General features: G+C 43.6%; 102 protein-coding genes and 1 tRNA gene (2 of these 103 only partly in view). 52 read left to right on the top strand and 51 right to left on the bottom strand.

Annotated features, from left to right (window positions below):
- Window positions 1-571, top strand: partial view of an NADH-quinone oxidoreductase subunit N gene (locus ABR189_RS11160; protein WP_354660568.1) — the end only. The gene continues 869 nt to the left of window position 1, outside the view; the window shows 571 of its 1440 coding nt (coding positions 870-1440); its start codon lies beyond the left edge, outside the window; it ends in the stop codon at window positions 569-571.
- A gap of 4 nt (window positions 572-575) precedes the next feature.
- On the opposite strand, the gene ABR189_RS11155 is transcribed toward ABR189_RS11160, so the two are convergent.
- From ABR189_RS11155 to ABR189_RS11145, 3 genes are all read right to left on the bottom strand, one after another.
- Window positions 576-2966, bottom strand: coding sequence for a TonB-dependent receptor domain-containing protein (locus tag ABR189_RS11155; protein WP_354660567.1), 2391 nt, complete (start codon window positions 2964-2966; stop codon window positions 576-578).
- A gap of 134 nt (window positions 2967-3100) precedes the next feature.
- Window positions 3101-3400: a hypothetical protein gene (locus tag ABR189_RS11150; RefSeq protein WP_354660566.1), complete on the bottom strand. Its 300-nt coding sequence runs from the start codon at window positions 3398-3400 to the stop codon at window positions 3101-3103.
- 77 nt (window positions 3401-3477) lie between these two features.
- Window positions 3478-4743 (bottom strand): aspartate kinase, encoded by a 1266-nt coding sequence (locus tag ABR189_RS11145; protein WP_354660565.1) that lies wholly within the window; start codon window positions 4741-4743, stop codon window positions 3478-3480.
- Between the two features lie 148 nt (window positions 4744-4891).
- Between ABR189_RS11145 and fbp the strand changes: the two genes are divergently transcribed.
- The 5 genes from fbp (at window position 4892) to ABR189_RS11120 (ending at window position 8679) form a co-directional block, all read left to right on the top strand.
- The gene (fbp, locus tag ABR189_RS11140; protein ID WP_354660564.1) at window positions 4892-5905 is read left to right on the top strand and encodes a class 1 fructose-bisphosphatase; all 1014 of its coding nucleotides are present in this window, start codon (window positions 4892-4894) and stop codon (window positions 5903-5905) included.
- Between the two features lie 128 nt (window positions 5906-6033).
- Complete coding sequence (locus tag ABR189_RS11135) at window positions 6034-6531, top strand: CAP domain-containing protein (RefSeq protein WP_354660563.1); 498 nt, start codon at window positions 6034-6036, stop codon at window positions 6529-6531.
- Window positions 6532-6738: 207 nt separating this feature from the next.
- Window positions 6739-7503, top strand: a complete 765-nt coding sequence (locus ABR189_RS11130) for an ABC transporter ATP-binding protein (protein WP_354660562.1) — start codon at window positions 6739-6741, stop codon at window positions 7501-7503.
- A 33-nt stretch (window positions 7504-7536) separates the two neighbouring features.
- On the top strand, window positions 7537-8064 hold the full coding sequence (locus ABR189_RS11125; protein WP_354660561.1) for a YfiT family bacillithiol transferase: 528 nt from the start codon (window positions 7537-7539) through the stop codon (window positions 8062-8064).
- Between the two features lie 60 nt (window positions 8065-8124).
- Window positions 8125-8679, top strand: a complete 555-nt coding sequence (locus ABR189_RS11120) for an NUDIX hydrolase (RefSeq protein WP_354660560.1) — start codon at window positions 8125-8127, stop codon at window positions 8677-8679.
- A gap of 35 nt (window positions 8680-8714) precedes the next feature.
- Here ABR189_RS11120 and ABR189_RS11115 read toward each other — a convergent pair whose 3' ends face one another.
- The 3 genes from ABR189_RS11115 to ABR189_RS11105 form a co-directional block, all read right to left on the bottom strand.
- The gene (locus tag ABR189_RS11115; RefSeq protein ID WP_354660559.1) at window positions 8715-10010 is read right to left on the bottom strand and encodes a bifunctional folylpolyglutamate synthase/dihydrofolate synthase; all 1296 of its coding nucleotides are present in this window, start codon (window positions 10008-10010) and stop codon (window positions 8715-8717) included.
- 7 nt (window positions 10011-10017) lie between these two features.
- A complete protein-coding gene (locus ABR189_RS11110) occupies window positions 10018-11442 on the bottom strand; it encodes a DUF5723 family protein (protein ID WP_354660558.1) in 1425 nt (474 codons plus the stop codon).
- 237 nt (window positions 11443-11679) lie between these two features.
- A complete protein-coding gene (locus ABR189_RS11105) occupies window positions 11680-12558 on the bottom strand; it encodes a hypothetical protein (protein ID WP_354660557.1) in 879 nt (292 codons plus the stop codon).
- A 142-nt stretch (window positions 12559-12700) separates the two neighbouring features.
- Here ABR189_RS11105 and ABR189_RS11100 point away from each other — a divergent pair, with 142 nt between their 5' ends.
- The gene (locus ABR189_RS11100) at window positions 12701-13963 is read left to right on the top strand and encodes an MFS transporter (protein WP_354660556.1); all 1263 of its coding nucleotides are present in this window, start codon (window positions 12701-12703) and stop codon (window positions 13961-13963) included.
- 164 nt (window positions 13964-14127) lie between these two features.
- Here ABR189_RS11100 and ABR189_RS11095 read toward each other — a convergent pair whose 3' ends face one another.
- From ABR189_RS11095 to ABR189_RS11085, 3 genes are all read right to left on the bottom strand, one after another.
- The gene (locus ABR189_RS11095) at window positions 14128-15432 is read right to left on the bottom strand and encodes a radical SAM family protein (protein ID WP_354660555.1); all 1305 of its coding nucleotides are present in this window, start codon (window positions 15430-15432) and stop codon (window positions 14128-14130) included.
- Window positions 15433-15509: 77 nt separating this feature from the next.
- Window positions 15510-16100 (bottom strand): hypothetical protein, encoded by a 591-nt coding sequence (locus ABR189_RS11090; RefSeq protein WP_354660554.1) that lies wholly within the window; start codon window positions 16098-16100, stop codon window positions 15510-15512.
- A 149-nt stretch (window positions 16101-16249) separates the two neighbouring features.
- The gene (locus tag ABR189_RS11085) at window positions 16250-17293 is read right to left on the bottom strand and encodes an agmatinase family protein (protein ID WP_354660553.1); all 1044 of its coding nucleotides are present in this window, start codon (window positions 17291-17293) and stop codon (window positions 16250-16252) included.
- 305 nt (window positions 17294-17598) lie between these two features.
- Here ABR189_RS11085 and ABR189_RS11080 point away from each other — a divergent pair, with 305 nt between their 5' ends.
- The 17 genes from ABR189_RS11080 (at window position 17599) to glgB (ending at window position 35491) form a co-directional block, all read left to right on the top strand.
- Window positions 17599-17997 carry a cytochrome c maturation protein CcmE domain-containing protein gene (locus ABR189_RS11080; RefSeq protein ID WP_354660552.1) on the top strand — a complete coding sequence of 133 codons (399 nt, stop codon included), beginning with the start codon at window positions 17599-17601 and terminating at the stop codon, window positions 17995-17997.
- 141 nt (window positions 17998-18138) lie between these two features.
- On the top strand, window positions 18139-20592 hold the full coding sequence (gene ccsA, locus ABR189_RS11075; protein WP_354660551.1) for a cytochrome c biogenesis protein CcsA: 2454 nt from the start codon (window positions 18139-18141) through the stop codon (window positions 20590-20592).
- Between the two features lie 133 nt (window positions 20593-20725).
- Entirely contained in the window at window positions 20726-21730 is a 1005-nt protein-coding gene (locus tag ABR189_RS11070) for an alpha/beta hydrolase (RefSeq protein WP_354660550.1), read from the top strand.
- 298 nt (window positions 21731-22028) lie between these two features.
- On the top strand, window positions 22029-22646 hold the full coding sequence (locus tag ABR189_RS11065) for a DUF4294 domain-containing protein (protein WP_354660549.1): 618 nt from the start codon (window positions 22029-22031) through the stop codon (window positions 22644-22646).
- A gap of 84 nt (window positions 22647-22730) precedes the next feature.
- Entirely contained in the window at window positions 22731-23234 is a 504-nt protein-coding gene (locus ABR189_RS11060) for a hypothetical protein (RefSeq protein WP_354660548.1), read from the top strand.
- Between the two features lie 92 nt (window positions 23235-23326).
- Entirely contained in the window at window positions 23327-24055 is a 729-nt protein-coding gene (gene bshB1, locus ABR189_RS11055; protein ID WP_354660547.1) for a bacillithiol biosynthesis deacetylase BshB1, read from the top strand.
- Between the two features lie 22 nt (window positions 24056-24077).
- Window positions 24078-25007 carry a serine hydrolase gene (locus ABR189_RS11050; protein WP_354660546.1) on the top strand — a complete coding sequence of 310 codons (930 nt, stop codon included), beginning with the start codon at window positions 24078-24080 and terminating at the stop codon, window positions 25005-25007.
- Between the two features lie 520 nt (window positions 25008-25527).
- The gene (locus ABR189_RS11045) at window positions 25528-26082 is read left to right on the top strand and encodes a peroxiredoxin (protein ID WP_354660545.1); all 555 of its coding nucleotides are present in this window, start codon (window positions 25528-25530) and stop codon (window positions 26080-26082) included.
- A 78-nt stretch (window positions 26083-26160) separates the two neighbouring features.
- On the top strand, window positions 26161-26748 hold the full coding sequence (locus ABR189_RS11040; RefSeq protein ID WP_354660544.1) for a carboxymuconolactone decarboxylase family protein: 588 nt from the start codon (window positions 26161-26163) through the stop codon (window positions 26746-26748).
- 193 nt (window positions 26749-26941) lie between these two features.
- Complete coding sequence (rpmB, locus tag ABR189_RS11035) at window positions 26942-27178, top strand: 50S ribosomal protein L28 (protein ID WP_354660543.1); 237 nt, start codon at window positions 26942-26944, stop codon at window positions 27176-27178.
- A gap of 32 nt (window positions 27179-27210) precedes the next feature.
- A complete protein-coding gene (gene rpmG, locus ABR189_RS11030; protein ID WP_354660542.1) occupies window positions 27211-27393 on the top strand; it encodes a 50S ribosomal protein L33 in 183 nt (60 codons plus the stop codon).
- A gap of 98 nt (window positions 27394-27491) precedes the next feature.
- Window positions 27492-27662, top strand: coding sequence for a DUF4295 domain-containing protein (locus ABR189_RS11025; RefSeq protein WP_354660541.1), 171 nt, complete (start codon window positions 27492-27494; stop codon window positions 27660-27662).
- Between the two features lie 252 nt (window positions 27663-27914).
- Complete coding sequence (ftsY, locus tag ABR189_RS11020; RefSeq protein ID WP_354660540.1) at window positions 27915-28877, top strand: signal recognition particle-docking protein FtsY; 963 nt, start codon at window positions 27915-27917, stop codon at window positions 28875-28877.
- A 247-nt stretch (window positions 28878-29124) separates the two neighbouring features.
- Entirely contained in the window at window positions 29125-30003 is an 879-nt protein-coding gene (locus ABR189_RS11015) for a cupin-like domain-containing protein (protein ID WP_354660539.1), read from the top strand.
- Window positions 30004-30219: 216 nt separating this feature from the next.
- Entirely contained in the window at window positions 30220-31527 is a 1308-nt protein-coding gene (rimO, locus tag ABR189_RS11010; protein WP_354660538.1) for a 30S ribosomal protein S12 methylthiotransferase RimO, read from the top strand.
- A gap of 153 nt (window positions 31528-31680) precedes the next feature.
- The gene (locus ABR189_RS11005; protein ID WP_354660537.1) at window positions 31681-33450 is read left to right on the top strand and encodes a DEAD/DEAH box helicase; all 1770 of its coding nucleotides are present in this window, start codon (window positions 31681-31683) and stop codon (window positions 33448-33450) included.
- A 100-nt stretch (window positions 33451-33550) separates the two neighbouring features.
- Window positions 33551-35491 carry a 1,4-alpha-glucan branching protein GlgB gene (glgB, locus tag ABR189_RS11000; protein ID WP_354660536.1) on the top strand — a complete coding sequence of 647 codons (1941 nt, stop codon included), beginning with the start codon at window positions 33551-33553 and terminating at the stop codon, window positions 35489-35491.
- Between the two features lie 67 nt (window positions 35492-35558).
- On the opposite strand, the gene ABR189_RS10995 is transcribed toward glgB, so the two are convergent.
- Complete coding sequence (locus tag ABR189_RS10995) at window positions 35559-36779, bottom strand: tetratricopeptide repeat protein (protein WP_354660535.1); 1221 nt, start codon at window positions 36777-36779, stop codon at window positions 35559-35561.
- Between the two features lie 225 nt (window positions 36780-37004).
- Here ABR189_RS10995 and ABR189_RS10990 point away from each other — a divergent pair, with 225 nt between their 5' ends.
- Window positions 37005-37910 (top strand): DUF4382 domain-containing protein, encoded by a 906-nt coding sequence (locus tag ABR189_RS10990; RefSeq protein WP_354660534.1) that lies wholly within the window; start codon window positions 37005-37007, stop codon window positions 37908-37910.
- Between the two features lie 109 nt (window positions 37911-38019).
- Window positions 38020-38607, top strand: coding sequence for a toxin-antitoxin system YwqK family antitoxin (locus ABR189_RS10985; RefSeq protein ID WP_354660533.1), 588 nt, complete (start codon window positions 38020-38022; stop codon window positions 38605-38607).
- A 794-nt stretch (window positions 38608-39401) separates the two neighbouring features.
- Here ABR189_RS10985 and ABR189_RS10980 read toward each other — a convergent pair.
- Window positions 39402-41795: a glycoside hydrolase family 31 protein gene (locus tag ABR189_RS10980; protein WP_354660532.1), complete on the bottom strand. Its 2394-nt coding sequence runs from the start codon at window positions 41793-41795 to the stop codon at window positions 39402-39404.
- 268 nt (window positions 41796-42063) lie between these two features.
- The gene (locus tag ABR189_RS10975) at window positions 42064-43158 is read right to left on the bottom strand and encodes a WD40/YVTN/BNR-like repeat-containing protein (protein WP_354660531.1); all 1095 of its coding nucleotides are present in this window, start codon (window positions 43156-43158) and stop codon (window positions 42064-42066) included.
- A 187-nt stretch (window positions 43159-43345) separates the two neighbouring features.
- On the opposite strand from ABR189_RS10975, the gene ABR189_RS10970 reads away from it, so the two are divergent.
- Window positions 43346-46408, top strand: a complete 3063-nt coding sequence (locus ABR189_RS10970; RefSeq protein ID WP_354660530.1) for a ligand-binding sensor domain-containing protein — start codon at window positions 43346-43348, stop codon at window positions 46406-46408.
- 48 nt (window positions 46409-46456) lie between these two features.
- Window positions 46457-47125, top strand: coding sequence for a response regulator transcription factor (locus ABR189_RS10965; RefSeq protein ID WP_354660529.1), 669 nt, complete (start codon window positions 46457-46459; stop codon window positions 47123-47125).
- Window positions 47126-47199: 74 nt separating this feature from the next.
- Here the strand turns inward: ABR189_RS10965 and ABR189_RS10960 are convergent, their stop codons facing one another.
- The 5 genes from ABR189_RS10960 to ABR189_RS10940 form a co-directional block, all read right to left on the bottom strand.
- The gene (locus ABR189_RS10960; RefSeq protein ID WP_354660528.1) at window positions 47200-49356 is read right to left on the bottom strand and encodes a c-type cytochrome domain-containing protein; all 2157 of its coding nucleotides are present in this window, start codon (window positions 49354-49356) and stop codon (window positions 47200-47202) included.
- Window positions 49357-49531: 175 nt separating this feature from the next.
- Entirely contained in the window at window positions 49532-50560 is a 1029-nt protein-coding gene (locus ABR189_RS10955) for an NHL repeat-containing protein (RefSeq protein WP_354660527.1), read from the bottom strand.
- Between the two features lie 48 nt (window positions 50561-50608).
- Window positions 50609-52066 (bottom strand): DUF1501 domain-containing protein, encoded by a 1458-nt coding sequence (locus ABR189_RS10950; protein ID WP_354660526.1) that lies wholly within the window; start codon window positions 52064-52066, stop codon window positions 50609-50611.
- A 2-nt stretch (window positions 52067-52068) separates the two neighbouring features.
- Window positions 52069-54399 (bottom strand): PSD1 and planctomycete cytochrome C domain-containing protein, encoded by a 2331-nt coding sequence (locus ABR189_RS10945; RefSeq protein WP_354660525.1) that lies wholly within the window; start codon window positions 54397-54399, stop codon window positions 52069-52071.
- 695 nt (window positions 54400-55094) lie between these two features.
- Entirely contained in the window at window positions 55095-55244 is a 150-nt protein-coding gene (locus ABR189_RS10940) for a hypothetical protein (protein WP_354660524.1), read from the bottom strand.
- Between the two features lie 378 nt (window positions 55245-55622).
- Here ABR189_RS10940 and ABR189_RS10935 point away from each other — a divergent pair, with 378 nt between their 5' ends.
- The 4 genes from ABR189_RS10935 (at window position 55623) to ABR189_RS10920 (ending at window position 61548) form a co-directional block, all read left to right on the top strand.
- On the top strand, window positions 55623-57530 hold the full coding sequence (locus tag ABR189_RS10935) for a DNA topoisomerase IV subunit B (RefSeq protein WP_354660523.1): 1908 nt from the start codon (window positions 55623-55625) through the stop codon (window positions 57528-57530).
- 54 nt (window positions 57531-57584) lie between these two features.
- On the top strand, window positions 57585-58469 hold the full coding sequence (locus ABR189_RS10930) for a DUF1835 domain-containing protein (protein ID WP_354660522.1): 885 nt from the start codon (window positions 57585-57587) through the stop codon (window positions 58467-58469).
- Between the two features lie 64 nt (window positions 58470-58533).
- Entirely contained in the window at window positions 58534-58938 is a 405-nt protein-coding gene (locus ABR189_RS10925; protein WP_354660521.1) for a hypothetical protein, read from the top strand.
- 69 nt (window positions 58939-59007) lie between these two features.
- Entirely contained in the window at window positions 59008-61548 is a 2541-nt protein-coding gene (locus tag ABR189_RS10920; RefSeq protein ID WP_354660520.1) for a DNA gyrase/topoisomerase IV subunit A, read from the top strand.
- Between the two features lie 124 nt (window positions 61549-61672).
- On the opposite strand, the gene ABR189_RS10915 is transcribed toward ABR189_RS10920, so the two are convergent.
- Genes ABR189_RS10915 through ABR189_RS10880 form a run of 8 tightly spaced genes read right to left on the bottom strand, consistent with a single transcriptional unit; the run spans window position 61673 to window position 69448 of the window.
- Entirely contained in the window at window positions 61673-62656 is a 984-nt protein-coding gene (locus ABR189_RS10915; RefSeq protein ID WP_354660519.1) for a hypothetical protein, read from the bottom strand.
- 27 nt (window positions 62657-62683) lie between these two features.
- Entirely contained in the window at window positions 62684-63907 is a 1224-nt protein-coding gene (locus ABR189_RS10910; protein ID WP_354660518.1) for an HAD-IIIA family hydrolase, read from the bottom strand.
- Entirely contained in the window at window positions 63904-64488 is a 585-nt protein-coding gene (locus tag ABR189_RS10905; RefSeq protein WP_354660517.1) for a D-sedoheptulose-7-phosphate isomerase, read from the bottom strand. The genes ABR189_RS10910 and ABR189_RS10905 overlap by 4 nt, the downstream gene beginning before the upstream one ends.
- Before the next feature lie 11 nt (window positions 64489-64499).
- Window positions 64500-65522 (bottom strand): GHMP family kinase ATP-binding protein, encoded by a 1023-nt coding sequence (locus tag ABR189_RS10900; RefSeq protein ID WP_354660516.1) that lies wholly within the window; start codon window positions 65520-65522, stop codon window positions 64500-64502.
- Window positions 65523-65538: 16 nt separating this feature from the next.
- A complete protein-coding gene (locus ABR189_RS10895) occupies window positions 65539-66678 on the bottom strand; it encodes a glycosyltransferase (RefSeq protein WP_354660515.1) in 1140 nt (379 codons plus the stop codon).
- A gap of 22 nt (window positions 66679-66700) precedes the next feature.
- Window positions 66701-67654 (bottom strand): glycosyltransferase family 2 protein, encoded by a 954-nt coding sequence (locus ABR189_RS10890; protein ID WP_354660514.1) that lies wholly within the window; start codon window positions 67652-67654, stop codon window positions 66701-66703.
- 17 nt (window positions 67655-67671) lie between these two features.
- Complete coding sequence (locus tag ABR189_RS10885; RefSeq protein ID WP_354660513.1) at window positions 67672-68163, bottom strand: DUF4199 domain-containing protein; 492 nt, start codon at window positions 68161-68163, stop codon at window positions 67672-67674.
- A gap of 22 nt (window positions 68164-68185) precedes the next feature.
- Window positions 68186-69448, bottom strand: a complete 1263-nt coding sequence (locus ABR189_RS10880; protein ID WP_354660512.1) for a dihydroorotase — start codon at window positions 69446-69448, stop codon at window positions 68186-68188.
- Between the two features lie 284 nt (window positions 69449-69732).
- Here ABR189_RS10880 and ABR189_RS10875 point away from each other — a divergent pair.
- Together ABR189_RS10875 and ABR189_RS10870 are read left to right on the top strand one after the other, a co-directional pair.
- Window positions 69733-69806, top strand: a tRNA-Pro gene (locus ABR189_RS10875).
- Between the two features lie 330 nt (window positions 69807-70136).
- A complete protein-coding gene (locus ABR189_RS10870; protein ID WP_354660511.1) occupies window positions 70137-71552 on the top strand; it encodes a site-specific integrase in 1416 nt (471 codons plus the stop codon).
- A 70-nt stretch (window positions 71553-71622) separates the two neighbouring features.
- Here ABR189_RS10870 and ABR189_RS10865 read toward each other — a convergent pair whose 3' ends face one another.
- The 15 genes from ABR189_RS10865 to ABR189_RS10795 all read right to left on the bottom strand — a co-directional run bounded on the left by ABR189_RS10865 (window position 71623) and on the right by ABR189_RS10795 (window position 85327).
- Window positions 71623-72690, bottom strand: coding sequence for a DUF5677 domain-containing protein (locus ABR189_RS10865; protein ID WP_354660510.1), 1068 nt, complete (start codon window positions 72688-72690; stop codon window positions 71623-71625).
- Window positions 72691-72783: 93 nt separating this feature from the next.
- Complete coding sequence (locus tag ABR189_RS10860; protein ID WP_354660509.1) at window positions 72784-73068, bottom strand: helix-turn-helix domain-containing protein; 285 nt, start codon at window positions 73066-73068, stop codon at window positions 72784-72786.
- Window positions 73069-73184: 116 nt separating this feature from the next.
- A complete protein-coding gene (locus tag ABR189_RS10855) occupies window positions 73185-73517 on the bottom strand; it encodes a hypothetical protein (RefSeq protein ID WP_354660508.1) in 333 nt (110 codons plus the stop codon).
- A gap of 32 nt (window positions 73518-73549) precedes the next feature.
- Window positions 73550-75034, bottom strand: coding sequence for a hypothetical protein (locus ABR189_RS10850; protein WP_354660507.1), 1485 nt, complete (start codon window positions 75032-75034; stop codon window positions 73550-73552).
- An 11-nt stretch (window positions 75035-75045) separates the two neighbouring features.
- Window positions 75046-75888, bottom strand: a complete 843-nt coding sequence (gene traN / locus ABR189_RS10845) for a conjugative transposon protein TraN (protein ID WP_354660506.1) — start codon at window positions 75886-75888, stop codon at window positions 75046-75048.
- 28 nt (window positions 75889-75916) lie between these two features.
- Window positions 75917-77257: a conjugative transposon protein TraM gene (traM, locus tag ABR189_RS10840; protein WP_354660505.1), complete on the bottom strand. Its 1341-nt coding sequence runs from the start codon at window positions 77255-77257 to the stop codon at window positions 75917-75919.
- 514 nt (window positions 77258-77771) lie between these two features.
- On the bottom strand, window positions 77772-78389 hold the full coding sequence (gene traK, locus ABR189_RS10835) for a conjugative transposon protein TraK (RefSeq protein WP_354660504.1): 618 nt from the start codon (window positions 78387-78389) through the stop codon (window positions 77772-77774).
- Between the two features lie 10 nt (window positions 78390-78399).
- Window positions 78400-79620, bottom strand: coding sequence for a conjugative transposon protein TraJ (gene traJ / locus ABR189_RS10830; RefSeq protein WP_354660503.1), 1221 nt, complete (start codon window positions 79618-79620; stop codon window positions 78400-78402).
- Window positions 79621-79630: 10 nt separating this feature from the next.
- Entirely contained in the window at window positions 79631-80269 is a 639-nt protein-coding gene (locus tag ABR189_RS10825; protein ID WP_354660502.1) for a TerB family tellurite resistance protein, read from the bottom strand.
- A 6-nt stretch (window positions 80270-80275) separates the two neighbouring features.
- On the bottom strand, window positions 80276-80941 hold the full coding sequence (locus ABR189_RS10820) for a hypothetical protein (protein ID WP_354660501.1): 666 nt from the start codon (window positions 80939-80941) through the stop codon (window positions 80276-80278).
- Window positions 80938-81489: a conjugal transfer protein TraI gene (locus ABR189_RS10815; RefSeq protein ID WP_354660500.1), complete on the bottom strand. Its 552-nt coding sequence runs from the start codon at window positions 81487-81489 to the stop codon at window positions 80938-80940. Before ABR189_RS10815 ends, ABR189_RS10820 begins: the two co-directional genes overlap by 4 nt.
- A 146-nt stretch (window positions 81490-81635) precedes the next feature.
- Window positions 81636-84092, bottom strand: coding sequence for a TraG family conjugative transposon ATPase (locus ABR189_RS10810; protein WP_354660499.1), 2457 nt, complete (start codon window positions 84090-84092; stop codon window positions 81636-81638).
- Window positions 84043-84420 carry a DUF4133 domain-containing protein gene (locus ABR189_RS10805; protein ID WP_354660498.1) on the bottom strand — a complete coding sequence of 126 codons (378 nt, stop codon included), beginning with the start codon at window positions 84418-84420 and terminating at the stop codon, window positions 84043-84045. Before ABR189_RS10805 ends, ABR189_RS10810 begins: the two co-directional genes overlap by 50 nt.
- 31 nt (window positions 84421-84451) lie before the next feature.
- Window positions 84452-84799 (bottom strand): DUF4134 domain-containing protein, encoded by a 348-nt coding sequence (locus tag ABR189_RS10800; protein WP_354660497.1) that lies wholly within the window; start codon window positions 84797-84799, stop codon window positions 84452-84454.
- Between the two features lie 72 nt (window positions 84800-84871).
- Window positions 84872-85327: a hypothetical protein gene (locus ABR189_RS10795; protein WP_354660496.1), complete on the bottom strand. Its 456-nt coding sequence runs from the start codon at window positions 85325-85327 to the stop codon at window positions 84872-84874.
- A 468-nt stretch (window positions 85328-85795) separates the two neighbouring features.
- On the opposite strand from ABR189_RS10795, the gene ABR189_RS10790 reads away from it, so the two are divergent.
- The 5 genes from ABR189_RS10790 to ABR189_RS10770 all read left to right on the top strand — a co-directional run bounded on the left by ABR189_RS10790 (window position 85796) and on the right by ABR189_RS10770 (window position 88209).
- The gene (locus tag ABR189_RS10790) at window positions 85796-86116 is read left to right on the top strand and encodes a hypothetical protein (RefSeq protein WP_354660495.1); all 321 of its coding nucleotides are present in this window, start codon (window positions 85796-85798) and stop codon (window positions 86114-86116) included.
- Window positions 86117-86190: 74 nt separating this feature from the next.
- The gene (locus ABR189_RS10785; RefSeq protein WP_354660494.1) at window positions 86191-87354 is read left to right on the top strand and encodes a HEPN domain-containing protein; all 1164 of its coding nucleotides are present in this window, start codon (window positions 86191-86193) and stop codon (window positions 87352-87354) included.
- Window positions 87351-87575: a SymE family type I addiction module toxin gene (locus ABR189_RS10780; RefSeq protein WP_354660493.1), complete on the top strand. Its 225-nt coding sequence runs from the start codon at window positions 87351-87353 to the stop codon at window positions 87573-87575. Before ABR189_RS10785 ends, ABR189_RS10780 begins: the two co-directional genes overlap by 4 nt.
- Window positions 87572-87820, top strand: a complete 249-nt coding sequence (locus ABR189_RS10775; RefSeq protein ID WP_354660492.1) for a SymE family type I addiction module toxin — start codon at window positions 87572-87574, stop codon at window positions 87818-87820. The genes ABR189_RS10780 and ABR189_RS10775 overlap by 4 nt, the downstream gene beginning before the upstream one ends.
- 32 nt (window positions 87821-87852) lie before the next feature.
- Entirely contained in the window at window positions 87853-88209 is a 357-nt protein-coding gene (locus tag ABR189_RS10770) for a hypothetical protein (protein WP_354660491.1), read from the top strand.
- 73 nt (window positions 88210-88282) lie between these two features.
- On the opposite strand, the gene ABR189_RS10765 is transcribed toward ABR189_RS10770, so the two are convergent.
- Together ABR189_RS10765 and ABR189_RS10760 are read right to left on the bottom strand one after the other, a co-directional pair.
- Entirely contained in the window at window positions 88283-88822 is a 540-nt protein-coding gene (locus ABR189_RS10765) for a hypothetical protein (protein ID WP_354660490.1), read from the bottom strand.
- A 69-nt stretch (window positions 88823-88891) separates the two neighbouring features.
- Complete coding sequence (locus ABR189_RS10760; RefSeq protein ID WP_354660489.1) at window positions 88892-89227, bottom strand: hypothetical protein; 336 nt, start codon at window positions 89225-89227, stop codon at window positions 88892-88894.
- Window positions 89228-89830: 603 nt separating this feature from the next.
- Here ABR189_RS10760 and ABR189_RS10755 point away from each other — a divergent pair.
- The 3 genes from ABR189_RS10755 to ABR189_RS10745 are packed head-to-tail and all read left to right on the top strand — an operon-like array spanning window position 89831 to window position 95772.
- Window positions 89831-91117: a TlpA family protein disulfide reductase gene (locus tag ABR189_RS10755; protein WP_354660488.1), complete on the top strand. Its 1287-nt coding sequence runs from the start codon at window positions 89831-89833 to the stop codon at window positions 91115-91117.
- A 40-nt stretch (window positions 91118-91157) separates the two neighbouring features.
- Window positions 91158-94382 carry a SusC/RagA family TonB-linked outer membrane protein gene (locus ABR189_RS10750; RefSeq protein ID WP_354660487.1) on the top strand — a complete coding sequence of 1075 codons (3225 nt, stop codon included), beginning with the start codon at window positions 91158-91160 and terminating at the stop codon, window positions 94380-94382.
- Window positions 94383-94401: 19 nt separating this feature from the next.
- Window positions 94402-95772 carry a RagB/SusD family nutrient uptake outer membrane protein gene (locus tag ABR189_RS10745; RefSeq protein WP_354660486.1) on the top strand — a complete coding sequence of 457 codons (1371 nt, stop codon included), beginning with the start codon at window positions 94402-94404 and terminating at the stop codon, window positions 95770-95772.
- Between the two features lie 33 nt (window positions 95773-95805).
- Here ABR189_RS10745 and ABR189_RS10740 read toward each other — a convergent pair whose 3' ends face one another.
- Entirely contained in the window at window positions 95806-96135 is a 330-nt protein-coding gene (locus ABR189_RS10740; RefSeq protein WP_354660485.1) for a DUF6520 family protein, read from the bottom strand.
- Window positions 96136-96427: 292 nt separating this feature from the next.
- Here ABR189_RS10740 and ABR189_RS10735 point away from each other — a divergent pair, with 292 nt between their 5' ends.
- Window positions 96428-97060 carry a hypothetical protein gene (locus ABR189_RS10735; protein WP_354660484.1) on the top strand — a complete coding sequence of 211 codons (633 nt, stop codon included), beginning with the start codon at window positions 96428-96430 and terminating at the stop codon, window positions 97058-97060.
- Window positions 97061-97064: 4 nt separating this feature from the next.
- On the opposite strand, the gene ABR189_RS10730 is transcribed toward ABR189_RS10735, so the two are convergent.
- Together ABR189_RS10730 and ABR189_RS10725 are read right to left on the bottom strand one after the other, a co-directional pair.
- Window positions 97065-98231, bottom strand: a complete 1167-nt coding sequence (locus tag ABR189_RS10730; protein WP_354660483.1) for a hypothetical protein — start codon at window positions 98229-98231, stop codon at window positions 97065-97067.
- A gap of 102 nt (window positions 98232-98333) precedes the next feature.
- Window positions 98334-99218 carry a helix-turn-helix domain-containing protein gene (locus tag ABR189_RS10725; RefSeq protein ID WP_354660482.1) on the bottom strand — a complete coding sequence of 295 codons (885 nt, stop codon included), beginning with the start codon at window positions 99216-99218 and terminating at the stop codon, window positions 98334-98336.
- 360 nt (window positions 99219-99578) lie between these two features.
- On the opposite strand from ABR189_RS10725, the gene ABR189_RS10720 reads away from it, so the two are divergent.
- Window positions 99579-99833, top strand: a complete 255-nt coding sequence (locus ABR189_RS10720; RefSeq protein ID WP_354660481.1) for a hypothetical protein — start codon at window positions 99579-99581, stop codon at window positions 99831-99833.
- A 63-nt stretch (window positions 99834-99896) separates the two neighbouring features.
- Here the strand turns inward: ABR189_RS10720 and ABR189_RS10715 are convergent, their stop codons facing one another.
- Window positions 99897-100865, bottom strand: a complete 969-nt coding sequence (locus tag ABR189_RS10715; RefSeq protein ID WP_354660480.1) for a hypothetical protein — start codon at window positions 100863-100865, stop codon at window positions 99897-99899.
- A 701-nt stretch (window positions 100866-101566) separates the two neighbouring features.
- Between ABR189_RS10715 and ABR189_RS10710 the strand changes: the two genes are divergently transcribed.
- Together ABR189_RS10710 and ABR189_RS10705 are read left to right on the top strand one after the other, a co-directional pair.
- A complete protein-coding gene (locus ABR189_RS10710; protein WP_354660479.1) occupies window positions 101567-101938 on the top strand; it encodes a single-stranded DNA-binding protein in 372 nt (123 codons plus the stop codon).
- A 114-nt stretch (window positions 101939-102052) separates the two neighbouring features.
- A complete protein-coding gene (locus tag ABR189_RS10705; protein ID WP_354660478.1) occupies window positions 102053-103111 on the top strand; it encodes a DUF932 domain-containing protein in 1059 nt (352 codons plus the stop codon).
- A gap of 239 nt (window positions 103112-103350) precedes the next feature.
- Here ABR189_RS10705 and ABR189_RS10700 read toward each other — a convergent pair whose 3' ends face one another.
- Together ABR189_RS10700 and ABR189_RS10695 are read right to left on the bottom strand one after the other, a co-directional pair.
- Window positions 103351-103707, bottom strand: coding sequence for a hypothetical protein (locus tag ABR189_RS10700; protein WP_354660477.1), 357 nt, complete (start codon window positions 103705-103707; stop codon window positions 103351-103353).
- Window positions 103708-103997: 290 nt separating this feature from the next.
- Window positions 103998-104201, bottom strand: coding sequence for a hypothetical protein (locus ABR189_RS10695; RefSeq protein ID WP_354660476.1), 204 nt, complete (start codon window positions 104199-104201; stop codon window positions 103998-104000).
- A 69-nt stretch (window positions 104202-104270) separates the two neighbouring features.
- On the opposite strand from ABR189_RS10695, the gene ABR189_RS10690 reads away from it, so the two are divergent.
- Genes ABR189_RS10690 through mobC form a run of 3 tightly spaced genes read left to right on the top strand, consistent with a single transcriptional unit; the run spans window position 104271 to window position 107975 of the window.
- Complete coding sequence (locus ABR189_RS10690) at window positions 104271-104654, top strand: plasmid mobilization protein (RefSeq protein WP_354660475.1); 384 nt, start codon at window positions 104271-104273, stop codon at window positions 104652-104654.
- On the top strand, window positions 104639-105931 hold the full coding sequence (locus tag ABR189_RS10685; protein WP_354660474.1) for a relaxase/mobilization nuclease domain-containing protein: 1293 nt from the start codon (window positions 104639-104641) through the stop codon (window positions 105929-105931). Before ABR189_RS10690 ends, ABR189_RS10685 begins: the two co-directional genes overlap by 16 nt.
- 49 nt (window positions 105932-105980) lie before the next feature.
- Entirely contained in the window at window positions 105981-107975 is a 1995-nt protein-coding gene (mobC, locus tag ABR189_RS10680) for a conjugal transfer protein MobC (RefSeq protein ID WP_354660473.1), read from the top strand.
- Window positions 107976-108021: 46 nt separating this feature from the next.
- Here mobC and ABR189_RS10675 read toward each other — a convergent pair whose 3' ends face one another.
- Both ABR189_RS10675 and ABR189_RS10670 read right to left on the bottom strand, forming a co-directional pair.
- Window positions 108022-109092 (bottom strand): XRE family transcriptional regulator, encoded by a 1071-nt coding sequence (locus ABR189_RS10675; RefSeq protein WP_354660472.1) that lies wholly within the window; start codon window positions 109090-109092, stop codon window positions 108022-108024.
- A gap of 30 nt (window positions 109093-109122) precedes the next feature.
- Window positions 109123-109722, bottom strand: coding sequence for a hypothetical protein (locus ABR189_RS10670; protein ID WP_354660471.1), 600 nt, complete (start codon window positions 109720-109722; stop codon window positions 109123-109125).
- Window positions 109723-109966: 244 nt separating this feature from the next.
- Between ABR189_RS10670 and ABR189_RS10665 the strand changes: the two genes are divergently transcribed.
- Window positions 109967-110698 carry a hypothetical protein gene (locus ABR189_RS10665; RefSeq protein ID WP_354660470.1) on the top strand — a complete coding sequence of 244 codons (732 nt, stop codon included), beginning with the start codon at window positions 109967-109969 and terminating at the stop codon, window positions 110696-110698.
- 69 nt (window positions 110699-110767) lie between these two features.
- Here ABR189_RS10665 and ABR189_RS10660 read toward each other — a convergent pair whose 3' ends face one another.
- Window positions 110768-111100, bottom strand: coding sequence for an ArsR/SmtB family transcription factor (locus tag ABR189_RS10660; protein WP_354660469.1), 333 nt, complete (start codon window positions 111098-111100; stop codon window positions 110768-110770).
- A 168-nt stretch (window positions 111101-111268) separates the two neighbouring features.
- On the opposite strand from ABR189_RS10660, the gene ABR189_RS10655 reads away from it, so the two are divergent.
- Window positions 111269-114055 carry a TonB-dependent receptor gene (locus tag ABR189_RS10655; RefSeq protein WP_354660468.1) on the top strand — a complete coding sequence of 929 codons (2787 nt, stop codon included), beginning with the start codon at window positions 111269-111271 and terminating at the stop codon, window positions 114053-114055.
- A gap of 51 nt (window positions 114056-114106) precedes the next feature.
- Window positions 114107-115343, top strand: the 5' portion of a protein-coding gene (locus ABR189_RS10650; RefSeq protein ID WP_354660467.1) for a beta-helix domain-containing protein. The gene runs 170 nt beyond the window's last position; only the first 1237 of its 1407 coding nucleotides appear in the window; the start codon lies at window positions 114107-114109; its stop codon lies off the right edge, out of view.

The following is a 115343-nucleotide window of genomic DNA, read 5'->3' as shown; positions in this document are numbered from 1 at the left end:
AAACATCAAACGTATATTAGCCTACTCTTCCATTGCACATATGGGATATTTGCTGGTTGCATTTTTATCGGGGGTGCAAACCGGATTGGAAGCTATTGCCTTTTACCTGGTTGCATATTTCATTACGAGTATCGGGGCTTTTGGGGTGCTCATTGTAATGTCGAGCAGTATACAGGATGCAGAAACCCTGGAGGATTACCGGGGGCTTTTCTGGCGTTATCCATGGATAGCCACCGTATTTACCGCTATGTTACTTTCCCTGGCAGGGATTCCGCTTACGGCCGGATTTATCGGGAAATTTTATATCGTGATGGCAGGCGTAAATGGCAACCTGTGGTTCCTCCTGTTTATGCTGGTGATCAATAGTGTGATCGGGTTGTATTATTATATCCGCATCATTGCCATTATGTTTAAAACTGCTGACACCGCACCTGTTACGGTAATCAAACCTTCTTTGCCCTTAGCAGGTAATATTACACTGGCTTTGCTGGTGATACTACTGGTAGGGCTGGGGATATATCCTACCAGTATTATGTTGCTCATCCAGCAGATGATGCAAATGATTAAGTAACGTATCAGCCTGCTCTTTTCTGTTCTGCAGAAGTACCGGTTTCCCTTTGGCGGGCGGCTTTTATTTCGCTGTTGCCAAATCGATAGGTCACAGAAAAATAAAATCTCCTGGTTTGCCATACGTTGTAAATCGTCATATCCACATTGTTGTATTTGGCAATGCCTCTGAATCTGTTTCCATCATTGAATACATCATTTACGTTAAACTTCAGGGTAGCCTTCTTTTTAAGGATACTTTTCTGTATCCCGGCATCTACACCAAACTGCGCTTTACCATTAAAGATTCCTTCAATAAAAGGGGAGTTGTAGAATACATTGGCTTCCAGCTTTATATCATGAGGCAAAGTAAAGGTGTTATTGCTGTTGATATTATATTGGAGTTTTTCATTTTGCAGGTCAAGGTTGTTTTCCCGGAGCACATAACGGTTGTAAACAAAGTTGGCGTTATTGCTGGAGTTCCACCATTTAGTGAAATCGAAAGGCAGGGTAAGCGCCAGGCTGTAATTATTCAGGCTGGTAAAGTTCAGCGCCGTACTGGTGGTAATTTTGGTTTCATCATTCTGGTCCAGGTATTCAAAAATAATATCGCTGGTATGGCTGTATCCGAGGGTAGCGATATATTTCTGTTTGAAGATATAAGACAGTTCGGTGTTATAGGCATATTCTGGCTTCAGGAAAGGGTTGCCATGCGCATAGGTATATTTATCCAGGAAAAACAGGAACGGGTTGAGTTGTTCATAATCCGGCCGGTTGATCCTGCTGGTATATGCCAGGGATAGCTTATGTGCATCACTGAATTTATAGTCAACGGAGCCGCTGGGGAACAGATCGAGATAAGTACGTTTTACCTGGTTTTTGAGTGTAACGGAATTGCCATCAGAGGTAGTTTGTTCCACCCGCAGTCCCACCTGGAAATCCAGTTTGGCAAATTGTTTTTTATAAGTGGCATAAGCTGCCAGGACATTTTCCTTGTAGGTGAACAGATTATTCTGTGAGAGCGCTGGCACATAGATACCATTTTGCAGGGAATCGTAGTTCAAGGCATTTTCAGTAGTTACAAAGCTCACTTTGGCACCAGCTTCCAGTTTGGAGGTTTTATTCAGCGCAAGTACAAGATCTGCCTTCAGGCTTTTGATATTGATAGTTGAAGCGGCCAGGTTGCGGATGCCGGTGGCATTTTTATTCAACTGGCTGCGGGTGTCGTACATACTATCATTCAGATGTACTAACCTGGTGCTTCCAAACCGGGCATAATCTCCGTCAACTGTGATTTCAGAGCCACTGGTATCCAGTTCTATTTTATAGTTTAAGTTGTATGTAGTGCTGTTGAAGCGGGAATTTCTGTTGTTAAGGGTATTGAGTACAGAATCCGGTTTGGCGCCTAAGCGGCTGATGTTTGTAGCACTGGTGGCGTTACCGTCAAATCCGCTTGAATAGCCCGTTACCAATACACCAATGGTTTGACGTGGGGTAATAAAATAATCTATCCCAGCTTTGTAGGCATTCCTGTTAAACAGGTTTTTCTGGTACACCTGTTGGTCAAAGAATAATATCTGATCACCGGTGATTTTCCGGGTAAGGTGGCGTGTCATGAAGGCTTCCCGGCTGGAATAGTCATAGTTGCCGAAGAGGTTAAATTTGTTGGTACGCCAGTTAAGGGTGGTACCAATATTATACCCCGGGTATCTGCCATCACCAATACCACCAGTGATAGTACCATTGATACCGGTCAGTTTTCCTTTTTTTGTTTTGATATTGATGATGCCACTGTTGCCGGCAGCATCATATTTTGCAGAAGGGCTGGTGATGATCTCTATCTGTGAGATGGTTTCACTGGGTGTACTTTTAAGCAGGTTGCTCAGTTGGTCACCGGTGAGGTAAGTCAGTTTGCCATCAATCATAATGGTCACACCCTGTTTACCTTTTATGAGCACGTTTTCATCTTTATCTATTGTTACGCCTGGTGCTTTCCGTAATACATCCAGGGCAGAATTTCCGCTGGCGGCGATGCTGCTTTCTACATTGAGGATGGTTTTACCACCACTTCTTTCAATAAAAGGTTTTTGGGCGGTTACATTCACTGCCTGCAGATTTTTAGGAGCTATTGGCAAGGAGAGGGGTTTGAGTTGGAGTGAGGTGCTTTGCCCATTTATGGTAAATGGCTGGGTTTTTTGTAAGGTATAACCCATTTGGGAAGCCTCTATAAAATAGTGGCCGGCGGGGACATTATCAAAAGTACATAGTCCGTCGGGGTTACTCATTTCCCCCTTCAGGAGGGTGGAATCCTTCACCTTACGGATCAGTACGCTGGCAAAGGGCAAAGCCTTGCCAGCGTCATCTGTGATCTTTATAGATATCCGGGCGGAAGGAGTATTTTGAGCGGTTATATTTTGCATAATAAGAAGCAATAGGCATCCTATTACTATGAATTTATTCATAATCTCAGTCTGAAAAAATGGTTTAAAAGGGCAGCTGGCTACAGTTGCAAGGGTTTCCTACTATGTGTGTACAGTTATGGGGATAAACAGGATTAATGAATCCTATAGGTGCCAACAGCATTGGTAATCACTGTTTTGAGCTTATTCCAGTCGAATGCTTCAGGTTTACGGCATTGGTAAATATCCGTGGGAAAAACAATATCGCTTGCAGGAGCTATATTGCCGCGGCCTTGCAGCGCATCCTGGAAGCAACTGGCGGTCATCAGGTACAATGGGACTATTTCCATATTGTAGTCCGGACCAGGAGGAGCCTGTTGATTGCTGGCAGTTTGCCAGGCAAAGGATACCACTGCAACAAGGCTCAGAAATGATAGTGCAAAAACCTTTTTCATATCCTCGTTTTTTATAAAGACGAATGGAAAGGAAAAAAGTTGCAAGAAAAGTTTAAAAAATATGGCACTGGATAATTTTACTTCATCAGCAACTGGATGGTGGCCGCAGATTTTTGTTCCAGCATTATGGTCCTGTTCCGGCTCAGCTCTTCCAGTAGCCCATTCTGGTAATAGCGTACAGTAAGGAGTTCCAGTCCTTCATTGTAGGAGATCTTGAAGCCCTGATGCAGGGTTTTGATCAGGAGCTCGATCTTTTCGGGGTTATTGTCAATACAGCAGGAAAAGCTGATGGCCCCGTTTTGCATGAGGTTGATCTTTATTTTAAGCCCGTGGAAGATCTCATAGATATCGCTGATCTTGTCTTCTGTAATAAAGGAGAAGTCGCGGGAGGTGATGGTGAGCAATACCTGGTTCTTTTTCAGCACAATGATAGGAGGGAGTTGTTTCACGTCTACCTCTTCCTTGATCACAGTACCTGGCAGGTTTTTATCCAGGAAACATTTTACGTACAGGGGGATCTGCTTGTTTTGCAGGGGCTTAATGGTTTTAGGGTGTATAACCTGTGCACCATAGAATGCCATTTCGATCACCTCGCTATAACTGATTTCGGGAATGTTGATGGTGTTGGGAAAGAGTTTAGGGTCGGCATTTTTAAGGCCTTCCACATCTTTCCAGATAGTTTGGCTTTCCGCGTCCAGCATATTGGCAAATACGGCTGCGGAATAGTCACTGCCTTCCCGTCCCAGGGTTACGCTTTCATTCTGGTCTGTACTGCCGATGAACCCCTGGGCAATGACAATCCCTGTTTTATTAAAAAGGGGGACCACCTTTTCTGTTACCTGGCGCTGGGTAAATTCCCAGTCGATATTCGCATCCCGGAAGTTGTTGTCCGTACGGAATACATCCCTTACGTCCAGCCAGATATTGGCTACCCCGATCTGGTTAAAATAGGCACTTACGATAGCGGTGCTCAGCAGTTCGCCCAGGCTTACCAGCTGATCATAGTAATAATCATAGTTACGGAGGGGTTTTTCTCCCAGGGTCCATTCCGCCTCTGTAAAGAATTGCTGGAGTTGTGTAAACAGGGGATGTTCACGGTTGCCCAGCAAGCCTTCGGCTACCTGGAGGTGCTGTTGTTCCACATTAAAAAGGAGTTGGGCGGCTATTTCCCGTTTACGCATGAAATAGTTCTGGGCCACTTTTTCCAGTTCATTGGTGGTTTTGCCCATGGCCGAAATAACAATCAACAGCTTTTCTTCCGGAAAAGCCTGTAATATTTTAGCTACCTGCTGAATACGTTCAACACTTTCTAAACTTGCCCCGCCAAACTTGAAAACCTTCATATGATTAATTGTCTTCTCTTGAAAAATTATTGGCAAAGTACGGCAACTTTAGAATTGTTTAAAAATGTGTTTACACAGAAATGACATTTCTATTGAAATCAGCCTAATTCCGTTAATTTCGCCCTACCGAAAAAAACCTATTAACGTTATGAACGACAAGCAAAATGTAATGACTCTGGACGAGTTTACTATTCAGGAATTACGGAATTACCCCGGCGCTACTGGTCAGTTATCAGGTTTATTGCGTGATATTGGGTTAGCAGCCAAGCGGGTAAACGTAGAAGTAAACAAGGCAGGGATTGCAGATATTTTAGGAGAAGCTGGTAAAACCAATGTGCAGGGAGAGTCGGTGAAGAAACTGGATGAGTTTGCGAACGACCAGTTTATCAACTCGCTGAGAAGCAGTATTTACTGTTGTGGAGTGGCCTCTGAAGAAAACGAAGACTTTATTCCCTTTAAAGACGAATACTCCAAAAATTCAAAATATGTGGTATTGATGGATCCCCTGGATGGCTCCAGCAATATTGATGTGAATGTATCTATAGGCACCATCTTTTCCGTTTACCGCAGGCTTACCCCTAATGGCACAGCGTGCCAGCTGGAGGATTTTCTGCAGCCGGGTACGCAGCAGATAGCAGCCGGGTATGTGATCTATGGTTCTTCTACCATGCTGGTATATGCTACCCGCCGTAGTGTACAGGGCTTTACCCTGGATCCGTCTATTGGAGAGTTTTGTTTATCGCATCCCAATCTGAAATGCCCTCCGGATAGTGATATTTTTTCTGTGAACATGGGGTACTATAATTTTTATGAGGAGAATGTGCGTCGTGCAGTCGACTTTTTCATCGCCCGCAATGAGAACGATAAAGTATACCGTCATCGTTTTATAGGATGTATGGTGGCAGAAATCCACCGCACCCTTATCCAGGGAGGTATCTTTATGTATCCAGCTTTTGGCAAGTATATATCCGGGCGTTTACGGCTTTGTTATGAGTGTAATCCCATGTCTTTCATTGTGGAAAAGGCAGGTGGGGTAGCGATGGCCAATGGACGCCAACGGTTGCTGGAACTGAAACCCATGCAGTTACATCAGCGGGTACCTATTTTTATCGGATCTAAAAACCTGATGGACATCTGGCAGGATGTAACCAATCAGAAATAATATTTGTTGTTAGTAATTGATTTAGAGGCTGTGTTCTTACAAAGGGCACAGCCTTTTAAACTTTGGCCCAATATTTTCATCTATACTTACGTTAAGTATTCATTTTAATCATAAATTATTAAAACCGTATGTTGAGTTATCAGCTCCGTAAATGGGCTTTGCTACTGGTTACATTTTTTGCTGTTATGGAAGCATCTGCCTGCAGCCGTCCGGTAACCGGAGGACGTGACAGCACCGAGGCTGTTTCCGGTAACATGGAAGAGCAGATTCTGTATTACACGAATAAATTCCGGAAGTCGAAAGGACTGGCACCTTTGCAACTGGAAGAAAACATCAGCCAGCAGGCGCGCCGGCATAGCCGGGATATGGCAAATGGCAGTACGGGATTCGGACATGAAGGCTTTGAGGAGCGGGTATCTGTTATTTCCAAGAAAATGGGCACCGTAGCCTCCGCAGCTGAAAACGTAGCCTATGGCAGCCTGGATGCTGAAGGGGTGGTAAACGGATGGATCAAAAGCCCGGGACACCGCCGCAATATGCTGGGTAATTATAACCTGATCGGTATAGGTACCGCAAAAGGTAAAGGCAAAATCACTTTCTTTACCCAGGTTTTTATTAAAAAGTAATAGCGCTGATGGAATAAATATGTCCTGAAAGCAATTAATCTTAACAAGGGGCTGGCCAACTGAAATGGCCAGCCCTTATTAATTCCGGGCCTGGATGGAAGCAAGCCATTGTTTGAGGGATTCCCAGCTCTTCACTTTACTTTTTGGTGCGCCCCGCTGTTATAAATATTTATTGCATGAACCCCCGCTTTGGTGTAATTTGGTGCCATGGAAAAGAAAAAGATTATTGAAGTAAAAAACCTGGTTAAAAAGTACGGGGATTTTACGGCGGTAAAGGGTATCAGCTTTGATGTTTATGAAAATGAAATCTTTGGTTTATTAGGACCTAATGGTGCTGGTAAGTCCACTACACTTGAAATTATTGAAACATTAAGGGATAAAACTTCCGGAACAGTAGTCGTGGATGGTATTAACCTGGATGAGGAGCCGGAAAGCATTAAGAAGATCATTGGGGTACAGCTGCAAAGCTCTGGTTATTATCCCGGGCTTAACCTGATGGAATTGATAGAATTGTTTGGGGGACTGTACAACAGGCCAGTAAATCCAAGAGAGTTGCTGGGCATGTTTAATCTGGAAGATAAAGCACGTGCCAAATATAAAGAGCTGTCCGGCGGGCAGAAACAACGTTTTTCCATTGCTACTACATTGATTAATAAGCCCAGGATCATTTTTCTGGATGAACCTACTACAGGGTTGGATCCGCAAGCCCGCCGCAATCTCTGGGATTTGATCCAGGAGGTAAGAAAGCAGGGTACTACGGTAGTGATCACCACACATTATATGGATGAAGCGGAGTTTTTATGTGATCGCTGTGCCATTGTGGACAGTGGGGAGATTATTGCGCTGGATTCTCCGGACGGGCTGATCGACAAGCTGGTAGCACAGGGATTTGACCGGAAAAAGGAAGTGAAGAAGGCCACGCTGGAAGATGTCTTTATTCAGCTTACAGGGAGGGATCTCCGGGAAGATTAATACTTTCCGCTATAAACCATTTAATCTATTATCATGGAAGCGCTTCAATATCCCATCGGCCGCTTTGAGGTATTGCCTCATTATTCAGCCGCAATGGTGATCGGTTATATTCATGATATCCGGCAGTTGCCCACTTTAATAGAGATTGCGGTACAGCACCTGGATGAATTTCAGCTGGAAACACCTTATCGCCCTGGAGGGTGGACACTAGCCCAGGTAGTGCATCATCTGGCTGATAGCCATATCAATGCTATTACCCGTTTTAAGCTGGCACTCACAGAAGATAATCCGGTGATAAAGCCATATGATCAGGATGCCTGGGTAAAGCTGGCAGATGTGCAATACACGCCGATCAATGTATCTATCACCTTGCTGCATGCCTTACATATGCGCTGGGCCAACCTGATGGACCGGCTGCCGGATGAAGCCTGGGACCGTACCTTTGTGCATCCGGAGCAGGGCAGGAGTTTTAACCTGAAAACCCAGGCCGCTAATTATGCCTGGCATGGCAAGCACCACCTGGCACATATCATGAACCTGAAAGCAAGCATGAACTGGTAAAATATACAGCGTACCGCTATGGTAAAGCTGTTGTGTAATATAACCGGCAAATTAATTTAAATGACTGCATTGGACTGGAAATTATTAGACTCTGAATACCTCTTCAAAGATGCCTGGCTTACCGCACGTAAAGACCGTTGTATCACACCGGGAGGCAAACTGGTAGATCCTTATTATGTATTGGAGTATGCCAATTGGGTAAATGCGGTAGCGATTACCGAAGATGGTATGGTAGTTATGATCCGGCAATACCGGCACGGATATGGGCAAACGATCCTGGAAGTGCCCGGAGGAACAATGGATCCTGATGATCCTTCTCCTGAATTTGCGATGCGCAGAGAACTGCTGGAAGAAACCGGTTATGCTTTTGATATCCTGATTCCTTTAGGGTCTATTGCACCTAATCCGGCGTCCAGCAATAACCTTACCTACATGTTCCTGGCTACCGGTGGAAAGAAAATACAGGCGCAGCAGTTAGATGATAATGAAGAAATAGAAGTGGTACTGATGCCTTTGGCAGATCTGAAGCAATTGTTGAAAGAAAATAAGATCCTGCAAAGCCTGCATGCCAACTGTATCTTTTATGCATTGCTGCACTTGAAAGAACTTTGCTGATTATCATTACTATCAACGCCTGGTAACCGGCCGCATCAGATGGCTTCGGCCACAATAAAACAACTGCCGCATACAAGCACCATATCGTCTTTATGAGCATGTTGTCTGGCCATTTGAAAGGCTTCCTGCACGGATGCATATGGATGGCCTTTTAATCCTTTTTGCAGGGCCATATTGGCCAGCTCTACCTCATCCAGTGCACGGGGAATCTGTGCTTTACAGAAATAATAGGTAGCAGCAGGAGGGAATAATGCGAGCGCTTTTTCTACTTCCTTATCTTTTACAAAACCCAGTACAATGTGTAGTTGCTGGTAGTTCACATGCATCAGTTGCTGCATGATTTCTGTGATACCCGCTTCATTATGTCCCACATCCAGTACAGTAAGCGGGTGGGTGTTGATCACATCCCAACGGCCGCGCAGGCCGGTCAGTTTTTTAACATGCATTAATGCCGTATTTACGGCATCCTCCGGCAAATGCCATCCTTGTTGCTGCATGATGCTGACCGCTGATAATACCGCCATTACATTTTTTTCCTGGTATTGACCATTGAGGTCCAGGGTGAGGTGTTTTACCTGGTTGTGCCGGGTATTTAACAGCGATAATTCCAGGTTGCTTACATTCAGTTTACTCTGTTCTACCAGCCATTCCTGGTCGGCAAAGGAAATGGGTGCCTCTTTGGCTGCCGCTGTGGCATTAAATACGGGTTGTGATTCCGTTTGGGTTTCGCTGATCACCACAGGAATTCCTTTCTTAATAATACCGGCTTTTTCCGCGGCTATTTCAGCCAGCGTATTGCCCAGTATATTCATATGGTCATAACTGATATTGGTGATAACAGACAGCGCCGGTGTAATAATGTTGGTGCTGTCTAACCTGCCGCCCAGACCTACTTCTATGACGGCAATATCCACTTTTTCCTGCTCAAAATACTGGAAGGCCATTGCCACGGTAAGCTCAAAAAAGGAAGGTTGGATAATCTCAATCTGTGGTTTGAGTGATTCCACGAAATTAACCACTTGCGCTTCCGGAATCATTTGCCCGTTTATTTTGATACGTTCTCTGAAATCAACCAGGTGAGGGGAGGTATATAATCCTGTTTTATAGCCCGCCTGCTGAAAGATAGCTGCCAGCATATGGCTGGTAGATCCTTTGCCATTGGTACCGGCGATATGTATGGATTTGAATTTTTCCTGGGGATTGTTCAGTAGTGCACAGAGTGCTATTGTATTATGCAGGTCTTTTTTTAATGCTGTAGCGCCTACCCTGGTAAACATGGGTAGCTGTTCGTACAGATATGTCAGCGTTTGTTGGTATGGAGTATTACTCATAAATAATTTACAGGTTTGTAGGGCAGCCCAGCTGGCCTTTCCTGCCGCCTCCGCTACCGCGTTCCTTCCGGTTAAAATGGATAGGAATTACCCGCAAAGCTACAAAAGCATCTGCATGATCAATGCGCTGCCGGAAAAGGTTGGAAAAAATACTATTGGACCCGATGAGTAACGGGCCAATGCGTATTCCGACACCGGCATCTGCCTGCCCGTTTTTATTGATCACCAAAGGCAGGTAAGCGCCAAAATGTTTGCTGTCAAAACGGGGAGTTACCTGCAGCTGGGTCATCATATAGGTTTTGCTGTAATCGCTTTTGCCACTGGTAATCGCGACTACCGCATTCGCATTCACAAAAAAACGGCCATCAATGTTATAGTCGGCCATCACGTGCAAGGCAGTGGGTAAGGTCATATAAAATTTGTCCTTGCGCTCCAGCGGGGTAAACAATTGATTGAGCCGCCGGCCATATTGCTGAAGACTTTCTTTCTTCTTTACTTTAAGTTCATTCGGGTTAATGTTCTCGCTGGTCAGGTCCAGGTCGGCACTTACATTTGATTTATCGTACATGATGCCACCGATGTCTGTAACGCTTACCCCGATACGTACTTTATATTCATCCGCATCCGGGTTGTAGCTGTCGTTATTGCCATAACTACCAAAACCATCTGCATCCGGCCGCCATTCATAGATCATGCCTATGTCAAGGCCTACACCAGGGTTTTCAAACAGTTTGTAATTACGCATATAGGGTTCTTCCCAATGATCTGCATCCATATTATAGGCATAGTGCATTGTACCGCTACCGATGGTACCACTGGTTCTTGAATTGAGTGTAAAGTTGGCATCTTTTACTACTCCATAGCCGGCCGCTATACCACTCAGGTATTTCAGGGTAGCGCCGGCTTTCCATCTATGGATCATGTCATCCTTGATCACGCGGGCATAGGTGAAGCCAAATTCGTTCCACATGTGCACCGATGCTGCACCGTAGTCTATTGAATAATGATTGCCATCAAATCTGGGATTAGGAAAGTCCAATCCAAAGAAATTAGCTGTTTTAGGATTGATATTACCCCCATTGGCAGCACTGCGGATACGCCAGGTAAAGGCTACGGATTGTTTTTCATCAATGGCATATAATGCAGATGGCATCAGCACTTCCGCAGTGCCCCAGCCATTTTGCTTGCGGGTAGCCGCAGTATCCAGAAAATAATTATCATTGCGTCGGAAGCTATCCGGAAAATTAAACAGTACATCTTTGGGGAAGCTGGCGTAAGTATTCCCTCCTTTTACATCTGCTCCAATAATATTCACATCCCATTTGTACCGGCTGCCGGCAGCACTGGCCGGATTGGAGAGTACGCCGTAGATACCGGCATAATGACTGTTGTGGTAACCAGCAAAAGATTGGGCCTGTGCTGTGGCTAACAAGCAACATAAAACAATAACGGACAAAAAGACACGGACAATACTCAATATCATATTGGAACCTGGATATGGTTGGAGTTATAACGCAAAAAACGCAAGCTTATTGGCAGTGTCATAGTTGGCAGCGTTAAAAGTGAATAATAAAAGTGGCAAAGGCAATTACAAAAATGACAGGCAAACCGGCTACAGGGTATTGTTTTCCGGGGTACCTGCCATTTATAAAAGCGGATATAAATTATTTTACTGCACTTTGAAATAGAACCGGATGGTACCGAATTGTACTTCAGGAGCATTGGGACTTGCATTATACTTAATTTCCCTTGCTGCTTTCTTCGCAATTTCTACAAGACGGGAGTTATTTAAAGTAGATCCTTTCAGGCTGTGAGCAGCTTCGATGACATTACCCTGCTGATCTACTTTAATATTGACTGCAATGTAACCGGATTCTGTTCCCTCATAAGTAGCCTGTGGGCGGCTGATCAGGTTTCTGCCATTGAGGCGGAAATCGGATTTACCACCTCCCAGTCCGCCGCCAGTATATCCACTCGCGTTAGGATCGCCATTGATTTGCCCCCGGTCGCCAGGGCGGCCGGTATTACCTTCGCCGGTGGAGTTATTGGATCCATTGGCATTATTGCCGCTATTGGCGTTATTGCCTGTTCCTCCGGTGTATACTGCCTTTGGTTTGGGAGCTGGCGGTGCCGGAGTAGGAGGCGTTGGTGTAGGCTTCTTTGTAGTTTTTACGGGTTTAGGTTCCAGGTTTTTAGGAATTTCCTTTGGTTTTACCACCGGTTTTTCCGGCTTGGTAATTTCAGGGGCATCTTCTTCATCCTGGGTAGCAATTTCTTCCGCGGTGGCATTGTCTTTAGATGCTACCGGTTCATTCTGTGCTGCTGCCGGGGTGGGCGCTGCCGCACTGGGAGGGTTAGGATTGAGTGGTTGTTCATCACCCATCCCATCATCAGAAGTACCGAGGTTTACTTCCATCCCCAGATCCTGATCCGGCAGGGGTGGAGGAGCTGAAAAGCCTGCAAATACAAGTGCCAGCAACACCAGCGCATGTACGCCGATGGTGATAGCAAAAGCTTTTATATTTTTCTGGTCGTTCTTTTCCTGCATAATAACATCATTAAAGGTATCCCCGCCACGAATATTTCAAAGTTAATATTTTATCTGTTAAATCCATGTTGTAAGTGATAAACTCCGGTTGTCATTTGCCCGTTGGCGGATGTTGGCGAACCCGCTAATTTCGTGGTGCATTATGAATTTTATACAACAAACCATACATCTTTACCGCAAAGCTTATACCGGATTATCTCCTTCTATCTGGTGGCTGTCTGTTGTACTGCTGATTAATCGTAGTGGCACGATGGTGATTCCTTTTATGACCATGTATCTCACCCTGGATCTGCACTTCAGCATAGCAGAAGCCGGATTGGCGATGGCATTTTTTGGAATGGGCTCAGTTTTAGGAGCTTATATAGGCGGACGCCTTGCCGACAAGATAGGATTTTCGCAGGTACAGTTCTGGAGTCTGTTCTTCACCGGGGTCTTGTTTATGACACTGGGGCAGATGCAGACATTGCCGCAGATATGCGCGTGTATATTTGTATTGAGTTCAGTAGGAGAGGCTTTCCGGCCAGCGAATGCTGCAGCAGTAGCTTATTACAGCGCACCGGCCAACAGGACCCGGTCGTACTCCCTGAACCGTCTGGCTGCTAACCTGGGCTGGTCGGTAGGTCCGGCAGTGGGCGGAATCCTGGCCAGTTACAGTTATCACCTGCTATTCTGGGTAGATGGCTTTACCTGTATTGTTGCGGCAATATTCCTGCGGCTCAGACTGCCGCAGGTACGGCAGGAGGCCATTGTCAAAGCGGCTACCCATCCAGCAACCGGCAAAAGTGCCTATAAGGATAAGCTATACCTCTGGTTTGTAGTATTGGTGATGTTAAACTCGCTGTGTTTCTTCCAGATGACTACGATTGTGCCTGTTTATCTTAAAAAAGTGGTGCATATCAGCGAATGGGGGATTGGCCTGATCCTGGCATTAAACGGCATCATTATAGCGTTGGTAGAGATGGTGCTGGTATATCGGCTGGAAGGTAAGCGGTCGAACCTGTATTACATTTCCCGTGGTGTGCTGGTGATCAGCATGGCCTATTGGATGTTATCCTTGTTGCCTCCCGTAACAGCGGTGGCGGTATTTTATATATTGTTTATCACGGTAGGGGAAATGCTGGGCATGCCTTTTATGAACAGTTTCTGGATCAGCAGGAGCACGGATCACAACAGGGGGCAGTATGCGGCACTTTATACCATGGCCTATGCTGTAGCCAATGTAGTGTCTCCTTCCTTAGGAGCCTATGTGGTAGGTCATTTAGGGTTTCCTGCCTGGTGGGGGATCACCGGTAGTATTTGTTTGCTGGCCGTGTTGGGATTTGTTCTCTTGCAGCGTAAGATAAAAGCTGCTGAACCGGAAGATGTGCCGCTGCCCATACCTGAAAAAATGGTAGTAGCCTCCTGAGGTGGAGCAGAATGACCAATCATGTACAGCGTGGATTAATAACAGTACTTTATAGAAGAATGGCTTTGAGCAACCGGGTAATTACCTCGTTTGTACTCAAAGCCATCTTGTTTTTATAGCTGCCGGTTTTTAAGTTAGGCAGTATTGTAAAAAGCTATTGCTGATCAGTAATGGGCAAAATCATGGGAGTAGTCACCTTTGATCCTCTCCATGGGAGGGTTGAAATAACCGAACTTCACATCAGGAAATTCTTCCTGGATGAGTTCCTGTAATTGTTTCATACCCAGGCAATCGCCGGTATCTGTAATACCGAGTTTTCCCATGTACCAGTCGGGGTCGATATTGAAATTACGCCACTGGATCATATTCAGTCCGGTATCTTTGATCAGTTTGCGCAGGGCCTCATATTCATCCGCACTGTCTGTCATTCCAGGGAATACAAAGTAATTGATAGATGTCCATCCTCCAAATTCCCGGACTACTTTCAGGCTTTCCACGATATCTTCAAAAGTGTAGTTATTAGGCCGGTAATAAGGCGTATAATATTTTTCCTGTGCAGAGTTTAAGCTTACCCGTATGCTGTTAAGCCCTGCTTCGCAAAGTGCGCGCACCGCATCCGGTTTGCTGCCGTTTGTGTTAATATTAATACTTCCCTTAGGGGTATGTTTGCGGATTTCAATAATTGATTCGCGAATGGTTTCCCACATCAGCAGGGGTTCGCCCTCACAGCCTTGTCCGAAGCTGACGATAGGGTAGGGTGCTGATTCCAGGTGAGGCACGGTATACTCTACAATTTCTTCTGCCGTAGGTTTAAACCGGAGGCGGTCCTGTGTGGATACAATGCTTTCCTCTTCGGGTTGAAAGGAAATACAGCCAACACAGTTAGCATTGCAGGCAGGAGAGGAAGGAATCGGGCATTCCCACCGGCCCATAAAGTAATTACGTGCTGCAGGGCAATGGTAGGTAAGTGCGCAATTGTCGGCCAAGTGCTGTACCAGGCGATTATGCGGATAGGCGGCCAGCAGCTGGCTGACTCCTTGTTTTACTTTTTTATCATCAAAGCCGGCACATTCCTGGCGGATATCCTGTTCGATACGGGTGGCAGGCACATAGAATTTGCCGTCCAGCCATCCTACAGCTGTATAGCAAAACAGGGGCAGGGTAGGTGCATCTGGCATGGTTTCATACGCTGCGAGGTAAAAGCCGGTATGAGCAGGCGGAATAAATGCCGCAACGGCCCATCCTTTCTCGCATAACTCCATTTCGCCGGTAGCAGCATTGATACCAATACCGCGGCGGCCAGGGAGTTCATATAAAGAGCCACCTTCCGGCAGTTCTATCCATTCTTCCGGTGGTACCGGCCATGCATCCCATCCACTACGTCCGGTAACGAAGGTGGTGGTATCTTCAAAGATGTTACCTGCTCCGTCGGAGTATAAAATATAAGGTGATTGTGTTAATCCTGCCATAAGTGTTTTAATAGCCTATGGTCACTGTTGAGTGGTCCATAGTTGCAATTGTTTTTTGTGCTGACCGTTGTCTGCGGTTATTGTATCCTGCTTTTACTGAATTCATTGATCGCTGCTGTCTTTGTTGCATCCAGCTCGTCCAGTATTTCCAGCTGCATAATCCTGTTGTTTTTAAAGTCAATTGTCAGCAGGTCGTTGCGCAAAATTACATTATTCAGCTGGTTCCAGCCAATCAGGCGCTTAGAGGCGGCACCCGGCAGCGTAATACCTGTATTATCCAGCGTAATATGTACGGGTTGGAAAATCCTGACCTCCGACCAGCCGATATAGCCTAAACCCAGGCCTACCAGGAATAACAGCAAACCAATCACCGGCATCATATGCGATAAAAAGTACAAACACCCCGTCAGGCATACAAACGCTTGTATTAACCGGGCAATGGTATTGACTGCGGTAAACTTCTTTATACGGCGCATGAAAAATGGAAATGCAATACTGGCTGCGCCGAACAGCAGGAAAAATACGGCCATGAGCCAGTTGGGCTGGGCACTGCGATAAATACCTATTCCGTTGAATAAAAACAAAATACCTACCAACCCATGCATAACGGGTTGTAACCGCAAGCGGGCAGGTGTATTTGGATGCAGAATACGAAGCGAGTAGTTCATAAGCTATTAGCTTTTAGCAGTTAGCTATTAGCTGTTTATGCTATGTTGTTTGTCGTTATGTTCTAACTGTTAGCCTTTAGCTGCCAGTGTTATGTTATATAGTGCTGTGCTGCTATGTTGTTTGTACTGCCTGTTTTATTCTTTTAGCTTTACGCCTTTTGTCCTACCAGCAGGTTGCACATTCTGAACAGAATGCGGGCCCCAACATTGGCATCCCATTCGTCGTGAGAGGTACTCACTTCATTCAGATCAAATCCAATCAGCTTACGGCCGCTGGCAATGACCTTTTTGAAGAGGTAGAGCACCTGCTCGGTTTCAAAACCACCGGAAACAGGTGTACCGGTATGCGGGCATAGTTTCGGATCCAGTCCATCAATATCAAAGCTGATATATACCTGCTGCGGTAATTTATCTATGATGCTGTCGCAGATGGATTTCCAGGTTTCGCCTTCAAACTGGCGTTCTTTAATCTCCTTATCAAAAAAGGTAGATACCCGTCCATTGCTGTTATTAATATAATCTACTTCTTCCTCACAATAATCCCGGATCCCTACCTGTACCAGTTTCTGTAACTGTGGTACTTCTTTCAGGGCATTGAACATGATGGAAGCGTGAGAGTATTGGAATCCTTCGTAGCTGTCGCGCAGGTCGCAATGGGCATCTATTTGTAAGATACCGAAATCGCCTTTGCTTTCTCCGATGGCCTTGAAAAAGCCCAGGGGAGTGCTGTGATCTCCACCTACGAGAGCTACCAGTTTGCCTTTGGCCAGCAGGGCTTTGGTTTGATTATAAACCCAGTCGTTCATAGCCCTGGTACCATTATTTACATCTACCAGCGTTTTCTTTAAGAATTCATTTTCTGAGATATCTCCCCCTTCGGTCAGGAACTTGATATACAATTCGGCTTCTTTACGGAGGTAATCGCTGCGGAGCAGGAGGTGTTTGTCCGGTTCACGCATGAAAAAACCTTGTTTCCAGCCATCTTTGGTGTCTGCATCGTAAAGGTCTACCTGGAGGGAGGCCCTGAATATTTGTTCAGGCCCGCGGGCAGTGCCATTATTATAAGAAACAGTTACTTCCCAGGGTACTGGTAAGAGTACCAGCTTTGCCTCTTCTTCAGAAAAAGGCAACCCAAAAACATTGTTGGATAACAAGCCCACCGAGTTGGGGTCAAATTGAGATAAATCAGCCATGATATTGTTATGCATTTCGTAATTGGCCGCAAAGATAGTGATCTGTTCATTTATAGCCCGTGCCGGGAAGAAAAAGAATTACCATTTATATAAATATTGTCTTTAAACGGTCATTTTGCGTTAATTTCGCGTTTGCAACAAAGGCTTTTAGAAGGGGAAAAAGGGCGATATTCAGCGGGGAAGCACGTTGCTGTTGAAGTCCAACGGAAACAAGTATCATGTTCATATATTATCAGGGGTATATATTGCCTGACAGGGAATAATAAACCAGGGGTGTAGGAGCATGAGAACACAAATATTTAGCAATGAAGAAAACGAATATTATTCTCCTGGTAGTGATTGCAGTGTCTATCGGTGTGATAGTGACACTGGTAGGGGATTTTAGTACCTATGAAACTTTTGCCACCGCCAGGGAAAAAGAAGGCAAGGAGTATCATGTGATCGGCGTGCTGGATACTGCCCAGGTAATGACCTATGATCCATTAAAAGATGCCAATTTTTTCAGCTTCTTTATGAAAGATAAAACCGGAGAAACCCATAAGGTGGTTTTTTACGGTACCAAACCAACAGATTTTGAGAAAGCAGAGCAGATTGTACTGACCGGCAGAATGCAGGGTGGCGAATTTCACTGCAACAAAATTCTGATGAAGTGCCCTTCGAAGTACAAAGAGGACCAGGTGGCCCTGAGTACAAAACAATTATAATATATACATTGATGACCGGTAACAGGTTTTTTCAGGAGGCCAATAACAGGCGTTGTGCTCCCCTGATGTGCTACCTGCTACCTGGGAACATTAAAGAATCCATTATCCCCCGTTATTCATTCATCATTCAGAACTAGTATCTTGGAAACACAATTTGTAGGGGAACACTTACTGCCCGGTCAACTAGGACATTTCTTCGCCATACTTGCATTTGTTGCATCGTTGGTGGCTACTATCGCTTATTTCCGCACGGTACAGATCAAAGAGGTAACATTACAGACCTCCTGGAAACGACTGGCCCGCTGGTCATTTATTATTCAGGTAGCATCCGTATTTGCAGTTTTCGGACTGTTGTATTTTGTATTGTACAATCATTATTTTGAATATAAATATGTATGGCGTAATTCCTCCCGTGATTTGCCGGTATCATACCTGCTGGCCAGTTTCTGGGCCGATCAGGAGGGAAGTTTTCTGTTGTGGAGTGTATGGCATAGTGTATTAGGCGTGGTATTGATCTGCACTGCCAAAAAATGGGAAGCACCGGTTATGACTGTGCTGTCATTTGCCCAGTTCTGTCTGGCCAGTATGCTCATTGGCATCTACATCTTTAACTATCGGGTGGGTAGTAATCCCTTTCTGTTACTGCGTCTGGCAGAAGAGAACCAGGCTGCGCCCATCTTCTCCCAGCCTAATTACCTGAGCTTTATAAAGGATGGTAACGGGCTGAATATATTACTGCAAAACTACTGGATGGTGATCCATCCACCGGTACTGTTCCTGGGTTTTGCGTCTACCATTATTCCATTTGCGTACGCATTTGCAGCACTGTGGACCAGGGATTATACTTCCTGGATAAAACCGGCATTACCCTGGACCTTGTTTGCTACCATGATATTGGGTACCGGTATTATGATGGGAGCTGCCTGGGCATATGAATCACTTACTTTTGGCGGATACTGGGCATGGGATCCGGTAGAAAATGCTTCTCTGGTACCATGGCTGACGCTGGTAGCCGGCCTGCATACTTTGCTGGCTTATAAGCATACCGGTCATGCATTGAAATCTACGTTCTTCTTTTTCACGATTTCCTTTATCCTCATTTTATACTCTACTTTCCTGACCCGTAGTGGCGTATTAGGCGAAACCTCTGTACACTCCTTTACCGATCTGGGTATGAGCGGACAGCTGCTGGTGTATATGGGGGTGTTTGTTATTCCTGCCTTTACCCTGTTTTTCCTGCGCAGGAAGGAGATCCCTACCAAAAACAAAGAGGAAAGTACTTATTCCCGTGAGTTCTGGATGTTTGTGGGTGCCCTGGTGTTGTTGATAGCAGCTATCCAGATTACTTTCACTACTTCCATACCGGTGTGGAACAAGCTGTTTAAGCTGAATATGGCCCCTCCGCTGGAGCCGGAATTCCATTATAATAAAATCCAGATCTGGATTGCTATTGTAATAGGTGTCCTGACCGCGGTGATCCAATACCTGAAATATAAGGATACGGAGAAACGCTTTTTCACTAAGCGGATCATGCTGCCATTGGTTGCCTCACTGGTGATTACGGTGCTGATAGGCTGGTTTGGAACAATTACTTATGATAAGTATGGTGCCGGGTTCCTGGTGGCCATCTATATCATGTTGTTTGCCAGTGTATTTGCAGTGGTGGCTAATCTGAGTTACCTGCTGCTGATACTGAAAGGTAAAATGAAAGTTGCAGGTGCTTCTGTAGCGCATATCGGCTTTGGTCTGGTATTGCTGGGAATCCTGATCTCTTCTTCCAAAAGTGAAGTGATTTCACTGGACCGTATGCGTATGCTGGATGGCGGTTTCTTTGGTAAAGAAAGCAAACAGAACCCGCGTGAAAACCTGATGCTGCCCAGAGGACTACAGGTGCAGATGGGGGAATACTATGTAACTTATGTGGGTGACTCTACCGCCCCTGGTGATGCTAAAACCTATTATGTAGTTAACTACGAGAGAAAGGATAAGAAAACAGGGGAGATAACAGAAAAATTCACCCTTTATCCGGATGCTTTTGTAAATAATAAAATGGGGGGGCTTACCCCTAATCCATCTTCCCGCCACTACCTTACCCGGGATATTTTTACCCACGTAACAGCGGTACCTATCAAGGATGATGGCAGCAGTGATACTGCACAATACAGTTCACATGTCATCCAGCAGGGGGATTCTATTTATTTCTCTAATGGATTTATGGTACTGAAAGGACTGGATACCAAGCCACAGAATAAAAACTATGTGCCTAAAGCCGGAGATCTGGCCGTAGGAGCACAGGTAGAGGTATTCAGCAAAAATAATGACCAGTATAACCTGCAACCGGTATATTATATCCGTGACAGCAGTTATCAGAATAATGTGGAGGATACCGTAGCACCGCTGGCACTATATGTTCGTTTCAGCAAAATACTGCCCAACGAAAATAAAGTAGAGCTGCAGGTGAAAGAGTCTGGTACCTTTAAAGATTACATTGTGTTGAAGGCCATTGTATTCCCGTACATTAATGTGTTATGGGGAGGTATTGTGATCATGATTATAGGATTTATCATGAGTATTTTCCAAAGGCTGAAGAGATAGTTTTATTAGCTGTTGGCAAACAGTACTTAGTGAACAAAGCGGAAAAGGTAACATTATTATTTATCTTTATCCTTTAGGAAGTGTTTATGCCCGTTGCTAAGCGCTGATTGCTAACAGCTAAAGTTTTTAAAATATGAAGCGTAGGTGGTTACGTATTTCTCTTTTTGTTCTGCTGGCATTGGTAATAGTTTACCTGTTAGGCCCCAAACCTGAAGATCCGGTTTATAACACCGGATTACCAGCTATACCTGAATCTCCCGCTGCCCTGGAGCAGTATATCCAAAACAAGGAAAGTAAACACAAGCTGAAGCCTGATAACCAGGCCCGTATCATCTGGTATGATTCTTTGCAAAAGAAGACCCCTTATAGTGTGGTATACCTGCATGGATTTTCTGCTAGTCAGAAGGAGGGAGATCCGGTGCACCTGGATTTTGCCCGCCAGTTTGGTTGTAACCTCTTTTTGTCGCGTCTGGACGGGCATGGTATTGATACGTCTGATCCTTTATTGCATATGACCGCCACCGGTTTATGGGAAGATGCAAAAGAAGCCCTGAGTATCGGAAAGGCATTGGGAGAAAAGGTAATTGTAATGGGAACCTCCACAGGAGGTACGCTGGCGCTGAAACTGGCTGCCGCTTTTCCCAATGATGTATTCGCCGTCATCAATATGTCGCCCAATATAGCGATCAATGATAATCTGGCTTTCCTGGCCAATAACCACTGGGGGCTGCAATTGGCCCGCCTGGCGCAAAATGGCAAATTCAAGGAATCCAAAGCCGCCAACCCGGCGGAAGACCAGTACTGGCACAATAAGTACAGACTGGAAGCAGTAGTGCAGCTGGAACATCTGCTGGAAAGTACCATGACACCTGCCACCTTTGCACAGATCCATCAGCCGGTGCTGAACCTCTATTATTATAAAGATGAAGCGCATCAGGATCCTACTGTCAAGGTTTCAGCTATCCTGGATATGGAAAAGGAACTGGGCACACCAGACAACCTCAAAGAGGCTGTTGCTATTCCAAATGCCGGTTCGCATGTAATGGGATGTTCAATTACCTCACATGACCTGCCTGCGGTGGAAAAGGCCATTACCTCATTTGCCATGAGTAAGCTGGGGCTGAAGCCGGTGCAGTAAAGAGCTGTTAGCTTTTAGCCTTTAGCTGTTAGCTTCATGCAGCGAATGGATTAAGGCGGGAGTATCCATACCTTTAGAACGCTTTTACTATGCCTTTACTATAGCTTAACCATGCTTTAACTATGCTTTAAGGTGGGAGTATCCATTAAGCTCGCAGTTCATTGCTTATGGCTCATAGCTCTTCTCCGCTGCATTAAGCTAACAGCTAAAGGCTAAAAGCTAAAAGCTCTCTATTGCATACTCCCAAACTTTTTTTAACTTGTGGTAACTAAAACTCCGGGGAGTCCGTTAATATTATATGTGCCGCTTGCAAATATTTGTATTTTCCTTTGCTTTATTGGGTTGTGTTTCCTTATGCCAGCAGGCTAAGGCGCAACAGCAGGAGGCAGGCAAGCTTGCATTCCCGGCCGTAGTGGTAGGTACGGATACCATGGCCTCAATTACCCTTAAGATTTTTGAAGTAACAGAAAAATTGCCCCGCCGGCTGCGTAAAGAGCGGGAACGCTGGACCCGTCTGCGTAATGCGGTATATGTTACTTACCCCTATGCCAGATCAGCTGCGGTGGTACTGAAAGATGTAAATGCACAACTGGCAACGCTGTCAAACAAGCGGCAGCGTAAGGAATACCTGAATGCCAAAGAAAAAGAGATGAAAGCCGCTTTTGGGGATAAATTACAGAACTTGTCTGTATACCAGGGCAAAGTGCTGATGAAGCTGATAGACCGGGAAACGGGGGAGAACTGTTATGAGATCATCAAGGAATTGAAAGGAGGATTTAATGCCCGCGTATGGCAAACGGTCGCCTTTTTCTTTGGAGGGAACCTGAAAAGCGAGTATGATCTGCAGGAAGATAAAGACATTGAAGACATTGTGCAGGAATTGCAACTGTACCATTATTACCGGGCATATAATTAACCGGAACAGCGGAAAGCAGTATTGGTGTTACCCATGATAAAGCTGGCCCGCTTTTGGAAGCTCCGTAAAAGTAAAGTTGATCAAATGAAAGCAGGGTATTTTTCCTTTATAATATTATTGGTGAGTATATCGGTGAAGGCACAATCGGTAGAGTATATAAATACAGAACCGGTATATGTGCTGGACAGTGTGGTAGTAACAGAAGCGGCTATCAGTAAGCTGGGGCCTGATGCCATTGCGATCATTACCATTGCCAAGGGGAAGAAAGCGGTGGCGATGTATGGGGAACAGGCCGAAAATGGGGTCATCTATATGGAAACCAAACCATTTGCACGTAACCGTATTAACCGTTTGCTGAGTGCTTTTTCTCCTGATTACAATAAATTATTGCGGCAATACGGTAGTGACAGTACCTTCCAGTATATTGTGAATAATAAGCTGATGACTCCCACGGAGGAATCGCAATTGGTAGCCCTTGAAAAGAAGTCGCTGCTGGGAGTAGAGATTCTGGGACCCAAAAAACTGGAGGAGCAGTACCAGGTAACCGGCAAAAATGCAGGCGTGGTCATTAAAGCGCTGAGTGAATAATTCGTGATTCCTGATTTTTCCCCATCTTTGCCCTCTTATTTGTTGCAACACTTAAGCGTGGGCAATTCCTTTTTATAGATTAATTATAACGCATGAAATTAGATATACTGGCTTTAGCCGTGCATCCGGACGATGTGGAACTGTCTTGCGCGGGTACATTGATGGCACATGCCGCACAAGGCATGCAGGTAGGTGTAGTAGACCTGACCAGAGGAGAACTGGGTACAAGAGGCACCCCGGAATTAAGAGCTAAAGAAGCACAGGCGGCAGCCAAGGTAATGGGGCTGGCAGTACGTGAAAATCTGGAACTGGCAGATGGCTTTTTCAGGAATGATACGATGGAACAGATGGCGATTATTAAGGCCATCCGTAAGTTTCAGCCGGATATTGTGCTGGCCAATGCTATAGATGACCGGCATCCGGATCATGGCAGGGCGGCCAAGCTGATAGCCGACAGTTGTTTCCTGGCTGGCTTACGTAAGGTGGAAACCACCCTGGACGGGTTGCCGCAAACGGCCTGGCGCCCCAAGCAGGTATTTCACTTTATACAGGACCGCTACCATACCCCGGATTTTGTAGTAGATATTACCCCTTTCATAGAAAGGAAAATGGAAGCGATCAAGAGCTTCAGCTCCCAGTTTCTGGCTGCCCAGGACAATGAGCCGCAAACCTATATTTCTTCACCCGCCTTTTTTGATAGTGTGGTAAACCGCGACCGGATGCTGGGAAAGATGGTAGGGGTGCAGTATGCGGAAGGATATACCTCTGCAAAGATGGTAGGAATCCGCAGCTTTGCCGATCTGATCAACGAAGTAACCTGATCATCACTAAATAAGATTACCTATGACCCGTATTGCGCATGGCATCCTCTTGTGGTGCCTTTTAACCGGTATGCACGCCGTGGCACAGCATAAGATGCCAGGTGAAAAGGAAGATGCCCGTTTAAGGGCCATTCTAGCTCCCATGCTGGAGCAATTCCGTGGAGAGGCAGGTATTTATGTACACCATTTGCGTACAGGTAAAACAGTGGCTATCAATGCGGATACGATCTTTCCTACCGCCAGTATGGTGAAAATTCCTATTCTCCTGGGGGTATTTGATAAAATAGCTAAGGGCGAATTAGCATACAAGCAGGAGCTGATCTATAAAGATTCTTTGCTATACGAAGGGGAAGATATTCTGGGTTCCTTCAAAAGCGGGGAAAAGATCACCTTAGATAAAGTTATGATGCTCATGCTAACGATGAGCGATAATACCGCCAGCCTTTGGCTGCAATCCCTGGCCGGTGGGGGAGCAGTGATCAACCAATGGCTGGAGCAGCATGGGTTGAAGGATACACGTGTTAATTCCCGTACAAAGGGGAGAGAAGGCAACCGTAGTATCTATGGCTGGGGACAAACAACGCCGCGGGAAATGGCAGGATTAATGGCCCGTATTTATAAAGGTGAAATGGTGAATAAAGCTGCCAGTGAGCGTATGTACAGAAACCTGACCCGTAATCACTGGGATGCAGAAGGGCTGCAGCAAGTGCCACCGGATGTGCGTACCGCTTCTAAAAATGGTTGCGTGGATGAAGCCCGCTCGGAAGTGATCCTGGTAAATGCGCCACATGGGGATTATGTGTACTGTATCTGTACCAAGAATAATGTGGATCAAAGATGGAAGCGTGACAATGAAGCATGGGTGTTAATGCGGGCGGCAGGGCAGGCCATCTGGAAGCATTTTGAACCAAAAAGCAAATGGAGTCCCGATCCCGCTATGGGGCAGTTCTGATACGGTCAATGGAGAACCCGCTAAACATTAGATGAACAGATCCTGGGTAGCGTCAAATTCATCGTGTTTGTTGATGCTGTTTTTGATAAACGGAATCAAAGCAAGGCCCACCGTAAGAATTACTAAAAGTGCGTATTTAATTTTCATATCCTGTCTGAATTTTCTTCTGTATATATAACTAAATAGCGTGCCAAATTGTTACCGGAATCGGATTAAAAAGTTAAATTTCTTTCACACTTTTTTTAAAGCAGATGGATCCCGTCCGGGAGAAAACTACAGGCCCTTTACTGCCAGCGGATTAGGCATGGAAAATGTATAGATATCTGCAGGGTATATAGACAAACTCAATACCGCATTTTAAAAATCTATTTGCTTAATAGTGAATGTACAAGGATCTTTGCGGCGGATTTATAACAGCTGCGGATATCCGGCAGTAATTTTTGGAGGGAACGGAAAGGAGGGAGCCGGAGTATTATTTCGCAGGGCATTAAACAGCAACTTAAAAACAGAAATAAATAGCATGAAAAACGTAATCTTATCCGTAGGATCTGAATTTCCAGAGTTTAAAAAAACGGCTGTAGTATCAATTGAAAAAGGCAAAGAATTTTATGAACTGTCTTCCGAAGAATTGAAAGCTTCCGGCAAATGGATGGTAATGTTCTGGTGGCCTAAGGATTTCACCTTTGTTTGTCCTACCGAAATAGCTGAATTTAACAAGCACAACCAGGATTTCGTTGACCGCGACGCCATTCTGATCGGTGCATCTACCGATAGCGAATTTGTACACGCTGCATGGAGAAGAGATCATGAAGACCTGAGAGGTTTGCAATTCCCTATGCTGGCAGATACTTCCAAATCACTGGCGGAAGAGCTGGGTATCCTGGAAGCTAATGAAAAAGTAGCTTACCGTGCTACCTTCATCGTAGACCCACAAGGTATCATCCGTTGGGTTTCCCTGTATGACCTGTCTGTAGGCCGTAGCGTAAAAGAAGTACTGCGTGTACTGGATGCGCTGCAAACAGATGAGCTGTGCCCTTGCAACTGGCAGAAAGGGGAAGCTACATTAGCAGTATAATCTGATTTTATTTCCTGGTCCATAGCAGGTAGTCTTCCGGACCACCCGCTATGGACCTCAATTTTTATATAATATAATATGTTCGCAACAAATAACCAGGATACGGCTATCCAGGTATTACAGGCAGTAGGCCTGGTAGATACCCAGTTATCTACCCGCTTGCATGCGCTGGTAGCTACCGATGCCCGTTATCTGAAAGATCTGAAAATAAATATTACCAATGCACTGGGTGCAGCCACCCTTTCCAAAAAAGAAGCTTACCTGATAGGCCTGGCAGTAGCAGTCAACGAGAAGCACAGTGATCTGCACGCTGCTTTTGAAAAACTGGCGGTACAGGAAGGTGCTACAGATAAGGAAATAGCAGAAGTGATCAGCTGTACTTCCCTGATGAATGCCAATAACGTATTTTACCGTTTCCGGCATTTTGTGAATAAGGAGTTTTACACCAGCACCCCTGCGGGTATCCGGATGAGTATTATGGCCAACCCGGTTTTAGGGAAAGAGTTTTTTGAGCTGTTGAGCCTGGCAATATCCGCGCTGAATGGTTGCGAAATGTGTGTTACTTCTCATGAAGAAGCCGTATTGAAACATGGCACTGAGCCACAAAGGGTATTGGATGCGGTGAGATTGGTCGCTGTGTTAAGAAGTTTGATAGTTTTATTGTAAATATAATATAGCCGCTGAGTATCTATTATAATTACTTGGTTATAAGTATGTTGTAGTGGTATTTGGAGAGCTGGTTCATGCTAAAAGTATCCAAATAATTGGACATTTGCAGGTATTGTTAATAAAATCAATTGATAATATTTGTAAAATCCATAAAAAAATTGGACTTTTGCATTCCTTAAATTTTTAGATCATGGCAAGAGTATGTCAGGTGACAGGAAAGAAGCCAATTACAGGTCATCATGTTTCCTTCTCCAACATCAAAACAAAGAGAAGGTTTTTACCAAACCTGCAAAAGAAACGTTTTTTCCTGGCGGAAGAAGACAAGTGGATATCTTTAAAAATATCTGCTGATGGTATCAGAACCATTAATAAGAAAGGTTTGTATGCAGTAGTAAAAGAATTACGCGCTGCAGGCGAGCATATTTAATTTTGAAGGAATCACTCTAATTTGTATACACAATGGCAAAAAAAGGTAACAGGGTGCAGGTAATTCTGGAATGTACAGAGCATAAAAACTCTGGCTTACCCGGAACTTCTCGTTACATCACCAACAAGAATAAGAAAAACACACCTGAACGTGTGGAATTGAAGAAGTACAATCCTATTTTAAGGAAAGTAACTGTTCATAAAGAAATTAAGTAGTTTTAATAGTTAAACGTTAATTGTTAGTGCCACATTGAATGATGCCATTGACTGTTAACCGCTAACGATTAACAATTAACCAATAACTTATATAAGAAATGGCAAAAGCAGCTAAAACCGCGATCAAGAAGGATGCTAAAGCAGCAGCAGAAGCGAAAGTGTGGACTAAAGTGATCAGAGCGGTACGTTCTCCTAAATCAGGTGCATACACTTTCAAAGAAGCGATTGTGCACAAGGATAAAGTACAAGACTACATTAATCAAAAGTAATTCGGCTTTACTAATCATACTGCACGAAAGCTGTTCTTTGATAGGACAGCTTTTTGTGTTTGGTATAGGACCGTAAGTCAATAACCCAGGACGAACAACCGGGAAGAGCCGGTGGATGGCTGATAGCGATGCATATTTTAGTATCTTGTGCCCTATAACCATCCTTGGGGCTATTCAGTATAGCCTGCGGATTATCAAATAAACCCAACTATCCATGCACCGCTACTACGGTCATGGACCCAAAAAATTACTATGAGCTTTTTCAACAAACTATTTTCCCGCGAGAAGAAGGAAAGCCTGGATCAGGGATTACAGAAAACCAAGGATAACTTCCTGACCAAAATGGGACGTGCCATTGCAGGAAAGTCTACCGTGGATGCAGAAGTATTGGATAATCTGGAAGATGCATTGGTCTCGGCTGACGTGGGAGTAGACACAACTGTAAAGATCATAGACAGGATTGAACAAAGAGTGGCGAAAGATAAATACCTGGGAACCAGTGAATTGAACAGGATACTTCAAGAAGAGATTGCAGCACTACTGGTGGATGCACCGGATAGCGGGTTTAAAGACTTTGATGTGCCTGCCGGCAAGAAGCCTTATGTGATCATGGTAGTGGGTGTGAATGGGGTAGGCAAAACGACCACCATCGGTAAGTTGGCTTATAACTTTAAAAAGGCAGGCAAAACAGTGCTGCTGGGGGCAGCAGATACCTTCCGCGCTGCTGCGGTAGATCAGCTCACTATTTGGAGCGACCGGGTAGGGGTGCCCATCGTAAAGCAACAAATGGGATCCGATCCGGGGGCTGTAGCGTTTGATACCGTTCAAAGCGGCGCCGCAAGAGAAGTGGATGTGATCATTATTGATACTGCGGGCCGTTTGCATAACAAAGCGCACCTGATGGACGAGCTGAGTAAGATAAAGCGGGTAATGAAGAAGGTAATCCCGGATGCGCCACATGAGGTGCTGCTGGTTCTGGATGGCTCTACCGGACAAAATGCCCTGGAACAGGCAAAACAGTTTACTGCTGCTACAGAAGTAACTTCACTGGCCATTACCAAATTAGATGGTACCGCCAAAGGTGGGGTAGTACTGGCCATCGCCAGCCAGTTTAAAATACCGGTTAAATATATTGGTATTGGCGAAAGAATGGAAGATTTACAAGTGTTTAATAAAGAAGAATTTGTAGATTCTTTGTTTAGTTTAAATGATTGATTATGAGATAAAAAGAAATGACACTTATTGTCTTTCTTTAAGCATACTTAAAGTATTACTTTAGATAAAGAGTGCCATACCGGTGCTCTTTATTTATTTAACTCCTCCTCCCACATCATGGTTCGATATTTGGAGTAACTGTTTGCAGAAGAGGTCAGCAATTGTGCATATTTTTTTTTGTTGGTGATTGCTGCCATTGTTTAAATTTGGTAATAGTTGTTTCTTCCTCTTTTTACAATTCGTTATTATGAATGTTCAAGCCATAGACCGAGTTGAAAATATTACCCCCGAAGCATTTAAGCAACAATATTATGATCCGCGCAAGCCGGTGGTCATCTCCGGGCTGAGTAAGCACTGGCCCGCCAGGGAAAAGTGGACCTGGGATTATTTTAAATCCATTCTGGGTAATGAAATAGTAGGCGTATATAATAATGAGAGGGCTGGTGCCAAAACATTGGTAAATGGTGCTGACGACTATATTTCCTTTGGGAGATACCTGGATATGATCCAGCAGGGCCCGGTCAAACTGCGTATTTTCCTCTTTAATATGTTTCAGCATGCTCCTCAGCTGGTAAAGGACATTACCTGGCCGGACGAACTGGCAAAGGGATTCCTGAAAAAGTACCCGATGTTATTTGTGGGAGGGGCCGGTTCTGTGGCACATATGCATTACGATATTGACCTGTCGCACATCTTTCATACACAGTTCATTGGCCGCAAGCGGGTATTATTGCTCGAAAATAATCAGTCACCCTACATTTACAGGATGCCACTCACGGTAGAGAGTGCTGCCAGTTTTGTCAACTGGCATGAAAAGCTGGACACCGCAGCCTTTCCGGCCCTGGCTTATGCCAGGGGATATACTACCATCCTGGAGCATGGGGATATGATGTTTATGCCTGCCGGTTACTGGCATCATATGGAGTACCTGGATGGCGGCTTTGCTATGAGCTTGCGGGCATTGGACCAAACACTGACCGGAAAACTGAATGGGTTATACCATCTGGTGGGGTTGCGGGGGATGAATAATCTCCTGATTAAACTGGCTCCGCAGTGGTGGTATCACTATAAACGCCGGGTAGCCAGAAAACGGGCCGACCGTTTATTAAATCATAGGGTAGGGTAATGTTATTTTTTCCACATTTTCTGACAAATCTCAGTTTTTGATTGATAATTCATTATTTATACTTACCTTTGCACCTTCCAAATTAACCCCCACTAAGGCTCAAAGTCACATACAGTAAGTCTGCTGTTTAATTCAATTCGTGTCTGTGTGTCTTCGTGGCGGTAAGCGGTATAATAACTAAATAGGTATTGTCCGCATGCTCTAAAACATTCGCCCTTGAAGACGAAAACTTTAAAGAAAGACAAAGTTAATATTATTACACTTGGTTGTTCCAAGAACATGGTGGATTCAGAAGTACTCAGCGGTCAGTTGCTGGCCAATGATATTGATGTAGTACACGAAAGTGCCAAACGTGATCATAATATAGTAGTGGTAAATACCTGCGGTTTTATAGATAAAGCCAAGGAGGAGTCTATCAATACCATATTAGAACAGGTAGAGCTGAAGCAGAGAGGGAAGCTGGATAAGGTATACGTTACCGGTTGTTTGAGTGAGCGGTACCGTGGCGACCTGGAATCAGAAGTAGGTGGGGTGGATGCCTGGTTTGGTACCATGGAATTACCATTATTACTCAAAAAATTAGAAGCAGATTATAAAGCAGAGTTGGTAGGTGAGCGTTTGTTGAGCACCCCTTCACACTATGCTTATTTAAAGATAGCAGAAGGCTGTAACCGCACCTGCTCTTTTTGTGCTATCCCACTGATGCGTGGCACTCATGTGTCCCGGCCCATTGAGGATCTGGTACTGGAGGCAGAAAAGCTGGTTAAGTCTGGTGTAAAGGAGATAATGCTGATTGCGCAGGAACTTACCTATTATGGTCTGGACTTGTATAAAAAGCGCCGCCTGGGCGATTTACTCCGTGCACTGGCAGGTATACAAGGACTGGAATGGATTAAGCTGCATTATGCTTACCCCACCAAATTTCCGATGGACATCCTGGACGTCATGAACGAGTTTCCCAACATCTGTAACTACCTGGATATGCCTTTGCAACATGCGTCCAACGCTATGTTAAAAGCAATGAAGCGCCAGATCACCCGGGAAGAAATAGAAGAACTGGTACATAACATCCGCGAAAAAGTGCCTGGTATTTGTTTAAGGACCACTTTGATTGCCGGTTTTCCGGGTGAAACCCTGGAAGATGTGGAGGAATTAAAGCAGTTCCTGGAAAGAATGCGGTTTGACCGGGTAGGGGTATTTACCTACAGCCATGAAGAAGGGACCAGTGCTTATGGATTGGAAGATGATGTGCCCGCAGCGGAAAAAGAACGGAGAGCGCAGGAAATCATGGAAGTACAGCAGGAAATCTCCCTGGAAAAGAACCAGGAAAAAGTAGGGCAGATCTTTAAAGTAATAGTAGATAAAAAAGAAGCCGGCCGCTATCTCGGCCGTACTGAATTTGACTCTGTGGAAGTAGATAATGAAGTGATCATCAATACCACCAAACGCCTGAAACCAGGAACGTTTGTACAGGTGAAGATTACCAAAGCATTTGATTACGACCTGGAGGGGGAATTAATATAGAGGTGTTAGCTATTAGCCGTTAGCATTTAGCTTTCGGCAGGATGAACTGCTAACAACTGATATAAACAATAAAAATAGGCAACTAATAGCTAACGGCTAATAGCTAATAGCTTTCACACTATAGCTCCCGACGGAGCTTGTTAATGCAAATCAATGACTACATTCGAATCACTGGGCTTAAATGAGCCTCTTTTGAAAGGAATCCAGGACCTGGGTTTTACATCTCCGACGCCGATACAGGAAAAAGCAATCCCCGTATTGCTGGGTGGCGACAGGGATTTTGTTGGGTTAGCCCAGACGGGCACCGGTAAAACAGCCGCTTTTGGCTTGCCTTTACTGCACCAGCTGGATGTTAAAGTACGGCAGCCACAGGGGCTGATATTATGCCCTACCCGTGAGCTTTGCCTGCAGATTACCAGCGATCTTAAAAATTTTAGCAAATACCTGGGCGATGTCAACATCGTAGCGGTATATGGCGGTTCCAGTATTGTACAACAACTGCGCGATCTGAAAAGAGGGGCACAGGTGGTAGTAGCAACGCCCGGCCGTTTGCTGGATATTATTGAGCGTAAAGCCATCAACTTTGACAATGTACGCTATGCGATACTGGACGAGGCGGATGAAATGCTGAATATGGGCTTCCAGGAAGATATTAACAGTATCCTGTCTAATACCCCTGAAACCAAAACTACCTGGTTATTCTCGGCTACTATGCCCCAGGAAGTACGCCGTATTTCCAAAAAATATATGACCGATCCGTTTGAGCTGACCGTAGGTAGCAAAAACACCGGTAATGCCAATATTGAGCATGAATATTACGTGGTACGCCCCCGTGATAAGTATGCTGCACTGAAACGTATCGTGGACTACAATCCGGATATCTTCAGTATCATCTTTACCCGTACTAAAATAGAAACACAGGAAATTGCGGAATCACTGATCCGTGACGGATATAATGCGGATGCTATTCATGGGGATCTTACCCAGCAACAGCGGGATAAGGTAATGAAGCGGTTCCGTGAAAAAGCAATTCAGATACTGGTGGCTACTGATGTGGCTGCCCGTGGTATCGACGTTGATAATGTTACACACGTTATCAATTACGAGCTGCCTGATGATGTGGAAAACTACACCCACCGTAGCGGCCGTACTGCCAGAGCTGGTAAATCCGGTATCTCTATTGCGATCGTAAGTGCCCGTGATCTTGGTAAAATCCGCCAGATCGAAAGGACGCTGGGTAAGAAATTTACAAAAGCTGAAGTACCTGATGGATTTGCAGTTTGTGAAAAGAAGCTATTCAGCCTGGTACATAAAGTACATAACGTAACAGTAAATGAAGACCAGATAGAGCCGTACCTGGAGCGTATCAACGAAGAGTTTGCCAGCATGTCAAAAGAAGAGCTGATCAAACGCTTCGCATCCCTGGAATTTAACCAATTCCTGGAGTACTACCAGAATGCACCTGATCTGAATGCGAAAGAAGACAGACGTGACCGTGCTTTTGGTGATGAAAATACCATGAGCAGAGGTTATGGTAAGTTTACCCGCCTGTTCATTAACCTGGGATCCGTAGATGATCTTAACAGGGGAGATATGCTGCGCTACCTTTGTGATACCACCGGTTTGCGTGGTAATAAGATTGGCCGCATTGACCTGAAAGGTGTTTATTCTTTCTTTGAAGTGGAAAATGATGTGGTAGACCAGGTAACGCAAAGCTTTAAAACAGCAGAGTACAACGGCAGAAGCGTACGTATCGAAATGTCTCAGGACGGCGATAAACGCAGAAGCGGTGGCGGTGGGCGCCGGGACGATGGCCCACGCAGAAGAACCTGGAGCGGCGGAGAAGGTGGTGAGCGCAGAAGCTATAGCGACAGACGCGAATCATCCGGTGGTTCCAGACCTCCTTTTAAGCGTAAATACTAATCAGTATTTCAGATATTAAAAAAGCTACCGTCAGGTAGCTTTTTTTTTGCCTTAATTAAACTATCTTGTTACTATTCACCTCAATCTAATAATGCCTCATATGACAGGAGATACTTACCGTCAGCTACAGCCTGTAGAGCCTTTTTCTCTGTTTTCTGCCAAAGATATCCAGCTGTTCCAGGAGGGTACGCATAGCAGGCTATACGAAAAATTCGGGGCTCATTTTCTGGAATATGAGGGGGTAAAAGGAACGTATTTTGCGGTATGGGCACCCAATGCGGCCTATGTTGCGGTAATGGGGGATTTTAACGGATGGAGCCATTATACACATACGCTGTTCCCCCGATGGGACAATTCCGGTATATGGGAAGGTTTCATTCCCAAGGTAGGTGCCGGTTGCTTATATAAATACTTTATCCGTTCGCACACGGGGGAAGAACTGCAAAAAGGAGACCCTTTTGCTCATTACTGGGAACTCCGGCCCAAAACGGCTTCTATTGCGCATGGACTGCAGCACCAATGGAAAGATAAGAAATGGATGGAGCGCCGCGCACAGCATAACAGCCTGCAAAGCCCCTTCTCCGTATATGAGGTACACCTGGGCTCCTGGCGCCGGCCGGATCCGTCTAATCATGAAGTATTTTATTCCTATACAGAGATTGCCACTATGCTGGTACCTTATGTTAAGGAAATGGGATTTACACACGTAGAGCTGATGCCGGTGATGGAACATCCCTTTGATGGTTCCTGGGGATACCAGGGTACCGGCTTTTATGCGCCTACTTCCCGGTATGGTACCCCGCAGGACTTTATGCGGATGATAGAAGCCTTCCACCAGGAAGGGATAGGGGTAATACTCGACTGGGTGCCTTCCCATTTTCCGTATGATGCTCATGGCTTGTTCCGGTTTGATGGATCACATACTTATGAATATGCTGATATGCGGAAAGGGTATCACCCCGACTGGAACAGCTATATTTTCAATTATGGGAGAAATGAAGTCCGGTCTTTCTTACTGAGCAATGCACTTTTCTGGCTGGATAAATTTCATATTGACGGGCTAAGGGTGGATGCCGTAGCCTCTATGATTCACCTCAATTACTCAAGGGAAGTAGGCCAATGGGAACCTAATGAACAGGGAGGGCACGAAAACCTGGAAGCGATCAGTTTTTTAAAACACCTGAACGAAACGATTTATCAGCAATTCCCGGATGTACAAACCATAGCGGAAGAGTCAACGTCTTTTTATGGGGTATCCAGACCCACTTTTATGGGTGGCCTGGGTTTTGGAATGAAGTGGATGATGGGCTGGATGAATGATACACTGGCCTATTTTAAAAGAGACCCTTTGCATCGCAAATGGCATCAGAACCAGCTTACCTTTAGCAGTGTGTATATGTTCAGCGAAAACTTTATGCTTCCGCTGAGTCATGATGAAGTAGTGCATGGCAAGTCTCCCATGATTTACAAAATGCCGGGAGATGAATGGCAGAAGTTTGCCAACCTGCGTTTAATGTACGGTTATATGTTTACCCATCCGGGTACTAAGCTGCTGTTCATGGGAGCAGAGTTTGCCCAGACCCAGGAATGGAATTTCAAGTCCGAGCTGGAATGGCACCTGTTAAAGTTTGCCCCCCACCAGGGTATACAGCAGTTTGTAAAGGATATTAATAAACTATACAGAACAGAACCGGCCTTATATATCAAACAGTTTGAACAGGATGGCTTTGAGTGGGTAAGCACAGCCGATCATGACAATAGTATACTGGCTTATCTGCGTAAAGGAACAAAAAGGGAGGACACCTTGCTGGTGGTATTGAATATGACCCCTGTAGCACATGAGCATTATTTGCTGGGGACTAACACAGCCGGTACCTGGAAAGAATTGTTTAACAGCGATGACCCTGTTTATTATGGCAGTGGTGTCCTTAATACCAGCCCCCTTACTACACAAAAACAGCCCTATAATGGAAAGGAATATACCCTGTTATTACGCCTGCCACCTCTGGGAGCGCTGATCATGAAGCTGCAAAAACAGTAGCCCCTGCAACTTACGGTTGGTGGCCAGGGTATCAGCTGTAATGATGCGTAATATGCTGAGCCAGGTATTACCCCAGCTTTTCATTTTTAAGATATTGCAGCCATTGCTGTGCAAATTCATTCTCCGGTTCCAGCGCCAATGTTTGTTCAAAAGCAGCTGCAGCCTGAGGAAACCGGTCCATATGGAAAAACAGGATGGCCCTGTTCAGGTGCACAAAAGCATTTTCAGGCGCGTTGGCCAGTGCAGCATCATAGCAGGCCAGTGCTTTTTCATATTGTTGGAGCAACATCCAGGCAGAGCCCTGATTGACTAACAAACCCGTATCATTTGGTGCAAGCGTTAAGCCCTGTGCCGCATATTCCAGCGCTGTTTTCAGTTGGCCGTCTATACTTGCCTGCAGCTGTTCATTCCCTCCCTGATCTTCCAGTTCGGCAATTGCGGTGTTCACTTCCTGCAAAATCCGCGCAACTTCCCGCTCATACCAGGCCGCACTTTTTTCTACCTTTTCTGAAAATGGTATTTCATCCAGATTGATCTCCGGTTCTTCATCAGCGGTAGCTTTCATCAAACCCAGGGCCGGTGCATACCACCATTGACAAAAGTCGCCAAAAGAACCGCCATCCGGAAGCTCATCTGCTGGAGGCAGCCCTTCCGCAAAAATGGCCTCATTGCTTACTACCAGGTCCAATACTGCTTTCAGGTCAGTATTGGCAGCCATATCATCCTCCTCATCTTCCTGCATGATAATGTAAGGTATCAGCTGGTACCACATGGCTAATAAGGCTTTATCCTGCTGCGCGGCTGCCGCTTTTGCTATTATAAGGGCCAAAGTAGTAACAGGTATTACCTGTGGAGGCCGGGCATCTTTACCCTGCAGTTTTTTGCTGTCTACCAGGCTTTTCCAGAGTATACTGCCGGCGTCTGCATAAAGGAGGTAGGTGGATTGAGCCTGGTCAAAACTGGCATAACCGGCCACAGGGTTATGATCGCTGTCCCATTTTTTCTGAGGGAATTCATATATAAAGCTAAACTTCTGAGCAGCTGCCAGTTGGTCAAAATAGGCTTTGTTTTTGGGGTAAGCGGGGTGATCGGTAATAGGTAAGGTGTAAACAAAGCGGTGTTTGATCAGGATATCCATGACCCGGAAATGGGTGAAGCCCGTATCAAATTGTTCCTGCAGGCAATACAGGTTATAAAAAAGGCTTCTGCAGTCAGGAGAGGAAGGTGAACTTTTGTCCAGGCAATAAACGGACATTTCTACCAGTGTTTCAATTTCATGCATAGCCATAATTCCAGCGCTTTTGTGTTGAGCCGCAAAACTAGGAATTATTTTTGTGTGCATTAAACCTTTCGGGTTGGCCTGCATCTAAAAAGTGCCGTTTCCCTGGGCTATAGCCAACAGCCTGATTGCAATAAGATCACCAGGATAAACGTTTTAGATAGTTATAAGTGTATTTCAGCCAAAGCCATTTTCAAGTATTCCAATCACTTATCTAAAAAAAACCATTTATTTATGAAAAGCTACCTCAGAAAATGGAGTATGCCACTGGCGTTTCTCACGTTTGTGCTGCTCATTGTACACGCTTGCAGAAAAGATGAGTCTGCCTCACAAACCACCCCACCCGGAAAACAAAAAGTAAGCCTTTTTCTGTCAGATGATCCTGGTTATTTTGACAAGGTATTGCTTGACATCCGTAAAGTGGAAGTGCTGGTAGACACCTGTTCACATGACGGTGACAATGATGATTGGGACGATAAAGACCGCTGCTGGTGGGACGAAGATCGTCGTGATGATCATGATCGCCGTGATAAAGACACCTGTAATGTGTGGGATTCCCTGGCTATCAGACCAGGTGTGTATGACTTGTTAACCCTGCGCAATGGTACCGATACGTTACTGGCAAATGGCCTCGTAACCAAAGGCTCCCTGAAGCAAATCCGTATTACGATAGGCGACCAGAATTCATTGGTCAAAGACAGCATCTCCTATCCGCTGAAAGCGCTCAAAGGACAGTCCAAAATTATTGTAAGGGTACGGCATAACGAATGGGATGAGTTGTCGCCGGATAACCTGCGCCTGTGGCTCGACTTTGATATCCAACGTTCCATTATCCAGGTAAGACACGGGCAGTTTATTCTGCGTCCTTACATCACCGTGTTTACTATCCTGAAAATGGGAAGCCTTTCCGGAAGGGTTACTCCTATGGAGGCCTTCCCGGTAATTTCTGTGTTTAATAACACCGATACTTTGTATGCCCTGCCATGGAGAGGCGGAGAATTTAAAGTACGTGGTATTAAAACAGGCAGCTATAGTGTATTTGTAAATGCATCCAATGGCTACCAGGACACAACGCTCACCGATGTGAAAATAGACAGGGGAAAAGATACGCAGCTCGGCACGATTACATTGCATAAATAGCGCAACATTATTCCTGAAGGTGGAAAGTACGTGACGGCTAAAAGCCACGGCTTTCCACCTTTTAATTTACTTATGATTAAAATGTTTAAATTGAGTAAAATTCACGTGCATGCAAAAGTTGTTATTATTGTTATGCTTACAGGGAAGTATACTGGGCGTATTTGCACAGGGAAAAGGAGTATCACAGGCAAAACCGGATGGAAAATATAAAGAGGAAGTGGCAGGCGTAAGGGGAGAACCAGGATATACCTGGGAAGGTACCTATAAGAACGGGCGTAAGGAAGGCGTCTGGATTAAAACATCTACCATTGGTAATGTGATGGCGGAAGAAACCTATAAGAATAATGTACTGGATGGCCTGGCAAAATATTATTACCCCAATGGCAAACCCAGTGCTGAAGGTATGTTTTTGTCTACCGAAGTGGAAGGACAGCGGGATACTGTCCGGGTGATAGACCCCATCTCCGGAGAAGAAACGCGCAGGGAAATTATCCGTATGGGCAACTCGGTAAGAAATGGAGTATGGAAACTCTATGATGAGGAAACCGGCAAGATGTTTAAGGAATACTACAAACGCGGAGAAATTGTAACACCGGATGAGTTGGGAGAAACACCTCCCGAAACCCCAGCCCAACCTGCTGGCACACCGCTGCACTTGCCTCATGAACAAACAGGAGGGAAGAAGAAAAAAGGTTAACCTCTTATTAAATTTATTGCCCTCGCGTTTATTAGCATGCAGCATTCACGGAAAAGCGTATGAACTGGTAGGTGCTTATTCATTAGCATGCAGCCCCATCTGCAGGAAGCACGTATAAATACTTGTTTTTTAAAATGAGTAAAAAAACGGATGTCTTCCGGCTATTTTGTTGTAATTTTATCTGGAGAGATCATAAGGAGTACCCTCATCCTTAGTGTATCGCATAACCATATTAACCGTAATAACCATAGTAACCAGAGACCCTTTAAATTGTTTGTAATGAAGATCCATAAGTACCGTCGCAGCAATTATCATCAGAGTATGGCTTTCCTGTATCGTTTTATTTTTACCCTGCTCATCTTTTGTGCACTGATATCTTTCGTGTTCATGACTATTTATTACTAGTCATAAAGGATTATTATACGCAAGCCTGATAGGTCTGTAATACTGGTGTATTGCGGCTTTAGGAAGAACTGCTGCGTGTAGTTATCACCGCATGTGAAGCGGCAGGTATTGCTGTGCATGTATCATCGCACGATAGTAAGCGTTGATTTTACACAGTTTAAGCATAAAGGCTGATGCTTCGAAATGGCCTGTGGTAAAGGGATTGGGAGGTAGGCCGTGTAATGTGCGTTTCGTTCTTGCTGCTGCACGCCATTCATTTCGTTCATTTTAGCCATTCAACTGCAGAACACTTTGCGCAAAGTAATTAACAAAGTAAATTTGATTCAACTCTAAAGTTGGCATAGGTTATGAAAAGGCACTGAGATTTCCATCTACAGTGCCTTGTTTTTTTATCGCATGATCAGATCTTCAAATTCCCGGTCCAATACCACTTTTACAACACCTACTGCAAAATTGCGGGCATTAAGTTTAAACACTTTTCCATCCACAACGTATTCTGTAGGAGTGAAGGGGAGTCCATGTACGCATACCCGGTGCTTCTTGTAGGTAGCTTCGTAGTTGCCATGAAATTTCTTCTTCAGATGAAACTGCTGTTTATCAGAAGCCTGTTTAAAGCGGATCACATTGTACTGCCCGTTTTTATAACCATAATGCTCTCCGGCATCTTCATACATGGTACTATGCGCGGGCTGATCATCATAAAACACCTGCAGTGTCATTTCTTCAATAGGCGCCTGTCCGGTATACTGTAATTTCGGATAGTTAGGTACTACTGCACCTGCTTTTACAAACAGCGGCATTTCTTCAATAGGTGTAGCTATTTTAACCAGTTGGCCACCTTCATAAGGTTTATCATTCCAGTAGTAATACCAGCGGCCGGTGGGCAGATACACTTCTTTTTCTTTCATGCCGGCTTCACTCACATGGCTGATCAGTAAGGCATCGCCAAACATAAACTCATGGGTGCAGTTATGCGTTTGTGGATCATGCTGTGCTACAAATGCCAATGGCCGCAACATAGGGGTACCGTAAGCCGCATTTTGCCAGAAAGTGGTATACAGGTAAGGCAGCAGCTGGTAACGCAGCTGGATGAACTTCTTCACCACAAATTCATATTTGCTGCCAAAGCTCCAGGGCTCCTGATTAAATCCGGTTTCATTGCTGGCAGAGTGGGTACGCATCAGCGGATGGAAAGTAGCCAGCTGAATCCAGCGGGTATACAATTCGCCATCCGGCTCCCCTATAAAACCACCGATATCACTTCCGGTAAAAGAGATGCCTGAAACTGCCAGGCGCTGACACTGCACGGAAGCCAGCCAGAGATGTTCCCAGCTGGAAACATTATCACCGGTCCATACAGATGACCAGCGCTGTACACCAGCATAACAGGAGCGGGTGATCAGGAAAGGCCGGTTAGGCATCAGGTACTTTTTCATACCGGCAGCAGTGGATTTACTCATCAGATGCCCGTATACATTATGTGCTTTACGATGGCTTACCTGCTCTCCATCATAGTCATGTCTTACATCTTCAGGAAAGGTGCCCAGCTCAAAAACGGCTGGTTCGTTCATGTCGTTCCATACACCTCTCACACCTGTATCTACCAGGCTTTTGAAAAGACTGCTCCACCATTCCCTTACACGGGGATTGGTATAGTCCGGAAATACACATTTGCCGGGCCATACATCTCCTTCCATTAATGCACCATCTGCCCGTTTACAGAAGTAATCATTCTTAACGCCTTCCTGATAGATGGCATAATTGGGATCTACTTTGATACCAGGGTCAATAATCACTACAACTTTGAACCCCTGGGCGGATAGCTCCTTAATGAGCCCTGCAGGGTCCGGAAAGCCTTCTTTACTCCAGGTAAAACAACGGAAGCCTTCCATATAATCTATATCCAGGTAGATTACATCACAGGGAATCTGTCGTTTGCGGAATTCGGCTGCAATCTCTTTTACGCGGGTATCCGGATAATAGCTCCACCGGCATTGGTGATAGCCCAGCGCCCATAATGGCGGCAATTCCGGCGTACCTGTAATCTTGGTATAGGCTTCTGCTACCTGCAGCAGTTCCGGGCCATAAATGAAATAATAATTCATTTCTCCGCCACGCGCCCAAAAGCTCTGTACATCTTCCCGCTCTTCCCCAAAATCAAAAATGGTGCGGAAGCTGTTATCAAAGAAGATGCCATAGCCAATGCCATGATGGAGGCCGTAATAAAATGGAATATTCCGGTACAGCGGATCCGTATCCTTGTGATAGCCATACGCATCTGTACCATAGTTCTCCAGCCGTTTGCCACGAAGGTTCAGATCGGTAGGTTTATCCCCCAGGCCATAGAAACACTCTCCTTCCTGGATCATTTTACTGCAGTACACGATCTTTCCACCTTTTTGCAGATAAGATTGCCAGTGAAAACCCATTTCATCCTGGTTGATCACACGCCCTTCCTTATCTGTGATGGTGAGGCGCAGATTATCTTTGGCAATAAATATCTTTATCGCATCTGTATCTATCTGGAATACTTCTTCAAATTCCTTGATCTCAAAACAAATAGGCGCGTCTTCCATTTTCTCACTGGTGGCATAGGAAAAATCACGCTGGAAAGTACCATCTGCTGCATAGCGGAAACGTACTATTTTGTCTGAGATAACCCTTATTTCAAGGATGGTTTCGGTGGTGTAAAAATAGAAGTAGTTACCTTCCTGTTTCCATTCTTTGACTGTGTCGGGGTAGTGTTTAACCGAATATTTACCTGACGAGGTGGCTACTTGCATAATTCACATTTTTCGTTATGATAGGAGGTAAACGATTAACTATCAGTTGTTTAATCTATATGACCCCATTCACCGGCTGTAAGTTAAAAAAAAATAATGTGGCAACATCTTTTTACGGTGGCGAAGGTTATCCACTCGTTTACGATTTAAAATACCATATTGACAAAAAACTGCTGAAAAAAATATAAAATACTCGTTAACTTCATATTAATAAATGTACTTTTTGCTTTAACCTATTGCATCGGTGCGCCTTTCCAGGAGCACCTTTTTATTGGCCAGCCAAAGATTTTCCTATTACCAGTTTTGCAATACGTCCTCCGGCGCCTGCCAGATAAACATATGATTTTTCTTTGGTTTGCACGACATGAAATCCTTCCTTGCTGATATTATACCAATGTTTACCTCCGTCGGCCGACAGATCGGTACCGGACGGCCCCGTAGCTACCAGTAATTGCGGGGTGATATATGCTACACAGGAACGGTATCCATGTGGGGATACAGCAGGAATGGCCCACGAAATACCGCCGTCATGGGTGAGGGCACAGTTGCCTGTACGCAAGGCATCATTTTGATAGTTGCCGCCTACCGTAATACCATGCTGTGCATCCCGGAAAGCGATAGAAAATGCGCCGGTAGTACTTTCTCCCTGTATTAAAGGTAAAGGGTAAGTATGCCAGGCCTTTTGCTGCCACCTGAAAAAGCGGGAAGTGGTACCGCCGGTGGCAAAATAAACAGCCTCTCCGGGAAGTGCCAGTATACCGGTGCCACTGGCGGCAAATAAAGCCTCTCCGGGATTGGCTTCCGGTAATGCTGCCGGCTTGCGTGGTGTCCAGCTTTTTCCGCCGTTCACCGTATGCAGCATGGCAAACTTCCCCTGCATAGGATCACCGATTGCCACGCCTTCCTGGTTGTTTACAAAAGAAAGGCCATCGAAGAAAATGCCTTGGGTATCATCAAAATAAACACGTTGCCAGCTTTTACCCCCGTTTTCTGTGAGGAAAATATGTGCAGGTGCTCCTGCATTCATGACAATGGCTTTATGGCGGCTGAAGGCTTTAATACTACGCCAGTCGCAGCTGTCGCAACCGGTTACCTGCATCCACTGCCAGTCTTTACCATGGTTGGTACTATAGCCTACCATCCCTCCGGTACCAGATACCCAAACCGACTGATCGGCTGCGATGCTTAGTCCGCGTATACTTTTTATAGGGGCAGTAGCAATGGTTTTCAGGGAAAAATCAGGGAGGGATTGGGTATTACCTGCTACAGTGAATAACAATAATAACAAGAGGCATGCACTTCTTTTTAAACAGCTCCTTATTGCTACCATCTCCTGCCACCTGCTTTGCGCCATCATTTTCATCGCTAAGAATATTTATTTCAAGTTGTTAGCCACAAGAAAAATACAAAATCATTAGAAAGTGCCAAGCAGATTTATATATTTGCACATAGCCTTACCTGCTTCACCGATATAAATTTTCGTAGTGCAAATATTTTGTCAATGTAAAAAAAATATCCTGATCCTCCTATTTACCCTTTGCAGGGCGGCTATGCTATTTGCCCAGGACAAACCCTATATATTTGATGGTTATAGTGTAAATGAAGGACTCTCTCAAAGTACTGCCTACGATATTATCCAGGATGAACAAGGTTTTATGTGGATTGCCACACGCGATGGAGTAAACCGTTTTGATGGGTATATCTTTAATGAATACCGTTATAAACCCAGCCAGCAATATAAAAAAGGAGAAGGGCAGGGGGAGCTGGTACCCAGGGGCACTAACGGAGGAAGGGCCGTGATCAACCGCTTTGACCTGAAAGGAGATAAGAACTATTCTTTTTATAAAGACAGCCGGCATCAGCTGCTGTTGGCACATAACAACGGTATCAGCGTTTACGACCGCTTCCGTAACAGCTTCCGCCCGGTACTGGAAGATACGTCCAACATTAATGAACAGGAGCGTGACAGTGAAATAAAATTCCGTATCCTGGGAGAAGACACGGCTGCTCATCATCTCTGGATCTGGCGCCCGTTAAGGGGTTTGTATGTGCTGGACAATCACACGTACGCAGTAAAAAGAATGATCCTCTATCCGCCGCAATTCAAGGCCAGGAGGATGATCCCCAAAGCTATTCTGAAAGATGGGAATACCATCTGGATGAATTGCCAGCCAGGCGAACTGATTGCCTTTAATACGGATAATCTCCGCCTTACTACTTATTGCCTGCCGGGAATATCCCACGACCCTATTATGCGAAGCCTCAACAAGGATTCCCTTTTTATAGTGAGCAACGGGCATATAACAGTCTTCAATAAAAGTAAAAATAAGTTTACCGATCTGCCCTTTGATGTGACCAACCAGCGGGGAGAGGCCTTTATTCCGTTTGTAACAGAGTTGGACCAGAATGGTAATGTATGGATAGGCGGGAATGATGGAGTGCTGGTGTATAACATTGCCAAAAACGAAATCACCCGTCATGTAGTCAGCTTTAATACTTTTGAAACCCGCTCTCTTAACATCGTTTTTTCACTGTACCGGGATGCTGCAGATAATATGTGGGTAGGCACGGACGGGGATGGCATCAAAAAATATTCTCCTCATAAAAAAGTATTCAATTTATATCGTTCTCCCTTTATTACACATAACCTCGTCAAGTCTATTTACAAGCACGATGATGGCAAATTGTATGTAGGCCTGATGCTGGACGGGCTGGATATTTATGGAGAAGGCGGGAAGTTCCTGGAAAGGATCTCCAATGATAATACGCCCGGTAAATTTCCGGGTAATAGTATCAACGCCATCTGCCGGGAAGACTATGCTAATATATGGCTGCATTTCCAGGATATGCATATTGGCCTGTTTAATGTACAGCAGAATACGTTTACAGACCTTACCGGCAAACTTAAAGCACTGGGACTGGAAGAGCAGCCGGATATCTATCCGTTTTTGTTCAAACGTACCACCGGTGAAGTGTATTTTAACTATGGTGCTTATCTGCTGAAATTTCAGCAGGAGGGCAAGTCTTACAATATTGGCGTGGTCCATAAATTTGTAAATGAGCAACTGACCGCTTATTTCGAAGATTTTATGGGCAACCAGTATGTGGGTACAAAATCATGCTTGTATACACAAAGTGCCAGCACGCCAGGCTGGCGGCAAATAATACTGCCGGCAGGAACCGTGGTAAAATCCATCAATAAAAATGCACACAAGCAATTATTGCTGGCTACCAACAAAGGCCTGTATATCATGGATGCTGCAGAGCATATCATCGCCCATTACAATAGTTATGATCATACCGCAATGATCAATGATTATCTCTATGGTGTGCTGCTGGATGATAAAGACAAAATATGGGTAAGCCATAATAAAGGACTTTCCCAGATCAATCCCGTTACAGGAGAAGTGACCACCTTTAATCATGAAGATGGATTACAATCCAATGAATTTAATACAGGCGCCTTCTTTAAATCGCTGGATGGAGAATTGTTCTTTGGAGGAATACGTGGGGTAAATGGTTTTTATCCCAAGAACTTCCGTAACAATCCTTTTGTGCCTAAAGTAATTATCAAAAGGATGGAGGTGCTGGACAGGCCTTATGAATCTGATACTGCTATCTCCCTGCTGAAACATATTTCCTTACCGTATAATCAAAATACGCTGGCCATTGAATTTGTTCCACTGGAATATACCAATCCATTAAAGAATAAGGTACAATACAAACTGGAAGGTGCTGATGAAGACTGGGTACAGGCGGGTACTTTCCGCATGGCCCGTTATACCAACCTGCATCCGGGCACTTATGTATTTAAAGTACGGGCATCCAATAATGATGATATCTGGAATACAACGCCTACCACATTGGAAATTGTTATTAAGATTCCTTTCTGGCAATCGCTGTGGTTCAGGTTCCTGTTATTGTTGTTACTGTTAGGAATTGCTTATTACTTTTCTACGCTGTACCTGGATTATAAGATCCGGCATGAAAAGCTGAAGCTGGAAAAAGAGCAGGCGGTAGACCAGGAGCGGGCGCGTATTTCCAGTGATATGCATGATGACCTTGGTTCCGGATTATCTACTATCCGCCTGCTGAGCGAGATTGCCAAACGAAAAATTAAAGACCCGGATCAAACCCGCGAGATCGTACGGATTTCAGAGGCTGCAGGAGAAATGATTGATAAAATGAGCGAGATCATCTGGGCAATGAATTCATCCAATGACTCGCTGGAAAATCTGATCGCTTATATGCGCAGCTTTGCTGCCGACTTCCTGGAACACGCACACATCACCCACCAGTTTTACATACCGGAGAGCATTCCCCATGTTAAGCTTAGCGGAGGCACCCGCCGTAATATCTACCTGGCTGTAAAAGAATCATTGCATAATGTCGTAAAACATGCCAAAGCAACGGAAGTGAAGATCGAAATTATGGTGCAGCGTAATATGACCATCCTGATAAAAGATAATGGACAAGGCTTTAATCAGGAAAAGGTACGCTTGTTTGGTAATGGGTTAAAGAATATTCAAAAACGGATGGAGGCAATTGGTGGTCAGGCAGATATCACTTCTGATAACGGTACGATAGTTTTTCTTGATATACCGTTAAATTAATATAAATTTGTTTTTCGTAACATTTAAGTGTTATAATCCTATAAAAGTATGACGGTATACTCTAAGAAAAAGTCCCAGGATAATATGGATATCATTTCTATCGCAATTGTAGAAGATAACCATGATATCCGCACGGCTATGGAATTGCTGATTAATGGTTCTGACGGATACGCATGTGTTGGTACTTACAACAATGGAGAGACCGCGCTGGAGCAAATCCCCAATCTGTTGCCTAATGTGGTTTTGATGGACTTTAATCTTCCTGGTGGTATGAATGGCATTCAATGTATTGCCAAGTTGAAAGCAGAATACCAGGATATGCAATTCATGATGCTCACGGTGTATGAAGATGATGATAAAATATTCCAGGCATTGGAAGCAGGTGCCAGTGGATATATCCTCAAGAAAACACCTCCGGGCGAATTGCTGGAAGCTATCCGCGACTTGCATGATGGAGGTTCTCCTATGAGTTCACAGATTGCCAGAAGGGTAGTGGCGTTTTTTCAGAAACAGGCCAAGCCTAATCCGGCATTGGAAGCATTAACGACCCGTGAAAAAGAAATCCTGGACCAGCTTTCCAAAGGTTTTCTTTACAAGGAAATTGCCAGCAATCTTTTTATCAGTATAGAAACGGTGCGCCGTCATGTGCACAATATCTACGAGAAGCTGCATGTACGTAGCAGAACAGATGCTGTGAATAAATACTATAACAGATAAGTAGTGGAAGTATGACTAATGTGCCGGTGGAAATACAATAAATATTGCACTTGTTCCATTGGCACTTTAGCCCCTCAATTAACCAGGATCTCATCTACAAATACCCATCCCGTTTGACCTTTCCCGGGATGCCAGTCGGGTAAACGCATCGTTGGTTTCGCAATAATTTTAATGCATTTTACAGTAGCGGGTGCAAAACTGCAGTCGACCGAAATATTGGCATTAGGATCATGCTGATTCGCAGCAGGAGGTATCGTTTTCTTTAATAGTTTCATGCTGCTGGCATCATCACCTCCCCATATCTCTACAGAAGAGGGCGGAAATATATAGCTACCGGTATTTCTCAGCATGCTGAGCGTTACGTCCTGCACGGCTTTCGGCTCGTTAAACAGTAACAGTACCTGCATGGTATTATCTTTAAAACCTTGCCATTTTCCACTGGCAAATTCAAAGTCCCCTTTTTCTCTGTCCAGTAACACTTTCGGACTATTTCCGGGATATTCCTTGTTAGGCTTGCCCAGATAAACGATGCTATCTGGCTGATAGGTGTTTTTGTAGAAATTATATTGCACCATTTCACTGCCCATCCAGCCTGGCTTAAAAGCCCTGGCTTTTACCACGGTAGCCTGTTGCAATAGTACACTGTCTTTAAACAGTGGAGAATGAACACTGTCCGGCGCTGTGCCATCTACGGTATAACGTATTTCTGTACCTGCTATCGGATGTTTCAGCCGTAGCTGCATCGCATTGTTAAATATGAGTGCGGTGTTTTCCAGTACAGGTGCATTTAATTTCAACGGTATTTTTCCATCATCCTTGAATCCTTTGATGAATGCAATGTGTTTTACTTCTTTCGCCAGCTGGTCCAGTTGTGCCGGTGTAACAGGCGTATTCCATACCTGCACTTCTTTCAGACTTTTACTGGTGCTTAAACGTTGTAATGCCGCCAGGGTAACAGGGGTGCCGGAAAGCGTGACGTGTTCCAGGTAGGGTAATGCTGCCAGCATTTCAAATTGCTGTCCGGTAATTTGTGTAAAGGAGAGGTTCAGTCTTCTGAGTTGTTCAAATTTGGCGATGGTTTTAATCTCTTCATCTTTCACCGGCATTTTTTGCAGGTGGAGTTCTGTAATCTGTTGTTTTAAAGGTAAGAGTTCTTCCAGTGCTTTGGCATTGTATACTTCCTTGTTATAGAAGTTTACGACCAGGGCCGGTACATGCAGAGCTACCGGATAAATCACCCGGTAGTTGTTATTGAGTTTAGCAATTGTTTTTTCATCCGCTTCCGGAAAGTCATATACCGGTGTGGTGCTGGCAGGAGGTTGTAAAAGTGTATTAGCCAGCAGGCGCAGGCTGTCTGCCGGTGGCAGTGCTGTGACCATGGTTTTAAAGTCGGCTCCCGCTTTGATCCAGTAGGTCAGGAGCTGGACTTCATTTGCTGTGAGCTGGGGTTTGCCGGTAGGAGGCATGTGCTTTTTTTCTTCCAGCGGGAGGTGTACCCGCTGCAGTAAGAGGCTGGCATCCGGTTGTCCCGCTACCCATAACTTTCCATTTTTCCCGCCGCGCAGTAACTGTTCCGGCGTTTCCATGATCAGCTCCCCTTTTGCTTTGGTTTTATTATGACAGCCCATACATTTCTCTTCCAGTACAGGCTTTACCAGATGTTCATATACGATAGCCTGCTCAATAGGCACCATAGGAGCTGTTTGCGGGCCGGTAACGGGTGCCAGCACAAAGTTACTGCCATGCGTAAGGTTGGCCCCAAAATGACCTGCAATGACCAGCCCTGCGGCAGTCAGTAAGGCGCCTGTTTTAATCAGCATAGGTGGGACAGCAGGCAACTGCTTGATCCAGTATATGGCCGAAGCCAGCCATAAAACACCTACACCTGCCCACTTATGCCATCCCAGCAGCTCTCCGCTGTAACCTTCTTCTTTTGATAAAAACAAGCCCATCACTACGGTAACAGCGGCCGTCAATGCTCCTATCAGCAACAGGGTGGAAGAGAGGTTTTGGTGCCATTGGTGTGCCGCAGGTTCTTTATGCGGCAAAAATTCCATAAAGAGGGCTACCAATATCAGCACAATAGGAAAATGCAGGAATAAGGGATGCATGCGGCCAATCACCTGCAACCAGCCAGGAAGTACCAGTCTGCTTTCAAATACCAGCAAAAAAAGGATAAAAATATTTGCCGTAAATAACAAATTACCGGCCAGTTGCTTTAGTTTACTCATCGAATGGAAAGCTTTTTTTTTAGCTTTTAGCTGTTGGCTATTAGCTTTTAGCTATATAATTATGTCCGATCGCAAACTGCTATCTCACAACAAAACATATAATAACTAAAAGCTAATAGCCAACAGCAAATAGCTCTACAACAAAACATATTAGCTAAAAGCTAACAGCTAATAGCTAACTGCTCCTTCTAAACTTATAGGGATACACTTTCCCGGAACTCCATTGTGCTACGTATAAATTTTCGTCATTGTCCACACATACATCATGCGGATGTACAAAGATCTTTTCCGCCTGTGCCATTGGTTGCAGGGTACCATTTACGTATACCGGTGCAGTACCACCTATATTGGATACCACTTTATTTTCTTTGTTGAGGATGGTTACAAAGCCGGAGCCTGAAGTATCCAGGTTAGGGGAGCGCAGTACGGCTGCATAGAGGTTATTGCCCCTGATCACCGGGCGGCATACACAGGCGCCGGGCAGGGCTATTACTTCCAGCAGCTTACCATCCATGCTGAACCGTTTGAAGCAGTTGCGGGTGCGGTCAGTGATCAGCAAGGTAGGGGTACCATTCCTTTTATCAATACATACGCCATGGGCATTGTCCAGGTGTTCATCACCGGTACCTCTGCCACCAAAGAAGTGCAGCAGTTTACCGGAGGCATCATAATGCATGATATACTGGGAACCATAACCATCGGCAATATAAAAATCACCATTATCAGCTACTGCTGTTTCAGTAGGTACAAAGGCTTCCTTTTTCTCGTATACCCCTGTTTCGGCCGGGTAGTCGATGGTGAGCAGAATTTTACCATCCATCGTAGTTTTGTATACCTGGTGTTTGTCTGTATCGGTGATAAAGAGAAATTCTGTTCCATTTTCATTTGCCAGTGTAAGGCCATGGGCGCCTGGAAATTCATGCCCCCACGATTCGAGGAATTTGCCCGACTTGTTATAGATCAGGATATTGTTTTTTGTTTCATTGGTGAGCAGGATGATCCGCCCTTTTTTATCCTGTACCATTTCATGGCAGTCGTTTACAGGGTGCTGGGCCGGATTCAGGGCGCCCCATTTATTATCCATGTAATATCGCATGTTGCCATGCCCGTAAACAGGGCCTTTGGGTTTTGCAAACAGATCCTTGGCAATAATGAAGCTGCCTGATAATAACGCTGAAGTATATATGAATTTCTTTCGGTTCATGAATGATGTATTTACAGTTTGTAGTGAGCGATCCGGCAATTGAGTTATTTATGCTAAAAGGTCCTGTATTACTTTGCCTGCCACATCTGTCAGACGATATCTTCTGCCCAGGTGTTTGAAAGTGAGTTTTTCATGATCAAGTCCCAGCTGGTGGAGGATGGTAGCATGGAAGTCGTGCACATGAACCGGGTCCTTAATAACGTTGTAACCGAACTCGTCGGTTTCGCCATATACCAGTCCTGGTTTGATGCCACCACCGGCCATCCATACGGAAAAGCAACGAGGGTGATGATCACGGCCATAGTTATCCGCTTTGATCGTACCCTGGCAGAAGTTGGTTCGTCCAAATTCGCCGCCCCAGATCACCAGTGTTTCATCCAGCAGTCCCCGTTGTTTCAGGTCTGTTACCAATGCGGCGGAGGCCTGGTCTACATCCAGTGCCTGTCCTGCCATTTCATTGGGCAGATTACCATGCTGGTCCCATCCCTGGTGATACAGCTGGATAAAGCGTACCCCATTTTCAGAGAGTTTACGTGCCAGCAGGCAGTTGGCCGCAAAGGTGCCTGGCACCAGGCAATTAGGACCATATAGTTTGATAATATCATCTGGTTCTTTAGAGAGGTCGGTGATCTCAGGTACTGCCGTTTGCATCCGGTAAGCCATCTCATATTGCTGGATCTTGGTACTGATTTCCGGATCGCCAAACTGCTCGTAAGAAAGCTGGTTCATCTCCGCCAGCTTATCCAGCATTTTACGGCGGTTGGCGGAACTCATCCCTTCCGGGTTGTTCAGATAGAGTACCGGGCTTTCCCCACTGCTGAATTGCACCCCCTGGTGTACGCTGTCGAGGAACCCGTTGGACCACAGTTTGGAATATACCCCCTGACCATTGCCCTTGCCCTTGGACAGCAGCACACAGAAGGCAGGGAGGTTTTTATTTTCACTTCCCAGGCCATAGCTGAGCCAGGAGCCCATACTGGGACGGTTGCCTTGCTGGGAGCCTGTCTGGAAAAAGGTAAGTGCCGGATCGTGATTGATCGCCTCCGTATGTAAGGACCGGATGATGCAGATATCGTCTACCACTTTGGCCGTGTAGGGAAACAGGTCACTGATCCATGCTTTGGCTTCGCCGTATTGTTTAAAGTCATAGTAAGAGCCTACCAGCGGGAAGGAACTCTGTCCGGAAGTCATCCCGGTGAGGCGTTGCCCCTGGCGGATAGAAGCCGGTAATTCCTGGCCCATCATTTCCCGGAGCTTTGGCTTATAGTCGAATGATTCCAGCTGGGAGGGTGCACCATTCTGAAACAGGTAGATCACTCTTTTTGCCTTGGGCGCAAAGTGAGGGATACCTGGTGCAAAAGGGCTGTCACCTGCATCGGCGCTGCCGCTGAAGAGGTCTGGTATCAGGAGGGAACCCAGCGCTACACTTCCCAGTCCCAGGCTTAACCTGGAGAGAAATTTGCGCCTGTTCATATTCAGTCCGTGCTCTAAAAATGTTTTATCCATGATCAGGATTTTGAGATGGTTTCTTCCAGGTTATAAATAGTGGTCACTACCTGCATCATTGCTGCTAATACGGGCAAATCACCTTTAGCAGGTAATGGATATTCTCCCACCGCCAGTACTTTAGCGGCCATTACCGGTTGTTGTCTGAATTCTTTTTGTTGATCCTCGTAGTATTCCTGCAGCAGTTTTACTTCTTTTTCTACCGGGGTACGGCAGGTGATCAGCCGGAATGCTTTAACGATCTTATCGGTGGTGTTGCTGTTATCTTCCAGCAAACGTGCGGCCAGCACACGGGATGCTTCCAGTACCTGCGGATCATTGAGCATAATAAGTGCCTGCAGGGGCGTGTTGGTGGTAAGCCTTTTTACCTCGCACTGGTCCCGGTTGCTGGCATCAAAGATCATCATAGACGGTGGTGGTACGGTACGCTTGATCAGGGTATAGAGGCCGCGGCGATAAAGTTTATCTCCATGATCCTGTATATAGGTCGCCAGTTGTCCGCGACCGGAAGAGGCCAGTTCCCATAATCCTTTAGGCTGATAAGGTTTTACACTGGGGCCGCCGATGCTGTGGTTCAGCAATCCGCTGCTTTCCAGTACCAGATCACGTATCAGCTCTGCCGGCAAACGGAAACGTGGTGCACGGGAGAGATATACATTATCAGGATCCCTTTTCAGCTTTTCTTTTTCAATAACGGAAGACTGCCGGTAGGTGGCTGTCATTACAATCTGTTTGATCAGGCGTTTGATATTCCAGCCGTTGTTTTCAAAATCTACCGCCAGCCAGTCCAGCAGTTCCGGATGGGAGGGCAGCTCACCCTGCATACCAAAATCACCGGATGTTTTTACGATACCCCGGCCAAATATTTCCTGCCACATCTGGTTTACAAATACTCTGGCAGTAAGCGGGTTGCGCTTGTCAAACAACCATTGCGATAACCCCAGCCGGTTTGATGGATAGGCTTTGGTATCAAATGGTAAAATGGAATGAGGGGTACCAGGCACTACTTCTTCCGTATGGGCATCATAGTTACCCCGGCCCAGAATATACGTTTTGCGGACACTGTCCTGATCACCCATGATAGAAACGATCAGGCGGTTGCTATCCTGCTGGTTAATAAAACTCAGTACCCCCTTCAGGTCCGCTTTGGTAATTTCCATGAGCGGTTTTTTGGCATATGTTTCGGGGCCTCCCACCGTAGATTCCAGCCCTACTTCCTTTACATTGTTGAAGAAGGCATACAGCTCATAATATTCTTTTTGTGAAAAAGGATCGTATTTATGATCATGGCAGTGGGCACATTCCATAGTGATGCCCAGCAGGCTTTTGCCAAAGGTATTGGTCCTGTCAGATACATATTCTACGCGGTATTCTTCATCAATCACCCCGCCTTCTTCCGTAATCTTATGATTGCGGTTAAAGCCGGTAGCGAGCAGTTGTTCGGGCCCTGCACCAGGGAGGAGATCGCCCGCCAGTTGCCAGGTAATGAACTGGTTATAGGGCATGTTGGTATTGAAAGCGTGGATCACCCAATCGCGCCACGGCCATTGTGTACGGTAGTTATCATCCTGGTAGCCATGTGAATCTGCATAGCGGGCTACATCCATCCAATGGATGGCCATTTTTTCCCCGAAAGTGGGTTTTTGTAGTAGCTGGTCTACCATCTTTTCATAAGCAGCAGCGCTGGTATCTGCGGCAAACCTGGTCATCTCTTCCAGGGAAGGGGGCAGGCCGGTAATATCATAACACAAGCGTTTCAGCAGGCGTTCTTGGTCGGCGAGGCCGTTCGGCTTTAAGCCCACTTCTTCCATTTTATGCAGTACAAAGCGGTCAATGTCATTGCGTGGCCACTGCTGATCCGTTACTTCCGGCAATGCAGGTTTTTCCGGAGGTACAAATGCCCAGTGGGGCTTAAACTTGGCACCCTGTTGTATCCATTTTTCAATCACCTTGATTTCATAGGTCGAAAGCTGAAGGTTGGAGGAAGGGGGCGGCATTTTAATAGCAGTGTCGGAAGAGCTGATCCGCAGGTATACCTGCGACTCCAACGGCTTGCCCGGCACAATGGCATGGGTACCGGGTGTTTCCTTCAGTAATTTATAGGCACTATCTGCAATATCCAGCCTCAGGCCCGCCTCGCGTTTGTTGGCGTCCGGACCATGACAGGTATAACATTTATCGGAAAGTATAGGCCTTACATGAAAATTGTAGTCTACAATGTCCGGCACACGTCCTTCCTGGTTGACGGGAGAACGGGAGGGCGCATTACATGCCAGCACTCCTAAAAGCAAAGCAACAGGCAACAAGCTGTTCAAACGTGGAATATGTAGCATGACATAACGGATAACTGTAAAAGGTAGGTCGCTAAAAGACCTGTTGGTTAATTTACGATCATATTTCCATGCTTGCAAGTATGCGCAAATATTATTGTATAAACGGTCAATATCCTACTAATGACCGCCTGAATGACGCTCTTCCCGGCTCCATCTTCGCTTCCTCTAGTAAGTTAAGCTATTCCAGGCATACTTTAACCGCATGGTCCCGCCTGGACAACCCATATTATAATACCTATATATTACCCAGATAAAACCTGGATAAAACCCAGATAAAGCCTCTCTTATTAACTAGATTTTATCTGGGCTTTATATAGGCTTCATATAGGCTTTATATAGGCTTTATCTATAGGGAAAGGTAGTGTGGATAAGGGGTTTAGTATAGGTTTGAATGCAAGTAGCCTGTTGACAGGGCGTTTGGGAGGCCGTGGATCCTCCTGAAATGAAAAAAGAATTACTCCGGCACCGTGCGGGAATAATTCTTTTTCTGACAGTTATTTACACTTTAGCGCATCATGCGCTCACCGGATCAGGCGGCACTGCGTTTAACACGCACTTTGCCCAGGTACTGGCGTAATAAATGTGCAGATAATACCATTGAGGCAATAAGCAAACAGGCAAGTTTAAATAATAAACCGGTTTTCATAGGGTATAGGGATTATAAGGTTAGAATAAGTGTGATCTCGGATTTTATGTTAACGCATCATCTGCCAGGAATCAAATTTCCGGATGAGTTTCAGGAATTTATTTCCAATATTCGACTGTTGCTCTTTTTTAACGACATAAGTGAGTATTAGTGCTGCGGCAAATATGCATAACAAGAGGATAAGGCATAGCGTTTTCATAGTTAGGATAGGTTTGCGTTGTGTGAATACGAATGTATGTAAATATAGATGTTTTATTAATATAAAGTATAAGTTGAATAAAAATTTTTTTGCACCTAAAACAATGTTATCCTTTGTATTTCGTTCCTGTATTGGCTTAAATACGGCTTAAACGGGAAAAGATGCTCCAAAATGAGTATGTTAATTTATTGATTTACAGGAAAATAAGCATAGTGCATAACTTCTACTTGGGATGATTCCCTGAATCCTTTATTTTTGCCAGCAATCTGATTTTGCTAAAAGATTTAGTACCCGCAGCAAATGTTGCTGGTGTTCACTAAGTTTGTTAGTCAAATAATGGGAAAACAGAGACTTGTAAATTGTTGTATAATATAGATTATGGCAAATACTGACAAAACGGATAAAGATAATAAGGACCTTTTTGCCGCCTATACCGAAGACTCTATTCGTTCGCTGGACTGGCGGGAACATATCCGCCTGCGTCCGGGAATGTATATTGGTAAACTGGGAGATGGGTCCAGTATGGATGATGGTATTTACATTTTGCTGAAAGAGGTAACAGACAACTGTATCGATGAGCATACCATGGGATTTGGTAAGCAGGTGGATATCAAGGTTACAGAGCATAGTGTTACCATCCGTGATTATGGCCGTGGTATCCCGTTGGGGAAAGTGGTAGATGTGGTGAGTAAAATAAATACCGGTGCAAAATATGATAGCAAAGCCTTTCAGAAATCAGTAGGACTGAACGGGGTGGGTACCAAAGCGGTCAACGCATTATCCAGCTATTTCAAGGTGCAGTCTGTGCGGGAAGGTAAGATGAAGGTGGCGGAGTTCGAAAGAGGGGTACTGGTAAAAGAACATAAAGAAACAGCTACCAATGAAGCGAATGGTACCCTGGTTACCTTCGTACCGGATGATACCGTATTTAAAAATTACCGGTATATCCCCGAATTCCTGGAAAACCAGATCTGGAATTATTGTTTCCTGAACGCGGGATTAACCGTGGTCTTCAATGGCAAAAAATATCTCTCCAAAAATGGTTTGCTGGATTTGTTGCAGCGTAAAACCAATGAGGAAGACCTGCGTTATCCCATCATTCACCTGAAAGGGGATGATATAGAGGTGGCTATTACCCATGAAAATCAATACGGAGAAGAATATTATTCCTTTGTAAACGGCCAGCATACCACCCAGGGAGGTACTCACCTGGCTGCTTTCCGGGAGGCGTACGTAAAAACTATCCGCGATTTTTACAAGAAGGATTATGATGCTACAGATATCAGGGCTTCTATCTGCGCGGCGATTTCTGTTCGCGTACAGGAGCCGGTGTTTGAGTCCCAGACTAAAACCAAGCTGGGCTCTCTGGTAGTACATGATGGTGGTCCTTCTGTAAAAGCGTTTGTACTGGACTTCCTGTCTAAACACCTGGATGATTACCTGCATAAGAACCCGGCCATTGCAGATGCGCTGAAGAAAAGGATCGAGCAGAGCGAACGGGAACGTAAAGAGCTGGCGGGAATCAAGAAGCTGGCGAATGAGAGAGCGAAAAAAGCCAATCTGCATAATAAGAAACTGCGGGATTGCCGCATTCACCTGAATGATGAGCTGACCGGGAAAGATAAGGTAGAACAGGAAGCAAAGAAACTGGAAACGACCATCTTCATTACAGAGGGAGACTCTGCGAGTGGTTCTATCACCAAATCGCGTAATGTGGAAACCCAGGCGGTATTCAGCCTGCGTGGTAAACCACTGAACAGCTTTGGGCTGACCAAGAAAATTGTATACGAAAACGAAGAGTTCAACCTTCTGCAGCATGCCCTCAATATTGAAGAAGGGCTGGAGGGATTACGGTATTCCAATATCGTGGTAGCAACCGATGCGGATGTGGATGGTATGCATATCCGTTTATTGATCCTCACCTTCTTTTTACAGTTTTTCCCTGACCTGGTGAAAAACGGTCACGTATATATTTTACAGACACCGTTGTTCCGGGTGCGTAATAAACAGCAAACCATTTATTGCTATAGTGAGGAAGAGAAGCTGAAAGCGGTGAAGAAGCTGGGCAATAAGCCGGAGATTACCCGCTTTAAAGGGTTGGGCGAAATTTCTCCCGGAGAGTTTGGCCAGTTTATTGGGGAAAGCATGCGTATTGACCCTATCATTTTATCCAAAGACATTCATATTCAGAAGTTGCTGGAATATTATATGGGCAAAAATACCATGACGCGGCAGGAGTTTATTATCAGCAACCTGCGGTATGAAAAAGATCTGATCGAAGAATAACGGCAGTACCATCGCTGACAGCGGATGGCAGGCAATCATCTATAACTGTATTAAATGAGTTTAAATCATATCGTATTTGGTCAGGTGTCCGTACCGGTGCTGGCAGCAGCATTCGAGATGGATGAAAGCATGAAAGGAGAGATCCTGTGCTTTGAAGACGACTTGTCGGTGGGACCGTTGTTTATCCTGGATACGAAAGAAGGACTTGCCAACAGGAAACTGTGGTGGCAGCAGCTGGCTGGTGTACAACCGGTACCGGTAGCAGAAAACGGGGAAGTACCTGCGGAAGGGGAAATTACCCCGGAAGCCCCCGGTGATACGGAACGTTTAGCACAGTTAAAGGCACAGCTGAAAGAAGATCCCGAATTGGAAATATGGATATGGGCAGGACAAAATGCCAGAGATGTATGCGGATACTACTGGCTGGTAAGCCAGCTGTATGATTTTTCCGGAAGGATACATATCATCTACCTGAATAACTTACCCTTCCTGAATGAAAAAGGCGCGGTGTTTTATCCTACTCACCTGCACCAGATCCTGCCTAAAGAATTTCTGAAGGCAAAGAAACTGGCCAGAGCAGTATCCCTGGCGGAGTTTGAACTGGACGGCGAGGAGTGGCAAAAGATGATGAACGAAAATGCAGGACTCCGGTTGCTGGAAGGAGGGAAGAAAATAAAAGGAGAGCCGGCAGCATATTATGATAAGGAACTGCTGCAGCAAAGCAGTAAAGAGTTCCAGAAAGCGCATAAGGTAGTAGGGCAGGTGACCGGCAAATTCAAATACCCCGTAATGGACCAGTTCCTGGGCTGGCGTATCAAAGAACTGATCAAAGCAGAACAGCTGGAAAGCAAAGGAGAGCTGAAAACCATCCGGGATTTTGAAGTGAAATTACCTGGCGGACCAGCAATAGCAGCAGAGCATAGTGAACCGGAGGCATAATGCCTGCATACGCAGGAGGAACGATAGCCAAACAGATCAATAACCGTTAAAAGTAAATGTTCAGATGATAAAGATAACGCCATTACAACTTTGTGGAGCAGACGACAGAGGTAGCAATTATTTGTGGTCTTCCGATAGAACCGGTGAATTTACACTTTGCTACCGGCATGCTGGTAGTAGCAGCGGACAGCATTATCATGAAGGAGTAAGCGCCAGTAAAAACCCGGAAATATTATACCTGATCAGCGGTAAGGCTACCATTCACTGGTGTCCGCTGGGAGGAAGTAAAATAGAAACAGTTCAGGTAGAAGCGCCGGCAAGGGTGGAAACGCCTATTAATGTATGGCACCAGCTGATCGCTGTCACGGATTGCTCTTTTATTGAATTGAACTCTCTGGAAGATGTGCAAAAGGATTCCATCCGGGTATGGCGGGAAGACTTTGAAAAAACACTGGTTAGCAAACCGTAGCAACACATGAATACCAGAAAATAATACGCTTAGATAAGCTAAATACTAACAGCTAACAGCTAAAGAAATATGAGTGATAACGAAAATGCCCTCCCACCAGACGAATCGCTGCACAATGTCATCCATGTGGGTGGTATGTATGAAAGCTGGTTCCTGGATTACGCCTCTTATGTGATCCTGGAGCGTGCGGTACCTGGTGTGGAAGATGGCCTGAAACCGGTACAACGGCGTATCATGCATGCCATGAAAGAAATGGACGATGGCCGCTTTAATAAGGTGGCTAACGTGATCGGGCAAACGATGCAGTATCACCCCCATGGGGATGCTTCTATCAGCGATGCTATTGTAAACCTGGGACAGAAAGACCTGCTGATAGAAACCCAGGGTAACTGGGGGGATGTAAGAACCGGTGATGATGCGGCAGCAGCCAGGTATATTGAGGCCCGCCTATCTAAATTTGCACTGGATGTAGCCTTCAACGCAAAAACTACCCGCTGGCAACTGAGCTATGATGGCCGTAAGAACGAACCCCTTTCATTGCCGATGAAGTTCCCCCTGCTGCTGGCACAGGGAGCGGAAGGTATTGCTGTAGGCCTTTCTACCAAAATATTACCACACAACTTTTGCGAGCTGATAGAGGCATCTATCAAATACCTCCGTGGTAAAAAGTTTGAACTGTTCCCCGATTTTGCTACCGGTGGTATGATAGATGCTGCCAACTATAATGATGGCAAGCGGGGTGGTAAAGTAAGGGTACGTGCACATATTGAAGAGAAGGATAAGAAAACCCTGTTGATTAAGGATGTGCCTTATGGTGTTACCACTACCCAATTGATGGAATCTATTGTTAAAGCCAACGACAATAGTAAGATCAAGATCAAGAAGGTGGTAGATAACACTGCCAGCGAAGTAGAAATAGAGGTACAGCTGGCGCCGGGTATTTCGCCGGATATTACCATCGATGCCTTGTATGCATTTACTGATTGCGAAATCTCCATCTCACCCAATGCCTGTGTGATCGTGGAAGATAAACCGCATTTCCTCACCGTGTCTGAACTGCTGAAATATGCTACTGATTTTACACGGGAACTGCTGAAAAAAGAACTGGAAATCAGGCTGGCAGAGCTGGACGAAAAATGGCATTATACTTCCCTGGAAAAGATCTTCTTTGAAAAGCAGATCTATAAGGAATTAGAACAAAAACATAAAGATTGGGATACCGTATTGGCGGCTATTGATAAGGGCTTTAATCCTTATAAAAAACTGCTGAAGCGGGAGATCACCAAAGAAGATATTGTAAAGCTGACAGAAAAGCCTGTTCGCCGCATTTACCGCCTGGACATTAATGAACTGAATGAACAGATCAAAGGAATAGAAGGCGATATCAAGCAGGTAAAACATGACCTGGCTAATCTGGTAGATTTTACAGTGAGCTACTATGAAGGTTTGCTGAAGAAATATGGTAAAGGCCGAGAAAGGAAAACAGAACTGAAAGCCTTTGATACCATACAGGTACAGCAGGTGGCTATCGCCAATACCAAGATCTATGTAAACCGTGCAGACGGTTTCATTGGTACTTCTCTCAAGAAGGATGAGTTTATCGCAGAATGTTCCGACCTGGACAACATCATCGTTTTCCGCAGGGACGGTAAAATGCTGGTAACGAAAGTAGCGGATAAGACCTTTGTAGGAAAAGACATCATCCATGTAGACGTATTCCGCAAGAATGATGAACGTACTACCTACAATATGATCTATGTAGATGGTAAAACAGGGGTGAGCTATGCAAAACGTTTTAACGTTACCGGTATTACCCGTGATAAAGAGTATGATCTGGCAAACAAAGGCGAAAAGAACTCCAAGGTGCATTATTTTTCTGCCAACCCTAACGGAGAGGCGGAGGTAGTGACCCTTAAGCTGAGTCCTAACTGCTCTGCACGTAATAAGGAATTTGACCTGTTTTTTGAAACCATTGCGATCAAGGGACGTAACTCCATGGGTAACCAGGTTACCAAGTATCCTATCCGTAGTGTGAAATTCAAGGAAAAAGGCATCTCTACCTTATCCGGACAGAAAATATGGTATGATGATGCGATCGGGCGTTTGAATACAGATGAACGGGGCGTATATATTGGTAGTTTTGATGGAGAAGATAAGATCTTTGTAGCGTATAAGAACGGTACTTATGAACTCACCAGTTTTGAGCTGACCAACCGTTATGAGCCGGATGATGTGATATACATCGAAAAGTTCAACCCGGACAAGATCGTATCAGCCATTTATTTTGATGATGATAAGAAACAATACAATGTAAAACGTTTCAAGATAGAAACGCAGACATTGAACAACAAGTTCCTGTTTATCAAAGAAGGCAAGGGCAATTACCTGGAAATGATTACTACGCATTCCAACCCGGTAATATTGCTGAAATCAGGAAAGAAACGTGATCCGGAAGAAGAAGAGGTAACACTCTCTGAGTTTGTGGAAGTAACCGGCTGGAAAACGGTAGGTACCCGTATTGCCGGTGATGATCTGATCAGCGCAGAGTTGCTGTCGGAAGAAGAAGGGCCTGATGAAGAAGAAGGACAAATACAGGGTGAACTGTTTTAACAGTACCAGACACCCGGAAGGATATTAATCCACCTGCGTATGCAGTAGCAGGCAAAGCAGGTTAAAAAGAACGAGGCTGTTCCTGAAGGGGAGCAGCCTCGTTTCGTATAATAGCAGTGAAGGTTTAACCTTTTTTTCTGGCCGCTTTTTGCTGTTCCTGTTTGGCTTTTTTCTCAGCCTCCATATCTTCTTCTGTTTGCGGGTGCATGATATTCTTCTTGCGCTGATCCAGAGGTTGCTGTACCGGTACTTTTCCCTGGGGCAAAGCATCATTGAATACTTTGTTTACGTGTACCCATTTACCGGCTTTCCATTTAAATCCTTCATAGTCCATATCGGGCACGTAGGTGTATTTTTTACCAGGTTCATCCGTTTGTGAAATCAGGTGGTCATATACCACCATATCCATTTCTGCATTGTAGTTAAGCGTAGCGGAAGCATCCTTTTTATACTCTATGATAAATCTGTTTTGGGTGCGTTTAGGAACACTATCTTCTGCAAAGCTGAAAAACGGGCCACCAAATATGGGCCGTCCGTTTTTAAAGCGGAGCATTTCCATTATTTTCTTCTGACTGCGCAGGTTATTGGCATCCCATCCGAAGAGGGTATAATATTCCTGGTTAAAGAAGTGTTGCTGACTGATATTGTAATACAGGCAGCCGAACCAGGCTTTGTTATCACCTACTGTATCCACATTGGCGGCATAGTCTGAATTGTCGAAGAGGGGGAACAGTTTCAGTTGTCCGTCTTTGGTATTCATTTGAATAGCCCCATAATGGCGGTAAAAACCATTGTCTTTTTCCAGCGCCCAGGTAAAAATGCGGAAGGTACTGTCTTTGGGATACTGGGTAGACACTGTTTTGAGGGAGTCGAATGGGAAATAGAAGGAATATGGCGTTTTCAGGGCATGTACCAGCGCAGGTATCAGCCGGTCGCATGCTTTTTGCCGGGTATCTTCATCTTTTCCGCCAAAAGTTTGCTGGCTCAGGTATTGAAGGGAGTCCTGCTGTTGCTGTAATTGGGCATACCCTGCAGGATTTAAGCGTTGCGCCTGCAGGCAGGAGCCTGAAATAACCAGTAATAGTAGCAGGAATATGTTTTTTACCATATCAATATTACGGTTTGAGTAGTGAAATTATTGTATTGCCTGTGCAAACTCCCACAGACCGGCATACCGCGCATCAATCAGGGGATGGGGGAATGGCGTATCTGGCAGGGTGGAAGGGATGAATACGGTAGTCATACCCATATTCCTGCCAAACTGCATGTCGCTCAGGGTATTACCCACCATGATCGCCTGTGAAAAGTCGATCTCCGGATAATCCTGTTGCGCCTGGAGTGCCATCCCATTGTTGGGCTTACGGCAAGGATGATTGCTTTCCACTTCGGGGCAAAAATAGATTTTATCAATACGGCCGTTGTGGAGTGCAATTTCATCCAGCATATGTTGGTGGATCTCCTGTAATCCGGCAGTGGTAAGCATGCCTTTGCCAATACAACGCTGGTTGGTGACCACCAGGATACGGGAAAATTGTTTTGTCAGCAGGGCCAGTGCCGGCAGTACTCCTTCATTGAAGCGGAACATTCCGGTATGCAGCACATAGGATTGCGGGATTTCTTCATTGATCACCCCATCCCGGTCGAGGAACAAGGTACTGGCTGTTCGCAATGGCAGGTCCTGCTGTGCCTGTTCATAATCAGCCGGAATGCCGATATCAATGAAATAGGCAGGGCTGGTAAAGCCATATAGTTGTCGGGAAGTAGCCTGTGTTTCCAGTACAGCCTGCTCAAAAGAAAACTTTTGGGGCAGCCTGAGGCTTTTCAGGTAGGTAGCGGTAGTAAGATATACCCCTCCGTTGATCAGTCCGGTTTCACAGTATTGTTTCTCGCGGAAAGCGATGATCTGCTGGGCAGCGTTGGTAGCAATACTGCCATACCGTTCAAACTGCTGCATAGGCTTTAGCGCCAGGGATAATGCCGCCTGCTGGTCTTTGTGAAATGCATAGAATGCCGGCAGGGAAACGTTGAAAAAAGTATCTCCGTTTACAATAAAATGCGCATCATTTTCCAGGAATGGCAAAGCATGCAGGATAGCCCCGCCTGTACCCAGTGGTTCGGGCTCTACGGCAAAGGACACACGTAACGGGAGTGGGGTATGATTGCACCAGTCTATCACCTGTTCTGATTTATAGCCCAGGGACAGTACGGCATGGGTAATACCTTGTTTGTGGAGGTAATGCAGGAGATAAAATAAAAAAGGCCGCCCGTGTACGGGAGCCATGCATTTGGGTTTATCGGCCACTACGCTGCGCAGGCGTGTACCCAGGCCACCTGCCAGTACGATACATTCCCGGATCATGCGCCAAAGAGATTTGTTTCTACAATTTCGCAGATGATATGTCCGATAGTAATATGCGCTTCCTGGATGCGGGGAGTATCCTGGGAGGGGACATTGATCAGGAAGTCACTGCCTGCTTTCATTTTTCCTCCGGAGCTGCCTGTCATACTTACGACAATCATGCCTTTGTCTTTAGCCACTTTCATTCCTTCCAGGATGTTGACAGAATTGCCGGAAGTAGAAATACCCACCAGTACATCACCGGGTTTGCCTATGCCTCTTAAAATGCGGGAATATACCTGATCATAGCCATAGTCGTTTCCTACGGCAGTAAGATAGGAGGTATTGCAATGTAATGCTTCTGCGTATAGTGGTTCCCGGTCTTTATAAAACCGGCCGGAAAATTCTGCTGCCAGGTGTTGTGCATCAGCCGCGCTGCCGCCATTGCCGCAAAAGAGCACTTTATGGTCTGCCTTCAGGCTGTTGGTAATAGCCATCGCTACGGCCTGTATGGTATTGAGCAATGTTTCATCCTGGCAGATCGCCTGCTTTACAGCAATGCTTTCCTGTATAGTATTGTTTATCTTAGTGATCAGGTCCATGACTTTAAAATTTAGATACTCCAGGTTTGTATACCGTTATTGGTAAAATGATAACGTTTTACATCCCCGCCAAATTTATTTAATGCTTCCACTACCTGGAAACGGGTATTGCGGGGGCAGTAGAATATCATAAATCCGCCACCACCGGCACCGGATATTTTGCCACCACTGGCACCAGCTTGTTTGGCAGCATCGTAAATCTCATCCAGCTGGGAATTGGAGATACCCTGGGCCATTTGTTTTTTGAATTTAAAGCCGTAATCCAGGATCTCACCAATCTGGTCTATCGTACCCCGCAACAGGGCCTCTTTCATCATGATGGCCTGCTCTTTCAGCTGGTGCATAGCTTCAATAGAACCTTCCTTTTTATCGTTTACGTTCTTTTGCTGTTCGGAGATGATGCTGGAAGACAAGCGGCTGGTAGAAGTATAGAACAGTACCAGGTTATTTTCCAGTTCATGGAGGTAGATATCCCTGATGCGGAGCGGATTTACGATCACTTTGTCACCTTTATAAAACTCCATGAAGTTGACCCCGCCAAAAGTGGCCGCATATTGGTCCTGCTTACCACCTGCCTGCTGCAGATCTTCCCTTTCAATAGAATAAGCCAGGTGGGCCATATCATATTCGCCCAGCGGGAGTTTCCGCCATTCGGCAAAAGCGCCCAGCACTGCCACCACAAGAGTAGAGGAGGTGCCCAGGCCGGAGCCGGAGGGCGCATCTACATAAGTGGTGAGTTTAAAGCCGGAAGGCAGGGCGCCATAATCCTTCACCACCCTGTTTACCACGCCTTTCAGGATATCGAGCTGCCCATCCATTGGAAGCGGATATACTGCATCGTAAGTATATGATTCCTTTTTATCCGCCGATTCAAAAATAACTTTGTTATCCGCCAGGAGCTCTATGGATGCACGGGCATACAAAGAGATGGTAGCATTCAGGATAGCCCCTCCAAACAAATCGGAATAAGGGCTTACATCTGTACCACCACCGGCAAGGCCTAAACGTAAAGGTGCTTTGCTTCTGTATATCACGGGAAAATTTATCGGTTTAGATTTTTGCTAAGGTATGTATTTCCGTGGCAAGTCTGCTCCAGGAGTACTGTTGCTTTTCTATGCGCAGGTTGTCAATCATCTCTTCTTCCCGGTTTTCCAGGTAATATTTTTCAATCGCTGCTGCAATGGCGGCAGGATCAGGCGCACTCTGGTAGCCTACTTTTCCATGCGGTACCATTTCTGTTAGGCCGCCTACACTGGTTACCACCATGGGTTTCTCAAAGTGGTAGGCAATCTGGGAAATACCACTTTGTGTGGCACTTTTATAGGGTTGTACCACCAAGTCGGCCGCACCGAAGTAATATTTTACTGTTTCATTTGGAATGAAGTCGGTATGCATAATGATCCGGTTGCCCAATTGTAATTTTTCCAGCAGCTGATGATAAGGCGCAGCATCTTCATAAAATTCTCCCGCAACAATGGCATGCACGTCCAGTTTTTTCATCCTTTCATCTGCCATGGCCTGTAATAGCAGATCAAGTCCTTTGTATTGGCGGATAAATCCGAAGAAGAGGATATACCGTTTATCAGGATCCAGCTTTAAATGCTCCCTGGCCACCTGTTTGGATACCCTGGCACCATAGTTATCGTAGATAGGATGGGGGATCAGGGAGATGGGTCTGTTGGGCTGAAATTGTTTGAGATCGTTCAGCACCGACTGGCTCATAGCAATGAAAGCATCCACCGGTTTCAGGAAATATTTGGTAAAAGCAACATCCCCTGGTCTTTTTTCATGCGGTACCACATTATCCAGGATGGCAATCACTTTGGTAGGATGCCCTTTCTTTCCTAAGCGCAGCAATGTTCCCAGGCAGGGGCCCATAAAGGGCAACCAGTATTTAACGATAATAATATCCGGCGCCATTTTTCTGATTTGCCGGCCCACTTTCCACCAGTTGAATGGATTTACCGCATTGATCATGCGGCGTATCTTCAGGTGTGCAGGCGGAGGATCGGTAGAATACTGGCTTTTACCGGGGAACAGGAAATTGGGGTATTGCACGGTGAAAGTCCAGATATCCACTTCATCCGTTTGTTGTAATTCTTCTGCCAGGCGCTCATTATAAGCAGCCAGCCCACCCCGGAAGGGGTAGGCTGTACCTAGTATTAATATTTTCTTCTTAGTTAGCAACATGATTCAGATTAGGAATGATGGACTAGTCTTTTTGTTCCAGCCGGGTTTCCACCAGGTAGGTATTCCTTTCAGTAGCATTGCGGGCCACCAGTTCACCTATAAAACCTGTGAGGAACAGCTGGGATCCTATTACCATCGCCACCAGTGCCAGGTAAAAGATAGGCCGGTCTGTCATATTATATTGATCATAAAAAATTTTGGCAAAGCCCAGGTAAAAAGCGATCAGGAACCCTACCAGGAAAAAGAGGGTACCCAATGCGCCAAACAGGTGCATGGGGCGTTTACCAAATTTGCTGATGAACATAATAGACGCCAGGTCCAAAAAGCCGTTGATAAAACGTTCCAGGCCGAATTTGGTTACACCGTATTTACGGGCGCGGTGTTCCACTACTTTTTCACCAATGTTCCGGAAGCCGTTCCATTTGGCGATAACGGGGATATAGCGATGCATTTCGCCATATACCTCGATGGATTTCACGACTTTCTTCCGGTATGATTTAAGGCCGCAGTTCATATCATGCAGCGCTACACCACTCATTTTGGTGGTAGTATAATTATATAATTTGGAGGGGAGGTTTTTGGTAAAGGTATTATCGAAGCGTTTCTTTTTCCAGCCACTCACCACATCATACCCATCTTCCACGATCATCCGGTAAAGTTCAGGCACTTCATCCGGGCTATCCTGCAGATCGGCATCCATGGTAATCACCACATTCCCCTGTGCTGCACGGAAACCTTCATTCAGCGCTGCCGACTTGCCATAATTACGCTGAAATTTGATGCCTTTTATGTTTTTATTCTGCGCAGCGAGTTGTTGTATCACCTGCCAGGAATTATCTGTGCTGCCATCATCTACCATCCATACTTCGTAGGAGAAATGATGAGCCTGCATTACCCTATCAATCCAGGCTACCAGCTCGGGGAGAGATTCTTCTTCGTTTTTTAAGGGAACGATGATGGATATATCTAAACTCATACTAGCTAAGGAGTGATTTATAATTTAGGTGATGGTGTATTTGTATTTTTTTTGGCTACCAGTGCACCAATCAGGGCCGCTACTATACCAAAGGACAAGATACCATATAACAGCTTGCCGATCATCACCACGGTATACTTTCCCTGTGCGGCTGCGATGGCCTCCGCAGATTGTCCCTGATTTTGCATTTCCAGGGCGATGTTGGCCATCGCCTGTGCTTTGATATCCGGAAAAATGGTGATAAAAATCAGGGCGAATATTACAAAGATCAGGGTGATGACCGCTACTGTTTTAAATCCGTTTGAAAAAGTAGTGCTGAAGGTTACCTCCCGGCGATGTATTTTGGAAAAGTTGATACAGGAGAGGATTACACCTCCCAGGATGATGGCTAAAGGCGCATACTGTGCCCATTCGTGTTGTATTACCCCAAGCAGGTAGCAGATGATGGTAATAACAATCATCACAACACCTGTAGTTGCTCCGTATATAAGATGGTTTTTGCTGGTCATGGTCACGCTGTTTCTATGCGGATTAATTATAGTGTACCTGGCTGTTATTGATAACTGCCACTACTTTACCTTTCAGCGTTGTACCGAGGTACGCCGAATTCTTAGACCGGGAAGCGATTGCTGCGGTAGTAAATTCCCAGTCTGTTTCCGGATCAAAGATAGTAAGATTCGCTGCAGCACCTTCCTGTACATTTACGGGTGACAGTCCGAACACTTTACGCGGTTGCTCGCTCATCATGCCCACCAGGGTATCCAGAGAAATACCGGAGAGGTGCTTTCTAAGCACGCCAAAACAGCTTTCCAGGCCTATCATACCATTTTTAGCATATTCAAACTCCAGTTGTTTGGCATCCCAGTCCTGTGGCAGGTGATGGGTAGCAAAACAATCGATCACCCCGTTTTGCAGGGCTTCCTGCAGTGCCTGTACATCATCAGCAGTACGCAGGGGAGGATTTACTTTTAAATGTGTATCGTAATTAACCAGGTGTGCATCGGTAAGCGACAGGTGGTAAGGCGTTACGGAGCAGGTTACTTTGATACCTTCCGCTTTAGCTGCTGCAATGAGTGCGATCCCTTTACGGGTGCTCACACCGGTAAAGTGGATGCGGGAATCGGTATACCGGGCCAGCTCCAGGTCGCGCTGAATAATCAGCTCTTCAGAGAGTGCCGGTTTGCCGGGCATGCCCAGTTGGGTAGAATAGAGGCCTTCGTGCATCAGTCCGTGACCAGAGATACTTTGTTCGTCCGGCAGCTGGATAAGGATGCCATTGAAGGCTTTAATATATTGCAAGGCCTTGAGTACCAGGCCAGGAGATTGAATCGGTTTAAGCCCGTCAGAGAAAGCCACTGCTCCTGCCTGCTGCATTTCATACATTTCTGCCAGGGAAGTACCTTCCAGGTTTTTGGTGGCAGCCCCTATGGGTAAAACATTCACCGCAGTATGACGGGTTTTGCTGAGTACGTATTCGATCTGAGGTTTGGTATATAATGCTGGTTGCGTGTTAGGAACGATCATCACCGTAGTAAAACCTCCTTTGGCAGCGGCCTTTATCCCGCTTTGCAGGTCTTCTTTATGTTCCTGCCCCGGATCACAGAAATGTGCAAAAAGGTCCACCCAGCCGGCAGAAACATGGAGGTTTTCGCCGGAAATAACGGTAGCCGTCCCTGCCTCCAGCTTATCTGCGATCTGGTGGATGGTGCCGTTTTGAATGGAAATGTCTTTTTGCTGCCCGTGAAAGGGAGAGGATGGTGCTACTATCTTAACGTTTTTGAGTAATATGTGCATGCTGTACGATCTATATCAAACCTGTCGGAAAAAGAGTGGTTTTTCTCAAAAATACCGGGGCAAATGTAATATAAAACTGTTAATTCTGGTGCCATGAAGGGGGATTATAGGGGTGATAAATACCAGCTTTAACGTTCTTTTGATAAAGATTTAACAGGACAGATTAAATTTTTTCAAAAGAAAAGGGGGCAAAATTTTTAGAAATCAAATTAATGTTTACTTTTGCATCCCGCTGGTAAAAAGACTGGTGGTAACGTTTAAGAATAAACATACCGGTAATAATTCGGGACGTAGCGCAGCCCGGTAGCGCGCTTGCATGGGGTGCAAGAGGTCGCAAGTTCGAATCTTGTCGTCCCGACAAAAAGGCTAAAATCATTGTAACGCTTTGTTACGCGATATGCCGAAAAGCCCGCAGATATTGTATCTGCGGGCTTTTTCATTTTTGCCCCATATCATCTTATATCATCGAATTTCAAGTTGTCGGCAGAGTAATACCGTGAGTAGGTTTCAGAGTAACTTTATCTACTCTACGTAGATTCCTCGTCATATGTATTAATTTGTATTTCAAATTATTACAAACGATATCATCTTATTTCAAATGATATCAACGGCTTTGTTTCTACTCATTTTTTGGGCTTGTGAGCCACGATCCAGAGAACATGATTTGTCCATTTAAAATGAAGAAGAAATGAGAAGTGAAAACACTTTCGGCGTACGCTATGCCCTGCGCCAAAACAAGAACAAAAGAAAAGACTACTCAGTGTACGCAAGAATTGCCTGTAATAATTCTCCGGAGAGAGAACTTACAATCAAGGGTAGTTTTCAGCTGGAAAATTGGGATGCAGAAAAAGGTGGCCCCTACCTTACCTCAAAGGAATTAAAGGAATTCGCCACTTATCTGGAAAAAGTAAAATCAAAATTAACTGGCATTTTCCAGGATCTTGAATTGAAGGAAGGTGTGCTGACAGCCGAGAATATCAAAAATTGTTATCTCGGTATTGGCCCTGACATCCAAAAAGTCACCATGCTCCAACTTTGCAAAATCGCTTATGAAAAGTTTAAAACAGAGATTAAAAAAGGAAGCATCAAGAACTATGGCGCTACAAACGGCTATGTAGAAAGGTACTGTAAATGGAAATACGCTGCGGGTGATATCCCCCTTCGCCATCTTAATTTTAATTTCATTGACGGCCTATATACCTACATACTTCAAAATCCAATTAAGCCGAATGATCCTTGTAATAAGAATGGAGCCATGAAGCACATGGAGAGGGTTAAAAAGATGGTTAAATGGGCGGGAAAGAACGGCTGGTGTGAAAAGGACGCCCTTAGTGATTTTTCAGTCAATTTCAAACGGAAAGAGACAGAATATCTAACGTGGGAGCAACTACGCATCATCGAAGATGTAATCCTTATTAATCCAATACATAAGCTAGTACGGGCCATTTTTGTTTTCTGCTGTTATACCGGTATGGCTCCAATAGATGTGCAGTCTCTTAAACCAGAGCAATTATCTACAGACATAAACGGAAATATTTGGATGACCTATACCAGGGTAAAGAGTGAAATCCCAGCATGGGTACCACTTTTAGAGAAGGCGAAGGAAATAATTCAGGAATACGGTCTTGAGCCAGGTGCATCGTATAGAGAAACTGTGTTCCATTTTGTGAGCAACAAGGTTCTTAATGATAACCTAAAGGTAATCGGGCTTATATGTGGATTTTCAGTGGAACTTCATCCGTATATGGCTCGACATACATTCGGAACCACGGTAACTATGCAGCTGGGGGTGCCTCCGGAAGTAGTGCAAATCATGATGGGACATGAAAAGTTGGCTACTACTATGATTTATGCACGGGTAGGAAATCCGCTGGTATTGATGTATATGCAACGAGTACAACAGAAGATTAACAGCGGTCAGACGATCGGGATACAAGGGATCAATGAAGAGCAATTTGCGTTACTACTAGAGCAGATTGCCCCGACTGTACTGGAAAAAGTATTCACAACAGTACTAATGCCTAAACTCATGGAAATTATCGATACAAGTCCGAAAATAAAAAATCCAGTCCTTCACTTAGAATATGAAGAGATTGGCCGGTAAAATAATTCGCCTTGAAATAGCTCACCAATGGGCTATTTCAAGGATTGAATTTAATCTACCGGCATTACTTTCAAGAGTTACTGGTACTTTTTAAATCAAAAGAATCCATCAAATTGTCTGATATTTTCTTTAATACTTTAATATTAATATCCAATTCAACTTCATCTGACAACAATTCGAGAAAACTTATATTTACATCATGAAAAACCGCTATTGTAAGCTGCATAGGGTCTATTAACTTTCTAATATCAGTAGTTTGCAGGGTGATAATATCAAGAGCAAAATTATCATCTCGCTGATATTCCTGAATATTTGCAAATCCAGTATGCGCATATCCAGATGCTTTTATATAGAACGCACGATACCTGCCAAAATCAACTAGATCTTCTAAATCCCTTGCAGTTGCACGTTTCTTTCCTGGGAACAAATGATCCGCCCAGCCGTACTCATTATCTAAGAACTTCTTACCGTGTTGGGAAGCGACTGCATCAAAAAATTCATTAATATCATTTTTCTTCTCATCTTCCAAAACCCGGAAGCCTAAAGGTTGAAGGCGCTCCTGATAACTCTCCATTTGCTTTTTAAGGTTTCTAATTCTATGATGATAAAACCGCATTGTTAAATCTTCCTCATCTTTATCACATAATAATTTAAGGGTTAGAGCATATTCATAAAATGATCTCCAAAGAACTAAAGCTCCATCATTGTAGCCCGACAAAAGCATATGTCCAACTTGATCTGCCTGCCGTAACATGAATCCATACAAAGTTAAAAGTACAACATCCGATGTCGAAACTTTATTCCCTCTGATGACCTTCTCAACATTCTTCAATACAACATGGCAAGTATTAATATAGGAAAAAAAGTGACTAAGGCTAGAGTTGTTCAATGCAGAATTAGTACGTTGATTATCCAAACATAAACTAAAAAATTTATCATACTGGATTGTAAACTTTCTATTACTCTCTTCTATAAGATACTTCTCAAATACCTCGTTAAATTCATCTGAATTCTCATTGACATAAGATAAATAAACGTCCTTGCTCAACCCTGAATCCAATTGAGCTACCGTAATAAAATTAGAATACAACTCTTGAATATTTTCTATCAAAAGGCCACTAAAACTATTTCTTTTCATATTTAACTACTTGGTTGGGGTGATTAAAGGCATCTGCTGCCAGGTAAAAGTTATGAAAATAATAATAATTCTTACCGAAATGACAAATTATACCTACAACCGACCTTTAGATATTCTCCTTTTCTCCATTAGTTCCGCAATATCACTATAATCATAGTAAGCCAAATTTCCAATCATCGAAAACTTCAGCGTCCCATTATTCCGCATAGTCTGCAATGTCCCTGCTGATAGCCCCAGCATCTTCTTTACTTCATACGTTTTAAGCCACCTTTTCGGTTCTTCCGGCGTATGCCTGGACAACATCGCCTCTATTTCCTGGAGAAGCTCTTTCTTAAAATTAGCTAAATCATCCTTCGTCACAATTTCAACCACACCCATAGCACGATATTTATAAAAGCATAAAATAACCAAAGCCTCATACGAGGCTTTGGCAGGTTATCCCCATCTACATGGACTATCGCTGGCCGGCGTACTCCTACAAACCGGCGTCCTTTTCACCCATGTAATCTGATTGGTGCATTGTTTGGAGAATTTCCACCAGTCCACTCGGACATATAAACAATGCTTCCTAGTATCGGATGGTAAGAGGGTATATACTTAATATATCCCTGGTCGTGCAAGTCATTGATACATCGCTGGTAGGTGGATCTACTTATTTTAGCCAGTTCCAACACCTCTTTACGATCTATTGAAACCGGTTCGTCGAAGTCATTCATACACCATAGCTGGAATAAGGCCAGATAAAGACTTAAATGCGGAGCGCCGATTTTATTGTCATTTTTTATGACAGCATACAATGCTGTGATCCTGTCCCTTGCTTTTTCCATATCATCACATTTTCAATTTCACAATAATTAGTTTAGCTTATCGATGGCCCTTTTTGCCGCTCCTGCTTCTGTGAAGAAGCGTTGTTAGCAACTCCCTGCCTATTCGCCTGATCAGTGGATTGGGTGATACCGGCAGCCTTCTTTAATTCTTCAATACTTGATTTTTGCAGGCTGGCAGTATAAACACGTAGCGTGTCATGCTTAGGTAGTGCCTCAATAAAAAAAGACTTTTCGCCAGCCTGCACATGCTGTCTGTTCCCTCTTTCCAGTGAAGCATATAAATCTTCTGCTTTTTCCGGATCTTTCAGGTCGTTGATTGGCAGAGGGCCTGCGACTTTTCTAATATCAAAGCCTTTAACAGTTTCAAGAGGATGATTACCCTGTTTGTCAGTTTCTTTGAAATTAAGATAAGCCCATTCGTTAGTGTCCTTATTCAGAAGAAAGGATCGCTGCTGCATAGCATTGTAGGCGTTTTTTATGGTAATGTTTCCGGCATCCTTTCCAATAACAAAAGTTTGTTTCTGAATTTCCCCAACTTTGGGACGCACCAATAATTCCATTCCATTTCGGAAAACCAGGTCACTACCTTCCCTGGTAGATCGTTTATAAGGAAATGTGACAACAACTAAGTCTTCGCCGAACTGTTTTGTATCATATAATTTAAACTCCGGCTTACCGCTTTTTGTGTTTATTGCCAGGGCATCATCAAGCGAATTCCCTGCACCGATTTTACGAAGATCATTCTTATGATACTCCAATACTTTCTCACTCATTTCGCTGGTAAATTTGTTAGTTAGTAATACGGGAGAAACACTTTCATACCATTCTACTGAAGGAGCGCCATAAATAATCCCTTTTACTGCCATCGGGATTGATTTCAATTCTACCACCTCCTTAACACTGTATTCCTCACCCAGATTCACTGATTTATGCTCTGCTCCCCATTTATTTACAGAAAAGGCAAAATCATTTACGTTCAGTTCACCTTTTCTTGTATCAAACGCCATCCAGACATTTCCATTATTGTACTCCTGCTGCATTAAATCATATATATCCTTATTGATCGACACCTCCGGTCCATCAAAACGGAGTTCATTCGAGTAATATCCTGCCGGATATTTAAGAGCAAAAGGTGCAGAAGGATTATAAACCTGTTCTACAGTCCATTGCTGATCATTCCATCGGTTAGGAGGAAATGCACTGGCTACATAGAAACCAGTATCCCCCATAATCTCTCCGTCATATTCATATTTCATTTTCGTACCCTGATAAGTAGCGTATAGACTAAAGGCTACAAATCCATGTACAGGAATCGGTTCGTCTTTAAGAGCATCAAACAGTCCTTTGTAGCCACTCTGATAATCTTCATGAGAACTGATAGTATATAGCTGGTGCCCTGTTTCATAAACCAAATGTCCCGGATGGGTGTGTTTAACAACCTTATAGGAATCAATAATGTGGTCTGGAATAAATATCACCTTATCGTCACCACCTCGGTGTTCAATGTTATTTACCATAAAACACGATTTTAATTGGTAATAGGAATTGCATTAACCAGATGACGGTTCTTAATTTTCAGCTTTAGGTTCCTTCCACCGTCTTCTTCAGACAGAAAGAGGAAGAGTTGTTTTTTATCTGGTATGGTAAATTTCGGGACAGCAAGTACCAAACCTCCTTTATCCCTGGCTTTTACTACAGTTGAATTTCCGGTAATATAACGGGGCACTACGTCAATCTCCTGACTAGCTGTACGCCGGGCAACCTTTCTATCTCTGACGGAAAGTTTTAACTGATCGATGTAATAATTAATAGAGGATTTATTTTCCAGGAATACCTGAAAATAAAAGAGGTCATTTTTAATATAGACGGAAGTTAATTTTGCTTCAATCTCAAATTTCTTGTCATGTGGCCCACGGCGCTTTGTTTTACTGATCTTTACCAAGTCCGCTGTCCTCTCCACATCAGCAGCGTTCAGGGTATCTCTAGTTAAACGTGCCGGTTCATCATCGGTCCCCTGACTATACTTAGAAAATTGCAGATTCAAAATAGATGGTTTACTGTCATACCCCACCAGGAAAGAATAAAACTTCCCATCCTCCGTAACGATACTCAAATTAGTCTCTGAAAAATTTTCCTTACCAGCTTTCACCTGCAAAATATTTTTTACCCCCTTTGCCTTCTGGACCATTAGATCCCTGCTGCCACGATCAACGCTGCTGATAGCGAACGGGAATATAATATTTGAGGTTTTACTGTACGCGACATATAAACGTGTCGGTTCAATAACCCGATAATCCGCTGTTTGTGCCTGTACAGCACCATTTCCTATTATGCAGAATAAGCCTGCAATTCCAACTGCACATTTCATCATCACTAGGAATTTTTATTGTAAGAAAATATCAATTCTGCCGGTTCTTCAACAATACCTGATAACCGGCCTTTATATTGACCTTAATTAATCGAACTTTTTTGCTGAGTAAGGATTTCGCAGTTTCTATACCTGCGCTGGCGGCCTGAACACCTAAAGACGGGTCCATAGACATGATAGGTATACCTTGTATGGCCTGATCTGCGGAGTTCTTCGTAACATCGCGGGCGATGGCTCCCGGTATATATATACCGGCCATGCCATCAAGATCATAGGCAGACAGTGATATTGGAAGGATGGAGTTATCTATTCTTATTGAATTGATCTCCACCTGCAACCGCTCTCCATTAATAGAGGCAACACCATACACACAACTATTCTTTGGTATTAACCGACCTGCGATATAAACATCACTGGTGATACGCATCTTTACAGTAGATCCGGAAACTAACGTCTGATACTCCGGAATCTCCGCTGAGACAGCATTATCTTCTTCCCCGGATGTTATGTCATCATCAACAGAATAAAATCTGTTTGGCGGCTGATGACCAATAACCAGGGAATCACCAGGATAATGGTTACGTTCAGAAAGAGCGGGTTGCAGGGATGATACAGGAACGATGTCTTCGCTATAACGGTTAACAGGATAGGCAAGTTGCTTATGCTCGGCTGACTGCTTCTTCATTTTATCCTGGATACGAGACGGATACTGTATGTCAAGGATTTTATCCAGCATTCCGTCCAGCTTTGCCATCTCCGGATCGCTCTGAGAACCATCCTGCAATACCTGCATCATTTTTTCCAGCTGCCCGACCTCGGAGGGCACCGCAGGAATAACGGAAGGAGAATCTTTTACGGGCAAAAGGCTCTCTTTATTGAGAGGTTGTATATCCTCCTTACGTTGAAGCTCTTTATTAAGCTGCGCCAGCTTTTGCTGCACCCGTATGACATTTTTATCTGGTTCACTATTGTCTGAATATGGGGATTCAACCACACCATCCTTTAATGAATTATTTACGCTGCCTTCCTTTTTATAGCTATTAAAATCTAAATCATGAACATCGGCTGCATTGCCTCCATTCATCTTGTCATAATAAGGATCTCGTTTGGCTATTTCCCTCCATCGGGCAGAATCACGATCTGCCTTTTCGTAATAGTCAATTTTACCCATACGACTATCATCCTGAAGAATAGGCGCCGGTAATTCATAATTAAAGGCGTCTTTACCTTTCTGCATGGGTGCTGCAACTCCTTTACCGCCTCCTAAAAGGGAAAAGATGACAGTTACAAAGGGAAATATTATAAGAGGTGCAATAACTGCAAATCTTCTTTTTCTTAAATATTCTTCTGATAATGATTGCGTCTTTTCCATAACTCACATTTTTTCGATGACACATTTAGGGCAATCCTATTGTTTTATCAACCAGCAAAAGGCTATCAAAGATGCCAGGATACCGGGCGTAGAGGCTATCAATGGTCCTTTCACCATTTGGCACTGATCTCAGACTATCGAGATAATATCTAAATCGGACTATGCTGCGATAGCTCCTACTATTTTTCAAATCTGCCGGCGTGTATACCGGATCGGCTGATATTATATTGGCTGGCCGGCTTATTGAATACGGCTTAATTTTTAAGCTGTTACCCGGAGAATCTCTGCTAAGTCCGATATATACAAAAGCACAAGTACCAATGCCAAAAAAACAGAGAACAACAACCTTCAAATACCTTTTAGGAAGCCGGTTCAATTTATCTGAAAATAGATTAGTAGATTTCCTGATAGCAGGGAAATATTTCTGGATGAAAGTATCCAGCCACCTATAAAGAATACCTTGCTGACTATTCTCCGTTTCATTCTTGGGCACCTTCCATCTCCACCTCATAGCTCAACGATTTATCACATTAATATCATCATTCCGCAGTATTGACCAGTGCAGGATTAAAAAGCCGTGAGAATTATTATCCGTACTCTTTGCATCCTGGAGATAACCTTCAGTAACAAGGCTTCTGGTGGTGATACTGGTTGGCCTCCGGATCTGAAGTGTTGCGTAGCATTTAAAATAATATGGTTTCTGATTAAAATCCACATTTACGCTATCAACCTCAATGCGCTGGCTTACATTACCTGAAATAACGCTGGTATAAAACCCGCTCTCTTTAAGGCTGCGGTACTTTTCCCTCGCTGATGCGTCAGCCAGGTACATAGACTTCGCAATATTTGATTGAATAATCTTCTCATCCGGGTCAAGGGTAAAAAACAGCCTGTGAAAATCCTTTACATGCGCCCTGGCTTCTACTGGAAGGTAGTTTCTACGGTCATCTGCAAAAGCCTCTATCACTTTATCTCCATAAAGTACATATATCATTCCCTGAACTTTTGCTGCCAGCTGGTAGCTTTTATAGTAACAGAAGCAGGAAATAATAATGTTACTTATAACAACAGCAATAGTAAAACTGCGTATGTATTTAAAGGCAGTATCTATATTTCTCAATTGTTTAAACATGGCACAACATTTACTTACCCGCTAATTCATCATACAAATGGGAACCACCTAATCCTGCAACCCGGCCAATATCTGCCATCACTCCGGAACCGGGATTCTTTCCGCTATATCCCTCATTGAAGTTCTTGGGAGCATTGTATGCGTTAGATATACCCTGACCGAGCCGGGAAGCTGCCATGCCAGCACCACCGGTGGCGGCGGAAGTTGCGATGCCGGTTATTTTCTGCAACATCGGGTTACTACCTGCAACGTGAACAATATATCCAGCGATACTTGGGACGGTAAAGTAACCAACGATGCCTAAGACAAGAAAGATCAGGTAAGCAGTATCATTGGCTCCGAAAGACGTATCTCCATACTTCTTTATCTGTTCAATATCCATCAGCAGCATATTGATCTGAATCTTATTGATGATCGCTCCGAAAATGTTAGCAACAGGCAACCATAAAAAATAATTTATATACCTACCAACCCAACTAATCAATGATTGCTGAAAGCCATCAAACACACTCATACCGAGAACCAGCGGCCCCATTATCGCCAACACGATGAGATAAAATGTTCTAACTGTATTAATACATAGTGACGCCGCCTGAAATAATATCTGTAGCGCTTCAGAAAGAAACTGTTTTACAGAATTACGGATACTGTAAGCGGTTTGTTCCAGGCTAAATTTTATATCATTGCCAAGTCTTTCAAACATGCCTTCATTTGTTCTAGTGGAATCTTTCGGATGATAATATTTATACCATTTATCCTTATCTCCCTGTCCGTTGGTACCGATATACATTTCATAGATATCAGACCGTTTTATCGCATCTTCCTTCTGTTTCAGCAGTACCGCGATAGCCGTATCAGAATTCTTAACTATTCCCGCTGTCGCTACCGCAACCGGCTTCATAATACCGTTCATTACGCCGAGGACCAGGGGCACATATAAGCCAATAGCCACAGCTATAACGAAAGGACGCAGAAGCGGATACAGGTCCACCGGCTCCGCACGGGCAATCTGCCCCCACACTCTGCTGGATATAAACCAAATAGCACCAAAACCAGCAATAGCCTGACCGATCTCAATCATATCGCTACACAGAGGAATCATCTCGTCGTACAGCTTATCCAGCACACCATGTAGACCACCGATACTATCCGCTATTCCCTGAGCATAACAGTATCCGGGAAAAATAATTCCTGCTGCCAGGAACACACAAATCAACCCTGCACTTTTCATACATAATTATTTAGTAACTGATACCATGAAGCAAACGAACCATGCCTACATCATTTCTTTCTTTTGCCCGTTGCAATCCCAGCATCTGCGCACCAGAATTAAACTCTTTGAGAAAAAGTAATTTATCTTCCATATTATAAAAAATACGGTCAATACCCTCCAGCCGTTCATCATCAGACATACGGAGCTTGTTGGCCGTTACTATCATAATCAGTTCATCCAGATTCTTTAAACTTTCATTAGTTATCTGACCGTAGACAGCAGCCATATATTCCAGTTCTTCCACACTGAATAAATTGCTGGTTCTGAAAGCACCAAATGCACTTTTATACTGTTTCAGAATAGCACCCTGATAATTGATGATTTCAGGAACACGCCTGTAACTCCTGATGGCAGGATTTATAGCAAACAACTCATTAAGAAAAGTTTCATGCAGATTAAAATTCCCCTTTGAAAGATCCTTAACGGTATTATATCCTTTGCTCACAATCTTATATCCATCATACATATTCTGTAGAATCTTTTTCAGCTGACTTAGTTTTTGAATATTTAAAGCCAATTGAGCGAGTTCATCTGCCTGTGCGGAAGCATGTGTTGGAAACAACTGCACAGAAAAGAACAACAACATCACAAAACCCCATACTCGCATACAAATCTATTTTAACCCATAAAGTACTTTTTGAACCTCAATATCCTGTATGTCTGATCTGCGCTGCTTTTCCAACAATCCAATCTCATCACAAAAGGAGCCAATAAATGCCTGCCTGTCCAATACTTCAACATATAGATCATCCAGCTTTTTTAATCTCTCATCATCAGACAATTGAAGTTTATCAGGAGTGATTACAAGCAGGAAAACGTTAATTGATTCTTCATTCTCAGTCCTTACATTCTCCAGTACAGCTAAGGCATACTCTACATCACCGGCTGAGAGGAACCCGGATGAATTCACTTTTCTGATTGTGTTCCTGCAGGTAGCTTCTGACCAGGTAAAAGAAGAAAGTAGCGCTTCAGCTTTGGGATACTCTGAAATAAGTGGATTAACCTGCTTCAAAGCCTGGAAAAAAAAGCTATGCAATGAAAAATCTCCGTTCTTAATCTGAGAAATGGTAGTCAGTCCTTTCTGAGCAATATCATATCCTTTCTTTGCATAGCCCATATACTGCTGTAGCAAAACAATCTGCTTCAGCAGGTATTCCCGCTGGGTCTTTTTCTGGCGGAACCATTCGTCAAAAGTCTGTGCATTTAATGCCGGGGAGACTGTAATAAACAATAAAAACAAGAAGCACATTTTCATACCATCACCATTTAATATGATCATTGCAGTCCGTATAACCGCTTCACCATTTCTATCTCACTCGAACCTTTGGACCGCTGCATACTGATACCTATATTATAGGTAGTAAACTGCCTTAATGCTGTATAGTTATCGCTGATCTGAGAGCCGGCATCAGCTATAATCTGTAGGCGCTTCCCGTCAGACATTTTAGTGCTGAAAGAATTAATTACCAGTTGTAGCTGATCAATATTTTTCAAACTCTCGGATAGTATGCCGGAGTAAACTTTATACATATACTCTATTTCCTCCGGTGTAAAATGATTATCCTGCCTGAGTAGCTGAAATGACCGTTGATACTCATTTACAAGCGCCACCTGTAGCTGTACAACGTCTTTTATCTTTTTATAGGTAGCAATGGCATTTTTGACTTTCCACAGTTCGTCAAAGTATCCGGAATACAGCTGCCGTTGCTTCTCTGTCCAACTGCCTATTTCCTCCAGCTTTAATTTGGAAAGCGTATTTTCCAGCGTCTTCTGCACGTTTTGTAGAACAATAGTATTATTCTGAATTCGCTGTACCTGGAGGTCCATTGCACGTATGACCTTTTTTAAAGCAGCCTTCACAACCACCCAAACAATTGCATGGCTTCTTTGTGTGGGTAGAATAACAAGACAGAAACTAAGCACAAGGCAGATCGAAATTCTATGCACACATTTCATACATCACGATTAAACAGTTAATTCAAATCCTGCACTAATGCGGAGATGCCCCGTTGTATATCTCCACCGTATCTCTCAGTGTACGCCATCACTTTTATCTTTTCCGATTCTTCGGTGCTATAAGCGTAGTATTCCTCCGGGGAAGGTTCAAAGCGATATACTTTCATTATCTGCCCGCCCAGGTCAATAAAAACCTCTCTATAACGCCGCCCCGGCTCATTTGCTCTGTTTACAGAAAGTACCATATCTCTTGCCTTGTCAGACAAACCAAGCATCGCCTGGATTTCCTGAAACTTGTTCTGGAATCTCCGGAGGTCCAAGAGGATCTTGCAGTCGGCATTGGAGATAATAGCCTCTTTGACGATACTGGAGCTAATCAGGTCCGACAACTCTTGTGTTACAGTAATAGCTTCCCCATAATGTTTCCTGACAGTCTTATATAAGTACTTCATGAACTCCGCCATACCGCTGCGCATAATGGCTTTCCAGGCTTCCTCTATGGTAATTACCTTATGGACACCTTTCAGTTTCCTCATTTTGGAAATAAACATTTCCATGACCAGCAGCGTAACGGCAGGAAAAATCGGATGGTCCTTAATATTGTCCAGCTCTACGACTACAAACCGCTCTTCCAGCAGGTTCAGGTTCTCCCTTGCGTTCAATAGGTATGAAAATTCACCGCCCCGGAAATATGGTTTCAGTACATACAGGAGGTTGTTGATGTCGAAATCCTTCTGCTGAACACGCTCACGTTCCAATACAGTCACATACTCAGTCTGTAGAAACTCATAGAAACTGTCAAAGCAGGGAAATATAGATTTATCACTATCCAATTTTTCATAGTACAGCTGCAAAGCATTTGACAGCGCCACATATTCTGACTGGTTGAATGTTTCGCTCTCTCGTTTCCATAGCGACAATAACAAGGTTTTGATCGATTCTTTTTTTTCGATGTCCAGGGTATCATGCTCGGATATGAAGAACGGATTAAACTTGATCGGGGATTCCTCTGTATAACTGAAATAATAACCATTTACCAGTTTACACAAGCCGGCATAGCTACCACCAACGTCCAAGATCACTACATGCGCTCCCTGTTCGTAGTAATTCCGAAGCAACGACTGCATGAACATGCTCTTACCGCTACCACTACCACCTATAACAATTTTATTCCTGTTGGCTATCTGCGATAGCTTCATAGGCTCATGGGTAATGTCTACGTGCAGTGGCTTTCCCGTCTGCCTGTCACCCAGCCGGATACCGTAGGGACTGATGCTGCTTTTATAGGCTGTCTCTAAACTCAGGAAGCAACATGCCTGTTCACAGAAGGAATCGAAACAGTCATTTTGTGGGAAATCTCCCTCGTTACCTGGTATCCCCGCCCAATAAAGCTGGGGACCGCCTATGGTTTCCTGCTTGGCAGAGGCGTCAAGCGCGGAAAATGCCGTTGCCACCTGGTTCCTGATATCTTTCAGCTCATTTTTATCCGCAGACCAGGTACATAAATTGAAATGTGCCTTTACCGGCAAACGCTGGTCACTTACAGCTTCCTGCAAAAAAGCATTGACAGCATCCCTTGCAACAGCATTGCTTCGGCTGTATGCAGATAAGGACTGAAGTCGCAGCCGCTTTTTTTCCAGCTGCTGGATCTTCTTTGCCGGATCACCGATAATTATAAACTGATTATACAGGTGATTACAGGATAGCAGTTGACCAAGACTGGCGGCAAAGCCAATACTGTATTTATAGTTGTCACTGGAATATTTATCATAATTGATCCTGCTACCACATAACCCCGGTAGGCTTTCTGCGTCGGACAAGGTATATATCTGCAGATAGTCATCCCCAATCCGGATATCATCCCCAAAAAGAATATCCTTGCTAAAAGGGCTACTTGCGTCAGGCAGAAGGTTACAATACCGTTCTATAATGCCAGCCTTTCTTTGCGTGCTAAGTAGATCTTCATTCTGCAGGCGTTTTAGCTTCATCAGCCCACTGCCTTCAAGAATACTTTTAAACTGACCGGCGCTATCCAAAAAATCACGCAGTACAGTATCATTCTGATGCGCAGCCGGAATAATTGACTTCCGGCACAGATTTGACATCAGCGATGTTGATGGCCTCCTGTCGTTTACCATCTTCGTCAGCATAATAAAACAGGAATGGTCCAGAAAAGGCCGCTCGTTGAAAAACCGGGTGCTGCTGCGGGACAGAAAAGAATCGATGTCCTTTTCACCATCGCCGGAATACTTCTTATTGATATACCAATCCTGCTTATGAAAAACAGTAAATTGTGGTAATACCTTTATTGCCTTGATAAAAGTCTGATGCAGCACTTCATAGTCTGTCGCTGACAGCGTAAATATCTCAGGAAGCTCTAATTCATACGCGACAGTTATATCTGCATTCTTTGATAAAATGCAATCATGTTCTACGGCCATTATTGGCAACATTTCCTCCATCACTCTTTCCATAACTCACATTTAAATTGCCCATAAAAAGATTCCGGCTATAAGCCGCACGTATACAGGTTGGAATCTGCTTTCTTGCCCACTTTTTTGCTAACCCGAATTCACCGTATGTGTTACTTAATTTGTAAACCTTAGCAGTAAGCCCAGTACCACTGCCGCCAGCAATCGCCAGACATATGTAAGTGTTCAGGCCACATACATACATAATGGCAAACAGTATCATTATTGCTAACATGCCAGCTGCCAGATACCAGATATATTGCGCCTTCAACCCGCGGAATTCTATGCTGAGATTAATTCCCTTGTTTACAGAATAGATACTGTTTGCCATAAAAAGGATTTAAGAAAACACCATTGTACACTCAGTTAAGACCAAAAAAGCTCTTCAACACCGTGGCTACAACAACAAGGAAAATGCAGCTACCAAACCAGCTGGCGGCAACCCGTGAGGTATCGGGATCTCCACTCGACCATTTTTGATACACCTTTACAGCCCCGATTAATCCAACGACCGCGCCTACACCGTACATGAGGTCTACGCCGGTATCAAAATATCCCCTCACTTTATCGCTGGCCTCCTTGATGCCAGCTTTTCCATCTGCCTGTCCCTGAGCCATGACAGAGAGATTCACTAATTCCAGTAACAATGTTGTACTGGCAAGCAACACTGTTCTTTTGTGTTGTTCTAAATTCAACCACTTCACTTTCATACACACAGTTTTTAAAATCACACATTGCTGTTGCAGCCGGCATTTATATAATGGAGTACCGGAGGTATCATGCTACCATAATGCTAACACATCATCATCCTGTAGGCTATTTGAACCTAATTCTTTACTCTCACCCAAAATCACGTTGTTGATGGCAACCTGAAACGCTGTTCCCTTAATGGCAGGGTACTCGGAGATTAGCTTTCTGAGAATAATAATAAGACCGGCCTTGCTATATCTTTCTGCTGCTGCAACTTCCATCACCATCTTGATCCTGGCAGACAGTTCAAATGCGAGAGAAAAAAGGTCCACTGATTCATTGGGAAGCCGCGTATCATCTGTGCTTTCAAATAATGACAGCTGGTTAGATTCAGGCTTAGATGATGTAGGCTCATGTTCTGCCGGACGCCGGGTGATAAAATTCTTTATCTCCTTCCGGTAGTAGCGTACCAGCACATAGCAATAATAAATTCCAAGAAGAAGGGCGGCTACAATTAAGTAGCACGCCCATGAGATTGAACTTAACATAGGCTGCTTCCTTTTTATTCCACAAACTCATACCATCACGCAGCCTATGTTAATCAGTACACCACTCTTTCACACATCAACTGCACCAGGTATAATGAACTATCTGGATGCAAATATGTGCCTGATTGAAAGCAAAAAAACCTGACAACACTAGTAGTAGGGTGCCTAACCTGTTATATAACAGGATATATAGATTTAGAAATAATTTATTTTCTGATTCTTTTTAAAGGAAGGAAATGCCCGGCAAACGAAAAGCGTGTAGATATCTGATACACCTCATTTACAGGTATACATGTATAATTGATTTGATTATTTAAATCATTTTGCTAAATTTAGGATCATAATGAAAGAACGACTGTAATAGACAGTATTCCCCTTATATTCTTCCCCCTGACATAACAGCATGACAACTATCAGCGAAAGCTGATGGTACTACGTATGCCCATATATTAAAATCAAAAAAAGGTTATGACTTTAATCGAGCAATTATTTATGCTATTGGAATTATTTATGAAAAAAACTGAAGAAGAAAGACAACAGAAGGCATGGAACATGTTTCATTCATTCTTCATTCTGTTCCCACCTGCAACAATAAAAAATATGATTAATGATTTGGCCGCATTCTCGCAAGACAGAAAGGATATTGCTGAATCAGAAAAACAAAAGCTACTCGCGTTTTGCAAGTATTTAAGCGTCAGCTTAAGCCTTCTGCGCAATGAGGTACATAATCGTAGAGCCATTACTGATATTAGAGCAGAAATATTTTCTGACAACGACCGTTCATTGTAACGTTAGCCACTATTACCTAAGCAACCTTAGTTCTCCCCACAGTTTTTCCATATTATCAATTAAAATCAAATTGTATGTTAAACAGACATGAAAAGCTACCAGGCTGGTTAAACCAGCCTTACAAACTATCTATGACTGAAGTGGAGAACCCTTTTGCAGTAGTAGAAGACTTCTTTGATCATGATTACTTATATGGTCACAGGGATAGTCTTTGGGAAATGATGAAATCAAATGTGACAGGAAACTATTCCAAACGGTTATCTACTAGGGAAAGAGAAAATATGGTCACATCATATGAAATGATAGAAAGACTGATAGAATCATGTTATCTGATAAATGAATTACATAAATCAGGTAAAATTGTTTTTAATAAAACGGCGGAAAACACTGTCCAGTGTGAAGAAGAGTATCCTGATCAACATAATCCTATTATTGAAGGAATCATGGTGGTTGGTGATAAAATTCCGGGTATAGAAAAAGTATATCTAATTAAATACCATTCCCGGATAGACTATACCGCTTCGCTTTTGGTGCTTACGCATGGCAATACCACTAACCATGAGCAGCTGGAACAAAATATAAGGGCACATTTTCAGGAGGATTGGCCTGTGAATATTCTGATAAGGACAGCGACCGAGGTATTCAACCTATGGAAAGAGGGGAATATTTTTTATAACCGGGTATGCTGGAAAGAAAGGCTTATATATGATGCTGGGAATATAGCCCTGCCGGATTCCAAATTGTACTCATTGGATGATATAAAAAATAAGGCAATAGGTCTGTTTGAAAATATTAGCTCCGTTGTTCCTGGATTTCTTCTTGGGGCAAAGAACTACGCAAGTGAAAAGATGAATGCCTTATCCGCTTTCTCCTTGCATCAGGCAGCAGAACATAGTTTGCGGGCACTACTTATATCCATAATGGGATTTTCGCCAAATAAGCACAACCTACGTCCCTTCTTAAAATCCAGCCTATTTCTGACGGAAAAGTTGATTGAAGTATTCAATGAGGAAGATATCAAAGAGGAAGAATTTATTTGCCTGTTAAATAAAGCATACGTGAAAGCCCGCTACGTGAATGAGGACCAATTTATTATTACAGATGAAGATTTGGCGCTACTTCACTCAAAAGTACATGCACTTGTTATAGCGACAGAGAAAGTATTTTATGAGGTGACTAGCCAGACTGGAACTCTATCATCATCACCTTATTTCACCAAAGCAGATTGTGACTTATGAGAACAATATTCAGAAATGCCAAACTTCATTCAAAAGCTGCCCGCAGGCAGGAAAGGACTGTTGATGTACCGTGGCTTAACCTATCCGGTCATTGGCTTGTAAAGGCAGGGTTTAATATTGGTGATGATATCTGCATAATGGTGCAGCATAATTATCTGCGAATTACAAAACCCGGACAGGTATCGAAAAGTGATCATCCCGTTAAATATAAAATCAAATGAAAAATGCAGAAGATATCCGCATGGCTTCTATAGCCGGTCGTAGCTACCGCCGAAAAGCTACTACTGAAAAAACACCGCTACTCACACTTTCCGGGAAATGGCTCACGGAAGCTGGTTTTGTGATGAACGATAAAGTACAGGTAAAAATATTCCCAGGTAAACTGATTATTACCCAATTAATTAAACTACCGGGATATAAAAGGCAAATAAGACGGTACCTGGAGAAGTTAAACGGAACTATTTAATTACTTATTTGATAACTCTACAATAATACATCATGGCAACAAAATCCAAATTGAAATTGATACAGCAATCCACCCATTACCTGAAAGTACGCCAGGACAGGGTGCCTCCATTTATTATGGAAGGCTCATATGTATTTGCTGAAAAAGTAGAAGCAAACGCTATTAGCCTGAAACCAGATATTTTTCTTGTTTCATTCCTAAACGGTGGAAAGAGATTTATAAAAGGTCAACGGAAGAACGGAAATCTTCTATTCTCTGATATCCGTTCTGGCCGGGCTGTACCGTCTTATAAAAATGAAATCAATGGTATCTACCGACTTAAACTTGTTTCAGATACAGAAGTGGATATTCCAGTTCACCTGAAATCGCTCCATGATCAAATATCTTAAGTAACGTGAGTTTTGGTGAAAAACTAAAATAACAGGCACCGTGTATTCCTGCACCCGCCTGCCTTTTATCATGCTATTCTACCAGGAAATCAAGATCCGGTTTATCAACAATGCGCCATCCATCGTCATACAAGGCGAAATATGCTTTCCTGCTTTCCTTTGGTTCAATTTTTAAATTGGAAATGGCAACAAAGGGAGTGACGTTCTTATACACATATGTATATTCAACAATGGCTTTCTTATCGTTCTTCAGCATCTGCATTCCGGTAATCTCTCCAAAATGCTGCTCAGCAAGTTTTACCTTCTGAACCATTATTTTTTTATCTTTCTCCGGCGTTTCCATAAGATACGGTTGGGCCTTATCTGTAAAGAAAATAAAAGGAGTGCCTATTTCAGCTAAGGTCTGCTTCCGCTTTAAAGTAATATACCCTTCCTGTTCCAATTTTGTATCCAATGCTCTGGCGGCATGGTCAGGATCAGCAGTGTAGATATCCCAATCAATGGTAACAGGATATTTTGCCTTAAATAATTCCGCCGCGTGTTCTCTGGTAAGTTTCTTTGAGCCGCATGAAATAAATAGAATTGCCGCTACAATAAAAGAGAGTGTCTTCATATAGTGGTTATTTTGAGTTACTAAATAAACCGATTATCGGTTCTGGTTAACAATACAAATAGGGTTTTTCTATCTTTTTCGCTTCGGTATTTTACCCATTCCTTTAAAAACCTCTTCATCGGAGATCTTTTCACAATGTAGTAAGAACGTACTAAGGGGAATCCCTAACCCTTCAGCGATAAATTCTAAGGTTGTGTATTCCGGGTTACGTCTTCCTAGCTTAATTTCAGTGATAGCATTCTTAGCCACCCCGGAGGATGCCACAAGGTTTCCCTCGCTTTTAACCAGGTTTATATCTTCAATCCCATTCAATTTATTCAACTTTGCCTGCTTCTTATTAGCATCTAACCATTTTGTAAGACCTAAACCCAGTCTGTACGTATAAAACTCTTTAGTTTTTTCCATAGGTGGAAAATGCCATATTTAGAAAAATATTTTACCCCACAATTGTGGGGTAAAGTGATTTTTTTCATATCTTTATACCACAAGCGGCATTAAAAAGCTGCTGAATCACTTAGGATATACGAAATAAATTAGACATGAGAACGATAGTATTTGTAAATACGTCTTGATGATGTATTTTGCGATCTTATAAAATAATGATATTAAGCGATTTGCTTTTGTTTACGGCGCTCTACAAACTACGACCTTGAAGGCACACCCGGAAACTGAGTGAAACGCTCACGCTATGGCGTGGGCGTCTTCTATTCGGTGTGTCAGGGTGTCGTAGCCCCGTAGAGCCGGTAGGGACTAACCCACGTCTTTTTTTTGTCCCTACCAGTAATCACCCTCTTTATTCTATAATCTCGCGCATCCCCACTTCTGGCATATATAATTAACGGTTGTTTTTCAAATCTAAATGGGGTAAGAATTAAGGCAGCCCGTGAATGTCTATTCACCGGGGCTTAATAATCCAACAGACAGTGTTATAAAAAGTATGTAACCGCTAAATCTATTACAGGCAGCGTAACAAACTAACATCTTCCATAATCATTAAACCACGTCATCATGAAAAGATTATTTTTCCTGATAGGGATACTATTGCCATTCCTGCACTGCTTGTCGCAGACCATTCCTGTCAGCAGCCTAAATATTGGTGATCAGATGCCGGCAGTATCACCAACTCATACCGTAAACTTTTCAAGTAGTCAGATTTCGTTTGATTTATACCAGGGCAAACTTCTGCTTCTGGACTTCTGGACAACAAATTGCAGTAGCTGTATAGCAGGTCTTGCAAAATTGGATAGCCTGCAACAGCAATTTAATGGACGGGTACAGATAATATCTGTTACCCAGGAGAAAAATGCCATCGTTAGAAGATTTTTTGCCAATAGCAAAATTCACCGCCCCCAATTAGCCACCATTACAGATGATAGCTTGCTGCACAGTTATTTCCCTCATGCTTCCATACCTCATGTAGTATGGATTGATTCCACCGGAAAAGTGCTATCATTCACTTACGCGGAATATGTAACGGCAGATAATATACGAATGGCATTAACTGGCAAAATGAATCACCTGCCGGTAAAGAGTGATATCATACCTCATGATTATTCCCAACCATTCATGAAACCTGCAATTGCCATCGGCTCTAATGCTTCTGTATTTTACAGCATTCTTACTGGCTATTCGCCTGGCCTGGTCATGAAATCAGGCATTGAGATCGACAGTACCAGTCAGACCATACGCAGATATGCAACAAACTGGTCTGCCATTGAACTATATCTAATGGCCCTCCAGAAACTAATAAACTTTCCACGTAACCAGGTGCGGCTTGATGTCGCCCATCCGGAAAGATACCTGTATTCGCCAGATCAGGGTTACTTCTTTGACTGGCAACGACGGAACGCGCATTGTTATGAAATCCGTTGCCCCCCTGGCACTACAAGAACGCAACTGCAAGCCTATATGCTGGATGATCTTAACCGCTATCTGCATGTAAGTGGCGGCATACATGTACTGCCTGTTAAATGCCTGATCCTGAAAAAAAGTCCCTCATTTATTGCCCTATCCTCAAAAGGTGGCCCGGCTGAAATAAAGACAGGTGCCAACGGAGAGATATTATTCATAAGAAATACGACCATTGCGGCATTATTGTATCAGCTCAACAACATACAGGGCATACCACCTATAATAGACAGCACCGGCATAGCTGATAACCTGGACCTTTCACTAAATATCCCATACGGAAACACTGCTGCGTTAAAGACCGCCCTTTCCCGTTATGGCCTCACGATGACAGAAGAACTACGGCAAGTAGAAATGCTTGTAATCTCGGGCCACCCTGTTTTGTAAAAATTATCAACCAACTACCAAACCATTAAAATCCACGAATATGCAAAGAAACACTCATAGCTTTTGCCGTTATGCCCACCTGATCGGCCTTCTGATAATGCTTCTGGCAACATGGAGTTTTGCTGCAGGTCAGGATAGTAGCAACACTGCCATCCAGGGACGCATAACAAACCAGCAAAATGGCCTTCCGATGTCAGGAGCATCTATCCGATATATATTGGCTAACTATACAGCGCGAACTAATGCTGATGGCTATTTTACCATAAGTAGGGCAGCAAAAACAGACAGCCTTATCATTACTTATGTTGGCTTCACTACCTTAAAAATGTCGGTTAAAGCCATCAGCGGCACTACTACTATCAACATCCAGCTATCACCAAAGCAAACAGGACTAAAGGAGGTAATAGTTTCCACCGGATACCAATTACTATCGCGGGAAAGAGTGACCGGCTCATTTGAAAAGGTAAGTCAGGAAATTATAGACAGGAGAATCAGTACCGACCTTATTTCCCGGCTGGATGGTACCACCAGCATTTTATTTGATCATAGAAATAAAGGCCACGAACTGCTGTTCAGAGGACGAAGTACATTGTTTGGCAACAATGCTCCATTGGTGGTAGTGGATGATTTTCCCATCGAGGGAGATCTAAACCAGATTAATCCTAATGATATTGCCAGCGTAACACTACTCAAAGATGCAGCCGCATCTTCCATTTGGGGCGTCCGTGCCGGTAATGGCGTATTAGTAATCACCACCAAGAAAGGACGATACGGCCAGACACAGCGAATAAATGTTACGTCCAATGTTACTATAACCGGTAAGCCTAACCTTTATAATGACAATGCCATTTCATCCGGGGATTTTATCGATGTGGAAAAAGAGTTGTTTCGCAAAGGGTATTATACCGGCACCCTAAACAATACCTATAGCCGCCCTCCGGTAACACCTGTCGTAGAAATATTGCAACAGGAAGCCAGTGGAACTATTACCCATGCCCAGGCTGTTGCTCAGATTGATGCGTTTAGAAATAAGGACATACGCAGCGATTTTCAAAAATATCTTTACCGTACTGCTATTACGCAGCAACACGCAGTCGGTATCAGCGGCGGCAGCCCGACAGTGAACTACTATCTCAGCATCGGCTATGATGCTCTGCAAAGTAATCTGGTCCGTAATGGGTCTCAAAGAGTAACCCTACAATCAGAAAACAGTTTTCATCTTTCAAAGCGATTTGAGCTACAGGCAGGATTACAGTACGCCACCAGCAGAATTGACAATAATAACCCCGGCCCGCAGATGATCATACCAGGTGCGGATAAAGTCAGGTATTTTCCATATGCACAGCTTGCAGATCCAACGGGAAAGCCCTTACCAATGGTGAAAGATTATCGCTATAGCTTTATAGACACCACTGGATCTGGATTACTTAGAGATTGGCGGTATTACCCATTGCTAGATCTCAGACTGGCTGATAATTATAGTAACCTAAATACATATCGCTTTAAAATAGGCGGTACTTATTCAATTTTGCCTGGGCTTTCAGGAGAAATGAGGTACCAGTATGAACAGCAGACAAGTTCTACGTGGAACATGAGTAACGCTGAATCATACTATAGCCGTAATCTAATCAATCTTTACACACAGCTGCAGGATGGCAAACCACTATATGGAATTCCTATTGGAGGCATACTGGATCAAAGTTCCGAGCAACTAACTACGCATTCAGGACGCGGACAGTTAAACTATACCCGATTCTGGAGTAAACACCAGCTGGCAGCTTTGGCGGGAATTGAGGCAAAACAATCCCAAACACTTTTCAACACAGGTAGAACATATGGATATGATCCTGATCTACTGACTTATTCAAATATCAACTATGTAGACTATCTGCCAACATACATGAACCTGAAAGGTGACCAACAGGTATTTGACCCAAAGGATTTTAATAAGTTTTTATACCGCTTCGTTTCCTATTATGCCAATGCTTCTTATACTTATGATGACCGCTATATTATTTCAGCCAGCGCCAGAAAGGACGCCAGTAACCTCTTTGGTGTCAGGAGCAATAAAAAAGGTGTTCCATTATGGTCAGCAGGGCTGCGTTGGAATATTTCTCAGGAAAACTTTTACAAATCTGCCGTCTTCCCGATGCTGGCAGTACGATTGACATATGGCTATAGTGGAAATACCAGCAACCGGTTATCAGCACATACCATTATTAGTTATAATCCAGCCGGAAATAATTATCTGATCAATGAACCATTTGCCACCATTACCACCCCGCCAAATCCCGACCTGCGATGGGAGAAAACGGCTACTTTAAACATTGGTATTGATTTCAGAACAAAAGGAGATATGCTCACAGGGAGCATTGATCTATATAATAAAAAAAGCATGGACCTGATTGGTAATTCGCCATTAGACCCTACTACCGGTATATCGAGCATGAATATGAATGCTGCTACCATCAATGGACACGGGATAGATATTTCCTTAACAGGTAAATTTATCGATAGCAAACAGTTTAAGGTGGAAACTAATCTGCTTTTCAGTTATAATACCAACAAAGTTACCAGATACCAATATAAGTATAGTAAGGCTATCAGCTATTTGGGGTCAGGTATTAATCCACTGGAGGGAAAGCCTACAGATGCACTGTTAAGCTACCGCTGGGAAGGGCTGGACAATCAGGGTGATCCTCAAGGCTGGCTCTCAGGTAAGGTAAGTAAAGATTATTCAGCTATCCGCAGTAACACATTGTTGGATGACTTGGTTTACAGCGGAAGAACCCTACCTCCATTTTACGGCGCACTGCGACCTGCTATTACCTTTCGGCAGTGGAGTATAAGTGCCAACATTACCTACAAGCTGGGCCACTATTTCAGGAGGAATTCCATCAGCTATTCCGCCTTATATCAAAGTTGGAACGGTCATAGCGATTTTGCCAACAGATGGAAGCTGCCTGGTGATGAAAAAAGAACCAGCATACCATCAATGACATATCCTGTTAGCAGCTACCGGGATGAATTTTACCTACAATCTGCTGTACTGGTAGATAAAGCCGATATCATCCGTTTGAAGGACATAAACCTGCAATACAACTACCTTCCTGCAGGAAAATCTTTTTTTAAGCAATTACAATTCTTCCTGTACCTGGACAACATCGGTACAATATATCGGGCTACAAATTATGATATAGACCCTGAGTATGGTACAGCCGTTCCCCCGCGTGGCATATCATTCGGCATCAAATCCTCTTTTTAAATTCCTAAATATTTAAGCCATGAGATACTATAAGCATATATCTATCATCTGTTTTCCTTTGACAGTATTACTGTTCCTAAATGCCTGCCGTAAATACCTGGATGCAAAACCGGACAGTAAGATGGAAATACCATCAACTATAAAAGATCTGCGGGCAATGCTGGATGATGTGGCAACGATGAACCTTTCCTGGCCTATTGCCGGTGAGGTAGCTGCTGATAACTATTATCTGGTTTCTAACAACTGGTCCAGCCTTTCGTCTGTAACAGACAGGGACAATTATATATGGAAAGCAGATGTAAGTAACGATATGGACTGGAGCCTTTCGTACCGTGTGGTATTCAAAGCCAATGTAGTGCTGGAAAAATTAAATGATATTGTTCCGACACCAGCAGAACAGGAAGAATGGTCAAGACTAAAAGGTAGCGCTCTATTTTACCGGGCATTTGCCTTTTATATGGTCACCCAGGAATTCACCCCTCCGTATGACCATAATACCGCATCGGTCTCGCCGGGCATTCCGCTAAGGCTATCAGCTGATGTAAATGAGATTTCTACCCGCGCATCAGTGGAAAGTACATATTCCACTATAATAAACGATCTTGAAAATGCGGCCCTGCTGCTGCCTGTCAATGTACCGTATAAAACCCGTCCATCCAGATTAGCAGTTTTTGCCTTATTATCGCGTGTTCATCTCACGATGGGAGATTTCACAAAAGCAGCTTCATATGCGGATTACTGCATGAAAAACGGTACTCAACTCCTGGACTATAATGATGTAAACCCCAATACAGACGAACCGTTGAAGCGATTTAACAATGAGGTCATTTTTCATGTGGCGGCTAATTATTCGTATTGCCTCGATCCGTCTATTTGTAAGGTTGATACAACGCTCGTCACATCTTATACCAACGCCGATCTGCGAAAACCAATATTTTACAGAATCAATAGCGATGGTAGCGCAGCTTTTCGCGGAAATTATGACGGCAGTAACTCATATCAGCTGTTCACTGGTCTTGCTGCTGACGAGGTTTTTATTACTGCTGCTGAATGCCTTGCCAGACAGGGAAAAAATACGGAAGCTCGGCAAATACTGAATGTGTTTTTGAGAACCAGGTATGATAAATCGACATTTCTCCCTGTGACGGAAACAGATAAGGATCGCCTTCTGTCCATAATTCTGTTAGAAAGAAGAAAGGAACTACCATTCCGGGGGACAAGATGGATAGACCTACGCCGGCTAAATAATGCCGGTACCGAAAATATCACCATTCGCCGGCAGATCAATGGAGTGGTGTATACCTTACCTCCCCATGATCTGCGCTATGCCATGCAGATTCCCAGTAGCGTAACAGCCATTGTTCCAACCATACCGAAAAACCCAAGATGAAGATGGCAGGTGTATATCACCTGCCATCTTGTTTTACGGTTTAAAAACCACTCTTCCCGCTATCGGTGTACCCGCATCAATATCCCCCTGGATATTATTTAAGGCAGTAGCGTCAGGTAACCCATTACTGGCGTTCTTTTCCACCCTTATAGCACACAGCTGGCTACCATTTAAGCAACCTGTAGAGGACACCTCATGATAATTGGCCGGATTGGTAGTTCCACCTGGTTGTGTGGGTGAATATTGAAACCATGCCATCGCCCTACTTGTTGCACTTACAGATGAAGATGCCTTAGTAGCATATGCCCCGCCTATACCTGCAACAATTGCAAGAGCAGCAAACAGCAACTTTACTTTTTTCATAACATTGTTTTTAAAATGGTGAAAGAAATGATTCCGCCTATTTTTCTGTACGCAGGTAATGAGCATGACCTGCATTGCGCCGCAATATTTTGTGTCTTATATGGATAGCCTTATAGTTAGTGTTATGCAGGAACAAAGAAAGGAATTACCGGGCACTGTAAAGGCTACCACACCTAGTAGTAGCCTTTATAAGAGATTGGTTTTCTGGTCATATTAGAAACAAATATCTCCGAAATGGGTTCCCCGGAAATATCTTATCTTCAGGCACTCATTTAACCTCTTACTGAACTATATGACGATTACTGGATATCTTGATGAAACAGTATATGCGACCGAAGTATTGCTAAATTCAATTTGGCAGGATCATCAAAGAATAAAGGAATTAAACCAACAGATCCACGCAGAAGCTCTTATCGTAGAAAGGGAATATCAGGCTGCACAGTGGATGCAAACAGAAGCTGAGGACTCTGATGACGTCATGGCCGGTGTAGGTAGACATTTTGAAAACTATTGGGGTCCAGACAAAGTATTGCATGAAAAAAAGGAAAAATCAAACGAATTAGCTGATCTACTTAATACACGGAAGTATTCGATAGCTAACTTATCTGGTAGCCTTCTTGACATCGCCAAAAAGGGGTTATCAACTGCGTACGGCGCTCCCAATTTATGGCCTCAGAACCACATTGTCGCTGGATTACCTGCAGCAACTATTATTAGGGTTTCAAGAAACCAGTCCACACATGTGGATGAGGCTATTCGGACGGGCACCTTCAAGAATGACGAAATAAAAACGGTCTTTGATGCCCTTTCCAATTCAGACCCCATTTTTGCAGATTTTCTGATCAGAGATATGTCCTTTGAAGTAGTGCAATTACTCGGCTGGACTGATTATGATAGCTATAGAAATGGAATAATTAATATTTAGCTGATTACATCCTTTTACTATTATTTGCTAATTGTACTAACAGGTCATAAAGCCGCTGCTTGTTCTTTGGATCAATATCATAATAACTGCTATGAAGGTGTGTGTAACTGATCTGGTCCGATTTCATACTGGTATAATGAGTAGCCACAAACTCCAGGAGCTTTTTTACATTTCCATTCTGTATCGCGCCAGTCTCTTTAAACACCCGGAAAATTGCCGCCAGGATGGGGACAGACAGGGTTGTTTGTACCTTATAATCACTGGCATTTGATAGCCCGGTTTCAGAGGGGGCGGCTACCGGGTGCAATAGTTGTATTTCTTCATCTATTTGTTCTATGATTTGCCGAACAATTCCCGGCAAATCCGGCATCAACTTACCTGTTGGTTGTACTACCACTTCATTTACCATTCTTTTATAATTATGCAGCAGCTTTATTTTATCATCAATATTGTCCAAAGGAGATTGTTTCTTCTTAATAAGATGTTGCACAAAATAATTGGTGAATAATGGCGTGTTATAATTTATGCGTAGCAATAGCTCATCCAGCAAGGGTAATTCCCCATAGTGCGCCTCATATAAGGAAGAATTCCGTAATTCAAACCAGGCAGCTTTCAGATAAAAGAAAATCCGATATGGAAGATGTACTCTATCATTTGAGGCAAATGAACGTAGGTTATTTAATACAAGATCCACCAAGACCGGATCTTGTTTATAATCATATAATTTCTTTTCCAACAATGGGAGTTCTTTTGTAATCAGATCCCGGCAGACGGTATGATAACTTTCTGGCACCCGCTGCTCCAGGTCAAAATATTTTAAAAAATCATTCTCAATAAAAGCCAATAGCTCTGCAAGACATTGTTGCAGCTTTTTATACAGGAAGACAGATAAACGGCTATTACTGCTGGCGTCAGCCCCTTGACTAAGCATATCGAGCAGATGAATTAAAAGAATCTGATATCGGTTAATCAATACCTGCATGTTCATCTCGTCCCTTGTATTAAACATATCTTCCAATAGCGCAAGCCTGATTTTAACTTTTTCATCTACTGCTACAGTTAAGGTCTGTCTTACAAATGCTGCATCCAGGGCGGAAGGGTTACTGTTTATGGCTGGCAAGGTCTGATTAACGAGCAAATCAAACCACTCTAAAGAATATTTTCTCTGCATAGGATTTAAGTTTTTCAATGTATGATCTGATTTCTAAGTTACTATAGCTAACAGATCAATTGTTTAGCAAAAAGGAGAGAAAATAACGCAATCGGGAGCATCTTACAAAACCCCATTCTTACGATAAGCAGCCGGTGTAATCCCTACTCGTTGCTTAAATGCTGCAATAAAACTCGATAAATACTGATACCCTGTTGCAGTGGCGATTTCCTCCAGGCTCAACTCTGTTTCCCGTAACCATTGCTGGGCCACCTGTATTCGCCGGCTCAACTGGTAGTCAAAGATTGATGATCCGGTAAGCAGCTGGAACCCTTTCTTCAGTTTATATTCATTGATATAGATCATGCGCGAGAGGTCTTTAATGGTATAATGAGTATCCAGATTTTCGGCCAACAAATCTTTGAGCGCCATAATCCGCTGTCGCTCTTCATGTGTTAATGCTATCTCCGACCTATTGCTGCCATGAGCTATGGTAAACACCTCCGTCATAATATCCATGACCCTTGCATCTGCATACATACCCCGCAGGCTTCCCATATAATTACAATGCAACAGTTTATCTATGCAATCCAGGAGTGTCATAGGGGCATCAACCGGCGCCGATGTAAGACTTACGGGAGTACTTCCATTTATTTTACCCATAAATTCCTTCAATACGGGATAGTAGTCAACAAAGTGGTTCAAATACTCAATAGGCATCGCTATGTCCAGCGTAGCATAAATTCCGCTATCTCTAAATTGGAAAGCACTTTCTGGATAGGGGTGATAGAACAATAAAAACTGACCAGGTGAAAGCACAAACTGACCTAATTGTTTTACTTCAACATTTAACAAATTATCCAGTGCTATTCGGAATACCAGTTTAGGAGTGTCACAGTGACTTTCTAACATGTCATCTTTCTCTAAACTGAATACATTATACCATACTGCGTAATCGTTGCTTTCAGCAATGCACTGAAATAATAACTCACCATTGTTATAGTTCATAGCAGATCTTCTCTGAGATACTATCTGATGGTGTAATAATTCAGCTGAAATATTCTCTGTATAACGAAATGGCATACCGCTGCTTGAGGTCACTTTACAAAGCATGATCATCACATTTGGTGAATTAATGGGCTTACTAAACATTCATTTGTATTCCGGCAATAGGTGCTGCAGTAATACTGCAAAAAAGGGAATCTGTTTGTTATGGTTACTTTAACAGGCGCTGTGCAATCTTAATTTACAAAAAACTGCGGTATTAAATCATGATGATTCTGTACAAGATAAATAAATACATAAATTCCAGTAGCTTGATAATCAGTGAAAAGTGTTTAGCTTGCAGCTCGATAAATTAATGATAAGATGCCAGCAATAGACATTAAAAAATTTACTAAAGCAATTAATGTGGACGGAGCGGATGTTGAATTTAACTTTCAACCTATGAACATCAGGAAAAAGCAACTGTATCAGGTATATTGTAATTACAATGGAAGCCAGGTACGATTCCACCTGCAAAGCAAGGATGAACAAAATTTTATGATTGCCAGCAAAGCATCCTGCCCAAAGGAGTATCATGGATTGGAACCGGAATTCTCAGAGGCCATTTGTAACAATTGATTATAATAAGTGAGGCCATTCCTATTAGGAATGGCCTCACTTATTATGTGCTACAAATCTACTTTAAGAATAATAATTAGTCCAGTTTCTTCCACTATAAAAATCTATCAGATGAATCACGTCGGATAAAAATACTATACTATTAACAGTACGTTGAAAGTCGAAGCTAATCTTGCCGGTATGTACCAACGTATTTCTATTACCTATAATCTTCCTGATTTCCTCCAGTTGCATAGCGGTTAAAAGGAAACGGTTGTCCAATCTAGGCACGTACTCTTTTAAAATCTTATGGATGTCAGGTGAAGGCATAGTTTCAATTAACCAATCAGCATCTGGAACCTTTCTACTTATATAATGCTTCACTGCCACTTCAACCGCGGAAACCGCCGTGATAAAAGCGCTTTTGGGGCTGCTGAATTGTTGTCCCTCCGCTTCCCTGATCATTGCGTGATAAATAGGTTCAGAAGCTCCTTCCTGTAATAGTTTAACCATCTCTTCTCTAATCTGGTCGGCAGTCAGCTCCACCGCAATCATCATTCGTACTGTACCTACAGGGGCATCTAAGAAATTAAGAGAATGCCAGGTATTCCCATCCTCGGACCATTCGTATTTTTTTGATAATATCTTATTTTCATCTCCGGATAAATTAAACCGCCACCGCGCTAACCCAAACACCCGGTCCACCATTGCAATGCAGTTAGGTAAACTCTCGCTTAATGTGGCCGCTATCAACGTGTCAGGATCTGCCATCCTTACAACTTCACCTTTGGCCAGTTTGGCCATGAAAGCATCCATTCTTTTCTTAGTAACTAATACTTCCAGAATACCATCTACAAGTAAACCATATCGTTCCCAGCCATCAGGTAAGGTTTCAACAATGTTGCTTATTGTGCAAGAGGCAATCTCTGATACAGGAAAGGTAACTGGTCCTTCTGTATTCAATGCTTTTAAATCATTCCCTGACGTCCTATAAACATATTTTGTTCTGACCCAAATTCTTTCTTGTTTTTGTCCTGGTTGCTTAGTTTCCATAGTGCATTTTAAGAAAACTAATTTAAGAAAATAATATCAACGAACCATTGTTTTAGAGCCATAATCCGCATCTGTATTTACTTTGTTGTGGAAATTCAATTTTGATACCAACGGTATCTCCTGATACAGCATCCGTTGCGACGCTCCGTTTATAATCCACCAATTCATATCAGCTTTCCTTTTGAAGATATAGGATATTATAGCATTCTTCCCCTTCAAAAGCTATTGTGCCTGTCAGCTCATACGAAAGTCTGCGCCTTCGCGTTGCTGCGGCTGGCCTCCGGTTGAGCAAAAAAAATCTCCACCACGTTCATGATGATTTTTCCAGCTGACTGTGGTCGTATTTTTTTTCCTCAAACTTTCTCCTTCCTTCCCGGCCCAATCTGCTTGTCGCTACGGGGAAATCGCAAGGCAGGGTGCCGAGCATTACAGATTTTCTAACCGTAAATTTAGCGACTATGACACATCACTTTTTTTCCCGCGTTATGCGGCTATCATGGCGAATCCAGCGACAACGCCATGTAACAAGGTCTAAAGCTCTCTTCTCCGCATGGGCTATTCTCTTAAATGAAGATGTCACCGTTTGGTTTCTTGTTAAAAAACACAGCCATACCAATTACGCCAACCGCGTAAACCCGGAACAGCTAACACTTTTAAGCGACTAACCAAGTACCATTTTTTCACCTTTAAATTTTCAAGTCATGGAAATCATTGGAAGATTAACCGCAGATGCAACTATAGCAACGGTTACAGGAAACAAGCAGGTAGTAAATTTTAGTATTGCAGTTAACGACTATTACCGCCCGAAAGGTAGCACAGAAACAAAGAAACTGACTACTTATATATCCTGCGCGTACTGGATCAGTACCAAAGTTGCCGACCTCTTAAAAAAGGGAACGCTGGTACAGGTAGACGGCAGAATAGGTATAAATGCCTACTCCGTAGCAGGGGAACCACGGGCCAAAATTACCCTGCATGTAAATAAGATAAAGATCTATCCGGTAAAAAGCAGCCCGGCAGCCGCGCCGGTCGTGGCTGGTGCTACTGCGCCGGCGGATGATCTGCCCTTTTAAACTCCCAGGTATCCGCCCGGTGTCCGGGTGGATACCCTTTTCCCAAATCATTTTATAATAATCTTTACCACAGCGTCCCCTGCTGCGGCCTACAAATCAAAACAGGGGTATTTTATGGCACATAATATTTTCTTCAACGAGCAAACAGGAAAACATAGTTTCTTTTCCGTACAACAAAAGGCATGGCATGGATTAGGCCAGATTGTCGAAAGTTATCCTACCAGCGCGGAAGCAATCCAATTTGCCGGGCTGGATTATACTGTAGAAAAACGCCGCTTGTTTACATTAGACAATGGACAAGTCAACGAACAAGAGGAATTAATTCATAATGAAATTGAGGTACCCAACTATTACGCCACCCTTCGCACCGATACACAAGCCGTGTTGGGGGTAGTGGGAAAGGATTACCAGGTAGTACAGAACACGGACGCCTTTACCTTCTTTGATTCCATTGTAGGCGGTGACGGTATTTTTTACGAAACAGCCGGGGCGCTGGGTCAGGGCGAACGTATATTTATCACGGCTAAACTGCCGAATTATATTAAAGTGGGTAATGATGACCTGATAGAACAATATCTTTTCTTAACTACCAGCCATAACGGTATGGGAAGCATCACCGCCGCATTTACACCTATCCGTATTGTATGTAACAATACACTGAATGCGGCCATGCGTAACCATTCCAACAGCATCAAAATACGGCATACCGTAAATGCAAAGGACAGGCTCGCACAGGCTCATAAAGTAATGGGCCTTGCTAACACCTTGTCTGTGCAGATGGAAGAAGTTTTTAACCGCTGGTCCAAAGTGCGTATTACTGACCCGGAAGTAAAAAAACTTATTCAGCTGGCTATGGTGCCTAACAAAGAAGTATTGCAAAACATACAATCCGGTAAAGTAGATGAACTGTCCACCGCCTTTACTAACATCGTGGATAATGTTTACGATTACGCCATGAGCGACAGCACCCAGCAGACAGATACCACACGCGGCACTCTCTTTGGTGCTTATAATGCAGTTAGCGGTTACTTTCAGAATGTACGCAGTTATAAGACGCAGGAAGTAAAACTAAATTCCATCATGAACGGTACCGCGCAATTGCGGACGCAAAGCGCCTTTAACCTCTGCGAATCATTTGCCAGCAAAGGATCTGCCGGGCTGATTTTTAACTAAAGGCATATAGCGGGGAGAATAACTCCCCGCTATATCTTTATCACTTCCGGGATTGGTGTCTTTTTGCCGCCAAAAAACGGCCTGCCCTACGGGACAGGCCGTTGTGGATATCTGATAAAGATCAATTCGGACTTTGCTGTTCAATAAAAATCCGGGCAGGAATGCCCGGAACACATCTATAACTGAAAACTACGAAAAACATTGTTATCCCTTGAAGCCTATGGCTCATTACTTATACGTTACCCATTGCCAGTATGAATTATATCAGCCTGACGTAATACAATATTGCCATTGGTGTTTTTATCGGAAGTCAGCTGATATAGGATATTTAAAGGACACACCCTGAAATCAATTTTCCCATCATCTAATATATACTGCTCGTTATCCTTTCTTCTGAAAACAGTCAGCCGGAATTTTCGTTCCGTTTTTTCATCACGAAAGAAACAGGTAATCCCTGCACCGCTCTTCGTCCATATTTTAAAATCAAGAAAGGCGTGAACAATGCCCGTAGGAAGATGGGCCGTATCATAAAGGTAGCTCCTGGGTTCGTACCCGGCGGCGATGGCCTCATTAAAGGTCTGCACATTTCCACTCATCACATTTTGTTTTAGTTGAACAATATGAAGGCAAAACTAATATAAACTACTATGTCATAGCTGTATAGAATTGATACAGGTGATCGCCAGAATGCTGTGCAACATTAGTTTTGCAGGGATAGATACTGATTTGTGAAAATTAAAAATGACGAGGTATGATAATCAGTAAAGACATATTCGTGAGAAAAACAAGAAGCTGGAGAGGCTGCTGTGCTGTCAATATTTCAGTACTTCATTTTAAAAGAATAGCCAACCCGCATATTCATTTACATATTTTCTGCCACTGCTTTCTATGCTCCATCCAGCGTTTTTTTTCCAATGGTGGCAAAGCTATTCGATACCATCCTCCAGACATGCTGTTGCAATATTTCTCCAGACAACCGGTAGCCGCCCCGCAAGACTTCCAATACTTCCGGAAGACAGATCAGGATGCCGGTACCCGCACCCGGCGAGATGTACCGTTGTTGCACAACGGGATCTCGCCCCGCCTCCAAAGTCGGCAGGGTATAGTAATAATCCCGCTCGGAACTCGCCGGATTTTTTAAGACTAAAGACTTTTTTATATGGAAAAGACACCCAAGAAATGGATAAGTATCCGCACAAAACCTGCGGAATATGATATCATATATAGTCAATATCAGCAGACGACCTGCCGTAATCTGAGCCAGTATGCAAGACAGGTATTGCTAAAGAAACCCGTAGTAATGAAGTATCGGAATCAGTCTGCAGATGAAATATTGTCAGCCCTCATTGCAATAAAAAATGAGATGGCTGCCATCGGCAATAACTATAACCAGGCAGTAAAAAAGTTGCACACCATGAAGGATATACCGGAAATGCTAACCTGGATTTTATCTAACGACCTGCGGCAGCAACAGCTGGTTGACTTCTCACGGGACATGTTACACCAACTTGAAAAAATTCATAGCCTATGTATGCAGAAATAGGTAAACCCACCGCCAATATTGGAAAAATGTTGAATTATAATGAACAGAAGGTAAAGGCAGGGACAGCTGCGCTGCTTCATGCCGGCAACTTTTTGCAGGAGAAGGAACATCTCAGTTTCTATGATAAGATGAAACGATTCACGGATTTGAATGAACTCAATACTCGGACCAACAAGAATGCCGTGCATATCATCCTGAATTTTCATCCTACCGATAAATTAAATGATGACTTGATGAAGACTATCGGTACCGACTATATGAATAGAATTGGTATGGGCAATCAACCTTATCTCTTATACCGACATTCAGATACAGCGCTACCGCACATCCACATTGTTACCAACCTGATTAATGAAACTGGCAGGCGGATACCAACTCACAACATCGGCAGAGATAAATCAGATCCGGCCAGGAAGAATATTGAGGCAGAGTATGGACTGGCAAGAGCAGCCGACCATCCGGAAGAACAGCAACGTTTTCTTCCAGTGCTAAATCTGGGAAATGTTATATACGGCAAAAGTGAAACTAAACGCCGCATCTCCAATGTGCTGGCTAATGTGGTAGATATCTATAAATACAGCTCACTTCCTGAACTGAATGCTATTCTTCAGTTGAGTAACGTCTATGCTGATCCCTGTAAAGATAACTCACGGGTATTTCGTAACAAGGGTCTGTATTACCGCGCACTTGATGTAAATGGGAAGAAGGCAGGCGTACCTATTAAGGCCAGCTCCATCTATCTCAAGCCTACGTTAGGTTATCTGGAAAATAAATTCCTGGAAAATGCCTGCCTGAAAAAGCCGGAAGATGAAATGCGGATTAAGGCGCTTATAGACTGGCATTTCCATCAACATGCCGGCGGCTCCTTATCTGATCTATTCCGGTCGCTGGAAAAGCAGGGTATTTCTTCCGTGCGTAGGATAAATGAGGACGGCAGGCTGTATGGCGTCACTTTCGTTGATCATATCAAAAAGACAGTATATAACGGCAGTTCCCTGGGTAAAGGCTATAGCGCCGCAGCATTGAGTAAAAAAGCGAATGAACCCCAACATACCATACAAGCAAACCAACATCAGGAAACTTCATTACTGCCGACAAAGCCGGTCCAGATAGATTCACCTGGTTTACAGAAAGCGCAGCTTTCAGATGACAACATATTGGCGCTTTCAACTGTCAGCGGAAAAGTGATTGAGCAGCTAACAGGACCGGAAAATTCCTTTCAGGGACCAGAACTGAACAAAAAGAAGAAGAGACGGAAACGCCCGTCCATTGATTAGTGATACATAAACCAGCGCATATGCTGAGAAAGAGTGGAGGAAGTGAGTTATGCGTACCGGAGAAAATGAACAGGGTCTTCGCAAGATCCTGGACCTTACCAGGTTAATCAGCCTGACTGTTTTAGTCATGCACTTTTATTTTTATTGTTATGCTGCGTTTCACAGCTGGCAATTAACGTCGGCTATCACAGACCGGCTCCTGGAGAACATCGCTAAAACAGGTTTGTTCTCTTATTTCCTGAAATCAAAATTAATTGCGCTAGGATTTTTGGGGATCACTCTGCTCGGCGCCCAGGGTAGGAAAGATGAAACGGTAAAGTTCAATACTGTCTGCCTCTATGTAATAGCCGGATTGGTACTATACTTCATCAGTTATTATGCGCTGTTGTTTCCAACCGATCTGCAGATTCGTGTCTGCATCTATATTGCCGGTACCGGATCCGGCTATATATTAATTCTCACTGGCGGCACACTACTTTCCAGAATAATTAAGTTGAAAATTGACCGCGATGATATTTTCAACAAGAAAAGCCAAACATTTCCCCAGGAAGAACGCCTGATGACAAATGAATACTCCATTAATATACCAGCTACCTACCAGTTAAAAAACAAGGTCAGGAAAAGCTATATAAATCTTATAAATCCAGCACGTGGGCTACTTTTGGCCGGCCAGCCCGGAAGCGGTAAAACCTGGTACATTTTAGAGGAAGTCATTAAGCAACAGATAGAGAAAGGCTATTGTCAATTCATATATGATTGGAAGTATCCAGATCTTACCACCATTGCATATAACCACTATCTAAAGTATCGCCATAGATATAAAGTACCGGTTAAGTTTAATGCGATAATCCCGGAAGATCCAACAAGAACGGGAAGGTGCAATCCCCTCGAACCTTCTACGATGACGGACATAACAGATGCCGCTGAATCTGCCCGCACCATTCTTTATGGCCTTAACCGTAGCTGGATTTTACGCAATGGGGATTTTTTCGTGGAATCTCCAATAATCCTGTTGACAGCGGTGATCTGGTATTTACGCAAATACCGTAATGGGGAGTATTGTACACTGCCTCACGTAATTGAACTACTCCAAGTTGAATACAGTAAGCTGTTCACCATGATCCGGTGTGAACCTGAGCTTGAAATTTTAATTTCTCCGTTTATCTCCGCACTGGAAGCGGGAGTAATGGAGCAATTGGAGGGACAGATAGCCGCAGCAAAAATTGCTATGGCGAGATTATCCAGTCCAGAGCTGTACTTCGTGCTTTCCGGCAATGATTTTAACCTGGATATTAATAACCCATCTGCTCCGCAGATTTTGTGCATGGGAAATAATCCCCAAAAGCAGGCCACTTACGGTGCGGTACTTTCCCTATACATCAACCGCCTGATAAAACAGATCAATAAAAAGGGGAAAATGAAGTGTGGCGTGAACTTCGAGGAATTTCCCACCCTTACCGTGCAGGGCATTGATGCCCTGATCGGGACAGGAAGATCCAACCTCATAGCCACTACCGTAGTAATACAGAATCTGGACCAGGTAAGAAAGGACTATTCCCGTGAAATGGCGGATGTGCTAATGAATCTCTGTGGTAATATTATCTGTGGTCAGGCTTCCGGAGACACTGCACGGCAAATGAGTGAACGGGTGGGTAAGATTATGCAGGATCGATCCAGCACTACCATCAATAGCTCTGATACCTCCATCAATCATTCCCAGCAGCTGGACATGGCAATTCCTGCCAGTGTTATCAGCAACCTCTCTGCTGGTGAATTCGTAGGGATTGTATCCGACAATCCCGGACAGGAAATAAAACAGAAGATTTTTCACAATAAAGTAACGAAGGATGCTAAAGCAGCTGACCGTGAACGGAAAGGTTATAAAGACTTGCCGGTGGTTCGTAGTATGGAAAACGGGATTGTGCAGAAAACCTTTCTGCAGATCAAGGAGGATGTTGATGATATAGTAAATGCTGAGATTAGTAGTATAATGAGTGATCCGGGGAAAGCGCATTTAGTAGTTAAGAATAAAAGCTGCCAGTGAATTCTATTATACAATTCACTGGCAGCTTTTATTCTTTGAGTGATGATTAATTGTGAGTGCTTCTTACAACTCTCAATCGAACAGAATCTAAATTAAAGTAGTCCTGGAAATCACGATGGTTTAAATGCAACAAGTTCCCCATGTCCTCCGTCGAATAACCCAGCTGTTCTTTATACACTTGAAGAATTTCCTTTATCAACATTGGATACTCTTTGGCAGGACTCAGCTCTGGAGGTTCTTGTAACTTAAATCCCAGTGCTGATAATTGAGAAAATAAATATTTAGCCTGGTTCTCAGTTATACTTCCAATTTGTTTAGCCTTCATCACTAACGAAGACATAGACACTCTCCAATATAATTTTAGATTGGTCAACGCTTTGAAATCTAAGTTTTCAAAACTCCTCCTGAAATCTATAGATGGCACCAGCAATTCACTGGCGAACTTAAATGCCTCCAATTCAACATCTCGATCCTCTGCAATAGGATTGCCAAAATGGAATATAAGATGCCCCAATTCATGAGCTACCGTTAGCCTGTATCTATCAGGGCTAAGTTTATTATTTACAAAAATAAGAGGATGGTTCTTTTCAGTATATAGACTGATCCCATCAATTTTATCACCGCCAAAATCGAAAGGGACAATAACGATTCCATTATCTTCGATTACTTTAGTGAGATTATCAATTTTCCCTTTGGGTATTCTCCACTTCTCTCGTAATAAGAGAGCAGCATCTTCCGGGCTTCCATGAGTAGCAATATCCCATCGGAATAAGTTGGTTTCCGGCAAATCAATGCTGTCTAATAATTTTTCGATACTTATTCGAATGATATTCCGTTTGGCCTCAGAAACAGAAAGATTCTTCTTTGTCATACTAAGCCTTTTACGGTAGTAAATGTAGCTTGTAGCATAAACATTATCTTTCTGACTGAAAAATGAACTAGGGTAGTCGAGGACTTTACACAGGTTTTGAATAAGTTCAGGTGATGGCTGCATTAAACCATTCTCAATTTTTGAAATAGTTCCTTGAGCCACTCCTAACAAAGTACACAGATCACCTTGATTAAGCCCCCGAGATTCCCTTGCGAGTTTTATCATCTCCGGGTTAATGGCAGTCATATATAGTAGATTATTACGCTAAAATAAAAATCACTTATCGTCCGTTCCCGTTTTCTGGATACCCTTCTTAACTGAAACGCGATTGGTAGTAGTTGTATTCTGTTCCTCTTCCATCGTAAACATTGATGTTTGCTTTACTTCGGATGTCAGATCCTTTTGCCAAATGATTACATCACCAGCGCGACATACAACATGGATATTTAGAATTGATGTCCATGACTTATCAGGACGATACCCAGCTGTCAACAATGTGGGTTCACCACCAAAACCAGCGAAGTTTGCCTGCTTATTGTAGTTTTCGCTCTGATCAGTTTTAACGTTTGAGGTTGTTAAATCGTCATTGAATTTTTTAAACCTTATAAAGACGCTCCCCTGGACTAAAATGCCGAAAATGCCATTAAACTCTCCAAGAGAAATGTCTGCATCTTCACCTATCTGCTCTTTTATTCTCACCTTGATGAAATCATGAATGAGTGAAGCACATGTCCTCGGCTTAAAATCAACCACACCTGTAGATGATCCCTGCGCTCTTAATGCCATATAATCTGCAAAAGCATCTGCAATCGCGGAAGCAATTTTCGGATAGTACTGCCGCGCGATATTTTCAACCTGTTCCTGTGATAAAATCATACTATCAAATTATAATGCAAATATAGTGTTTTTTTCCAAAACAACAAAAAATATTCCTTATAATATTCTTCCAGATTTGTTAAAAATATTCCAATTGATATAACTAATTTATTATCAATATTTTATACGATATATAAAAAAGCGTCAGTGGAATTACATATAATATTTAATGTATAAGATCTAACCCATAACGCCTAATCTTGTTTTGCTAATTTTTTTAGTATTTTTGTTCCAAATCAAAGATATGAAAGGAATTGAGCTGGAACAGGCGAATGAGGGATTTTATTTCAGGTACCAGGGTTCCGTCATCCGAATCCAGGAGGCCCATTATCCTTTTCTTCCATCCATGCGCCATTTCCTGGAACCCATTATTATTGACCGGAATGAACTTTCCATGCTAAACTTTACCAGTGTAAGGGATTCAAAATATGGCATGTTCGAGAAATTTTCCACAACAGGTGACCGGCTTTTCGTCAAAAAACACGAGAAAGATACCTGGAGCATCGGTATTGGTACCTATGAATCAAAAACGGTAGTTAAATACGTACATCAGCTACAGCGGCTTTATTTTGGGATGTTTGAGGAAATTCTTCGCCGCAGAGGCGATGAACCAGCTCCGGCGCAAAAAAACACCTATTATCTACTGACGGGAAAAGACGTGAGTGTTCCTGCAGGATTCAGTGAGGCTCCTGGAAAATATCACGGCACGCCGGAATTATACAAGGAGCATATTGCTTATCAGGGACAGCTTTATTATGTTGTATGGGATTGCTGGTTGTTGGTCCGTAATATAGATTATGCAATCTGGCGTATTTCTCAGGAATCACCTCTATTTGAATATAAGGGTAGAAAGTGGGGGCTTGCTTTAGTAGGAGGTAAACAGATTAAGCAGGAAGATACATTGGCCGCAGGTAGATGGCTCCAAAATCATCTGGCAGAAAACAACTTGGTAATACAAGGGCTTCATGTTGTATAGCCAGGGTAAAGCGAGTTCCTATAAGTCCATGAATCACTTAACATACCATTAAAATATAATACTCATTTCCTAACAGCAATCATTATCGGCTTCCTTCACCTCCACAAAGAAACCGGCAAACATGTCCCGATACCGCGCCCAATATTCCGGGTTAATACAATAGCAAACGCTCGTCCCCTCAATAGTCCCCTTAATCAACCCTGCATTTTTGAGTTCCTTTAGATGCTGGGACACTGTTGGCTGCGCTAGTCCTAATTCATCTACCAGATCCCCACAAATACAAGTATTCGCTTTTATAAGGTATTGGAGAATCGCAATTCGTGCTGGATGTGCAATTGCCTTTGCCATCTGTGCCAGGTCGTTCTGTTTCTTATTAAATAAATCCGTTTTCGTTAGTCCCATTTTTCCAATTACTTATTGCAATATTACAATACTTGTTTTAAAACCCGATGCTTTGTAGTAATATATTAATCACCTTCTAATCCAGAGTTAATAATTTCTTAACACTATCTGTACATTACTATATTGCGATATAACGATATTTGCCCCGAAATAAAACCAAATCCCGCGATGTATAAAAATCTACTTAGTGTAGCATTGCTTTTCCTTTTATCCCAACTTGTATTCGCACAGAATGGAAAGATTACCGGGCGGGTTGTTGATGATAAAAACGCTCCTATAATTGGCGCATATACACAGATTCCTGCGAGCGGGCTTAAAACAGTTACTGATGTAGAAGGACGCTTTATCTTTAAAGTTGCTGCCGGCCAAAAATACAGTGTCCAGGTTTCTGCAATGAGTTATGTTGCAAAAACTATTAATGATATTGAAGTAAAGGCAGACGGTCAGGAAGATATAGTCATTACACTGGCGCAGAATGTATCCAACCTTAAAGAGGTTAATATCACCACCACTTACAGGAAAGAATCCATCAATTCACTGATTAGTTTTCAGAAAAACACTAATGCAGTTGCGCAGGTAGTATCCGCTGAAGCTATCCGACGATCTCCGGATAAGAATACCAGTGAGGTTTTAAAAAGGATTCCCGGCACCAGTGTACAGGAAGGTAAGTACCTCGTAGTTAGAGGGTTGGCTGATCGGTACAACCAGGCCATGTTAAATGGGGTATTGCTTTCCAGTACCGAACCAGATAGAAAAACATTTTCTTTCGATCTCTTCCCGTCCAATATGATTGATAATATAATTATCAACAATACTTTTATTCCGGAGTATCCGGGTGAATGGGCCGGTGGATTAGTACAGGTAAATACAAAAGATATCCCCAATAATAAGTTTCTCAATATCCAGATCGGAACGAATTTCAATAGTAATACTATTGGAAATGATTTTTACTCCTATAAAGGTGGAAAAACAGACTGGCTTGGATTTGACGATGGAACACGCGCTTTGCCCAAAGGAATGCCGACAAAATCAGTATTTGCAGGGCTAAGTGAGGCAGATAAAATAAACTACGGAAAACAGATGGCTGGTAACGCTTTTTCTGTTAATAAGAATACGAATCCTTTAGCCAGATTAGGGCAGCAGTTTTTAATCAGCGGCGGTACCCGTACCACTATTTTTAACAAAGAGTTTGGGGCTGTATTCGCGGTGAATTATAATCGCTCTATACGCAGGTTGCAATATGACAACGGCTTTTATGTAATAAATGGTATGTCTGCACCTCCCAGCTTTGAATACCAAAATAATAAGTACAGCACGGATATTCTGGAAGGAGCTATGGCAAACTTCTCACTAAAGCTCAACCAGAATAACAAGATTTCATTGAAGAATATCTTCAACGTTACAACCAGTGATTACACCAATTTGCGTGTGGGAAAGGATTATGAGGCTCAACCTACTGATAACATACGTGCAAGAGAGCTGGGATTCAGAGCGAATACTTTCTTCAATACGGTGTTATCTGGTGAACATAACCTACCAACGTACAAGCTCAAACTCGATTGGTACGGCAGCTTCAATATTCTGGATCAGTATATCCCCATGCAGAGACGCATTCAGTATAATCAGACAACAGAAACTAAAGATGCTCCTTACTTGGCATTGTTGTCAAATACACTTTCTCAGAAAAGCGGTAGCATTTATTACTCCACACTTTCCGATTACATATATACTGCCGGTGGCAATCTTACAAAGTCATTCCAACTTTGGGATAGAAAGCAATCTATTAAAGGTGGTTACATGTTGCAGATAAAGGATAGGTTGTTCGATGGTCGGCCATTTGCGGTTAATCTACCTTCCGATAACCTGGCTCTGAGAATGCAGGACGAAGATCACATTTTTGCACCTGAGAATTTCGGTACTGCGGATAATCAACTGGGCTTTAACGAAACTGTAGGGATTCAGTATCGTTACCTGGCAAACTCCATTTTAAACGCAGGTTACATACAGTTTGACAACTCATTTACAGATTGGTTACGTGTTGTATGGGGAGTGCGGTATGAAAACTTCGATCAGTTGGTGGGTAGTACCAGAAAATCAGATGAGCGGTTCAATCATACGCAAGTAGGTGACTTCCTTCCTTCCGTAAATGCCACATTTAAGCTAAATGATAAAACCAATATCCGGGTAGCAGAGTCTCAGACATTGGTTAGACCGGAGTTCCGCGAACTCACTAACCTCGCATTCTATGACTTTGAGATGGGTGCTATCATTACCGGGAGCAAAACTTTGCAGCGGACAAAGATAACTAATCTTGATGCGCGATATGAATATTATCCACGCCCTGGAGAGGTTATTACATTCGGATTATTTTATAAGGACTTTAAAAATCCTATTGAGCTGAAATTTAATCAATCCGGAGTGAATTCATATGCTTTTAACTATGTAAATGCGTTGTCTGCGAAGAGCTACGGTGTTGAACTGGAAGTCAGGAAGAAACTTGATTTTGTAGATGAAAGTCTAAAGAACGTCAGTTTCCAGGGGAATGCCTCTTATATATACAATCGGGTAAATTTTGAAAATAAACAGCAGGACAGACCGATGCAGGGGCAATCACCATATCTTATAAACGCGGGATTTTTATATGATGCAGAAAAAATTGGTCTAACCTCTACTATACTGTTCAATCAAATAGGCCGCAGAATATTATTTGTTGGTAACGACCAGAACCCGGCTATATGGGAAGCGCCAAGACCCTTACTTGACCTGCAAATAGCGAAGAAAATATTGAATTCAAAAGGCGAGATTAAACTGAACATCACTGATCTCATTAATCAAAATGCCAACTTCTATCAGGATCTTGATGATAATAAACGATTCAGTAAATCAAAAGATGTATTAGCGCTCAGGCGTACTTACGGTACAAATTTCAGTCTCATATTTGGATACAATTTTTAATTCTCCTATACAACACGATAAACAATAACGAACACACACACAAACAACAATATGAAAAAATTATTAGTATTTGCAGCTGTTATCGGTTTATTCACCAGCTCCTGCCGTAAAATTGAAGCTGATAACATCATCATTGGTGGTGATGGCAGCAACAATAACGGAACAGAAGTGACACTGCTGGAAGGTAAGATTACTAAAGATCGTACCTTAAAAGCAGGGAATACTTATACTTTGAGAGGAATTGTATATGTGACAGGTGGTGCAAAACTGACGATTGAACCAGGCACAGTTATTCATGGTGAAACTTCATCCAAAGGCGCTCTGGTGATTACCAGGGGGGCGCAGATTAATGCGGATGGCACCAAAGACAAGCCTATCGTTTTTACTTCTGATGCTGGTAGCCCTAAACGTGGTGACTGGGGGGGCGTAGTGATTTGCGGAAAAGCGCCTACCAATGCTTCTTTCAATGGAACACAAGGCGTAGGCCAGGTAGAAGGTGGTGTTAATAACGGAGAGGGATTAGGTTTATATGGTGGTACAGATGCAGCTGATAACTCAGGAACACTGAAATATGTTCGGATCGAGTACGCAGGATACGCATATCTTCCGGATAATGAATTGAATGGTTTAACGCTTGCCGGTGTTGGTAGTGGCACCACAATAGACTATGTAGAGATCTTTAAAGCTAACGATGATGCTATCGAATGCTTCGGTGGCACTGTAAACCTGCGCCATACTATCTTTATCAGCACACTGGATGATGATTTTGATACAGATAATGGTTACAGCGGTACAGTTCAATTCGGCATTGTTCTTCGTGATTCTGCCATTGCTGATGTTTCTAAATCTGAAAGCTGGGAAAGTGATAACGATGCAAACGGTAGTGCGCTTACTCCACAGACAAGTGCTGTATATAGTAATATAACCGCCATCGGTCCACGTGCAACAACAACTAGTGTAGGTAACAGTTTATTCTTATGTGGTGCGCAGATCAGAAGAAATTCCTCTATCTCCATCTACAACTCCGTTATTATGGGATACCCAGTTGGTGTGCTGATTGATGCAAGCAAAGGAGTACCTACAGACAATAACATTCAATCCGGCAAACTCAATATCAAAAATACTATTGTCGCCGGTTGCGCAACACCAGTTAACTACGCAGTCAGTGCTACTCCTACGGGCTGGACGCCGGCTGACGCCAAAACATGGTTTACCACCGCATTATACGGCAATTCCATTTTAGCAACAAACGATGAAGTTAAACTTGCAGCAGCATTTAACTATACAA

Source organism: Chitinophaga sp. H8, assembly GCF_040567655.1.
GTDB classification, from domain to species: Bacteria; Bacteroidota; Bacteroidia; order Chitinophagales; family Chitinophagaceae; genus Chitinophaga; species Chitinophaga defluvii.
The sequence above is the reverse complement of the archived record's forward strand: the minus strand, read 5'-3'. Positions and strand labels throughout refer to the sequence as shown.

Coding starts and splice junctions, on each gene's coding strand:
- ABR189_RS11155 (WP_354660567.1), bottom strand. CDS start 2,966: ATGCAAAATATAACCGCTCAAAATACTCCTTCCGCCCGGATATCTATA.
- ABR189_RS11150 (WP_354660566.1), bottom strand. CDS start 3,400: ATGAAAAAGGTTTTTGCACTATCATTTCTGAGCCTTGTTGCAGTGGTA.
- ABR189_RS11145 (WP_354660565.1), bottom strand. CDS start 4,743: ATGAAGGTTTTCAAGTTTGGCGGGGCAAGTTTAGAAAGTGTTGAACGT.
- fbp (WP_354660564.1), top strand. CDS start 4,892: ATGAACGACAAGCAAAATGTAATGACTCTGGACGAGTTTACTATTCAG.
- ABR189_RS11135 (WP_354660563.1), top strand. CDS start 6,034: ATGTTGAGTTATCAGCTCCGTAAATGGGCTTTGCTACTGGTTACATTT.
- ABR189_RS11130 (WP_354660562.1), top strand. CDS start 6,739: ATGGAAAAGAAAAAGATTATTGAAGTAAAAAACCTGGTTAAAAAGTAC.
- ABR189_RS11125 (WP_354660561.1), top strand. CDS start 7,537: ATGGAAGCGCTTCAATATCCCATCGGCCGCTTTGAGGTATTGCCTCAT.
- ABR189_RS11120 (WP_354660560.1), top strand. CDS start 8,125: ATGACTGCATTGGACTGGAAATTATTAGACTCTGAATACCTCTTCAAA.
- ABR189_RS11115 (WP_354660559.1), bottom strand. CDS start 10,010: ATGAGTAATACTCCATACCAACAAACGCTGACATATCTGTACGAACAG.
- ABR189_RS11105 (WP_354660557.1), bottom strand. CDS start 12,558: ATGCAGGAAAAGAACGACCAGAAAAATATAAAAGCTTTTGCTATCACC.
- ABR189_RS11100 (WP_354660556.1), top strand. CDS start 12,701: ATGAATTTTATACAACAAACCATACATCTTTACCGCAAAGCTTATACC.
- ABR189_RS11095 (WP_354660555.1), bottom strand. CDS start 15,432: ATGGCAGGATTAACACAATCACCTTATATTTTATACTCCGACGGAGCA.
- ABR189_RS11090 (WP_354660554.1), bottom strand. CDS start 16,100: ATGAACTACTCGCTTCGTATTCTGCATCCAAATACACCTGCCCGCTTG.
- ABR189_RS11085 (WP_354660553.1), bottom strand. CDS start 17,293: ATGGCTGATTTATCTCAATTTGACCCCAACTCGGTGGGCTTGTTATCC.
- ABR189_RS11080 (WP_354660552.1), top strand. CDS start 17,599: ATGAAGAAAACGAATATTATTCTCCTGGTAGTGATTGCAGTGTCTATC.
- ABR189_RS11070 (WP_354660550.1), top strand. CDS start 20,726: ATGAAGCGTAGGTGGTTACGTATTTCTCTTTTTGTTCTGCTGGCATTG.
- ABR189_RS11065 (WP_354660549.1), top strand. CDS start 22,029: ATGTGCCGCTTGCAAATATTTGTATTTTCCTTTGCTTTATTGGGTTGT.
- ABR189_RS11060 (WP_354660548.1), top strand. CDS start 22,731: ATGAAAGCAGGGTATTTTTCCTTTATAATATTATTGGTGAGTATATCG.
- bshB1 (WP_354660547.1), top strand. CDS start 23,327: ATGAAATTAGATATACTGGCTTTAGCCGTGCATCCGGACGATGTGGAA.
- ABR189_RS11050 (WP_354660546.1), top strand. CDS start 24,078: ATGACCCGTATTGCGCATGGCATCCTCTTGTGGTGCCTTTTAACCGGT.
- ABR189_RS11045 (WP_354660545.1), top strand. CDS start 25,528: ATGAAAAACGTAATCTTATCCGTAGGATCTGAATTTCCAGAGTTTAAA.
- ABR189_RS11040 (WP_354660544.1), top strand. CDS start 26,161: ATGTTCGCAACAAATAACCAGGATACGGCTATCCAGGTATTACAGGCA.
- rpmB (WP_354660543.1), top strand. CDS start 26,942: ATGGCAAGAGTATGTCAGGTGACAGGAAAGAAGCCAATTACAGGTCAT.
- rpmG (WP_354660542.1), top strand. CDS start 27,211: ATGGCAAAAAAAGGTAACAGGGTGCAGGTAATTCTGGAATGTACAGAG.
- ABR189_RS11025 (WP_354660541.1), top strand. CDS start 27,492: ATGGCAAAAGCAGCTAAAACCGCGATCAAGAAGGATGCTAAAGCAGCA.
- ftsY (WP_354660540.1), top strand. CDS start 27,915: ATGAGCTTTTTCAACAAACTATTTTCCCGCGAGAAGAAGGAAAGCCTG.
- ABR189_RS11015 (WP_354660539.1), top strand. CDS start 29,125: ATGAATGTTCAAGCCATAGACCGAGTTGAAAATATTACCCCCGAAGCA.
- ABR189_RS11005 (WP_354660537.1), top strand. CDS start 31,681: ATGACTACATTCGAATCACTGGGCTTAAATGAGCCTCTTTTGAAAGGA.
- glgB (WP_354660536.1), top strand. CDS start 33,551: ATGACAGGAGATACTTACCGTCAGCTACAGCCTGTAGAGCCTTTTTCT.
- ABR189_RS10995 (WP_354660535.1), bottom strand. CDS start 36,779: ATGGCTATGCATGAAATTGAAACACTGGTAGAAATGTCCGTTTATTGC.
- ABR189_RS10990 (WP_354660534.1), top strand. CDS start 37,005: ATGAAAAGCTACCTCAGAAAATGGAGTATGCCACTGGCGTTTCTCACG.
- ABR189_RS10985 (WP_354660533.1), top strand. CDS start 38,020: ATGCAAAAGTTGTTATTATTGTTATGCTTACAGGGAAGTATACTGGGC.
- ABR189_RS10980 (WP_354660532.1), bottom strand. CDS start 41,795: ATGCAAGTAGCCACCTCGTCAGGTAAATATTCGGTTAAACACTACCCC.
- ABR189_RS10975 (WP_354660531.1), bottom strand. CDS start 43,158: ATGAAAATGATGGCGCAAAGCAGGTGGCAGGAGATGGTAGCAATAAGG.
- ABR189_RS10970 (WP_354660530.1), top strand. CDS start 43,346: ATGCTATTTGCCCAGGACAAACCCTATATATTTGATGGTTATAGTGTA.
- ABR189_RS10965 (WP_354660529.1), top strand. CDS start 46,457: ATGACGGTATACTCTAAGAAAAAGTCCCAGGATAATATGGATATCATT.
- ABR189_RS10960 (WP_354660528.1), bottom strand. CDS start 49,356: ATGAGTAAACTAAAGCAACTGGCCGGTAATTTGTTATTTACGGCAAAT.
- ABR189_RS10955 (WP_354660527.1), bottom strand. CDS start 50,560: ATGAACCGAAAGAAATTCATATATACTTCAGCGTTATTATCAGGCAGC.
- ABR189_RS10950 (WP_354660526.1), bottom strand. CDS start 52,066: ATGGATAAAACATTTTTAGAGCACGGACTGAATATGAACAGGCGCAAA.
- ABR189_RS10945 (WP_354660525.1), bottom strand. CDS start 54,399: ATGCTACATATTCCACGTTTGAACAGCTTGTTGCCTGTTGCTTTGCTT.
- ABR189_RS10940 (WP_354660524.1), bottom strand. CDS start 55,244: ATGAAAACGCTATGCCTTATCCTCTTGTTATGCATATTTGCCGCAGCA.
- ABR189_RS10935 (WP_354660523.1), top strand. CDS start 55,623: ATGGCAAATACTGACAAAACGGATAAAGATAATAAGGACCTTTTTGCC.
- ABR189_RS10930 (WP_354660522.1), top strand. CDS start 57,585: ATGAGTTTAAATCATATCGTATTTGGTCAGGTGTCCGTACCGGTGCTG.
- ABR189_RS10925 (WP_354660521.1), top strand. CDS start 58,534: ATGATAAAGATAACGCCATTACAACTTTGTGGAGCAGACGACAGAGGT.
- ABR189_RS10920 (WP_354660520.1), top strand. CDS start 59,008: ATGAGTGATAACGAAAATGCCCTCCCACCAGACGAATCGCTGCACAAT.
- ABR189_RS10915 (WP_354660519.1), bottom strand. CDS start 62,656: ATGGTAAAAAACATATTCCTGCTACTATTACTGGTTATTTCAGGCTCC.
- ABR189_RS10910 (WP_354660518.1), bottom strand. CDS start 63,907: ATGATCCGGGAATGTATCGTACTGGCAGGTGGCCTGGGTACACGCCTG.
- ABR189_RS10905 (WP_354660517.1), bottom strand. CDS start 64,488: ATGGACCTGATCACTAAGATAAACAATACTATACAGGAAAGCATTGCT.
- ABR189_RS10895 (WP_354660515.1), bottom strand. CDS start 66,678: ATGTTGCTAACTAAGAAGAAAATATTAATACTAGGTACAGCCTACCCC.
- ABR189_RS10890 (WP_354660514.1), bottom strand. CDS start 67,654: ATGAGTTTAGATATATCCATCATCGTTCCCTTAAAAAACGAAGAAGAA.
- ABR189_RS10885 (WP_354660513.1), bottom strand. CDS start 68,163: ATGACCAGCAAAAACCATCTTATATACGGAGCAACTACAGGTGTTGTG.
- ABR189_RS10880 (WP_354660512.1), bottom strand. CDS start 69,448: ATGCACATATTACTCAAAAACGTTAAGATAGTAGCACCATCCTCTCCC.
- ABR189_RS10870 (WP_354660511.1), top strand. CDS start 70,137: ATGAGAAGTGAAAACACTTTCGGCGTACGCTATGCCCTGCGCCAAAAC.
- ABR189_RS10865 (WP_354660510.1), bottom strand. CDS start 72,690: ATGAAAAGAAATAGTTTTAGTGGCCTTTTGATAGAAAATATTCAAGAG.
- ABR189_RS10860 (WP_354660509.1), bottom strand. CDS start 73,068: ATGGGTGTGGTTGAAATTGTGACGAAGGATGATTTAGCTAATTTTAAG.
- ABR189_RS10855 (WP_354660508.1), bottom strand. CDS start 73,517: ATGGAAAAAGCAAGGGACAGGATCACAGCATTGTATGCTGTCATAAAA.
- ABR189_RS10850 (WP_354660507.1), bottom strand. CDS start 75,034: ATGGTAAATAACATTGAACACCGAGGTGGTGACGATAAGGTGATATTT.
- traN (WP_354660506.1), bottom strand. CDS start 75,888: ATGATGAAATGTGCAGTTGGAATTGCAGGCTTATTCTGCATAATAGGA.
- traM (WP_354660505.1), bottom strand. CDS start 77,257: ATGGAAAAGACGCAATCATTATCAGAAGAATATTTAAGAAAAAGAAGA.
- traK (WP_354660504.1), bottom strand. CDS start 78,389: ATGTTTAAACAATTGAGAAATATAGATACTGCCTTTAAATACATACGC.
- traJ (WP_354660503.1), bottom strand. CDS start 79,620: ATGAAAAGTGCAGGGTTGATTTGTGTGTTCCTGGCAGCAGGAATTATT.
- ABR189_RS10825 (WP_354660502.1), bottom strand. CDS start 80,269: ATGCGAGTATGGGGTTTTGTGATGTTGTTGTTCTTTTCTGTGCAGTTG.
- ABR189_RS10820 (WP_354660501.1), bottom strand. CDS start 80,941: ATGATCATATTAAATGGTGATGGTATGAAAATGTGCTTCTTGTTTTTA.
- ABR189_RS10815 (WP_354660500.1), bottom strand. CDS start 81,489: ATGGACCTCCAGGTACAGCGAATTCAGAATAATACTATTGTTCTACAA.
- ABR189_RS10810 (WP_354660499.1), bottom strand. CDS start 84,092: ATGGAAAGAGTGATGGAGGAAATGTTGCCAATAATGGCCGTAGAACAT.
- ABR189_RS10805 (WP_354660498.1), bottom strand. CDS start 84,420: ATGGCAAACAGTATCTATTCTGTAAACAAGGGAATTAATCTCAGCATA.
- ABR189_RS10800 (WP_354660497.1), bottom strand. CDS start 84,799: ATGAAAGTGAAGTGGTTGAATTTAGAACAACACAAAAGAACAGTGTTG.
- ABR189_RS10795 (WP_354660496.1), bottom strand. CDS start 85,327: ATGTTAAGTTCAATCTCATGGGCGTGCTACTTAATTGTAGCCGCCCTT.
- ABR189_RS10790 (WP_354660495.1), top strand. CDS start 85,796: ATGACTTTAATCGAGCAATTATTTATGCTATTGGAATTATTTATGAAA.
- ABR189_RS10785 (WP_354660494.1), top strand. CDS start 86,191: ATGTTAAACAGACATGAAAAGCTACCAGGCTGGTTAAACCAGCCTTAC.
- ABR189_RS10780 (WP_354660493.1), top strand. CDS start 87,351: ATGAGAACAATATTCAGAAATGCCAAACTTCATTCAAAAGCTGCCCGC.
- ABR189_RS10775 (WP_354660492.1), top strand. CDS start 87,572: ATGAAAAATGCAGAAGATATCCGCATGGCTTCTATAGCCGGTCGTAGC.
- ABR189_RS10770 (WP_354660491.1), top strand. CDS start 87,853: ATGGCAACAAAATCCAAATTGAAATTGATACAGCAATCCACCCATTAC.
- ABR189_RS10765 (WP_354660490.1), bottom strand. CDS start 88,822: ATGAAGACACTCTCTTTTATTGTAGCGGCAATTCTATTTATTTCATGC.
- ABR189_RS10760 (WP_354660489.1), bottom strand. CDS start 89,227: ATGGAAAAAACTAAAGAGTTTTATACGTACAGACTGGGTTTAGGTCTT.
- ABR189_RS10755 (WP_354660488.1), top strand. CDS start 89,831: ATGAAAAGATTATTTTTCCTGATAGGGATACTATTGCCATTCCTGCAC.
- ABR189_RS10750 (WP_354660487.1), top strand. CDS start 91,158: ATGCAAAGAAACACTCATAGCTTTTGCCGTTATGCCCACCTGATCGGC.
- ABR189_RS10745 (WP_354660486.1), top strand. CDS start 94,402: ATGAGATACTATAAGCATATATCTATCATCTGTTTTCCTTTGACAGTA.
- ABR189_RS10740 (WP_354660485.1), bottom strand. CDS start 96,135: ATGAAAAAAGTAAAGTTGCTGTTTGCTGCTCTTGCAATTGTTGCAGGT.
- ABR189_RS10735 (WP_354660484.1), top strand. CDS start 96,428: ATGACGATTACTGGATATCTTGATGAAACAGTATATGCGACCGAAGTA.
- ABR189_RS10730 (WP_354660483.1), bottom strand. CDS start 98,231: ATGCAGAGAAAATATTCTTTAGAGTGGTTTGATTTGCTCGTTAATCAG.
- ABR189_RS10725 (WP_354660482.1), bottom strand. CDS start 99,218: ATGAACTATAACAATGGTGAGTTATTATTTCAGTGCATTGCTGAAAGC.
- ABR189_RS10720 (WP_354660481.1), top strand. CDS start 99,579: ATGCCAGCAATAGACATTAAAAAATTTACTAAAGCAATTAATGTGGAC.
- ABR189_RS10715 (WP_354660480.1), bottom strand. CDS start 100,865: ATGGAAACTAAGCAACCAGGACAAAAACAAGAAAGAATTTGGGTCAGA.
- ABR189_RS10710 (WP_354660479.1), top strand. CDS start 101,567: ATGGAAATCATTGGAAGATTAACCGCAGATGCAACTATAGCAACGGTT.
- ABR189_RS10705 (WP_354660478.1), top strand. CDS start 102,053: ATGGCACATAATATTTTCTTCAACGAGCAAACAGGAAAACATAGTTTC.
- ABR189_RS10700 (WP_354660477.1), bottom strand. CDS start 103,707: ATGAGTGGAAATGTGCAGACCTTTAATGAGGCCATCGCCGCCGGGTAC.
- ABR189_RS10690 (WP_354660475.1), top strand. CDS start 104,271: ATGGAAAAGACACCCAAGAAATGGATAAGTATCCGCACAAAACCTGCG.
- ABR189_RS10685 (WP_354660474.1), top strand. CDS start 104,639: ATGTATGCAGAAATAGGTAAACCCACCGCCAATATTGGAAAAATGTTG.
- mobC (WP_354660473.1), top strand. CDS start 105,981: ATGCGTACCGGAGAAAATGAACAGGGTCTTCGCAAGATCCTGGACCTT.
- ABR189_RS10675 (WP_354660472.1), bottom strand. CDS start 109,092: ATGACTGCCATTAACCCGGAGATGATAAAACTCGCAAGGGAATCTCGG.
- ABR189_RS10670 (WP_354660471.1), bottom strand. CDS start 109,722: ATGATTTTATCACAGGAACAGGTTGAAAATATCGCGCGGCAGTACTAT.
- ABR189_RS10665 (WP_354660470.1), top strand. CDS start 109,967: ATGAAAGGAATTGAGCTGGAACAGGCGAATGAGGGATTTTATTTCAGG.
- ABR189_RS10660 (WP_354660469.1), bottom strand. CDS start 111,100: ATGGGACTAACGAAAACGGATTTATTTAATAAGAAACAGAACGACCTG.
- ABR189_RS10655 (WP_354660468.1), top strand. CDS start 111,269: ATGTATAAAAATCTACTTAGTGTAGCATTGCTTTTCCTTTTATCCCAA.